94 protein-coding genes and 1 riboswitch are annotated in these 95,598 nt (G+C 73.4%); of the genes, 37 read left to right on the forward strand and 57 right to left on the reverse strand.

All coding sequences use genetic code 11. The features are described 5' to 3' along the window. Positions 1–141 precede the first annotated feature (141 nt). The 5 genes from DOO78_RS20020 (at position 142) to DOO78_RS20040 (ending at position 5,045) form a co-directional block, all read left to right on the forward strand. The gene (locus DOO78_RS20020) at positions 142–2,103 is read left to right on the forward strand and encodes a heme lyase CcmF/NrfE family subunit (protein ID WP_111471650.1); all 1,962 of its coding nucleotides are present in this window, start codon (positions 142–144) and stop codon (positions 2,101–2,103) included. Beyond that, positions 2,100–2,747 (forward strand): DsbE family thiol:disulfide interchange protein, encoded by a 648-nt coding sequence (locus DOO78_RS20025; protein ID WP_111471651.1) that lies wholly within the window; start codon positions 2,100–2,102, stop codon positions 2,745–2,747. The genes DOO78_RS20020 and DOO78_RS20025 overlap by 4 nt, the downstream gene beginning before the upstream one ends. 92 nt (positions 2,748–2,839) lie before the next feature. After that, the gene (locus DOO78_RS20030; protein ID WP_243634672.1) at positions 2,840–3,265 is read left to right on the forward strand and encodes a cytochrome c-type biogenesis protein; all 426 of its coding nucleotides are present in this window, start codon (positions 2,840–2,842) and stop codon (positions 3,263–3,265) included. Then, on the forward strand, positions 3,262–4,068 hold the full coding sequence (gene ccmI, locus DOO78_RS20035; protein WP_111471652.1) for a c-type cytochrome biogenesis protein CcmI: 807 nt from the start codon (positions 3,262–3,264) through the stop codon (positions 4,066–4,068). The genes DOO78_RS20030 and ccmI overlap by 4 nt, the downstream gene beginning before the upstream one ends. Before the next feature lie 233 nt (positions 4,069–4,301). Further along, positions 4,302–5,045, forward strand: a complete 744-nt coding sequence (locus tag DOO78_RS20040; RefSeq protein WP_111471653.1) for an SDR family NAD(P)-dependent oxidoreductase — start codon at positions 4,302–4,304, stop codon at positions 5,043–5,045. A 117-nt stretch (positions 5,046–5,162) separates the two neighbouring features. Here the strand turns inward: DOO78_RS20040 and DOO78_RS20045 are convergent, their stop codons facing one another. The 9 genes from DOO78_RS20045 to DOO78_RS28540 all read right to left on the reverse strand — a co-directional run bounded on the left by DOO78_RS20045 (position 5,163) and on the right by DOO78_RS28540 (position 11,256). Further along, positions 5,163–5,459, reverse strand: a complete 297-nt coding sequence (locus tag DOO78_RS20045) for a DUF1330 domain-containing protein (RefSeq protein ID WP_111471654.1) — start codon at positions 5,457–5,459, stop codon at positions 5,163–5,165. Between the two features lie 31 nt (positions 5,460–5,490). Then, positions 5,491–5,787, reverse strand: coding sequence for a DUF1330 domain-containing protein (locus tag DOO78_RS20050; protein ID WP_111471655.1), 297 nt, complete (start codon positions 5,785–5,787; stop codon positions 5,491–5,493). Positions 5,788–5,848: 61 nt separating this feature from the next. Next, positions 5,849–6,967, reverse strand: a complete 1,119-nt coding sequence (locus tag DOO78_RS20055; protein ID WP_111471656.1) for an NADH:flavin oxidoreductase/NADH oxidase — start codon at positions 6,965–6,967, stop codon at positions 5,849–5,851. Further along, on the reverse strand, positions 6,964–7,827 hold the full coding sequence (locus DOO78_RS20060; protein WP_243634654.1) for a DUF2272 domain-containing protein: 864 nt from the start codon (positions 7,825–7,827) through the stop codon (positions 6,964–6,966). The genes DOO78_RS20055 and DOO78_RS20060 overlap by 4 nt, the downstream gene beginning before the upstream one ends. Before the next feature lie 239 nt (positions 7,828–8,066). Next, on the reverse strand, positions 8,067–9,413 hold the full coding sequence (locus DOO78_RS20065) for an MFS transporter (protein WP_111471657.1): 1,347 nt from the start codon (positions 9,411–9,413) through the stop codon (positions 8,067–8,069). 22 nt (positions 9,414–9,435) lie between these two features. Continuing rightward, positions 9,436–9,864, reverse strand: a complete 429-nt coding sequence (locus DOO78_RS20070) for a nuclear transport factor 2 family protein (RefSeq protein ID WP_111471658.1) — start codon at positions 9,862–9,864, stop codon at positions 9,436–9,438. Between the two features lie 105 nt (positions 9,865–9,969). Then, positions 9,970–10,569 carry a nitrile hydratase subunit alpha gene (locus DOO78_RS20075; RefSeq protein WP_111471659.1) on the reverse strand — a complete coding sequence of 200 codons (600 nt, stop codon included), beginning with the start codon at positions 10,567–10,569 and terminating at the stop codon, positions 9,970–9,972. Between the two features lie 43 nt (positions 10,570–10,612). Then, positions 10,613–10,966 (reverse strand): SH3-like domain-containing protein, encoded by a 354-nt coding sequence (locus DOO78_RS28535; RefSeq protein WP_111471660.1) that lies wholly within the window; start codon positions 10,964–10,966, stop codon positions 10,613–10,615. Then, positions 10,963–11,256 carry an SH3-like domain-containing protein gene (locus tag DOO78_RS28540; RefSeq protein WP_111471661.1) on the reverse strand — a complete coding sequence of 98 codons (294 nt, stop codon included), beginning with the start codon at positions 11,254–11,256 and terminating at the stop codon, positions 10,963–10,965. Before DOO78_RS28540 ends, DOO78_RS28535 begins: the two co-directional genes overlap by 4 nt. A gap of 186 nt (positions 11,257–11,442) precedes the next feature. Here DOO78_RS28540 and DOO78_RS20090 point away from each other — a divergent pair, with 186 nt between their 5' ends. Then, positions 11,443–12,009: a carboxymuconolactone decarboxylase family protein gene (locus DOO78_RS20090; protein WP_111471662.1), complete on the forward strand. Its 567-nt coding sequence runs from the start codon at positions 11,443–11,445 to the stop codon at positions 12,007–12,009. Positions 12,010–12,099: 90 nt separating this feature from the next. Here DOO78_RS20090 and DOO78_RS20095 read toward each other — a convergent pair whose 3' ends face one another. The 3 genes from DOO78_RS20095 to DOO78_RS20105 form a co-directional block, all read right to left on the reverse strand. Beyond that, the gene (locus DOO78_RS20095; RefSeq protein WP_111471663.1) at positions 12,100–12,981 is read right to left on the reverse strand and encodes a GNAT family N-acetyltransferase; all 882 of its coding nucleotides are present in this window, start codon (positions 12,979–12,981) and stop codon (positions 12,100–12,102) included. Positions 12,982–12,991: 10 nt separating this feature from the next. Next, entirely contained in the window at positions 12,992–13,489 is a 498-nt protein-coding gene (locus tag DOO78_RS20100; RefSeq protein ID WP_111471664.1) for a Fur family transcriptional regulator, read from the reverse strand. Positions 13,490–13,660: 171 nt separating this feature from the next. Further along, on the reverse strand, positions 13,661–14,134 hold the full coding sequence (locus DOO78_RS20105; protein ID WP_111471665.1) for a MucR family transcriptional regulator: 474 nt from the start codon (positions 14,132–14,134) through the stop codon (positions 13,661–13,663). On the opposite strand from DOO78_RS20105, the gene DOO78_RS28255 reads away from it, so the two are divergent. After that, complete coding sequence (locus DOO78_RS28255) at positions 14,133–14,480, forward strand: sulfurtransferase TusA family protein (protein WP_111471666.1); 348 nt, start codon at positions 14,133–14,135, stop codon at positions 14,478–14,480. The genes DOO78_RS20105 and DOO78_RS28255 overlap by 2 nt on opposite strands. A gap of 70 nt (positions 14,481–14,550) precedes the next feature. Here the strand turns inward: DOO78_RS28255 and DOO78_RS20115 are convergent, their stop codons facing one another. The 6 genes from DOO78_RS20115 to DOO78_RS20140 form a co-directional block, all read right to left on the reverse strand. Further along, positions 14,551–14,997, reverse strand: a complete 447-nt coding sequence (locus tag DOO78_RS20115) for a GNAT family N-acetyltransferase (protein ID WP_243634655.1) — start codon at positions 14,995–14,997, stop codon at positions 14,551–14,553. Beyond that, positions 14,994–15,668 (reverse strand): tRNA (adenosine(37)-N6)-threonylcarbamoyltransferase complex dimerization subunit type 1 TsaB, encoded by a 675-nt coding sequence (gene tsaB, locus DOO78_RS20120; protein WP_165838998.1) that lies wholly within the window; start codon positions 15,666–15,668, stop codon positions 14,994–14,996. Before tsaB ends, DOO78_RS20115 begins: the two co-directional genes overlap by 4 nt. Before the next feature lie 109 nt (positions 15,669–15,777). Beyond that, positions 15,778–16,605: an exodeoxyribonuclease III gene (locus tag DOO78_RS20125; RefSeq protein ID WP_111471668.1), complete on the reverse strand. Its 828-nt coding sequence runs from the start codon at positions 16,603–16,605 to the stop codon at positions 15,778–15,780. Positions 16,606–16,672: 67 nt separating this feature from the next. Next, on the reverse strand, positions 16,673–17,359 hold the full coding sequence (locus tag DOO78_RS20130; RefSeq protein WP_111471669.1) for a fumarylacetoacetate hydrolase family protein: 687 nt from the start codon (positions 17,357–17,359) through the stop codon (positions 16,673–16,675). A 552-nt stretch (positions 17,360–17,911) separates the two neighbouring features. Beyond that, complete coding sequence (locus DOO78_RS20135) at positions 17,912–18,703, reverse strand: gamma-glutamyl-gamma-aminobutyrate hydrolase family protein (RefSeq protein ID WP_111471670.1); 792 nt, start codon at positions 18,701–18,703, stop codon at positions 17,912–17,914. A gap of 448 nt (positions 18,704–19,151) precedes the next feature. Beyond that, complete coding sequence (locus tag DOO78_RS20140; protein WP_111471671.1) at positions 19,152–19,778, reverse strand: LolA family protein; 627 nt, start codon at positions 19,776–19,778, stop codon at positions 19,152–19,154. A gap of 197 nt (positions 19,779–19,975) precedes the next feature. Here DOO78_RS20140 and DOO78_RS20145 point away from each other — a divergent pair, with 197 nt between their 5' ends. Continuing rightward, positions 19,976–21,022 (forward strand): hypothetical protein, encoded by a 1,047-nt coding sequence (locus DOO78_RS20145; protein WP_111471672.1) that lies wholly within the window; start codon positions 19,976–19,978, stop codon positions 21,020–21,022. A gap of 91 nt (positions 21,023–21,113) precedes the next feature. Here the strand turns inward: DOO78_RS20145 and DOO78_RS20150 are convergent, their stop codons facing one another. The 5 genes from DOO78_RS20150 to DOO78_RS20170 all read right to left on the reverse strand — a co-directional run bounded on the left by DOO78_RS20150 (position 21,114) and on the right by DOO78_RS20170 (position 27,016). After that, a complete protein-coding gene (locus DOO78_RS20150) occupies positions 21,114–21,719 on the reverse strand; it encodes a hypothetical protein (RefSeq protein WP_111471673.1) in 606 nt (201 codons plus the stop codon). After that, positions 21,719–24,214, reverse strand: a complete 2,496-nt coding sequence (locus DOO78_RS20155) for a DNA translocase FtsK (protein ID WP_243634657.1) — start codon at positions 24,212–24,214, stop codon at positions 21,719–21,721. Before DOO78_RS20155 ends, DOO78_RS20150 begins: the two co-directional genes overlap by 1 nt. Positions 24,215–24,392: 178 nt before the next feature. Then, a complete protein-coding gene (locus DOO78_RS20160) occupies positions 24,393–25,202 on the reverse strand; it encodes a TorF family putative porin (RefSeq protein WP_111471675.1) in 810 nt (269 codons plus the stop codon). A gap of 103 nt (positions 25,203–25,305) precedes the next feature. Next, a complete protein-coding gene (locus DOO78_RS20165; protein WP_111471676.1) occupies positions 25,306–26,640 on the reverse strand; it encodes an ammonium transporter in 1,335 nt (444 codons plus the stop codon). A gap of 37 nt (positions 26,641–26,677) precedes the next feature. Continuing rightward, positions 26,678–27,016, reverse strand: coding sequence for a P-II family nitrogen regulator (locus DOO78_RS20170; RefSeq protein ID WP_111471677.1), 339 nt, complete (start codon positions 27,014–27,016; stop codon positions 26,678–26,680). Between the two features lie 293 nt (positions 27,017–27,309). Between DOO78_RS20170 and DOO78_RS20175 the strand changes: the two genes are divergently transcribed. Further along, positions 27,310–28,584 (forward strand): UbiH/UbiF/VisC/COQ6 family ubiquinone biosynthesis hydroxylase, encoded by a 1,275-nt coding sequence (locus DOO78_RS20175; RefSeq protein WP_111471678.1) that lies wholly within the window; start codon positions 27,310–27,312, stop codon positions 28,582–28,584. Positions 28,585–28,590: 6 nt separating this feature from the next. Here DOO78_RS20175 and DOO78_RS20180 read toward each other — a convergent pair whose 3' ends face one another. Next, positions 28,591–29,232 carry a non-canonical purine NTP pyrophosphatase gene (locus DOO78_RS20180; protein WP_111471679.1) on the reverse strand — a complete coding sequence of 214 codons (642 nt, stop codon included), beginning with the start codon at positions 29,230–29,232 and terminating at the stop codon, positions 28,591–28,593. Then, the gene (rph, locus tag DOO78_RS20185) at positions 29,232–29,954 is read right to left on the reverse strand and encodes a ribonuclease PH (RefSeq protein WP_111471680.1); all 723 of its coding nucleotides are present in this window, start codon (positions 29,952–29,954) and stop codon (positions 29,232–29,234) included. The genes DOO78_RS20180 and rph overlap by 1 nt, the downstream gene beginning before the upstream one ends. Positions 29,955–30,297: 343 nt before the next feature. Between rph and DOO78_RS20190 the strand changes: the two genes are divergently transcribed. The 4 genes from DOO78_RS20190 to apaG all read left to right on the forward strand — a co-directional run bounded on the left by DOO78_RS20190 (position 30,298) and on the right by apaG (position 34,530). Continuing rightward, complete coding sequence (locus DOO78_RS20190; protein ID WP_111471681.1) at positions 30,298–31,236, forward strand: glycosyltransferase family 2 protein; 939 nt, start codon at positions 30,298–30,300, stop codon at positions 31,234–31,236. Positions 31,237–32,015: 779 nt separating this feature from the next. Further along, positions 32,016–32,094, forward strand: a riboswitch (SAM riboswitch). Positions 32,095–32,155: 61 nt separating this feature from the next. Then, positions 32,156–33,388 (forward strand): O-succinylhomoserine sulfhydrylase, encoded by a 1,233-nt coding sequence (metZ, locus tag DOO78_RS20195; protein ID WP_111471682.1) that lies wholly within the window; start codon positions 32,156–32,158, stop codon positions 33,386–33,388. Positions 33,389–33,497: 109 nt separating this feature from the next. Further along, the gene (locus DOO78_RS20200) at positions 33,498–34,109 is read left to right on the forward strand and encodes a LysE family translocator (RefSeq protein WP_111471683.1); all 612 of its coding nucleotides are present in this window, start codon (positions 33,498–33,500) and stop codon (positions 34,107–34,109) included. A 55-nt stretch (positions 34,110–34,164) separates the two neighbouring features. Next, complete coding sequence (apaG, locus tag DOO78_RS20205) at positions 34,165–34,530, forward strand: Co2+/Mg2+ efflux protein ApaG (RefSeq protein ID WP_341538246.1); 366 nt, start codon at positions 34,165–34,167, stop codon at positions 34,528–34,530. A gap of 46 nt (positions 34,531–34,576) precedes the next feature. Here the strand turns inward: apaG and DOO78_RS20210 are convergent, their stop codons facing one another. The 5 genes from DOO78_RS20210 to DOO78_RS20230 form a co-directional block, all read right to left on the reverse strand. After that, entirely contained in the window at positions 34,577–35,230 is a 654-nt protein-coding gene (locus DOO78_RS20210) for an ABC-type transport auxiliary lipoprotein family protein (protein WP_165838999.1), read from the reverse strand. A gap of 106 nt (positions 35,231–35,336) precedes the next feature. Beyond that, positions 35,337–36,359 carry an MlaD family protein gene (locus DOO78_RS20215; RefSeq protein WP_111471686.1) on the reverse strand — a complete coding sequence of 341 codons (1,023 nt, stop codon included), beginning with the start codon at positions 36,357–36,359 and terminating at the stop codon, positions 35,337–35,339. 43 nt (positions 36,360–36,402) lie between these two features. Then, positions 36,403–37,170: an ABC transporter ATP-binding protein gene (locus tag DOO78_RS20220; protein ID WP_111471687.1), complete on the reverse strand. Its 768-nt coding sequence runs from the start codon at positions 37,168–37,170 to the stop codon at positions 36,403–36,405. A 2-nt stretch (positions 37,171–37,172) separates the two neighbouring features. Continuing rightward, entirely contained in the window at positions 37,173–38,294 is a 1,122-nt protein-coding gene (locus DOO78_RS20225; RefSeq protein ID WP_111471688.1) for an ABC transporter permease, read from the reverse strand. Beyond that, positions 38,291–39,061 carry a TrmH family RNA methyltransferase gene (locus tag DOO78_RS20230; RefSeq protein ID WP_243634659.1) on the reverse strand — a complete coding sequence of 257 codons (771 nt, stop codon included), beginning with the start codon at positions 39,059–39,061 and terminating at the stop codon, positions 38,291–38,293. The genes DOO78_RS20225 and DOO78_RS20230 overlap by 4 nt, the downstream gene beginning before the upstream one ends. A 134-nt stretch (positions 39,062–39,195) precedes the next feature. On the opposite strand from DOO78_RS20230, the gene DOO78_RS20235 reads away from it, so the two are divergent. Next, positions 39,196–39,654, forward strand: a complete 459-nt coding sequence (locus DOO78_RS20235; RefSeq protein ID WP_243634661.1) for a DUF3237 domain-containing protein — start codon at positions 39,196–39,198, stop codon at positions 39,652–39,654. 53 nt (positions 39,655–39,707) lie between these two features. Here DOO78_RS20235 and DOO78_RS20240 read toward each other — a convergent pair whose 3' ends face one another. The 7 genes from DOO78_RS20240 to DOO78_RS20270 all read right to left on the reverse strand — a co-directional run bounded on the left by DOO78_RS20240 (position 39,708) and on the right by DOO78_RS20270 (position 46,799). After that, the gene (locus tag DOO78_RS20240; RefSeq protein WP_207802985.1) at positions 39,708–40,310 is read right to left on the reverse strand and encodes a hypothetical protein; all 603 of its coding nucleotides are present in this window, start codon (positions 40,308–40,310) and stop codon (positions 39,708–39,710) included. 242 nt (positions 40,311–40,552) lie between these two features. Continuing rightward, on the reverse strand, positions 40,553–41,527 hold the full coding sequence (locus DOO78_RS20245; RefSeq protein WP_207802986.1) for a Bug family tripartite tricarboxylate transporter substrate binding protein: 975 nt from the start codon (positions 41,525–41,527) through the stop codon (positions 40,553–40,555). 104 nt (positions 41,528–41,631) lie between these two features. After that, complete coding sequence (locus DOO78_RS20250; protein ID WP_111471691.1) at positions 41,632–42,564, reverse strand: hydroxyacid dehydrogenase; 933 nt, start codon at positions 42,562–42,564, stop codon at positions 41,632–41,634. A 156-nt stretch (positions 42,565–42,720) separates the two neighbouring features. Continuing rightward, positions 42,721–44,397, reverse strand: a complete 1,677-nt coding sequence (locus DOO78_RS20255) for a sensor histidine kinase (RefSeq protein WP_111471692.1) — start codon at positions 44,395–44,397, stop codon at positions 42,721–42,723. A gap of 182 nt (positions 44,398–44,579) precedes the next feature. Next, on the reverse strand, positions 44,580–45,233 hold the full coding sequence (locus tag DOO78_RS20260) for a LysE family translocator (RefSeq protein ID WP_111471693.1): 654 nt from the start codon (positions 45,231–45,233) through the stop codon (positions 44,580–44,582). A gap of 100 nt (positions 45,234–45,333) precedes the next feature. Continuing rightward, the gene (locus tag DOO78_RS20265; protein ID WP_111471694.1) at positions 45,334–45,924 is read right to left on the reverse strand and encodes a phosphatase PAP2 family protein; all 591 of its coding nucleotides are present in this window, start codon (positions 45,922–45,924) and stop codon (positions 45,334–45,336) included. A gap of 173 nt (positions 45,925–46,097) precedes the next feature. Then, positions 46,098–46,799 (reverse strand): response regulator transcription factor, encoded by a 702-nt coding sequence (locus DOO78_RS20270; protein ID WP_111471695.1) that lies wholly within the window; start codon positions 46,797–46,799, stop codon positions 46,098–46,100. Between the two features lie 97 nt (positions 46,800–46,896). On the opposite strand from DOO78_RS20270, the gene DOO78_RS20275 reads away from it, so the two are divergent. The 3 genes from DOO78_RS20275 (at position 46,897) to DOO78_RS20285 (ending at position 49,929) form a co-directional block, all read left to right on the forward strand. Then, on the forward strand, positions 46,897–47,613 hold the full coding sequence (locus tag DOO78_RS20275; RefSeq protein ID WP_243634665.1) for a HugZ family pyridoxamine 5'-phosphate oxidase: 717 nt from the start codon (positions 46,897–46,899) through the stop codon (positions 47,611–47,613). 151 nt (positions 47,614–47,764) lie between these two features. After that, positions 47,765–49,360, forward strand: a complete 1,596-nt coding sequence (locus tag DOO78_RS20280; protein ID WP_111471697.1) for a phosphoenolpyruvate carboxykinase — start codon at positions 47,765–47,767, stop codon at positions 49,358–49,360. 218 nt (positions 49,361–49,578) lie between these two features. Next, positions 49,579–49,929 (forward strand): DUF2237 family protein, encoded by a 351-nt coding sequence (locus DOO78_RS20285; RefSeq protein WP_243634668.1) that lies wholly within the window; start codon positions 49,579–49,581, stop codon positions 49,927–49,929. Positions 49,930–50,004: 75 nt separating this feature from the next. On the opposite strand, the gene DOO78_RS20290 is transcribed toward DOO78_RS20285, so the two are convergent. Beyond that, complete coding sequence (locus tag DOO78_RS20290) at positions 50,005–50,853, reverse strand: prephenate dehydratase (RefSeq protein WP_111471699.1); 849 nt, start codon at positions 50,851–50,853, stop codon at positions 50,005–50,007. A gap of 114 nt (positions 50,854–50,967) precedes the next feature. Here DOO78_RS20290 and DOO78_RS20295 point away from each other — a divergent pair, with 114 nt between their 5' ends. The 7 genes from DOO78_RS20295 to DOO78_RS20325 all read left to right on the forward strand — a co-directional run bounded on the left by DOO78_RS20295 (position 50,968) and on the right by DOO78_RS20325 (position 59,230). Further along, a complete protein-coding gene (locus tag DOO78_RS20295) occupies positions 50,968–51,771 on the forward strand; it encodes an inositol monophosphatase family protein (RefSeq protein ID WP_111471700.1) in 804 nt (267 codons plus the stop codon). 38 nt (positions 51,772–51,809) lie between these two features. Beyond that, on the forward strand, positions 51,810–53,705 hold the full coding sequence (locus tag DOO78_RS20300) for an extracellular solute-binding protein (RefSeq protein WP_111471701.1): 1,896 nt from the start codon (positions 51,810–51,812) through the stop codon (positions 53,703–53,705). A 205-nt stretch (positions 53,706–53,910) separates the two neighbouring features. Beyond that, a complete protein-coding gene (locus tag DOO78_RS20305) occupies positions 53,911–55,014 on the forward strand; it encodes a microcin C ABC transporter permease YejB (protein ID WP_111471702.1) in 1,104 nt (367 codons plus the stop codon). A gap of 169 nt (positions 55,015–55,183) precedes the next feature. After that, positions 55,184–56,221 carry an ABC transporter permease gene (locus DOO78_RS20310; protein WP_111471741.1) on the forward strand — a complete coding sequence of 346 codons (1,038 nt, stop codon included), beginning with the start codon at positions 55,184–55,186 and terminating at the stop codon, positions 56,219–56,221. Next, positions 56,218–57,846: an ABC transporter ATP-binding protein gene (locus tag DOO78_RS20315; RefSeq protein WP_111471703.1), complete on the forward strand. Its 1,629-nt coding sequence runs from the start codon at positions 56,218–56,220 to the stop codon at positions 57,844–57,846. Before DOO78_RS20310 ends, DOO78_RS20315 begins: the two co-directional genes overlap by 4 nt. After that, the gene (locus DOO78_RS20320; RefSeq protein WP_111471704.1) at positions 57,843–58,298 is read left to right on the forward strand and encodes a hypothetical protein; all 456 of its coding nucleotides are present in this window, start codon (positions 57,843–57,845) and stop codon (positions 58,296–58,298) included. The genes DOO78_RS20315 and DOO78_RS20320 overlap by 4 nt, the downstream gene beginning before the upstream one ends. Then, positions 58,298–59,230 carry a 2-hydroxyacid dehydrogenase gene (locus tag DOO78_RS20325; RefSeq protein ID WP_111471705.1) on the forward strand — a complete coding sequence of 311 codons (933 nt, stop codon included), beginning with the start codon at positions 58,298–58,300 and terminating at the stop codon, positions 59,228–59,230. The genes DOO78_RS20320 and DOO78_RS20325 overlap by 1 nt, the downstream gene beginning before the upstream one ends. 143 nt (positions 59,231–59,373) lie before the next feature. On the opposite strand, the gene DOO78_RS20330 is transcribed toward DOO78_RS20325, so the two are convergent. The 3 genes from DOO78_RS20330 to DOO78_RS20340 all read right to left on the reverse strand — a co-directional run bounded on the left by DOO78_RS20330 (position 59,374) and on the right by DOO78_RS20340 (position 62,758). After that, a complete protein-coding gene (locus DOO78_RS20330) occupies positions 59,374–59,781 on the reverse strand; it encodes a MarR family transcriptional regulator (protein WP_111471706.1) in 408 nt (135 codons plus the stop codon). Between the two features lie 161 nt (positions 59,782–59,942). After that, entirely contained in the window at positions 59,943–61,349 is a 1,407-nt protein-coding gene (locus DOO78_RS20335; RefSeq protein WP_111471707.1) for a leucyl aminopeptidase family protein, read from the reverse strand. A gap of 206 nt (positions 61,350–61,555) precedes the next feature. Next, positions 61,556–62,758: a hypothetical protein gene (locus DOO78_RS20340; protein ID WP_111471708.1), complete on the reverse strand. Its 1,203-nt coding sequence runs from the start codon at positions 62,756–62,758 to the stop codon at positions 61,556–61,558. Positions 62,759–62,914: 156 nt separating this feature from the next. Here DOO78_RS20340 and DOO78_RS20345 point away from each other — a divergent pair, with 156 nt between their 5' ends. Then, positions 62,915–64,969: a glycosyltransferase family 2 protein gene (locus tag DOO78_RS20345; RefSeq protein ID WP_111471709.1), complete on the forward strand. Its 2,055-nt coding sequence runs from the start codon at positions 62,915–62,917 to the stop codon at positions 64,967–64,969. On the opposite strand, the gene DOO78_RS20350 is transcribed toward DOO78_RS20345, so the two are convergent. From DOO78_RS20350 to DOO78_RS20390, 9 genes are all read right to left on the reverse strand, one after another. After that, entirely contained in the window at positions 64,881–65,405 is a 525-nt protein-coding gene (locus tag DOO78_RS20350) for an HAD family hydrolase (protein WP_111471710.1), read from the reverse strand. The genes DOO78_RS20345 and DOO78_RS20350 overlap by 89 nt on opposite strands. Positions 65,406–65,419: 14 nt before the next feature. Further along, positions 65,420–66,004 (reverse strand): D-sedoheptulose 7-phosphate isomerase, encoded by a 585-nt coding sequence (locus tag DOO78_RS20355; RefSeq protein ID WP_111471711.1) that lies wholly within the window; start codon positions 66,002–66,004, stop codon positions 65,420–65,422. A gap of 241 nt (positions 66,005–66,245) precedes the next feature. After that, complete coding sequence (locus DOO78_RS20360) at positions 66,246–67,673, reverse strand: acetamidase/formamidase family protein (protein ID WP_111471712.1); 1,428 nt, start codon at positions 67,671–67,673, stop codon at positions 66,246–66,248. A 105-nt stretch (positions 67,674–67,778) separates the two neighbouring features. Beyond that, on the reverse strand, positions 67,779–68,519 hold the full coding sequence (locus DOO78_RS20365; protein ID WP_111471713.1) for a Crp/Fnr family transcriptional regulator: 741 nt from the start codon (positions 68,517–68,519) through the stop codon (positions 67,779–67,781). 139 nt (positions 68,520–68,658) lie between these two features. Further along, the gene (locus DOO78_RS20370) at positions 68,659–69,033 is read right to left on the reverse strand and encodes a phage tail fiber protein (RefSeq protein ID WP_111471714.1); all 375 of its coding nucleotides are present in this window, start codon (positions 69,031–69,033) and stop codon (positions 68,659–68,661) included. An 81-nt stretch (positions 69,034–69,114) separates the two neighbouring features. Continuing rightward, positions 69,115–69,417 carry a hypothetical protein gene (locus DOO78_RS20375; protein WP_111471715.1) on the reverse strand — a complete coding sequence of 101 codons (303 nt, stop codon included), beginning with the start codon at positions 69,415–69,417 and terminating at the stop codon, positions 69,115–69,117. A 25-nt stretch (positions 69,418–69,442) separates the two neighbouring features. Then, the gene (locus tag DOO78_RS27905) at positions 69,443–72,313 is read right to left on the reverse strand and encodes a glycosyl hydrolase family 28-related protein (RefSeq protein ID WP_111471716.1); all 2,871 of its coding nucleotides are present in this window, start codon (positions 72,311–72,313) and stop codon (positions 69,443–69,445) included. Between the two features lie 146 nt (positions 72,314–72,459). Continuing rightward, the gene (locus tag DOO78_RS20385) at positions 72,460–73,113 is read right to left on the reverse strand and encodes a hypothetical protein (protein WP_111471717.1); all 654 of its coding nucleotides are present in this window, start codon (positions 73,111–73,113) and stop codon (positions 72,460–72,462) included. 250 nt (positions 73,114–73,363) lie between these two features. Further along, positions 73,364–73,729, reverse strand: a complete 366-nt coding sequence (locus DOO78_RS20390; protein ID WP_111471718.1) for a nucleotidyltransferase family protein — start codon at positions 73,727–73,729, stop codon at positions 73,364–73,366. 283 nt (positions 73,730–74,012) lie between these two features. Between DOO78_RS20390 and DOO78_RS20395 the strand changes: the two genes are divergently transcribed. From DOO78_RS20395 to DOO78_RS20425, 7 genes are read left to right on the forward strand one after another with little or no spacing between them, the layout of a single operon-like run. Next, a complete protein-coding gene (locus tag DOO78_RS20395; RefSeq protein ID WP_111471719.1) occupies positions 74,013–75,110 on the forward strand; it encodes an extracellular solute-binding protein in 1,098 nt (365 codons plus the stop codon). Between the two features lie 4 nt (positions 75,111–75,114). Beyond that, the gene (locus DOO78_RS20400) at positions 75,115–76,176 is read left to right on the forward strand and encodes an ABC transporter ATP-binding protein (RefSeq protein WP_207802987.1); all 1,062 of its coding nucleotides are present in this window, start codon (positions 75,115–75,117) and stop codon (positions 76,174–76,176) included. Next, the gene (locus DOO78_RS20405; RefSeq protein WP_111471721.1) at positions 76,173–77,045 is read left to right on the forward strand and encodes an ABC transporter permease; all 873 of its coding nucleotides are present in this window, start codon (positions 76,173–76,175) and stop codon (positions 77,043–77,045) included. The genes DOO78_RS20400 and DOO78_RS20405 overlap by 4 nt, the downstream gene beginning before the upstream one ends. Continuing rightward, complete coding sequence (locus DOO78_RS20410; RefSeq protein WP_111471722.1) at positions 77,042–77,851, forward strand: ABC transporter permease; 810 nt, start codon at positions 77,042–77,044, stop codon at positions 77,849–77,851. The genes DOO78_RS20405 and DOO78_RS20410 overlap by 4 nt, the downstream gene beginning before the upstream one ends. A gap of 55 nt (positions 77,852–77,906) precedes the next feature. Then, positions 77,907–79,109 (forward strand): pyridoxal phosphate-dependent aminotransferase, encoded by a 1,203-nt coding sequence (locus tag DOO78_RS20415; protein WP_111471723.1) that lies wholly within the window; start codon positions 77,907–77,909, stop codon positions 79,107–79,109. A 4-nt stretch (positions 79,110–79,113) separates the two neighbouring features. Further along, a complete protein-coding gene (locus DOO78_RS20420; protein ID WP_111471724.1) occupies positions 79,114–80,316 on the forward strand; it encodes a pyridoxal phosphate-dependent aminotransferase in 1,203 nt (400 codons plus the stop codon). 19 nt (positions 80,317–80,335) lie between these two features. Continuing rightward, complete coding sequence (locus tag DOO78_RS20425) at positions 80,336–81,328, forward strand: GNAT family N-acetyltransferase (RefSeq protein WP_111471742.1); 993 nt, start codon at positions 80,336–80,338, stop codon at positions 81,326–81,328. An 80-nt stretch (positions 81,329–81,408) separates the two neighbouring features. Here DOO78_RS20425 and DOO78_RS20430 read toward each other — a convergent pair whose 3' ends face one another. Together DOO78_RS20430 and DOO78_RS20435 are read right to left on the reverse strand one after the other, a co-directional pair. Next, positions 81,409–82,287 carry an alpha/beta fold hydrolase gene (locus DOO78_RS20430; RefSeq protein WP_111471725.1) on the reverse strand — a complete coding sequence of 293 codons (879 nt, stop codon included), beginning with the start codon at positions 82,285–82,287 and terminating at the stop codon, positions 81,409–81,411. A 52-nt stretch (positions 82,288–82,339) separates the two neighbouring features. Beyond that, positions 82,340–83,266: a metallophosphoesterase family protein gene (locus DOO78_RS20435; protein WP_243634671.1), complete on the reverse strand. Its 927-nt coding sequence runs from the start codon at positions 83,264–83,266 to the stop codon at positions 82,340–82,342. Between the two features lie 120 nt (positions 83,267–83,386). Between DOO78_RS20435 and DOO78_RS20440 the strand changes: the two genes are divergently transcribed. From DOO78_RS20440 to DOO78_RS20450, 3 genes are all read left to right on the forward strand, one after another. Next, positions 83,387–83,785 carry a carboxymuconolactone decarboxylase family protein gene (locus DOO78_RS20440; RefSeq protein WP_111471726.1) on the forward strand — a complete coding sequence of 133 codons (399 nt, stop codon included), beginning with the start codon at positions 83,387–83,389 and terminating at the stop codon, positions 83,783–83,785. Then, the gene (locus DOO78_RS20445) at positions 83,785–84,687 is read left to right on the forward strand and encodes an NAD(P)-dependent oxidoreductase (protein ID WP_111471727.1); all 903 of its coding nucleotides are present in this window, start codon (positions 83,785–83,787) and stop codon (positions 84,685–84,687) included. The genes DOO78_RS20440 and DOO78_RS20445 overlap by 1 nt, the downstream gene beginning before the upstream one ends. Before the next feature lie 66 nt (positions 84,688–84,753). After that, positions 84,754–85,560 (forward strand): N-acyl homoserine lactonase family protein, encoded by an 807-nt coding sequence (locus DOO78_RS20450; protein ID WP_111471728.1) that lies wholly within the window; start codon positions 84,754–84,756, stop codon positions 85,558–85,560. A gap of 18 nt (positions 85,561–85,578) precedes the next feature. Here DOO78_RS20450 and DOO78_RS20455 read toward each other — a convergent pair whose 3' ends face one another. Further along, the gene (locus tag DOO78_RS20455) at positions 85,579–85,908 is read right to left on the reverse strand and encodes a multidrug DMT transporter permease (RefSeq protein WP_111471729.1); all 330 of its coding nucleotides are present in this window, start codon (positions 85,906–85,908) and stop codon (positions 85,579–85,581) included. A gap of 43 nt (positions 85,909–85,951) precedes the next feature. After that, on the reverse strand, positions 85,952–86,923 hold the full coding sequence (locus DOO78_RS20460; protein ID WP_111471730.1) for a Bug family tripartite tricarboxylate transporter substrate binding protein: 972 nt from the start codon (positions 86,921–86,923) through the stop codon (positions 85,952–85,954). 162 nt (positions 86,924–87,085) lie between these two features. Between DOO78_RS20460 and DOO78_RS20465 the strand changes: the two genes are divergently transcribed. Both DOO78_RS20465 and DOO78_RS20470 read left to right on the forward strand, forming a co-directional pair. Then, positions 87,086–89,458 carry a xanthine dehydrogenase family protein molybdopterin-binding subunit gene (locus tag DOO78_RS20465; protein ID WP_111471731.1) on the forward strand — a complete coding sequence of 791 codons (2,373 nt, stop codon included), beginning with the start codon at positions 87,086–87,088 and terminating at the stop codon, positions 89,456–89,458. A gap of 229 nt (positions 89,459–89,687) precedes the next feature. Next, positions 89,688–90,047: a response regulator gene (locus tag DOO78_RS20470; RefSeq protein ID WP_111471732.1), complete on the forward strand. Its 360-nt coding sequence runs from the start codon at positions 89,688–89,690 to the stop codon at positions 90,045–90,047. Between the two features lie 73 nt (positions 90,048–90,120). Here the strand turns inward: DOO78_RS20470 and DOO78_RS20475 are convergent, their stop codons facing one another. The 3 genes from DOO78_RS20475 to DOO78_RS20485 form a co-directional block, all read right to left on the reverse strand. Beyond that, positions 90,121–93,510: a PAS domain S-box protein gene (locus tag DOO78_RS20475; protein WP_111471733.1), complete on the reverse strand. Its 3,390-nt coding sequence runs from the start codon at positions 93,508–93,510 to the stop codon at positions 90,121–90,123. Positions 93,511–93,616: 106 nt separating this feature from the next. Beyond that, positions 93,617–94,951, reverse strand: a complete 1,335-nt coding sequence (gene hemN / locus DOO78_RS20480) for an oxygen-independent coproporphyrinogen III oxidase (protein ID WP_111471734.1) — start codon at positions 94,949–94,951, stop codon at positions 93,617–93,619. A 44-nt stretch (positions 94,952–94,995) separates the two neighbouring features. Further along, the gene (locus DOO78_RS20485) at positions 94,996–95,334 is read right to left on the reverse strand and encodes a cupin domain-containing protein (protein ID WP_111471735.1); all 339 of its coding nucleotides are present in this window, start codon (positions 95,332–95,334) and stop codon (positions 94,996–94,998) included. Between the last annotated feature and the right edge of the window lie 264 nt (positions 95,335–95,598).

The following is a 95,598-nucleotide window of genomic DNA, read 5'->3' on the forward strand; positions in this document are numbered from 1 at the left end:
TGAAGAAAACCGGCCACTGGAACCCAACCGAAGGCCCACCACCCCCAGCCAACACCTGGAACACCCTCAACACCTCCAAGCCAACCCACATACCCAACGGACAGAATAAGTCGTGAGCGGACGGCAGCCGGAGAGCGGAACGTGATCCCGGAACTCGGGCATTTCGCCCTCGCCCTCGCCCTCGCCCTGTCGCTCGCCCAGGTGGGCCTCGGCCTCTGGGGGGCGCAGCGGGGAGAGGCGCGGCTGATGGCGGCGACCGGGCCGCTCGCCGCCGGCATCCTGATCGCCGTCGGCAGCGCCTTCGCCTGCCTCGTCTGGGCCTATGTGGTGAACGACACCACGGTGGCGAACGTGGTGCAGAACAGCCATTCGGCGAAGCCGCTGCTCTACAAGATCAGCGGCACCTGGGGGAACCACGAGGGTTCCATGGTCCTCTGGGTGCTGATCCTCGCCCTCTGCGGCGGCGCCGTCGCCGCCTTCGGCAACAACCTGCCCTCCGCCCTGCAGGCGCGGGTGCTGGCGGTGCTGGCGCTGATCGCCGCCGGCTTCCTCGGCTTCATCCTGGCGACCTCGAACCCCTTCGACCGGGTCTGGCCGCCGCCGGCCGATGGCCAGGGGCTGAACCCGATCCTGCAGGACCCCGGCCTCGCCTTCCACCCGCCGCTGCTCTATCTCGGCTATGTCGGCTTCGCCGTGACCTATGCCTTCGCCGTCGCGGCGCTGCTGGAAGGCCGCGTCGATGCCGCCTGGGGCCGCTGGGTGCGCCCCTGGGCGCTGGCGGCCTGGAGCTTCCTCACCCTCGGCATCGCGCTCGGCTCCTGGTGGGCCTATTACGAGCTCGGCTGGGGCGGCTACTGGTTCTGGGACCCGGTGGAGAACGCCTCCCTCCTTCCCTGGCTCGCCGGCTGCGCCCTGCTGCACAGCGCCATCGTCGTCGAGAAGCGGGAGGCGCTGAAGACCTGGACCGTCTTCCTCGCCCTGCTCGCCTTCGGCATGAGCCTGCTCGGCACCTTCCTGGTGCGCTCCGGCGTGCTGACCAGCGTGCATGCCTTCGCCAACGACCCGGCGCGCGGCGTCTTCATCCTCGGCCTGCTCGGCGCCTTCATCGGCGGCGGCTTCCTGCTCTTCGCCTGGCGGGCCGCGGCGCTCTCCCCGACCGGCCTCTTCGCGCCGCTGTCGCGCGAGGGCGCGCTGGTGCTGAACAACCTGCTGCTCTGCTCGATCGCCGCGGTGGTGCTGGTCGGCACGCTCTACCCGATGTTCGCCGACCTGCTGCTGAAGGAGAAGATCTCGGTCGGCCCGCCCTTCTTCAACACCGCCACCCTGCCGCTGGCGGCGCCGCTGATCGCCGCCATGGGGGTGGGGCCGGTGCTGCCCTGGAAGCGGGCGCGGCTCTGGCCGGTGCTGCAGCGGCTCTGGTGGGCGGCGCTGGCCGGGCTGGCCGGCTTCCTGCTCTGCCTGGCCCTGGCCGGCCAGCGTCTCGGCCCGGCGCTCGGCTTCGCCGCCGGGCTCTGGCTGGTCGCCGCGGCGCTGGCCGACATCGCCGACCGCCTCGCCCTGTTCAGCCGGCCGCGCGCCGCCTGGTCGCGCGCCCGCGGCCTGCCGCGCGCCGCCTGGGGCGGGGCGCTGGCGCATGCCGGGCTCGGCGTCACCATCCTCGGCCTCGCCGGCATGGGGCTGGCGACCGACCGCCTGGCCCTGCTGCGCCCGGGCGAGGCCGTCCGCCTCGCCGGGCTCGACTACCGCCTCACCGGCATCAGCTCCGTGCAGGGGCCGAACTGGACGGCGCGGCGGGCGCATGTCGAGGTGCGCGACGGCGACCGGCTGGTGGCGGTGCTGGAGCCCGACAAGCGCAGCTTCCCGGTCGGCCGGATGACGACGAGCGAGGCGGCCATCCACACCACCGGCCTCGCCGATCTCTACGCCGTGCTGGGCGAGGAGCGCGAGGGCGGCGCGGTGCTGCGGCTGCACCACAACCCGCTCGCTCCCTGGATCTGGATCGGCGGCGCCATCATGGCGCTCGGCGGCGGGTTGTCGCTGAGCGACCGGCGCATGCGGGTCTCGGCGCCGGCCAGGGCCGCGGGCGCGAGGGCGCGGGCATGAGCCCGGCCGATGGGCGGGAGGCCACCGCCCCCGCCACCCCGGCGCCCACCACCCCGGCGCCCACCACCCCGGCACCCCGGGCTGCCGCCTCCCGCCGCCGCCTGCTGCTGCTCGCCCCCTTCGCCGCCGCCGCCGCCGCCGGGGCCGGCTTCTACGCCATGCTGCGCGGCCTCGGCACCGGCGGCTACGACCCGAAGGGCGTGCCCTCGGCCCTCATCGGCCAGGCCGCGCCCGACTTCACTCTGCCGCCGCTCGAGGGCGCCGACCGCCCCGGCCTCGCCGCCGCCGACCTGCGCGGCCAGGGGCGGCCGGTGCTGGTGAATTTCTTCGCCTCCTGGTGCGTGCCCTGCCTGATCGAGCACCCGCAACTCACCCGCCTCGCGCGCGAGGGCGTGCCGCTCTTCGGCATCGCCTACAAGGACAAGCCGGCGGACAGCCTCGCCTTCCTCAGGCGGCACGGCACGCCCTATATCCGGCTCGGCGTCGACCAGCCGGGGCGCGTCGCCATCGACTGGGGGCTGTACGGCGTGCCGGAGACCTATCTGATCGACCGCCAGGGGATCATCCGCTGGCGCTGGGCCGGTCCGCTGACCGAGGACACGCTGACCCAGGAGTTGCAGCCCTTGCTGCGCCGCTACGCATGATGCCTCCGCCCGCCGCCCTGCGGGGCGCCGCCCCGCCCCTCCTGCGCGCCGGACGCTGCGGCCTGGCGGCCCTGGCACTGCTCGCCGCGCCGATGGCCCTCGCCGCCGTGACCGATCCCGCCGAGATGCTGCGCGACCCGGCGCAGGAGGAGCGGGCGCGGGAGATCGGCCGCGAGCTGCGCTGCATGGTCTGCCAGAACCAGTCCATCGAGGACAGCGATGCCGACCTCGCCCGCGACCTCCGCCGCATCGTGCGCGAGCAGGTGGCGGCCGGGCGCAGCGATGCCGAGGTCATGGACTACCTGCACGCCCGCTACGGCGATTTCGTGCTGCTGCGGCCGCCGGTGAAGCCGGAGACCTGGCTGCTCTGGGGCATGCCGGTCATCGCCCTCGGCCTCGGCACGGGGATGATCCTCGCCATCCGGCGGCGGCGTGCCACGGCGCCGGACGCCGCCCTCGAGCTCTCGGCGGCGGAGCGCGCCCGGCTGCGCGCGATCGAGGACGGCAAGGGCCGGTGAGCGGCGTCTCCATCTGGCTGGCGCTCGGCCTGCTGGCCGTGGCGGCGCTGCTGCCGCTGGCCATCACGCTGCTCGGGCCGGCCCGCGCCCGCGGCCGTGGCGAGGCCGATCTCGGCCTCTACCGCGCCCAGCTCGCCGAGCTCGCCCGGGAGAAGGAGGCCGGCCGCCTCGATGCGGCGGCGCATCGCGCCGCGGTGCTGGAGGTGCAGCGCCGGTTGCTCGCCGCCCCGGCCGAGGCCGGCCCGGCCGAGGACCGGCGCAGCCGCTGGGTGCTGGCCGCAGCCCTGGTCGCCGTGCCCGGCCTTGCGCTCGGCCTCTATCTCCGCAGCGGCATCCCGGACATGCCCTCCGCCCCCTTTGCGCTGCGGCACGAGATCGCCGCCCGGGACGACCGGCTGCTCGATGACCTGCGCGTCCGCCTCGGCCAGTTGCCGCCGGAGAGCAGCCAGGCGCGGGAGGGCTGGACCTTGCTCGGCAATGCCGAACGCGGGCGCGGCCGGCTCGCCGCCGCCGCCGAGGCCTATCGCAAGGCCCTGGCCGGCGGCTTCGATGCCGACCTGACCGGCCAGCTCGCCCAGGTGCTGCTGGAGGAGGGCCGCAACGAGGAGGCCCAGGCGCTGCTCGCCGCCGCCCTGCCGCGGGCGCAGGGCCATGTCGGGCTGCGCTTCCTGGCGGGGCTGGCCGAGGCGCAGGCCGGGCGGCCGGAGAGCGCCAAGGCGGCCTGGCGGGCGCTGATCGCCGATGCCCCGCCCGAGGCGCCCTGGCGGGCCATGGTGGAGCGGCGGCTGAACGCGCTGCCCTAGGGCCGATCCCGATCAGGTGGACGCACCTGATCGGGTGAAGATGGCGTGAAAACAATAGACTAGGGTGCTTCCCATGCACCGGCGTTCACGGGAAGCGGCCTAGATCCCGCCGCCGCGCGCCGTCGCGGCGGCCCCGCGCACGGCTTTCGATGATCGGCACCGACCTTCCGGACAGGCTTTGCAGCCGGGGCAGCATCCGCCAGCCTGCACGGGACATCCGGAAGGAACGGGGCATGCAGGCATTCCAGGGCAAGCGCGTCGTCGTCTGCGGCGGCAGCCGCGGCATCGGGCGGTCGATCGCGCTCGGCTTCGCCGGGGCGGGCGCGGCGGTCTCGGTCTGCGCCCGCAGCCCCGGGCCGCTGGAAGCGGTGCGGGGCGAGATCGCGGCGCTCGGCGCCAGGGCGCATGCGGCGCCCTGCGACCTCGCCGATGCCGCCGCGGTGCGCGCCTATGTCGCGGCGGCGGGCGAGGCGCTCGGCGGCATCGACGTGCTGGTGAACAACGCCTCCGGCTTCGGCAGCCGGGACACCGAGGAGCACTGGGCGCAGGGGCTTTCGGTGGATGTCATGGCGACGGTGCGGGCGACGCATGCCGCCCTGCCGCATCTCGAGGCGAGCCGCGGCTGCATCGTCAACGTCTCCTCGATCTCCGGCTTCCGGCCGAGCACCCGCACGCCGGCCTATGCGGCGGTGAAGGCGCTGCTGGTCAACTACACCCAGAGCCAGGCGGCGATGTATGCGCCGAAGGGCATCCGCGCCAATGCCGTGGCGCCGGGCAGCATCGAGTTCCCCGGCGGCTCCTGGGAGGCGCGCAAGGCCAGCGACCCGGCGCTCTACAACGCCATCCTGGCCGACATCCCCTTCGGCCGGCTGGGCACGCCGGAGGAGGTGGCGGAGGTGGTGATGTTCCTTGCCTCCCCCGCCGCGCGCTGGGTGACGGGGCAGACCATCATCGTCGATGGCGGGCAGATGCTATAGCATTCCCCACGACGTCGCTGCGCGCCGCCGCGGGGGCCCCCGTGAGTCGCCTCGGGCCCGAGATGCGTCACAGCCTGCCGTGGCGAAGCCACGGCAGGACAACGGGCGGCGCCAAGCTCAGCCGGGGGCGTGGCCCTCGATGATGGCGACATCGCCCTCGGCCGCCGCCTGGCGCAGGGCGATGAGCGGGGCGTAGTCGGGGCTGTCGGAGAAGCGCCGCAGCGCCGGCAGGTCGGGGAATTCCAGCAGCACCACGCGCTCGAGCCGCGGATCGCCCTCGCATGGCGTCACCGCGCCGCCGCGGATGAGGTAGCGGCCGCCGAAGCGGGCGATCATCGGCGCCACCCTGTCGCGGTACTCGGCGAATTTCGCCGGGTCCCGCACCCGGAGATTGGCCAGCAGATAGGCAGGCATCCTCGTCTCCTTCCCTGTCCCGCGCTGCGGCTCAGTGCGGCGGCATCCCTTTCGCCAAGACGACGTGCGAGACCGTGGAGGCCTGCCGCAGCGCCAGCAGCGGCGCGTAGTCGGCGCTGTCGTAGAAGGCGCGCAGCGCCGGCATGTCGGCGAATTCCAGCACCGCCAGCACGTCGGGGGCCGGTTCTCCCTCGACCGCATCGAACGCGCTGCCACCGACCAGGTAGCGGCCGCCGAAGCGTGCCACCATCGGGCGGACCTGGCGAACATACTCGCCGAACCCAGCGGGATCGGTGACCTTGATAGTGGCGATGAGATAGGCGGGCATGGCGGGCTCCTCCCTGGGCCTTCTTCCCGGGGGCATGCTGCCCGACCCGCCCGCCCCGCCGCTACAGCGCCGGCATCGCCTCGGCGAGGTCGTCGTCCCGCTCCATGGCGCCGAGCGTGTTCCAGCCGCGCTCGTATTGCGGCGGCACCGCCAACGCCGTGGTGCGGCCGAGCGCCGCCGCGGCGCGCAGCGGCCAGTAGGGGTCGCGCAGCATGGCGCGGGCCAGCAGGATGAGGTCGGCCCGTCCCTCGGCGAGGATCGCCTGGGCCTGCGCCGGCTCGGTGATCATGCCGACCGCCGCGACCGGCAGCCCCGCCCCCTGCCGCACCGCCTGCGCCCCCGGCACCTGGTAGCCCGGGCCGAGCGTGATCGTCTGGTCGGGGTGCAGCCCGCCCGAGGAGACATCGACCATGTCGACGCCGAGCGCCCGCAGCCGGCGGGAGAGCTCGACCGTCTCCTCCGTCGTCCAGCCGCCCTCCACCCAGTCGGTGTGCGAGACGCGGACGCAGAGCGGCAGGTCGTCCGGGATGGCGGCGCGCACCGCCCGCGTCATCTCCAGCACGAAGCGGGCGCGGCCGTCGAAATCGCCGCCCCAGGCATCGTTGCGGCGGTTCGAGAGCGGCGAGAGGAATTGGTGGCCGAGATAGCCATGCGCCGCATGCAGCTCGATGAAGCGATAGCCGGCGGCGACGCTGCGCTTCGCCGCGGCGGCGAAGGCCTCGATGGTGGCGAGGATCTCCGCCTCGGTCATGGCGCGCGGCACGGCATAGTCGCCGAAGGCCTCGGCCGAGGGGGCGAGCGGCGTCCAGCCCTGCGCCGCCGGCGCCGGGCCGTGCAGCCAGGGGGCGTTGCGGCTGGCCTTGCGCCCGGCATGGGCGAGCTGGATGGCCGGCACCGCGCCGAGCGCGGCGATGCCGCCCGCCAGCCGCGCATGGCCCGGCAGGTGCTGGTCGCCCCAGATGCCGAGGTCGTCGGGCGAGATCCGCCCCTCCGGCACCACCGCCGCCGCCTCGGTCATCACCAGCCCGGCGCCGCCGACGGCGCGCGAGAGCAGGTGCTGCAGGTGCCATTCGGTCGGCTTGCCGTCGCCGCCGCAGCAATACATGCACATGGGCGAGACGCCGATGCGGTTGCGCAGCGTCACGCCGCGCAGGGTCAGCGGCTCGAACAGGTCGGTCATGGTGTCTCGCTCCAGGGAGGCAGGCGGCCGAGGCGGTTCTCGAAGACGGCGAAGAAGGCCGGCGCGCCCGGCGGCGCGGGATAGAGGATGCCCGCCGCATCCGCGGGGAAGCGGGTGCGGGTGACGGCATCCAGCACATTGCCGCCGATCGCGTCCACATGGCCAGGGCCGGTCTCGACGACGATGTCGCAATGCATGGGCCGGAAGCGGCCGGCATCGGCGGCGCGCTGGCGCCAGTCCAGGATCGGGGTGCGGCTGCGATCGGCGCAGAGCAGGTCGCCCGGGCGCGGCGCCAACTCCTGGGGCGAGCGCGGCAGGAAGGGCGCCGTCGCGGGGAAGCGGGCGGCATCGGCGATCAGCGCGTCGACATAGGCGGAATGCGCGGCGCTGGGCGGGAATTCGCGGCGATCGATGCCCGCCGCCAGCATGAGGTAGCTGATGAAGGCGGCCGACCAGTAGGGGTCCTGCCAGAGATGCCCGCCCTCCGGCTCCCCGGCCAGGGCGGCGGCGTAGCGGCGGCGATTGAGCGCGATGGCGCCCTCGTCCTGCGGGACGGCGCGCCAGTAGGCGAGGATGCGCGGGAAATTGGCCGGGTCGCTCTCGGCATGCCCGGTCGGCAGGCGTTGCCCGGCCGTCAGCGCGATCCGCCCCCACTCGGCCCATTCCGCCAGCGCCAGGCGCAGCAACCGCGCCCGCGCCGCCGGCGGGTAGGAGAGCGGCGGCTCCGGCGCCGGCACGCCGGCGCAGGCGGCGAGGAGGCAGGCCATGAGCAGCGCGGCCAGCAGGCCGGCGCGCCGAGGCCGCGGCGCCGCGGGCGGGCGCGGCGGTGGCAGGGCGCAGGCCCGGGCCATGGCGGGCATCACGGTCCTCCTGCACGCCGCCGCGGCCGGGTCCGGCCCCGCGGCCAGGGCGATGGAAGCAGCTTGCTTTGATGTCATAAGATTCTTCTTCTCACTCACATGTGAGTGAGGCATAGTCAGGACGTTCAGGCGATGCCTTGGACGTCTCCTCCCAGTGATCCGGACCGCGACCTGGGGTCGGGCCATGGATCACCACTTAGGGCCGGTGGGCAACCACCGGCCCCTTTTTTGCCGGCCGCTCACCCCATCCGCCGCCGGGTCAGGCTGAGCAGGCCGGCGGCCAGCGCGAAGCCGATGGCGGCGAGCAGCGCCACCCGCGGGCCGCCCGCCCCGGCCAGCTGGAAGCAGAGCCCCACCACCGTGGTGCCGAGCGTGGTGCCGAGCAGCCGCGCCGTCGCCTGCATCCCGCCCGCCCCGCCGGCCCGCGCCTTCGGCGCCGAGCTCAGCATGGTGCGGTTGTTCGGCGTCGAGAAGCAGCCGAAGCCGGCGCCGCAGAGCGCCATCATGGCGCCGATGATCAGCCCGTTGCCGAGCAGCGGCAGGCTCGCCACCACGCCGAGCCCGACCGCCATCGCCCCCATGCCGAAGGCGCAGAGCAGCGCGGTCGGCACCCGGTCGGAGAGCCGGCCGGCGATCGGCGCGCCGAAGGCCATGCCGAGCGGCCAGGGCGTCATGATCAGCCCGGTGCCCGCCTGGCTGATCCCCGCCCCCTGCAACAGGAAGGGCAGCGAGACATAGCTCGCATACCAGGCGGAGAAGGCGCAGACCGAGGCGGCGACGGAGAAGGCGATCACCCGCGTCCGCAGCAGGTCGATCGGCAGCAGCGGCGCCGGCTGGCTGAGCTGGCGCCGCACCAGCGCGGCGCCGGAGGCGAGCCCGAGGGCCACCAGCAGGACCGCCGGCAGCGTCGCATGCAGCATCAGGTCGGCGCCGAGGAAGACCGGCCCGAAGGCGAGGATGTTGAGGCAGGCGCTCGGCCAGTCGTAGCGCCGCCCGGAGCCGGCATGGTCGGGCAGCGAGCGCCAGCCGATGGCGATGCCGAGGAGGCTGACCGGCACATGCACCGCGAACAGCGCCTGCCAGGGCGCCACGGTGAGGATGGCGGCGGCGAGCGAGGGCGCCGAGGCGCCGGCGACGGCGACCACCATGGCGTTGAAGCCGATGGCCCGGCCGAGCAGCCGCAGCGGGTAGATGTGGCGGATCATCCCCGCCGTCAGGCTCATCACCGCCGCGGCGCCCAGGCCCTGCAGGATGCGGCAGGCGAGCAGCGTCTCGAAATCCGGCGCCAGCGCCGCGCCGAGCGAGGCCAGGCCGAACAGCGCGAAGCCGCAGAGGAAGACCGGCCGGAAGCCGATCGTCTCGCCGAGCGAGGCGAGCGGCAGCAGCGTCGTCACCACGGTGAGCTGATAGGCGTTCAGCAGCCAGGTCGCGCTCGCCGGCGAGATGCCGAGGGTGCGGGCGATGCCGGGCAGCGCGATATTGACCATCGAGCTGTCGAGCACGGTGATGGCGATGGAGACGGAAACGGCCGCCACCGCCCAGACGCGGCGCGGCATGGGCAGGCCGTCGGACTCGATGGGCAGCATGAGGCGCGGGCCGGTCCCTCTCTCAGGCGCGCGGCGCCTGCAGCGCCTCCAGCACGGCGGCGGTGTCGTAGAGCTCGCGGAATTCGAGGAGCCGGCCGTCGCGCAGGCGCAGGATGTCGGTCTTGGCCAGCACGATCTCCTGCCCCGTCGCATGCACGCGGCCGCGCGCCTCGGCGAGCACCGTGACCCATTCGCCGTCGGCGATCACCCGCTCCACGGTGTAGGCGGTGACGGCGAGCGTGGCATCGAGGGCGGCGAAGAAGGCCTCGACCCCGGCGCGGCCGCGATGCGTGCCGCCCCAGGGGATGCCCGGGCAGGCGGCCGAGCTCCAGACGACATCCTCGGCCAGGGCCTCCAGCACCGCGGCGCGGTCGCCCCTGGCATAGCAGGCATAGAGCTCGTCCTGCCGCGCGCGGCTCAGCGCCGTCAGCGCCGCCAGTTCGTCACCCATGCCCCTCTCTCCTCCCGCCGCCCGCCGCGTTCCCCGCGATCGGGCCTGCCGCCCACGGGCGGCGCGTCCGCCACGCCGCCTCGTCCGGCGCCCCGCGCCCTCCCGTCAGGCCGCCGCCCGGGCCGGGAGCTGCGGCAGCGCGACGCCGACCAGCGCGTCGCGCGTCACCAGCGCCGCGAGCTGGTCCTCGGACCAGCCCTCGGTGCCCTCGGGGCGCATCGGCAGCACCATCCAGCGGTAATCCGCCGTGCTGTCGACCACCCGGATCTTGGTGCCTGCCGGCAGCGCGGTGCCCCATTCCGCCAGCACGCCGCGCGGGTCCCGCACCGCGCGGGAGCGGTATTCGAAGCTCTTGTACCAGCCCGGCGGATAGCCGAGCACGGCGCGCGGATAGCAGGAGCAGAGGGTGCAGACGACGAGGTGGTGCAACCCCGGCCGGTTCTCCAGCACGCCGAGCGGCGGCGCGCCGGCCATGGAGACGCCCATCCGCTCGGCCGCCGCCGCGCCGTCGGCCAGCAGCAGCGCCCGCCAGGCCGGGTCGAGCCAGGCGCGGGCCACCATGCGGGCGCCGATCTCCGGGCTGGCGCGGTCGGTGCGGGCCTGCATCGCCGCCAGCTCCGCCTCACTGACGAGGCCCTTGGCGGCGAGGGCGGCGACCAGCCGCTCCAGCCGGGCGAGGCTCTCGGGGCGGGCGGGGGCGCTCATGCGGCCCTCGCGCGGGGGCGGGACGGGTGCGGCTCGCTCGGCATCACGCGGCCTCCTGGCCTGGGGCATCGGCCGGCTCCAGCCAATGCTCGAAGATCTCGACAAGCAGCGTGTCACCCTCCGCGCCCTCCTGCCAGATCGGCGGCTGGGCGAAGAGCACGTGGTAGAGCACGCGCGGCGGGGCCGGCCGGGCGAAGGCCAGGTCCTCGGGATTGGCGAAAGCGCCGAGCACCGCCTGCACCTCCCCCTCCCGGCCGCGCAGGTAGTGCGGGGTGCGGATGTGGCAGGAGGGGGCGCCGGAGGGCAGGCGCCGGCGCTCCGGCCAGTCCTCGCGGACGCGGACCCGCGCCCCGGGCGCGAAGCGCGCGGCGGGCCCCGCCGCCGGACCGGCGCTCATGCCAGCTCCTCCGGCGTGACCACGCCCTTCTCCAGCAGCAGGCCGGTGATCGAGGTCAACCAGCGCTCGTAATAGGTGAGCCCGAAATACTCCGGCTCCGGGATCGCCTCGATGCCGCGGCGCAGCTCGTCCACCGTCATCAGGCCCTTCTGCGCCAGCACCTGGCGCAGCGCATCCACGCGCTTGCCGAAGGCGTCCGGCGGTGCCTCGTCGCGCTCGACCGGGCTGCAGCGGAAGCGGCTGAGGCCGCCCATGTCGTGGATGGCGGGGGTCGGTTCGGCGTCGCTCATGGGCGGGAGGCTAGCCCGCGATGGCCCGGCCTGGGAACACCTCGGACGCGCCCCGCCCGCGGCGGGGCCCGGCCGCTGGTGGGGCGGCATCGGGGCGGCATGCGGCAAACGCCAGCGGCCGGCGTTATCGCCCGCGCGCCCGCCGCGCACCTCCCCTGCCCCACCTCTTGTCCGGAGCCCCGGCCCATGCGCCTGCCGCTGATCCCCCCCGCCCAGCTCGATGCCGAGCAGACGCCGCTGCATGCCGATATGCGCGCGGGCATCGAGAAGAACTTCAAGGGCTTCGCCACGATCGCGCCGGATGGTGCGCTGATGGGCCCGTGGAATCCCTGGATCCACTGGCCGCGGATCGGCGGGCCGATCTGGGAGCTGACCAAGGCCCTCTCCTTCGAGACCGCGCTGCCGCGGCCGGTGCGCGAGGTCGCCATCCTGGTGACCGGCGCGCATTTCCACGCCGCCTACGAGATCTACGCGCATGTGATCGCGGCCGAGCAGCGCGGCCTGCCGGATGCGAAGATCGCCACCATCGTCGCCGGGCAGCGCCCCGTGGACCTGACGCGGGAGGAGGCGGTCGCCTACGACATCGCCGCCGCCCTGGTCGGGGGCGGGGTGCTGCCCGAGCTGACCTGGACGCAGGGGGTCGAGGTCTTCGGCCGGGATGCCACGGCCGAGCTGGTCTACCTCGTCGGCCTCTATTGCCTGGTCTCGATCACCCTGAACGGCTTCGACGTGCCGGTGCCCGAGGCGGGCTGAGGGCAGCGGCCCCGGGCCTGCCGGGCGCCGGCCTTGCGTTTTCAGGGCATCTTCACCCGATCAGGTGCGTCCACCTGATCGGGATCTGCTCTAGCGGAGCAGGTCGGGGCCGCGCTCGCGCGGCGGGCCGGCCATCTCCGAGCGGAAGCCGACAGGGTCCTGGCCGGTGGCGGCGTGCTTGCGCTCGTAATGCTTGGCGTATTTGTCGGTGACGAGGGCGGACTTCACCACGATGCAGACATCGGTGGTGTTGAACTGGTGGTCGAGCACGGCGCCGTCGCCGACGAAGCCGCCGAGCCGGAGATAGCCCTTCACCAGCGGCGGCAGCTCCTGCACCACCGCGCGCAGGTCGAGCGTCGCCGGATCGAGGCGGTTCATCGCCACGTAGCGCTCGGGCAAGGCCCGCGGCCGGATCGGCGCCGGCGCCAGGTGATGCGTGTGCAGGAAGGTGAGCGCCGGCGCGAGGGCGTCGAGGTTGGTGCCGTGCAGGCTGGCGCAGCCGAACATCAGCTCGATGCGGTGATGGAAGACATAGGCGGCGATGCCGCGCCAGAGCAGCTGCATGCTGCCGCGCGTGCGGTGCTGGGCGTCGACGCAGGACCGGCCCAGCTCGAGGATCTCGCCGCGGAGGTCGAGCAGCGGCCGGAGGTCGTATTCCGCGGCCGAGTAGAAGCGGCCGATGCGGGCCGCCGCGGGCCGGCGGATCAGCCGGTAGGTGCCGACCACCGCCGCGGCGCCCTCGCCGAGATCGTGGTCGAGGACCAGCAGATGGTCGGCGACCGCGTCGTATTCGTCGCGGTCGCGGCCGGTCGCCAGCGTCGCGGCGTCCGGATGCGCCCCCATCTCCTCGTAGAAGACGCGGTAGCGGAGCGCGAGGGAGGCGTCGATCTCCGCCTCCGTCTCGGCCAGCCGGACCCCCAGATTGCCGGCGCGCAGCTCGCCGAAGCCGGCCTCGCCGGCCAGGGTGCTCATGAGAGGGCGCTCATGCCGGGTCGCGCCCGCTGCGCGGCTTGCGGCGGCCGCCGGCGGGCTCGGGCGTCGGGTCGGGGAAGCGGCGGCCGAACAGCTCGAGCCGGTGATCGACGAGCTGGAAGCCGAGTCGCGCGGCGATCTCGCGCGCCAGCACCTCGTGCCGCTCATCGGCGAACTCGATCACCTTGCCGGTGTCGACGTCGATCAGGTGGTGGTGCGGCCCGTGCTCGGTGGGTTCGTAGCGGGCGCGGCCGCCCCCGAAATCGTGGCGCTCGAGGATCCCCTTCTCCTCGAGCAGCCGCACGGTCCGGTAGACCGTGGCGATGGAGATGTGGCTGTCGCGCTCATGCGCGCGACGGTACAGCTCCTCGACATCCGGGTGGTCGGCGCTCTCGGAGAGGACGCGGGCGATCAGGCGCCGCTGTCCCGTCATCTTGAGGCCGCGCTCGATGCAGAGCCTTTCGATGCGGGAGATGCCCTCGCGGTCGGCGGAAGCGGGCGTGTCCATGCGGCTTCAGATTCGGCCCTAATGCTCGGCGGCCGGCAGGTCCGGCCACCCTGGTTCCCTCAGGGCCGGGACCATAGCCTTCCCTGCCGCCCGCCACCATGGCGGAGGCGGGAGGGAGGGCGGATGGTCCGGGCACGAGACGGATGCATGGCCGGGCGACGGCCTGCCGGATCAGCCGGCCTTCATCGCCGTGCCCGCTGCCACCGTCGACTCGCGCCGCGCCGCACGGGCCGGACGGCCGCGCGGCTTGGTGCCGAGGCCGATCTTCTTGGCCAGCGAGGAGCGATGCTTGGCGTAGTTCGGCGCCACCATAGGATAGTCGGGCGCCAGGCCCCAACGCTCCCGGTACTGCTCGGGTGTCATGTTGTAGGAGGTCTGGAGATGTCGCTTCAACATCTTCAGCTTCTTCCCGTCTTCCAGACACACCAGGTATTCCGGTGTAATCGACTTCTTCACCGGCACCGCGGGTTGTGGACGCTCGGGCTGTGGCTTCGCCACGGGCTGTCCTACCGAGGACAGCGTCCGATAAACCTCCTGGATGAGGTTTGGGAGATCTCCCAACGCTACTGGATTGTTCGAGACATGCGCCGCCACGATTTCGGCTGTCAGTCCCAGCAGGTCGGCAGAAGGCGAATCTTCAGCCATGCGACGTATCTTCCCGTTGTCGGCCGGCGAGCTATACTACCCCCTCACATGGTTTCGCAATACGTTCCAGCGCTTCAGGGGGCATCTTCCGTTGGACTCTGTTAGCGAACAAGAACTCAGCAGCGATCGTCAGCTGGACATCACCACCGACACTTGTCCAATGACCTTCGTCCGCACCCGACTCGCCCTCGACCGGATGCAAAGCGGGCAGACCCTGTTGCTGCGCCTGCGAGGCGAGGAGCCGCGCCGCAACCTGCCCCGGACGGCGACCGAGCAGGGCCATGCCGTGCTGGCCCAGAGGGAACTCGCCGACGGTTCGCTGCTGCTGCTGCTGCGCAAGGGCTGAGGCCCGGCCGCCGCCGCGGCCAGACTTGCGTCGCGGACGCCGTACTATTCGCCGCGACGCAGCGCCGCCATTACTTCCCGGCAGGCGGGCCAGTCAGGACGCGGCGCAGCACCAGCGCGTCCGACCCGTCCGGGTAATAGCGCCGCCGCCGCCCCACCTCGACGAAGCCCTGCCCGGCATAGAGCGCGCGGGCCGCGGCGTTGCCGGCGGCGACCTCGAGGAACATCGCCGCCGCGCCGCGCGCCACCGCCCCGGCCAGCGCCCCGGCCAGCAGCGCGCCGCCGAGGCCGCGCCGCCGCGCCGGGGGCCGCACCGCGAGCGTCAGGATCTCCGCCTCGCCGCCCGCCGCGCGCGCCAGCACGAAGCCCGCCCCGGGCACCCAGAGGCCGAAGGCGCCGGGCATGCCCAGCATCAGCGCGATGGCGTCCGGCCCCCAGGTCTCGGCCGGCGGGAAGGCCTCGGCATGCAGGGCGGCGAGCGCCGCCGCGTCCGCCGCGCCGGCCGGGCCGGGAATCACGCCGGGCTGGCGAGCGGCTGCCGCACCGCCGGCGGCTCGACATAGAGGGGACGCGCCGCGAGGGGCGGCAGCCGCCCGGTCAGCCGCAGCGCGGCGACGCGCGCCACCGCGGCGGCCTCCGGCTGGCGGCTGGCGCTCGCCTCCGCCTCGGCGCCGCGGGCGGCGAGCGCGGCGGCGACCCGCTCGGCGGCATCGCCGACCAAGACCACCGGCCCGCCCGGCAGCGGCAGCGCATCGATCTCATGCACCTCCGGCAACCCGTCCGCCGCCGCGGCCCCGGCGGCGAAGCGCTCGAGGATCACCCGGCCGCGACGGTTGTCGACCACCGACCAGACGCTCCGCCCCGACCGGGCCGCGACCGGCAGCGCCGCGGCCAGCGCCTCGCCCGTCGTCACGCCGAGCACCGGCAGGCTGGCCGCGAGCGCCACCCCCTGGGCCAGGGCGAGCGCGGCGCGGATGCCGGTGAAGCTGCCCGGCCCGACCACGGCGGCCACGGCGTCGAGATCGGTGGCGGCGATGCCGGCCTCGCGCAGCACCGCCTGCGCCATGGGCGGCAGGGCCGCGGCCTGGCCGCGATCGGCCTCGAGGAGCCGCTGGGCCCGGATCGCGGCATCGGCCTGCACGGCGGCCGAGCAGCGGGCGAGCGAGGCATCAAGGGCGAGAATCCACACCGGGCGGGGTTCCTGTCGCGGGCCATTCATCCGCGGCGACATGCTATCGCCCGCGGGCCGCTCATGTCACGATCGACACGACGCCGTTCGTAACAATCGCGGGTGGTCGTCACAGTAGAAGTTCGATCATCACCGGCACATGGTCGCTGGCCTGCGGCCAGCCCCGCGCCGGCTTCAGCACCGCATGCCGCCCGAGCGCGCCGGCGAGGTCGGGGCTGACCCAGAGATGATCGAGCCGCCGGCCGCGATCCGAGGCCTCCCAGTCGCGGGCGCGGTAGGACCACCAAGTGTAGAGCTTCTCCTCGGGCGGCACGAAATGCCGCAGCGCATCGTGCCAGGCGCCGGCCTGCATCCAGCCGGTGAGCGCCGCCACCTCGACCGGGGTGTGCGAGACGACGCCGAGCATCTGCCGGTGGCTCCAGACATCGTTCTCGAGCGGGGCGATGTTCAGGTCGCCGACCAGCACGCTGCGCGGCCGGGCGCCGCGCGCCGCCGACCAGGCCGTCGCCTCGGCGACGAAATCGAGCTTATGGGCGAATTTCGGGTTGGCCGCGCGGTCCGGCAGGTCGCCGCCGGCGGGGACGTAGAAATCGTGCAGCTCCAGCGGACCGCCCGGCGCATCGAGCGAGACGGCGAGATGCCGGCAATCGCCGCGGCCGCACCAGTCGGGATCCTCGTCGCGTACCGCGAAGGGCAGGCGCGAGAGGATGGCGACGCCGTTGTAGCCCTTCATGCCCTTATGGGCGATGTGCGGGAAGCCGAAGCCGCGGATGTCCTCGAGCGGAAAGAGCTCGTCCGGGCATTTGGTCTCCTGCAGGCAGAGCACGTCCGGATCGAGCGCCTTCACCAGCTCCGCCAGCAGGCCGCGGCGCAGCCGAACGGAGTTGATGTTCCAGGTGGCGATGCGAAGCGGTCGCCCGGTGCGCTGGGTCGGCATCGGGAGGGCATAGTCGCCAGCGGCAGCGGCCACAATCCTCGGCGGCCCGTTTGGCGCCGGGGCGCGGTCAGACGATCCGCGTCCGCACCTCGCCCACGCCCTCGACGATGCCCTCCAGCAGGTCGCCCCGCTGCACCGCGGCGACGCCCTCGGGGGTGCCGGTCATGATCAGGTCGCCCGGCGCGAGGCGGACCAGGTGGGAGAGGTTCGAGATCACCTCCGGCACCGACCAGATCAGCTTGGAGAGGTCGGAGGACTGCACGACCTTGCCGTTCACCTTGAGCTCGATCCGGCCCTTCGAGACATCGACGCCCCGGGCCGGCACCAGCGCGCCCATCGGCGCCGAATTGTCGAAGCCCTTGCCCATGTCCCAGGGCCGGCCGGTCTTCTTCGCCTCGTTCTGCAGGTCGCGCCGCGTCATGTCGAGGCCGGCGCAATAGCCCCAGACATGGCCCATCGCCTGCGCGACCGGGATGTCGGCGCCGGCCGAGCCGATCGCCACCACCAGTTCCATCTCGTGGTGCAGCTGCTTGGTCATCGGCGGGTAGGGCATGTCGGCGCCATCCACCACCAGCGCATCGGACGGCTTGGTGAAGTAGAAGGGCGGCTCGCGGCTCGGGTCGCTGCCCATCTCGATGGCGTGCTCGGCGTAGTTCCGGCCGACGCAGAAGATCCGGCGCACCGGGAACATCTGCCCGCTGCCCTGGATGGGCAGGGCGGCGATGACCGGCGGGGCGATGACGTAATCGGACATGCCGCGTGGCACTCCTGCAAGCGGGCGGCGCCGCCCGGGATGGCGCAATGCCCGGGAAGGGGATGCCGGCTGGGGCGGCCCGGGTGCTGGCTGCTGCTTTAGCCCCAGGCCGGGCGGACTGGAACCGCTCGAGCCCCAGTGGCCTGTGCGGCGGCGGCAGATGCAAGGGGTTCGCAACGCCGCCGGCCGGAGGGGTCAACGCGGCGCCGCAAAGCTGCTCTGGAGAAGCCGGCTACACTTGGCGTCATACATCAAGTACAGCGGCTAACTTGCGGAGAAACGGCAAAAAGGCAAAAAAAGCGCCCGGACAGGGGGGTGTCCGGGCGCCGTTGTTGTTGCTTCCGATCGGAAAGGTCGGGCGAGCCGGCAGGGGAAACCGGCCTCGGCCACCAACCCATTATAGGCGGGTTGGCCTGTGGATATTAGCGATGACCGGGCGCGGAAGCAAAAGCCTTTGCGCGACGCAGGCATGCGAGACCGCCATATCGCCCACAAGTCGCGCAACTGTGACCAGAAGTCGCAGCAACCCCAACAGCCGGAGGTTGGATGTTGCTATTCCGCCGCTTGCGCCAGCGCTTGGCCGCTGGGCCCAGCCCGGCGACCGGCGCAGGCCATGGCGGCGGCCCCGAAACGCTCGAACAGCGCCCGGCTGACCGGATCGCGTTCCCAATCATACTCGGGATGCCACTGCACGCCATAGGCGAATCCGGGGGCATCCTTCACCCGCACCGCCTCGATCGTCCCATCCGGCGCCCAGGCCTCGGCCTCGAGGCGCGGCGCCAGCCGGGCGATGCCCTGGTTGTGCAGGGAGTTCACCATCAGCTCGGTGCGGCCGGCCAGCTCGGCGACCAGGCTCTCCGGCTGCAGCCGCAGCCCATGCGCCTTGGCGACGCGGATCCGCGGCAGCGGCTGGTCGGCCGGCGTCGAGTGGTCGATGCGGCCCGGCAGGTCTTGGATCCGCTGGTCGAGGCTGCCGCCGAGCGCCACGTTCAGCTCCTGGAAGCCCCGGCAGATGGCCAGCAGCGGCACCCCGGCGGCGATGGCGGCGCGGATCAGCGGCAGGGTGGTGGCATCCCGCGCCAGATCCTCCGGCGTGCCCTCGGCATGCGGCGGGCCGGCATAGAATTCCGGGCAGACATTGGAACGGCTGCCGGTGAGGATGAGGCCGTCGAGCCGCGGCAGGATCTGCGGCGCCATCGCCTCCCCCGCCGCCGGCAGCAGCACGGGGATCCCGCCCACCGGCCCGAGCACCACGCGGACATAGCTGTCGGAGGCCGCATGGTTCGGTGTGGCGAAGATGCCGAACGCCTTCACGCAACAGGAAATGCCGATGAGCGGTTTCATCACGGTTGCAGCTTCACCCCCGATTGCGGCGCGATCAAGATGGCGGCGTCGATCCTGGCGACGATTGCGATGCAGGTTTCGCGCCAATCCCTGACCGTTTCCTTGACCCGGCCGCCGCTCGTGACGGGGAGATAAGCGCCTCGCGCCGCCCCAGGGCGGGGATTGCCGCATGGCAGCGTGGGCGACGCCGCATGGGCGGCCCCGAGCGCGATCGCCTGGAACCGGCATGCGCGGCTCGTGTCCAGGGCAGGTCCCGTTCGAGTGGACGCACTTGAGCGGGGGAGGATGCCCTGAAAACAGCGCGCTGGAGCATTGGCCGCGAATGCGGCGGAGCGGACGATGCTCTAGCGCATTTCCTGCGAACTTCCGTTCACATGCAATGCTCTAGGTATTTGTTTTTATGAGCATATTCACCTGTCCGGATGAGTTCATCCGGACAGGATCTGCTCTAGGGGATGCCCAGCGCCTCGCGGAAGCGCGGATCGTTGAAGTCGAACAGGATCGCGGGGAAGCGCCCGCCGAATTCCGGCTGCGAGAGCGTCACCCGCGTCTGCTGCCCCTGCGCATCCACCACGACCCATTGCCGCAGCTCGATCGGGTCCTGGGCGAAGACCAGCGTGAGCTGGCCCTCGGCGGCGCGCCCGGTGCGGACCAGGGTGATCCGCAGCATGCCGCCGCCCCGCTCCACCCCGCTGACGCTGACATCGCCCGAGAGGCGGAGGTCGTCGCGCAGCAATATGCCGAGCGGCGTCGAGCCGATCGGCAGGGTGGTCGCCTGCTTGAGCTGGCGGTCGAAGTAGAAGAACTGGCCATAGCTGGCGACGAGGAGCAGGGGTTCGGGCGGATCGTACTCGAACCGCATCTTCCCCGGCCGCACGATCCAGCCCGTACCCTCCGCCGAGGCGCCGTTCTGCGCGATTTGCAGGAAGCGCGCCTTCAGGCTGGTGAGGCGGTTCAGCCAGGCCTCGGCCCGGGCGATGTCCGCCCGGTCGCGCTCGGAGAGCGGCCGGGACTGGGCCAGGGCCGGGCAGGCCGGCAGGAGGATGGGCAGGGCGAGCAGGGATCGGCGCAGCATCGCCCTCCATGTGGACCGGGCGCCGCCGGGGGGAAAGCCCCGCGGCGCCGCCCCATCGTTGCGAAGCGTGACGCGGCGGGAGGCGCCGCGAACGTGAAGCGCCGTGACAGGGGCGTGACTCCCCTCCCGGCGCCGAAGCATGGGACGAGTGGCGGCCTGAGACGTTCCTTCATCATCCCCTGGCAGTATCCGCCCCGATGCCCTTCCTCCTGCCGCAGCTTGCGGCGACCTCCAGCACCGCGACACGCCCCCGGGCGGTGGTCGCGCTCGCCGCCGGCCAGCAGCCGGCCCTGCTGGTGCGCTGCCTCTGCGCGCTGGCCTTGCAGCGGAGCCGGAACGGGCTGTGGCTGGCCCCGGGCGCCTTCGGCGCGGTGGTGGTGCCGGAGGGGCCGGTGGCGCCGCTGCAAGCGGCGTTGCAGCCCCTCGGCCCCTCCCTGCCCTTCCTGCTGACCCTCGCCCCGCCGGCGGCGACGCATGCGGCGCTGCGCGAGGCGCTGGCCAGGGCGGCGGCCTGGGTGGCGCCGGAGGGCCCCGTCCTCACCACCCTGGCCGCGGCGGTGCCGGAGCCGCATTGGCTGGAGCGGGCCATGGCCGGCCTGGCCGACGGCGCCGATGCGGTGTTCGGCGAGGCGGTGGCGCCGGCAGCGGGTCCGGACCCGGCGGCGCGCTATGCCGGCCTGCTCGCCGCCCTCGCCGCCCGCCTCGATCCCGATCCGGCCGATCCCCACCCGGCGCATGGCCAGGAGACGGTGGCGAGCTTCGCCCTCCGCGCCGGGCTGCTGGCGCGGCCGGAGGGCCTGCTGCCCGGGCCGGAGGGCTTCCCCGGCCTGCTGGCGGCCTTGCGGCGGCAGGATGGCCGCCTCCGCCACGTCGCGGGGATGCGGGTCGAGGCCGAGCTGTCGCCGGGGCCGGTCGAGCCGGTCCTGGCCTGGCGGCGGCGGCTGCTGGCGCGGCGCGCGCTGCGGGCCTTCTGGGAGCAGGGCATCGGCCTCGTCGCGGCCGAGACGCCGGGCTTCCGGGGCTGGGCGAGGCGGCTCGGCCTGCCGGCCGGGGCGCTCGGCAGCCTGCTCGCCGCGCCGCGGTTCGGCGCGGCCTGGGCGGCGGTCGAGGCGGCGAGCCCGGTGCTGTCCGCAGCCCGGCCGCTGCCGCCGGAGACCTTGCCCAGGCAGATGCGCCTCGCCCGGCTGCTGCTGACGCTGGCGCCGCGCGCACCGGCCGCGCCGGAGCCGGGGATCGCCGCCTAGAGCAGATCCCGATCGGTGGACGTACCGGACCGGGCCTGAGCGACCACGCCCTGGCGCAGATCGCGTTCCGCTGCCCCCGCCCTTCGAAGGGTCAGCGCGCCGGCGGCGGGCCGCCTTGCAGCGCGCCGGGCGGCAGGGCCAGGTTGCGATAGCCGGGCGGCGCCTGGAAGCGGGCCGGGTCCTGCGGGCCGTAGGAGACCGTGACCGCCTCCACCGTGCCGGCCTGCTCGCCCAGGCTGCCGCTGCTGCGGAGCATGACGCCATCCGCGGTCAGGCAGGTCTCCCCGCGCGCGCGGCCATCCTCGTAGGTCCAGACCGTGCAGGGCAGCCCGGCGATGGTGGCGCTGCCGCCGCGGCTGAACCGGGCATTGGCGGGCGGCTCGGTCGGCAGCAGCGTGCCGCCGGCGGCGGGCGGCACCTCGACGACGGCCCGCTCGCGCTCCATCACCACCAGCATGCGCTGCGCCTTCTGGTCGATCACCGACCAGCCCTGCATGCCGGGCGCCTCGATGCGCAGCTTCCGGGCGGCGGCGAGCCAGGCCATGCGCAGGCTGCGCCCGGCCGCCTGGCCGCCCACCACCCGATAGGTCACCGCGACGTCGCGGCTCGGCTGCAGCAGGGGCCGCTCCTCGGCCGCCGCGGGCAGCGCCGCCCCCAGAGCGAGGACGAGGGCGAGGACGGGAAGGAAGCGGCGCATCACTCCTCCTGGCTGCGGCGCGCCAGCACCTCGCGCTTGCCGACATGGTTGGCCGGCCCGACCACGCCCTCCTTCTCCATCTGCTCGATCAGCTTGGCGGCGCGGTTGTAGCCGATGTTGAGATGGCGCTGGATGAAGGAGGTGCTGGCCTTGCCCTCGCGGCTGACCAGCTCGACGGCCTGGTCGAACAGGCTCTTCTCCGAATCCGAGGCGCCGGCGATGCCGGAGAGGGAGAGGCCGTCGCCGCCCTCCTCCTCCTCGGTCTCGGTGACCTCCTCGACATAGGCCGGCTCGCCCTGGGCGCGGAGGAACTCCACCACCTTCTCGACCTCGCCATCCGAGACGAAGGGCCCATGGACGCGGCTGACGCGGCCGCCGCCGGCCATGTGCAGCATGTCGCCCTGGCCCAGCAGCTGCTCGGCGCCCATCTCGCCGAGGATGGTGCGGCTGTCGATCTTGCTCGTCACCTGGAAGGAGATGCGGGTCGGGAAATTGGCCTTGATGGTGCCGGTGATGACATCGACCGAGGGCCGCTGCGTCGCCATGATCACATGGATGCCGGCGGCGCGCGCCATCTGCGCCAGGCGCTGCACGGCGGCCTCGATCTCCTTGCCCGCCACCATCATCAGGTCGGCGACCTCGTCGATGATGACGACGATCATCGGCAGCGGCACCAGGACCAGGGGCTGGTCCTCGAAGACCGGCTTGCCGGTCTCCGGGTCGAAGCCGGTCTGCACCCGCCGGTTCAGCACCTCGCCGCGCCGCCGCGCCTCGCCCACCTTCTCGTTGTAGCCCGCGATGTTGCGCACCCCGAGCTGCGACATGGCGCGGTAGCGGCGCTCCATCTCGCGCACCGTCCATTTCAGCGCGCCGATGGCCTTGGGCGGCTCGGTGACGACGGGGGCGAGCAGATGCGGGATGCGGTCATAGACCGAGAGCTCCAGCATCTTCGGGTCGATCATGATGAAGCGGCACTCCTCCGGCCCGAAGCGCCAGAGGAGGGAGAGGATCATGGTGTTGATGGCGACCGACTTGCCCGAGCCGGTGGTGCCGGCGATGAGCAGGTGCGGCATGCGGGCGAGGTCGGCGATGACCGGCAGGCCGCCGATATCCTTGCCCAGCGCCAGCGGCAGCCGCCCGGGGTGCCGCTGCCAGTCCTCCGAGCCCATCATCTCGGAGAAGTAGACCGTCTCGCGCTTGGCGTTCGGCAGCTCGATGCCGATGACGTTGCGCCCCGGCACGGTCGCGATGCGCACCGCCGTCACATGCATGTTGCGGGCGATGTCGTCGGCGAGGCCGATGACGCGGGCGGATTTGGTGCCCGGCGCCGGCTCCAGCTCGTAGAGCGTGACCACCGGCCCGGGATTGATGCCGGCGATGCGGCCGCGGACGCCGTAATCCTCGAGCACCTGCTCGAGCATCCGGGCATTGGCGGCGAGCGCCTCCTCGCTCGGCCGGCCGACCCGCTTGCCCGGCGCCTGCAGCAGGTCGATCGGCGGCAGGCGCCAGGGCACCTCGCCGACCAACGGCTGCACCTCCTGCCGCACCGGCCGCGCGGTGTGCGGCGGCGGCGCCGGCGGGGCGATGCGCGGCCCGCGGCCGGCGCCGCGCGGCGACTCGGCCTCCTCCTCCGCGGATGGGGCCGGTGGCGGCGGCGCCGGCCGGGCGGGCGGCGGGACGCTCGGGCCCCGCGCCGGGCGGCGCTGCTCGGCGGCCGCATCGGCGGCGCGCAGCACCGCGGCGAGGTCCGCCGCCGGGGCCGCCGGGCGCCGGGCGCGCCAGCGCAGCATCCCCCCGAGCGGCCGGCCCAGCCGCGCCAGCAGCCCCGCCGCGCTGCGCGCCCCCGCCCCGCCGGCCCGGCCGAGGCCGCTCGCCGAGTCGCGGGCGGCGCGGCCGACCCGCAGCCACTCCGCCGGCGAGAGGCCGAAGGCGGGGATGGCCAGCAGCAGGGTCAGCCCGACCAGCGCCATGCTGGTCACCACGCTGCCGAAGGGCCCGAGCAGCGCCTCGGCGGTGTCGTGCAGCGCATGCGCGGTGACCGCCCCGCCGGCGCCGCCCGGCCCGGCGCTGGCCGGAGCCGGCAGCGGCGCAAGGGTCAACGCCGCGCCGCCGATCGGCAGCGCCGCGAGCAGCGCCGCCAGCCGGGCGGGGAAGAGGCCGAGGCCGCGATGCGTCGCCAGCCGCCAGGCCCAGGCGAGCAGCGCCAGGCCCGGCAGCACGCCGGCCCAGCCGAAGCCCTGCAGCATCAGGTCCGACAGCACCGCGCCCGCCGGGCCGGCGAGGTTGGCCGGCGCCCGGGTGGTGGCGGTGGAGAGCGAGGGATCGGCGGCGTCGTAGCTGGCGAGCGCGACCAGCAGGGCCAGGCCGGTCAGGCCGCAGACGAGGCCGAGGACTTCGAAGAGCCGCCGTCGGATCGCCGCCTTGACGGCCGGCGAGGCGAAGCGGCGGACCCCGGAGAGTTGGGCGGAGGGCATGGAGGCGCGGGTCGCAGACATGGGCGCGGCGAGGATCCGGCTGGAAGGAGACGCGAAGATTAACCCGCAACGCCCTGAGAAAGCGAGATGTGGTACAGGCCGCAGGCGTATCGACCCTGGCAGCGCGGCCGGGCAGGCCTGCGGAAGGCGCCGGCCCGGCGGGCGGCGCCTCCTGCCTTCCGCCCCCTGATGGGGAGGATCAGAAGATCTTGCTCAGCGTGAAGAGCACCCGCCCCTCGCAGATCCGCTGGCCGCCGGTCGCCCGGTCGGCCACCGGCGCGCATTCGTTCTTGCTGATGTTGGTGTCGTACCAGGCCACCGTCGCGGTCACGCCCCAGTAGATCTCGCGCGAGACGCCGATGGAGTACCAGAGATAGTCGGGCGTGCCGAAGAAGGTGTTCTTCTGGATCCACTGGTAGCCGACCCGGCCGGAGGCGGTGAGCTCGAAGGGCAGGGTCACGTCGACGCCGCCCTCGATGTAATTGCCGGCGCCCGACCGCCCGAAGAAGTTCGGCGAGTAGTTATAGGCGGCCAGGATCTTCACCGGGTCGATGGTGTAGTTCGCCTTGACCGCGATCTCCTGGTACTCGTTCAGCTGCGTGCCCGGCGCCTTGTCCTGCCCCGGATAGGTGTAGCCGATATAGCCGATGTCGAAATTGATGCCGCCGAGCGCGAAGCGGTAGCCGGCCATCAGGTCGAGCTCCTGGCGCGTGTCGTTCCAGGGGCTGGCGAGGAATTTCGCGTTCGACAGGAAGGCCCCGACATAGACGCCGCTCTCGTGCTGCACGTCGAGCGTCGCCTGGTAGGCCCAGTTGTTGCGGGTCTGGCTGATGCCGCGGAAGAGGTAGTCGTTCGAGATCGCCGGCGTCGTCGTCACCGTCAGGCCGAGCGAATCGATCTGCTGCTGCGCCGCCGCCGGCAGGGCCGGCAGGACGAGCGCGGCGATGGCGAGGACCGCCTTGCGGAGCAGGGCGGCGGGCCGCTGCGGCAGCCCGGAATGGTCGGTCATGGTTTCCTGGTCCCCGTGTCGGTTGAAGCGGCGTTCCGTTTGGTTAGAGCAACTTTCCCGGTCGCCAAAAAAAGGGAGGGGGCTCGCGCCCCCTCCCGCGCTGTCAGGCGAGGCGCTCGCCGTGCTGGGTGACGTCGAGGCCCTCGCGCTCCTCGTCCTCGGCCACGCGCAGGCCGACGATCACATCGGTGATCTTGAGCAGGATGAAGGTGCCGATCGCCGAGTAGGCGAAGACCGCCGCGGTCGCTTCCAGTTGGATGATGAACTGGTCGAAGCTGCCCGAGACGCCCTCCGGCGCCGCCGTGGTGGCCGAGAGCGCGCCATAGGCGAAGACGCCGGTCAGCAGCGAGCCGACGATGCCGCAGACGCCGTGCACGCCGAAGGCATCCAGGCTGTCGTCGTAGCCGCACATGTGCTTCAGAGCGGTGGCGCCCCAGAAGCCGGCGAGGCCGGCGACCAGGCCGATGATCAGCGCCGGCACCGGCAGCACGAAGCCGGAGGCCGGGGTGATGGCGACCAGGCCGGCGACGGCCCCGGAGATGGCGCCGAGGACGCTCGGCTTGCCCTTGGTCGCCCATTCGGCGAACAGCCAGGAGAGGGTCGCGGCGCCGGCGGCGATCTGGGTGACCAGCATCGCCATGCCGGCACGCCCGCCCGCGGCCCCGGCCGAGCCGGCATTGAAGCCGAACCAGCCCACCCAGAGCAGGCTCGCGCCGATCACCGCGAGCGCCAGGTTGAAGGGCGACATGTTGTCGTGCCCGTAGCCCAGCCGCTTGCCGAGGGTGATGGCGCAGATCAGCCCGGCCACGCCGGCATTGATGTGCACCACCGTGCCGCCGGCGAAGTCGAGCGCGCCGAGGCCGAAGATCCAGCCATTCGGGTGCCAGACCCAGTGGGCGACCGGGCTGTAGATCAGGATGGTCCAGAGGATGTTGAACACCACCAGCGCGCTGAACTTCATCCGGTCGGCGAAGGCGCCGGTGATGAGGGCCGGGGTGATGATCGCGAAGGTCATCTGGAAGGTCAGGAAGACGGTCTCGGGGATGGTGAAGGCCACCGCCGCGTCGCCGCTGCCGAGCGTGAAGGGCTTGTCCCAGTTCTCCGCGACGCCGCTGAGGAAGAGCTTGGACAGGTCGCCGACATAGGCGTTGCCCTCGCCGAAGGCGAGCGTGTAGCCGATGACGCTCCAGACCACCGTGACCAGGGCGGTGATGGCGAAGCTCTGCATCATGGTGGCCAGCACGTTCTTCTTGCGGACCATGCCCGCATAGAAGAGCGCCAGGCCCGGGATGGTCATCATCAGCACCAGAGCGGTGGAGGTGAGCATCCAGGCGGTGTCGCCGGTGTCGATCTTCGGGCCGTCGTCCTGCGCCAGGGCAGGCATGGCGGCGAGCACCGCCAGACCCATGCCGGCCAGCACGCGTGCGGGCATCCTCATCGTGTGATCCTCTGTTCGTTCTGGAAGCGCGGCGGCGTCAGAGCGCCGCCTCGTCGGTCTCGCCGGTGCGGATGCGCAGCGCCCGCTCGACATCGAGGACGAAGATCTTGCCGTCGCCGATCTTGTCGGTGCGGGCCGCCTTGGCGATCGCCTCGCACACCGCATCGGCGAGGTCGGCCGGCACCACGACCTCGATCTTGATCTTGGGCAGGAAGCTGACCTGGTACTCGGCCCCCCGGTAGATCTCCGTCTGCCCCTTCTGGCGCCCGAAGCCCTTCACCTCGGTCACCGTCAGCCCCTGCACGCCGAGCGGAGTGAGCGCGTCGCGCACCTCGTCCAGCTTGAAGGGCTTGATGAATGCCATCACCAGCTTCATCGGCCCGCGAACCTCCTGCGTATCCGGCAGCGACACCTTCCAATTCCCGTGCCACCGGCCGAACGGTGCCGGCGGCCCGGCCGGGCCGGGGCCGCGCCTGCTCGCGACGCCGTGTTGCCGATGCACCGGGGCGTGTCCGGCGCGGCGCGGCCATCCCCGCAACGGAATTCCCGCGGCCGCGCCATGCCGGCGCCAGCCGGCCACCCCTGGCGCCTTCCGCGTCAACTGCACGTTTGTTGGGCATTTGGGTGTCGGGGCATTGACCGCCCCCGGGGCCGGTGGGAGGAACCGGCATGACCTCCGCCTCCGATGTCGCGGTCTGCATCCTGGGCGCCGGCCCCGTCGGCGCCACCCTGGCCGCGACCCTCGCCGCCGCCGGCCTGCCGACCGCCGTGGTCGACGCCCAGCCCCTGCCGCCGATGGAGCTGCAGGCCTTCGACGGCCGGGCCTATGCCATCGCCCTCACCTCGCAGCGGCTGCTGCGCGCCGCCGGCATCTGGGAGCGGCTGCCCGACCCTCCCTGCCCCATCCTCGGCATCCGCGTCGCCGATGGCCGGCCGGGCGAGCCCGCCTCGCCCCTCGCCCTGCAATTCGACGCCGCCACGGTCTCCGACGAGCCCTTCGGCTACATGGTGGAAGCGCGCAGCCTGCGCGTCGGGCTGAATGCCCGCCTGCCGGAGATGCCGCATCTCAGGGTCTTCGCCCCGGCAACGGCCGCGGTGGAGCGCCGGCCGGACGGGGCGCGGATCAGCCTCTCGACCGGCGAGCGGCTGACCGCCCGCCTCGTCGTCGCGGCCGAGGGGCGCAACAGCCCGCTGCGGCGCCAGGCCGGCATCCGCACCGCGGTGCTCGACTACCACCAGATCGGTATGGTCGGCGCCTTCGCGCATGAGCGGCCGCACCGCAACATCGCGCTCGAGCAATTCCTGCCGAACGGGCCCTTCGCCCAGCTCCCCCTCGCCGGGCCGGGCGGCTTCGGCAACGCCGCCTTCCCGCATGCCTCGGCCTTCGTCTGGGCCGACCGCACGGCGATCGCCCGGCGGATGCTGGCGCTCGACGACGCGGCCTTCGGGCGGGAGCTGGCGCGCCGGCTCGGCCCGCATCTCGGCGCCATCCGGCCGATCGGCCGGCGCTGGTCCTACCCGCTCTCGGCCCTGCTGGTGGAGCGCTGGACGGATACCCGCCTGGCCCTGGTCGGCGACGCCGCGCATGGCGTGCACCCGATCGCCGGCCAGGGGCTCAACCTCGGCTTCCGCGACGTGGCGGCGCTGGCCGAGGCGGTGATCGAGGCCTGGAGCCTCGGTGCCGATCCCGGCGCGCCGGCGGTGCTCGCCCGCTACCAGGCGCGGCGGCGGCCGGACACGCTGCTGATGCTCTCGGGCATGCACGCGCTGGAGCGGCTCTTCGGCAACGACATCGCGCCGGTGCGCTGGGCCCGGCGGCTCGGCATCGCCGCGGTGGACCGGCTGCCGGCGCTGAAGCGCGGCTTCGCGCGGCAGGCGATGGGGCTGGGGCCGGGCGTGACCGGGCTGCTCGCCGGCCAGCCGCTCATGCGCGTCGAGGGGTAGCGCCGCCTACCCGGCCGGCGGCAGGCAGGCCGCGGCCAGCAGGGCGAAGGCGCGGGCGCGGTGGCTGATCCGGTGCTTCGCCGCCGGGTCCATCTCGCCGAAGGTTTCGTCGCCGCCCTCGGGCACGAACATCGGGTCGTAGCCGAAGCCGCGATCGCCGCGCGGCGGCTGCACCCAATGCCCCTCGACCCGGCCCTCGAAGCCCTCGGTATGGCCATCGGGCCAAGCGAGGACGAGGGCGCAGGTGAACCAGGCGCGGCGATCGGCCTGCGGCGCGGCGAGGGCCGCGACCTTCGCCATCGCCATGGCGTAGTCCCGCCCGCCCCCCGGTTGTTCGGCCCAGTCCGCGGTGCGCACCCCGGGATCGCCGCCGAGCGCGGCCACCGAGAAGCCGCTGTCATCGGCCAGCGCCGGCAGGCCGCTGGCGCGCGCCGCCGCCAGGGCCTTGATCGCGGCATTGCCGAGGAAGCTGTCCTCGGTCTCGGCGGGCTCGGGCAGGCCGAGCTCGCCGGCCGAGACCACCTGCAGGCCGTGCGGCGCGACCAGCGCCGCCACCTCGCGCAGCTTGCCGGCATTGTGGCTGGCCAGCACCAGCCGTCCCGGCGCCAGCCGGCGATGCGGCGCGCCGGCCGCCCCGCCGCCGGGCATCAGCCGATCCCGGCCGCGCTGCGCTGCAGCCGGAAGAGCTGCTCCGTGCCCTGCCGCGCCAACCCCAGCAGCGAGAGGAGCTGCGCCTCGGAGAAGGGCTCGCCCTCGGCCGTGCCCTGCACCTCGACCAGCCCGCCGCGGCCGGTGAGGACGAAATTGGCATCCGTCTCCGCCTTGCTGTCCTCGGCATAGTCGAGATCGAGCACCGGCTCGCCCTGCCAGATCCCGCAGGACACCGCCGCCACCTGGTCCTTCAGCGGCATGCTGGCGAGGACGTTCATCTTCATGCAGTGGCGGAAGGCGAGGTGCAGCGCCACCCAGGCGCCGGTGATGCTGGCGCAGCGGGTGCCGCCATCGGCGGTCAGCACGTCGCAATCGAGCGTGACGGCCATCTCGCCCATCGCCTTCAGGTCGGTCACCGCGCGCAGGCTGCGGCCGATGAGGCGCTGGATCTCCTGCGTCCGGCCGGACTGCTTGCCGCGCGCCGCCTCGCGGTCGCTGCGGGTATGGGTGGCGCGCGGCAGCATGCCGTATTCCGCCGTCACCCAGCCCTGGCCGGTGCCGCGCAGGAAGGGCGGCACCCGGCTCTCGACCGAGGCGGTGCAGAGCACCTCGGTGTTGCCCATGCGGATGCGGCAGGAGCCCTCGGCATGGCGGGCGACGCCGGGCTCGAGGATGGCGGGGCGGAGGGCGTCGGGCGCGCGGCCGGAGGGACGGGTCATGGCGCGGGGGTTATCACGCCCGCCGGGCGCTGTTGAGGGCCAGAGCAGATCCCGATCAGGTGGACTCACCTGATCGGGTGAAGATGCTCTGAAACAACGGTCCAGGCCGTTGCATGATCGGGTGATTCACGCTTTTCGATGCGTCCCCCTCAAGCGATCTAGGTGGGGCGCCATCCCGGCCCGACCGGGGCGCGACGCGGCCCCCGCCCATAATCTCATTTTTTTAACGTATCGCCCCCTCGCCATCACGACGGGATATGGCAAGAATGAGATACACTTCGCAACATAAGCAGCGATAACCGAGGGGCTTACCGAGCAGGGATCGCCCGAGGAGCCACTCCGCATGCGTATCCCGCCGCCGGCCGCCCCGGCCCCGCAGCGCCGTCCCCGTCTCTCGGCCTTCGTCTGCGCCCGGAACGAGGAGGCGGAGCTGGCGGACTGTCTGCGCAACCTCCGCTTCGCCGATGAGATCGTCGTGCTGCTCGACCGCAGCACGGATGGCTCGGCCGCCATCGCGGAGCGCCTGGCGGACCGGGTGATCGAGGGCGAATTCCCACTGGAAGGCCCGCGCCGCGCCGCCGCCCTGGCCGCCTGCAGCGGGGACTGGGTCCTCGAGATCGATGCCGACGAGCGGGTCACCCCCGCCCTGGCGGCGGAGATCCGCGCCATCGCCGCCGCGCCTGCCCGGGCCGACTGGTATCTCGTCCCGGTCGATAATTTCATCGGCGGCCGGCGGGTCCGGCATGGCTGGGGCGGCTCCTTCGGCACCTCGGCCGTCGCCCGGCTCTACCGCCCGGGCGCCAAGAGCTGGGGCGAGGAGCGGGTGCATCCCGGCGCCCGCCTCCAAGGCCGCTCCGGCGGCCGACTGCAGGGCCGGATCGAGCATTTCGTCGATCGCGACATCTCGGCGGTGATCCGGCGGCTCGACCGCTACACCCTGCTGCGCGCCGCCGACCTGCAACGGGGCGGCGGCGCCCGCCACGGCCTGGCCTCGCATGCCTTCCGCGGGCTGCGGCGCTTCTGGAAATGCTACGTCACCCGGCGCGGCTACCGGGAAGGCGAATGGGGCGTGCTGATCGCCCTCATGGCTGCGCTCTACCCGCTGCTCTCCGAATTGCGGGCGCGGATCGAGGCGGCCGAGCCGGCGGATCCCCGGCCCGCGCCGGGGGCGGCGGACGCCTCCGCCCTCGCCGCGCCGCTCCGCGCCGCCGCCCGGCTGCCCGTGCCCGCCGCACCCCGCCCCGCCGCCCGCCGCGCCGGACAGGGCCGCGCCGCGGCGTGATCGGCTGGTGGCGGCTGGAGCGTGAGCTGGCCCGCTGGGCGCGGGCCGGGCGGCGGCCGCGCCTGTGGTGGCGCGACGACGATGCCGAGGCGGCCGGCCCGGCGCTGCACCGCCTGCTGGCCCTGGCCGGGCGGCTGCGCCTGCCGCTGTTGCTCGCCGTCATCCCCGGCCGCGCCCCGGCCGCGGAGCTGGCCGGGCTCGCCGCCTGCCTCGCCGCGCATCCGCAGGCCTTCGTCGCCCAGCACGGCGTCTGCCACGCCAACCATCGCCGCCCGGGCGAGCCGGATGCCGAGCACCCGTCCTGGCAGCCGGCGGCCGCCATCGCCGCCGCCATCGCCGGCGCCCGGCCGCGCCTGGCCGGCATGCCGCGCCTGCTGCCCGTCTACGTGCCGCCCTGGAACGCGGCGCATCCCGCGCTGCGGCAGGCGCTCGCCGGGCTCGGCCTCGCCCTCTCCGCCGGCGGCGCGGCCGGGCCGGGCGGCGCGCCGGCCGAGCTCGACCCGCTGCGCTGGCGGCCGCAGCCGCGCTTCCGCGGCGCCGGCGCCTGCCTCGGCCGGATGCGCCGGGCGCTGCGGCAGCGGCGCCGGGCCGGGGAGTGGGACCGGCCGCTCGGCCTGCTCACCCATCACCTGGCGCATGACGCCGCCTGCTGGGCCTTCCTGGAAGCGGCGCTGCCACGACTGGCGGCCGATCCGCGACTCGACTGGATCGCCCCGCCGGCGCTGTTTCCGCCGCTTGACCACCCCGGCAGCGACGCCTATCCCTCGCCCCCGATGGCCATGGCCATCCCTCGCGATTTGTCCGGCCAGCTTGCGGCGAGGTAAAACAAGCGCGCTAAACGGCCGTCGGGGGCATCGCTTCCCTGCCCCCGCCCCGTTCATCGGGCCGGACACCGCCGCGTCGCCAAGGTGTCCCCCGCATGTCCAGATCCCTGCCGCCCCGCCCGCTCCGTCCCGCCACGCTGCTGGTCCGCGGCGGCACCATGCGCAGCGACCAGGACGAGACCTCCGAGGCGCTCTTCCTCACCTCCGGCTTCGTCTACGACAGCGCCGAGCAGGCCGAGGCGACCTTCAACGGCACCGCCACGCATTTCCAGTATTCCCGCTTCGGCAACCCGACGGTTGCGATGCTCGAGCAGCGCCTCGCCGCGCTGGAGGGGGCCGAGGCCTGTCGCCTCACCGCGACCGGCATGGCGGCGGTGCATGCGGCGATGCTCTCGCACCTCAAGGCCGGCGACCGCGTCGTCGCCTCGCGCGCGCTGTTCGGCTCCTGCCACTGGATCGTCTCCACCCTGCTGCCGCGCTACGGCATCGAGAGCGAGTTCGTCGACGGCGCCGACCTGGCGCAGTGGGACCGCGCGCTCTCGAAGCCCACCGCGCTGGTGCTGCTGGAGACGCCCTCCAACCCGATGCTGGAGATGGTGGACCTGCCGGCCGTCGCGGCGCTGGCGCACCGGGCGGGGGCGATCGTCGTCGTGGACAACGTCTTCGCCACGCCGCTGCTGCAGAAGCCGCTGGCGCTCGGCGCCGATGTCGTCGTCTATTCCTGCACCAAGCACATGGACGGCCAGGGCCGCGTGCTCGGCGGCGCCGTGCTCGGCAGCAAGACATGGGTGGAGGAGGTGCTGCAGCCCTTCACCCGCAACACCGGCCCGGCGATCTCGCCCTTCAATGCCTGGGTGGTGCTGAAGGGGCTGGAGACGCTCTCGCTCCGCGTCGAGGCGATGTGCCGCGGCGCCGCCGCCATCGCCGATGCGCTGGCCGGGCGGAAGGAGGTGGCGCGCGTCCTCTATCCCTTCCGCGCCGACCATCCGCAGCAGGCGCTGGCGCGGCGGCAGATGGCGGGCGGCGGCACGCTCGTCACCTTCGAGCTGAAGCCCGGCCCGGGCGACGCCCGGGCGGAGGGCGCCAAGGCGGCGGCCTTCCGCTTCTGCAACGCGCTGCGGCTGATCGACATCTCGAACAATCTCGGCGACAGCAAGTCGATGGTCACCCATCCGGCGACGACGACGCATATGCGCATCGGCGCCGAGGAGCGGGCGCGGCTCGGCATCACCGACGGCACCATCCGCCTCTCGGTCGGGCTCGAGGATGTCGCCGACCTGATCGAGGACCTGGACGAGGCGCTGGCCGCGGCCGGCCAGGCCCGGTAGCGCGCCAGGCCGGTGGCGGCGGCCGCCGGGCCGTGGCACTCTCCGCCCGGCGCCCGGCAAGGGGGCCGCGCCGGGCCTGCCGGCCGCCACGACAGGTGGGGATGCGTCCATGAGCCTCGAGACCTGGGCCGCCTTCGCGGCGGCCGCCATCGCGCTGCTGCTGATCCCGGGGCCGACCATCCTGCTGGTGATCGGCCAGTCGCTCGGCGCGGGGCGGCGGCGGGCCCTGCCGCTCATCCTCGGCGTGGCGCTCGGCGACCTGACGGCGATCACCCTCTCCCTCGCCGGGCTCGGCGCGCTGCTCGCCGCCTCCTCGCTGCTCTTCACCGTGTTGAAATGGGCCGGCGCGGCCTATCTGGTCTGGCTCGGCCTGCGGCTCTGGCGGGCCCCGGCCGAGGCCGGCGCCGCGCCGCCGCAGGGCGCCGGCCGGATGCTGCGCGACGCCTATCTGGTGACGGCGCTGAACCCGAAGAGCATCGCCTTCTTCATCGCCTTCATGCCGCAATTCCTCGACCCGGCGCGGCCCTTCCTGCCGCAGGCGGCGCTCCTCGCCGCCACCTTCGTCAGTCTCGCGGCGCTGAACGCGCTGGCCTATGCGCTGCTCGCCACCCGGCTCTCCGGCGCGGTGCGGCGGCCGGCGCTGCGGCGCGGCCTCAACCGGCTCGGCGGCGGCCTGCTGATCGGCGCCGGCCTCGCCACCGCCACGCTGCGCCGGGCCTGACGCCATGGCCGATGCCCGCAGCCCCGTCTGGACGGCCGTGACCGGGGATGTGCGCGTGACCGTCCGCACCTACTACCTCGCCGACCAGTCCGAGCCGGCGCGCAGCCACTATGCCTGGGCCTATCGCGTGAGCATCGCCAATGAGGGCCGCCGGACGGTGCAGCTGCTCAAGCGCACCTGGCTCATCACCGATGCGCAGGGCCGCACCCAGCGGGTGCATGGCGACGGGGTGGTGGGGGAGCGGCCGGTGCTCGATCCCGGCGAGAGCTTCGAATACACCTCGGGCACGCCGCTGGCGACGCCCTCGGGCTTCATGCGCGGCACCTACCACATGGTGGCCGTGGAGAGCGGCGAGGCCTTCGACGTGGAGATCCCGGGCTTCAGCCTCGACAGCCCCTTCCAGCCGAACGCGGTGCACTGAAGGCCGGCCTGCGGCTGCCAGGGCAGTGCCCGGGTCGAGGGGCGCGCTACCGCCGGCCGGCCACCCGGCCGCCGCCCGCCCCGGCCCCGATCGCCCCGCCGAGGGCGCGTTCCAGCCGGCCGAGCGCCATGCCGAGCGCGGCGCTCATCGCCGCGGCGGCATCCGCCGGCGCCAGCCTGTCCTCCGGCTGCGCGCCGCCCGGCAGCGGCGCCGTGCCCTCGACCGGGAACTGGCCGAGCACGCGGTTCTCGGCGCTGCCATTGTCGAGCAGCAGGCCGGAGAGGCCGGCGCGGGCCACGCCCTCGGCGGGTTCCGCCTGCAACCGGGTCAGCTCCGCTTCGAGGATGAGGTCGGCGCGCAGGCGCGAGCCGGGCGCGGTGACGGCGCGGAAGCGGCCACTCGCCAGCAGCCAGCGGCGCAGCGCCTCCTCCGTCAGGTCGACCGGCGGCGCGGTCCATTCCGACCAGAATTGCAGCGTCACCTCGCCGCGGGCGCCGAGGATGCGCAGGCCCCGCTGCTCGAGCCCCGGCGCCGCCCGCATGGTGCGCAGCAGCAGCACCTGCCCGGAGCGGGGCGGCGGCGGCCCGGGCGGGCGCTCCGGGGCGAGGACGAAGCGCTCCACCTCACGGTAGGGCCGGTTCGGCAGCACGCTGCAGCCCGGCAGCGCGGCGGCGAGGAGCAGGAGGCCGCGGCGCCTCATGCCGGGCGCCACGCCGGCGCGCGGCCCGGCGTCGCGGCATGCGCCGGGATGCCGGTTCGGGCGCTCGGCCCTGCGGGCCGCGGGTCGGTCTTGCATGCGCTCGGTATCATCGGCGGGATCCGGAAGGGGCCGGGGGCGGCGCGCCGAAGATCGCCTGCGAGGGGTTGCGGCGCAGCTGCTCGGTGGTGTCGCGCAGGTTGGCGACGGCGGAGCGCAGGTCGCGCAGGATCGGCGCCAGCTCCGCCTGGATGTCGGCGGTGACGCTGCGGGCGGTGCGCATGGTGGCGTCCAGGTTGGTCACGCTGCCGGGCAGGCGCTGCGAGGCGGTGCGCAACTCGGCGGTGGCGGCGGCGAGGTTGGCGAGCGCCTGGTTGACCTCGCGGCCCGCCAGCAGCCGGCGCGCCTCCGCCGCGGTGCTGCGCAGCTCGCCGGCGATCGCCGGCACGTCGGCCTGGTTCACCGCGGTGTTCAGGTCGCGCAGCAGGGCGGAGGCCTCGCGCATCGTCGTCGCGACGTCGCCGTCCTGGACCTGGTGCCGCAGATCGGCGGCGAGGCCGACCACGTTCTCGAGCAGCGCCGGCAGGTTCACGTCCTGCAGCTTCTGCAGCAGCTGCTCGGCGGCGTTCTGCACCTGCGCGACGGTGGAGGGGATCGCCGGGATGTAGGGGTAGCGCGGCTCCCAGGGCACGGCGCGCGGCGGGAAGCGCTGCGGATCGACGAAGTCGAGCTCGAGGTAGCTCACGCCGGTGATGCCCTGCGCCGCCATGCGGACCCGGAGGCCGAGGCGGATCGCTTCCTGCACGTTCGGCGTCTCGCCGATGCGGTTGTTGTCGATGGCGAAGCGGACATAGACGAGTTGGAACGCGGCCCCGAAGGGATCGTTCGCCGGCCGGCGGTACTCGGCCGAGACCAGGCCGATCTCCGAGACCCGGCCGATGCTGACGCCGCGGTAGCGCACCGCCGCGCCGATCTCGAGGCCCTGCACCGATTCGCGGATATAGGTCTCGAATTGCTGGTTGTTGGAGCCGATCCGGTCGGCGGTGAGGAAGAGGATGAAGCCGATGCCGAGCGCGAGCCCGGCGAGCACCAGGGCGCCGACGCGCAGGTACAGGCTGTTGGACTGCGCCATCGTCAGCTCCCTTCGCCGCGGCGCCGGCCGCCGCCTGCCCCGATCATTCCAGCACCTCGCGCCGGAAGAAGGCCCGGACCACCGGGTTGTCGCTCTCCTCGCGCAGGCGCCGGGGGTCGCCCTCGGCAATCATGCCCTTGGCCTCCTTGTCCAGCATGATGCAGCGGTCGCCGATGGCGAGGATCGACTGCAGCTCATGCGTCACGACGACGAAGGTGGTGCCGAGTTCGCGCGCGATCTGCCGGATCAGCGCGTCCAGCCCCGCCGAGGTGATCGGGTCGAGGCCGGCCGAGGGCTCGTCGAGGAAGAGGATCGGCGGGTCGAGCGCCATGGCCCGGGCGATGCCGGCGCGCTTGGCCATGCCGCCCGAGATCTCGGCCGGCAGCCGCCCGGCGGCATCCGAGAGCCCGACCAGGCCGAGCTTGACGCGGGCGACCAGGGCCCGCGCCTCGGCCGGCAGGCTGGTATGCTCCTCGAGCGGCACCTCGATGTTCTCGGCCAGGGTGGAGGAGCCGAAGAGCGCGCCCGATTGCCACATGACGCCGATCCGCCGCAGCAGCGCCGTGCGCGCCGCCCCCTGCAGCCGGTCGATCCGCTCGCCCAGCACCTCGATGCCGCCCTCGGCCGGCGGGTAGAGGCCGATCATGTGCTTGAGCAGCGTCGACTTGCCGCAGCCCGAGCCGCCGAGGATGACGAAGACCTCGCCGCGCCGCACCTCGAAGCTCACATGCTCGAAGATCGTTCGCCCATCGAAGCGGGCGGCCAGGTCGCGCACGCGGATCACCGTCTCGGCCGCGCTGTCCTCCGCCATGGCTACCAGCCCAGCCGGAAGAAGAGCACGGCGAAGATGCCGTCGAGGAGGACGATGGCGATGATGCCGCCGACCACCGCGGCGGTCGCGGCGTCGCCGACGGCGCGCGGGCCGCGGCCGGCGCCGAGCCCGGCGCGGCAGCCGACCAGGCCGATGGCGAGGCCGAAGACCGCGGCCTTGGACAGCCCGCCGATCAGGTCCTTCAGCCGCAGCCAGTTCTGCAGCTGGTTGATCACCGCGACCGGCGGGAAGCCGAGCGTGGACATCACCGCCCCCATGCCGAGCAGGCCGGAGAGGTTCATCACCAGGGCGAGGACCGGCATGACCAGCATGGCCGCGAGCAGCCGCGGCAGCACCAGCCAGACGATCGGGTCGATGCCCATGATGCGCAGCGCGTCGATCTCCTCGTTCACCGTCATCGTCCCGAGCTCGGCGGCATAGGCCGAGCCGGTGCGCCCGGCGAGGATGACGCCCGCCATCAGCGGCCCGAGCTCGCGCAGCAGCGAGATGCCGACCAGGCTCGGGATGAAGATCTCCGCCCCGAACTGGCGCATGGGGATGCTGGACTGGAAGGCGAGGATTAGGCCGATCAGGAAGCCGAGCAGGATGGTCAGGCCGAAGGCGCGCAGCCCGGCCTCGTCCAGATGCCGCAGCAGCTCGGACAGGCGCAGCCGCCAGGGACGTGGGAGGGCGCCCCCGGCGCCGACCAGGGCCTCGCCGAGGAACGTGACCTGGCGCAGCAGGCCCTGGCCCCATTGCCAGGCCGCCTCGCCGACGCGGCCGAGGAAGGGCAGCGGCGGCGCCAGGCGCGGCTGCGGCCGGTCGAGCGCGGCGCGGGTCCGCTCCACCAGCGCCTGCAGCGGCTCCTGCGTCAGGCCGCGCCATTCCGCCTGGCCGCCCGCCTCCCGCTCCAGCCGCAGCAGCAGCACCGCGCCGGCGGTGTCGAGCGCCGTGACGCCGGCGAGGTCGAGCACGAGGGGCCGCGCGCCGCGCGCCGCCCGCAGCGCCTCGGACCACAGGCGGGCGGCGCCGGCGGCATCCAGCGCGCCATGGAAGGCGAGCCGGCGGCCACCGCCCTCCGTCCCGGTTTCGATCCTGGCCGCGGCCCCGGCGCCTGCGCTCATGCTGCCCTGCGGGGAACCGCCCCGAGGGCATGGAACAGCACCGCGGCGGCCGCGGCAACGTTCAGGCTCTCGACCAGCCCGCTGCCGGGCAGGGTCAGCCGCGCCTCGCAGGCCTCGAGGGTCGCTGGCGGCAGGCCCTGCTCCTCGTTGCCCAGCACGAGCGCGATGGGCCGGTCGCGGGGGATCGCCTCGGGCGGGGCGCCGCCGGCGGCGACCGCGGCGAGGGTGAGGACGCGCCCGCCGAGGCCGCGCAGCAGGGCCGGCAGGTCGCGCGCCCGCAGCACCTCCAGGTGTTCGAGCCCCCCTTCGGCGGTGCGGAAGGCGGCGTCCGAGAGATCGGCCTGGCGCGGATCGCCCGAGAGCAGCAGGGCGCGGGCGCCGAAGAAGGCGGCGGAACGGGCGATGGCGCCGAGATTGTGCGGGTTACCGATGCCGTCCAGCACCGGCAGCAGCGGCGCCGGCGGCAGGCCGGCCGGCAGGGTGGGGCCCGGCAGCGGCGCGGCGAATCGGGCCGCGGCGACGGCGCAGATGCCGCCATGGTGCTGCGTGCCGGCGATGCGGGCGAGCTCGGCCGGCGGCACCTCCCGATAGGGCCGGCGGGTCCGCGCCAGGTGCTGGCAGAGCGGCCCGGCCAGGCGCCGCCGCTCCTCGGTGTAGAAGAGGCGCAGCACCGCCTGGGGCCGGCGCAGGAAGAGGGCGCGCACCGGGGCCGCGCCGCAGATGCGGTTGGGCTCGGGCGGGCGCGGCAGGAAGGGCGCGTCGGACATGGCCGCAGTGTCGCATGCCGCGGCGCCCCGGTGGAGGGTAGGCGGTGGAGGGTGAGGCGGTGGAGGGCGGGCGCGGTTGCCCCGGCCCGCGCCGGGGCCGCATGCTGGCGCCCGACAGGACAGGGAGGCCGGGCATGGCCGAGGCGCCGGGCATGGAGTTCGTCGGCGAGGCCGAGGTGGCGGTGGCGCCGGTGCAGCGGATCGGCGCCGGGCCGCTGGGCGAGCGGCGGATCGTGCCGATCCTCGGCGGCCGGGTCAGCGGGCCGCGGCTGGCCGGCGAGGTGCTGCCGGGCGGGGCGGATTTCCAGCTTATTCGCCCCGATGGCGTCACCGAGATCGTGGCCCGCTACAGCCTGCGCCTGGCGGATGGGGCGCTGGTCTATGTGGTCAATCGCGGCCTCCGCCATGCGGCGCCGGAGGACCAGGCGCGGCTGCTGCGCGGCGAGCGGGTGCCGCCGGAGCGGATCTATTTCCGCACTGCCCCGGTCTTCGAGACCGAGGCGCCGGCGCATGCCTGGCTGCATCGGAGCCTGTTTCTCGGGTTTGGGGAGCGGGAGCCGGAGTGTGTGAGGATCAGGTTTTTTGCGGTGTGAGGGGGGTTAGGTGCGTGGCGCTGGGATGGGCGAAGAGCCGATATCGGCCGCTGCTACCCTGTGTTTTGGACAACCGCCTGATCCCCTGCTGCCTTCCAGAATAGCCAGGCCGAGATGAGCCACGCTGCGGCGAAGATCCCGTTCAGGAGGACCGCGGAGTGTCCGGCAACCAAGGCGGTTATGGCGGCCAAACCCTGAGCGGCTCCCATGGCGACCAGGGCGCGCGCCATTCCACGGGGCTGGAAGCGCGCGATGAAGGCGCCGACGATCCCAACAGCCAGCACACCAAAGAACATCAGGTTGAAAGGATTATTCTCGTTCCCGATGATGCCGACCGCGAGATTCAACCAAGTCATCAGGAAGGCCGCGCCGAGCGCCACCGCCACCGCGGCTCGATAGGGCATGCTCACGGTGGCTCGCACTGCCAGTTCCAGGACCGCAAGCGGCACTGTCACCATGACCCCGAATACGACGAAATCTGACTTGGTCCACTGAACCTCGTCGGTGAAGCGCATCGCGACCAACGGTGCCAGGAGCAGCGTTGCCGCCCCACCCCAGACCACGGCCCGCCAGAGACCTTCCTGTCCTTCTCCGCTGCCGCTCTCCGCGTGCCCCGTCATGTCCTTGCTCTCTGTGTCTTTCAGTAGGGGCGTCACTCTGCCTGACATGCCAGGTAAGCGTCATGAGCAAGATCCAAGCGAAGGCTGAAACCATCGGCAGAGAAGCGGGTGGGCGGAATGTCGGATACGGGTTGCCAACGACTGTTCAGCGTCCACTGAAGCGGAGTCCCAGGCGCTGGGCGCGAGCCTCCAGTTTGCCTGGGTCTTCGCAGAGTCGCGGCTGTTGGGGCACCTACCGACGCGGCCCGCCTCCGGCCCTTCGGGCCGCTCCACCCCCCTCACTCGATCGCCCGGAACCCCGTCGCCCGCACCACCTCCGCCCAGCGCGCCCGCTCGGCCTGCATCATCGCCGCGAACTCCGCCCGCCCCAGCGGCATCGGCCGGAACCCCGCCTCCCGCAGCCGCGCCCCCAGGCCGGGCTCGGCCATCGCCCGCAGCACCGCCGCCTCGGTTGCCGCCAGCACCGGCCCGGGCACCGCGGCCGGCGCCACCAGCCCGAACCAGGCGCTGAAGCCGAGCGCCGGCCGGCCGAGCTCCGCCATGGTCGGCACCGCCGGCAGCAGCGGCGCCCGCTCCGGCCCGGTCACCGCCAGCGCCGTCAGCCGGCCCGCCTGCACATGCGGCGCCACCACCGCGACGGTCGCGAACATCCCCTGCACCGTGTTGTTCAGTACCGCCCCCATGGCATCGCCGGTCGCCCGGAAATGCACCGGCTCGGCCGCCAGCCCGGCCGCGGCGGCGAGCATGGCGGCGCCGAAATGCCCCGGCGTGCCGGCCCCGAAGGTGCCGAGGGAGAGCTGCCGCTGCTCGGCCGCCCAGCGGAGCCAGGCCTCGAGGTCGCGCACCGGCAGGGCGCCCAGCACGACGAAGGCGAAATCGGCCGCGGCCAGCGCCGCGACGGCGGCGAAGTCCCGCGCCGGATCGTAGGGCAGCCTGGCATAGGTGCTGGGCGCCATGGCGAGTTGCCCGACCTCGCCGAGCAGCAGCAGGCTGCCATCGGCCGGCGCCGCCTGCGCCGCCTCCTGCGCCGCGATCAGCCCCGCCGCGCCGGGCCGGTTGTCGACCACCACCCCCGCCGGGGCGGCCGGCTTCAGCCCCTCGGCGACCAGCCGGGCCAGGACATCCGGGCCGCTGCCCGCGGGAAAGCCGAGCAGCAGGCGAAGCGGGCGCTCGCCGGGCAGGGTGCCGGCCGCCCGGCCGGGCAAGGGGCCGGCGAGGAGGGCCCCGGCCGCCAGCACGGCGCGCCGTTGCATCGCCGCTGCCTGCATCCGCCGGTCCTCCCCCTGCCCTGCCGTTCCGCCCGCCGGGCTATCGGACCGCCACCGCGCGGTCAATGCGGCGCCGCGACGGCGGCGCCTCAGCACATCGCCAGCGCCACCCGCACCCGCGCCGCGATCAGCGAGGAGACGCGGGTGTTGCTCTCGACCGTGGCGCCGGCGACATGCGGCGTCAGCAGCAGGTTCGGCAGGCCGGCGAGGATCGAGCCGGCCGGCAGCGGCTCGGTCTCGAAGACATCGAGCGCGGCGCCGCCAAGCCGGCCCTCGCGCAGCGCCGCGGCGAGGGCCGCCTCCTCCACCACGCCGCCGCGCGCGGCGTTCACCAGCACCGCATCCGGCTTCATCAGGGCGAGTTGCGGCGCGCCGAGCAGGCCGCGCGTCTCCGCGGCCAGCGGCACGTGCAGCGTCACCGCATCGGCGCGGGCGAGGAGGTCCTCGAGCGACACCATCTCGGTCCGCGTCTCGGCCCAGCCGGCATGGGTCGCCGGCAGCAGCGGGTCATGGCCGAGGATGCGCATGCGGAAGGCGTCGGCGAGCTTCGCCACGCGCCGGCCGATATCGCCGAAGCCGATGATGCCGAGCGTCTTGCCGGCGATCTCCCGGCCGGCGATCAGCCGCTCGCGCGGCCAGGCGCCGGTCGCGACCTCGGCGCTGGCATGGAAGGTGCCGCGCAGCAGGTTGCCGATCGCCAGCATGACGTATTCGGCCACCGCATCGGCATTGGCGCCCGTCGCGGGGATGACGTCGATCCGCCGCGCCTGGCAGGCCGCGAGGTCGATGTTGTAGAGCCCGACCCCGAGCCGCCCGAGCACCCGCAGCCCCGGCGCCGCCTCGAGCAACGCGGCGTCGACGCGGGTGCGGTTGCGCACGATCAGCGCCTGCGCCCCGGCGAGCGCCGCCCGCAGCTCGGCCGGCCGGTCCACCAGGCGCGGGTCGTAGAGCGTCGGATGCGCCGCCCGCAGGCTCTCCACCGCCGCCTCGTCCATGAACTCGGCTATCACGATCTGCCCCATGCGCCACCCGTCCTGCCTCTCGGCGGCGCCGCTGCCGGCAGCGCCGGGTCCCGGTTCCCGTACGATCCTGTTGCATATAGGCCACGGGACGGCGCCGCGCCCAGCGCCGCGTGCCGCCGCCGGCGGCGCTTCCGCCTGCCGCCGCGCCCGGGGGCGTCAGGCCACCGGCAGCCGCACGATGAACCGCGCCCCGACCACCTTGCCGGCCGCGTCGCGGCGGTTCTCGGCGGCGATGGTGCCGCGCAGCCCCTCGACGATCTGCCGGCAGATCGAGAGGCCGAGGCCGGAATGCTGGCCGAAGCGCTCGCCGCTCGGGCGTTCCGAATAGAAGCGTTCAAAGATGTGCTCGAGCTTCGCCTCCGGGATGCCCGGCCCCTCATCCTCCACCACCACCTCCACCATCGCCCCGGCCGGGCGGGCCCGGACGCAGACGCGGCCCTGCGCCGGGCTGAAGGAGAGGGCGTTGCCGAGCAGGTTGCGGAAGACCTGCACCAGCCGCCCCTCGACGCCGCGCACGGTCAGCCCCTCGGCCGGCGCCTCCAGCAGCACCTCCGGGTCCTCCGGCTTGCGGGTGGCGAGGTGCAACTCGGCGAGGGTCGCGAGGATCGGCGCCACATCGACCGGCACGGCGACGGTGCGCGACAGCTCGGCATCGACGCGCGAGCTGTCGGAGATGTCGGCGATCAGCCGGTCCATGCGCACCGCGTCCTCGGCGATGATCGCCAGCAGCCGCCGCTGCTGCTCCGGATTCTCGATCCGCCGCAGCGTCTCGATGGCGCTGCGCACGCTGGTCAGCGGGTTGCGCAGCTCATGCGCCACATCGGCGGCGAAGCGCTCGTTGGTGTCGATGCGGGCCCAGAGGGCGCGGGCGGCGGATTGCAGGTCGCGCGCCAGGATGCCGATCTCGTCCTCCCGCCGCAGCAGCCCGGGCGGCACGCTGCCGGCGCGGCCCTCGCCCTGGCGCATGGCGGCGGCGCTGCCGGCGAGCTGCATGATCGGGCTGGCCAGCGTCTGGGCCAGGTAGAAGGAGAGCGCGACGGTGACCACCAGCGCCACGCCGAAGATGCCGAGCACGCTGGCGCGGATCTCGAACAGCCGCTGGTCCACCTCCCGCGCCTCGCGGGTCAGCAGGACGATGCCGACCGGCTGGTTGCCGCGCCGCGCCGGCTCGGCCACCGAGACCAGCAGCCGGCCATCGGCGGTGCGGCGGATATAGGGGGTGACGCCGCCCTCGAGCGCGAGGCGCAGCTCCTCCCGCCGGTCGGGGCCGAGATTGGGCTGCCAGTCGAAGGAGGGGGCGTCCGGGTTGACGTCCACCTCGACATCCGGCCGGCTGCCGCGCGGCAGCAGCGAGAGCAGCCGGTCGTACAGCCCGGCGACGGTGAGCGAGAAGGCGCCGCGCGGCTCGGGCGGCGCCAGCGGCTCGGTCACCACCGCGCCCCCCGCCCCTTCCCGCACCCGGCTGTCGGCGACGACGAGGCCGGTATTGTCGAAGAGCCGCGCCTGGGTGTTGGGCGAGGGATCGACCAGGCGGCGGAGCAGCGGCCGGGCGATCTCGGGGACCAGCACCGCGCGGTCGTCCTGCATGCGGGTCGCCGCCTCGGCGATGCCGCCGGCATAGATCCGCGCCTGGGTCCGCATCGCCTCCACCTCGGCGGCCAGCAGCCCGTTCTGGTACTGGTCGAGATAGAGCATGGCCGCCGCCAGCAGCGCCGGCGGCAGGATGTTCAGCAGCAGGATGCGCCGCAGCAGCGGCGAGACCCAGCGGCGGCGCGGCGGCGGCGCGGCGCCGGTTTGGGCGGCGGGGTCGGACGGCAGGCCGACGTCGGGCATGGGCGTTCCTGATGGGCCCGCGAGGCTATAGCGGATTGCCACCGGATTTGAACGCGCCGGATGATGCCGGCCGGGCGGTCAGGTCGGCATCGGGGCCCCGGGCCCGCTGCGGAATGGCAGCCCAGTATCGGCCAGGGCCACGATACGCAGGGCGGGTTGACGCCTCGCGAGGCGCCTGGCGGTCAACCGGCCGGGCGCTTCGCCAGGGCAAGGCCCAGGCCCAGGGCGACCATCGCGCCCCCGGACGCCTCCCGCAGGCGACGGATCAGGGCCGGGCGTGCGGCCGCGCCCTTGCGCAGGCGGTTCGCCGCGACGGCGACGGCGATATCGGCCAGGGTGTTGAGCAAGACGGAGACGGAGCCGAGCACGATGAACTGCGCCGCGACGCCCTCCATGGCCGGCTCAACGAACTGAGGAATGAAGGCGAGAAAGAAGGCGGCCGTCTTCGGGTTCAGCGCCTCGACCAGCACGCCCTCGCGGAAGGCCCGGCGCGGCCCGGCCGGCGGCGCCGCGACGCCACCATCGAGGGCCGTCACGGCAGTCCGGCGCGCGGACAACAAGGTGCGGACGCCCAGCCAAACCAGGTAGGCGGCGCCCAACAGCTTCAATGCCGTGAACACCTCGGCGCTGGCCAGCACGATTGCCGAAACGCCCAGGCTGCCGGCGAGAACATGCAGCATGCCGCCCAGGCCGGTGCCCAGGCTGGAGGCCACGCCCTCCGCCCGGCCGCCCGCAAGCGTGCGCGCCGCGACGTAGAAGATGCCCGGACCGGGCGTGACCGCGAGCAGGAGGGCCGCGGCGCAGTAGAGGGCGAGTTGGGTCGGGTCAGGCGTCACCCATGAGCCTCCAGCAAATCACGGGCATGCCGCGCCGCCGCCAGCGGCGGTCCGCTCCCCGTCCCTCCCGGTTGCTCGACCATCATGCCCAATCCGGCCCTCAGGAGCGCAGGCCGGCGCGGATCTCGGCGGCGATCGCCTGCAACTCGTTCTCCGCGCCGATCCGGTGGCCATGGAAGACCAGGGTGCCGAGCAGCGCCACGGCGGCGATGGCGGCCCGGGTCCGGGCGGGCGCCGCCGGCCGGCCGAGGCCGGTGAGCCAGGCCAGGCTGAGCACGCCGGCGAGGCCGACCAGGGCGCCGACCAGCACGTCCTCGACCGTGTGCACCTCGAGCCAGAGCCGGGTGAGGCCGAAGAAGCCGCCGAAGACGAGGCCGGCCAGCAGCGCCAGGCGCAGCCGCGGCACCTTGCCGCCGAGGATCAGCAGCAGCAGCCCGCCATAGACCACCATGCCCGCCGCCGTATGGCCGCTCGGGCTGTTGAGATTGGTCGCGGCGGCGAGGCCGCCCCAGAGCTGCATCGCCACCTTGAGGCCGCCCATGGCGGCGAAGGTGCCGCCGATCGCCAGCGACCAGGCCAGCGCCTCCCGCCAGCGGCCGAAGGCGGCGAGGGCGAGGGCGATCAGCCCGGTCAGCGGCAGCATCAGGCCGAGATCGGCGAAGTCCGTCAGGTAATGCAGGGCCACCCACATGCGTGCCAAGGATCCCCATCGCACCGCCGGCGGCCCCGATGGGGGCGGCCGCGGCAAGTCCACCACAAGACATGAGGCCGCCTCGCCGGACCTCGCGGCCCGGCCGGCGCCCTCCCCTCAAGCTGTCGTTGTCGCTGTTGTTCGCCGAGCGGAGCCGCGCCGACGCCCGGCCCTCAGCTCTCCTTGTAGCGGTAGCCGATGCCGTAGAGGGTCTCAATTTGTGCGAAGTCGTTGTCGACCTGACGGAATTTTTTACGCACCCGCTTCACATGGGAATCGATGGTGCGGTCATCGACATAGATGTTCTCGCCATAGGCGGCGTCGATGAGCTGGTCGCGGTTCTTCACCATGCCGGGCCGCAGGGCGAGGGCCTTGACCAGCAGGAACTCCGTGACCGTGAGCTGGATGTCGTGGCCCTTCCAGGTGCAGGTGTGCTTGGTCTCGTCCAGCACCAGCTCGCCCCGGGTGATGACGCCGGAGGGCGGGGCGCCGCTGCCCTCCGCCCGGCTCGCCTCGTTGCGGCGCAGCAGGGCGCGGATGCGCTCGAGCAGCAGGCGCTGGCTGAAGGGCTTGGTGATGTAGTCGTCGGCGCCGAGCCGGAGCCCCATCAGCTCGTCCACCTCCTCGTCCTTCGAGGTGAGGAAAACCACCGGCATGGCGCTGCGCTGGCGCAGCCGCTGCAACAGCTCCATCCCGTCCATGCGCGGCATCTTGATGTCGAGCACGGCGAGGTCGGCGGGGCGGGCGAGCAGGCCCTGCAGGGCGCTCTCGCCATCGGTGTAGGTCCGGACCTGGAACCCCTCCTGCTCCAGGGTCATGGAGACGGAGGTTAGGATGTTGCGGTCGTCGTCCACCAGGGCGATCGTGGCAGGCATGCATTGTCTCCGGCGGGTCCGGGCCCGATCCTTATGGGGCAGTCCATGCACCCGATATGGTGCGGGATTGTGGCACAACCCTGACGGGAGCGAGATGGTGAGCGAGACCCCGGCATTCGAGGCGCGGCGGCTGATCCGCGGCGCCCTCTCCGCCACCCTGGCGACCCAGGCCGCCGGCCAGCCCTTCGCCAGCCTCGTCACCCCGGCCGTCGCGCCGGATCTCGGCGTGCTGCTGCTGCTCTCCTCCCTCTCGGAGCATACCCGGCAGCTCCAGGCGGAGCCGCGCTGCGCCCTGCTCTTCCAGGGCCCGGCGCCGGAGGCGAACCCGCAGACCGCACCAAGGGTGACGCTGACCGGCCTGGCGGCGCCGGTGCCGGCGGCCGAGGCGCCGGCGCTGAAGGCGCGCTTCCTGGCGCGGCATCCCTATGCGGCGCTCTACGCCGATTTCGGCGACTTCGCCCTGTGGCGGGTCGCCCCCGGGGCGGCGCAGCTCGTCGGCGGCTTCGCCCGGGCGGTGCGGCTGCGGCAGGCGGAGCTGCTGCCGGAGGCCGCCGCCGTCGCCGCCCTGGCCGCGGCGGAGGCCGAGATCATCGGGCATGTGAATGCCGACCATGCCGACGCCATGGCGGAGATCGCGGCCCGGCTGCCGGGCGGCGGGCCCGGGCCATGGCGCCTGGTGGCCGTCGATCCCGACGGGGCCGATCTGGCCCGGGAGGAGCGGGTGCTGCGGCTTAACTTCAGCGCGCCGGTGGCCGACGCGGCCGGCGTCCGCGGCGAATTGATTCGCGCCATACGGGCGGCGCGCGCAGCATGACGTGCAGGCCCTCGTTGCACATCGGTATCTGCGGTTGTATTACAACCCTTAACAACCGCCGCAATTTAGCCTCCGACCAGTCGGATAACGCGGGCCTGCCCTGACGCGCCTTTGCTGCCTTGGCCGAAGGGGCTCGCCCAGAGGAGTTTGCATGAGCTTGGCTGAGACCGCCCTCGCCGGCACCGGCGTCACCACCCGGTCCGACGTCCACGCCAACCTGACGGCCCCCGGCCTGTACGACCACGCCCTTCGCCGCGGCGAGGGCCGGCTCTCGGCCGATGGCGCCTTCATGGCGGTGACCGGCGTGCATACCGGCCGCTCGGTGCAGGACAAGTTCGTGGTCGACGACCCCGAGGTGCACGACGCGGTCTGGTGGGGCAAGATCAACCAGCCGATGGCGCCGGAGAAGTTCCGCGGCCTGGCCGCCAAGGTGCGCGCCTGGCTCGGCGCCCGCCCGGTGCTCTTCACCCAGGACCTCTATGCCGGCGCCGACCCGGCGCATCGCATCAAGGTGCGCCTCGTCACCACCAATGCCTGGCACGCCCTCTTCGCCCGCAACATGTTCATCCGGCCGCCGCGGGCCGAGCTCGCCGGCTTCACGCCGGACTACACCATCCTGCACGCCCCGGAATACGAGGCCGACCCGGCCGCGGATGGCTGCCGGACCGGCACCTGCATCGCCCTCTCCTTCGCGGCGAAGACCATCCTGATCGCCGGCACCTCCTATGCCGGCGAGATCAAGAAGAGCATCTTCACCGTCATGAACTGGCTGCTGCCGGCGCAGGGCGTGCTGCCGATGCATTGCAGCGCCAACCAGGGCAAGGCGGGCGACACGGCGCTGTTCTTCGGCCTGTCGGGCACCGGCAAGACCACGCTGAGCAGCGACCCGGAGCGCAGCCTGATCGGCGACGACGAGCATGGCTGGAGCGATGCCGGCGTCTTCAACTTCGAGGGCGGCTGCTACGCCAAGGTCATCAAGCTGAGCCAGGAGGCCGAGCCGCAGATCTGGGCCGCCTCGCACCGCTTCGGCGCGGTGCTCGAGAACGTGGTGGCGGACGAGTTCGGCACCCTCGACCTCGACGACAACCGGCTGACCGAGAACACCCGCTCCTGCTACCCGCTCGACTTCATCCCGAACACGGTGCCGGGCGGCCAGGGCAAGCTGCCGAAGAACGTGGTGATGCTGACGGCGGATGCCTTCGGCGTGCTGCCGCCGATCAGCAAGCTGAGCCCGGCGCAGGCCATGTACCACTTCCTCTCGGGCTACACGGCGCGCGTCGCCGGCACCGAGAAGGGGCTGGGCAAGGAGCCGCAGGCCACCTTCTCCACCTGCTTCGGCGCCCCCTTTCTGCCGCGCCACCCCGAGGTCTACGGCAAGATGCTGGCCGAGCGGATCGCCCGCGACGGCGCCGATTGCTGGCTGGTCAACACCGGCTGGACCGGCGGCGCCTATGGCACCGGCAAGCGGATGAGCATCCAGCACACCCGCGCCCTGCTGCGGGCGGCGCTGGATGGCAGCCTGGCCAAGGTGGAGTTCGTGAAGGACCCCTTCTTCGGCCTGATGATGCCGAAATCGGTCCCGGGCATCCCGGCCGAGGTGCTGAACCCGCGCGCCTCCTGGGCCGACAAGGCCGCCTATGACGCGACGGCGAAGAAGCTGGTCGGGCTGTTCGAGGCGAATTTCGAGAGCTTCGCCGGCGCGGTGGACGACGAGGTCAAGGCCGCCGCCATCCGCACGGCGGCCTGATGCGCCGGGCCTGGCCGCTGCCACGGCCAGGCTCTCCTCGGAGGCCGGGCGCGGACCGCCGCTTCGATCGGCGTCGCGGCGCGACCTGCGGGCCCCGGTCGGGGCCTCGGGCCGGTCGGGCGACCGGTCTGCCATCATGATGGGGAAGCGTTGAGATGCCGGATGGTGGGCTTGGCCCGGGGCGGCGCGGACCGGGGGATCAGCCCCCGGCCAGCAATGTGCTGGGCGGGCCGCTGCTGCCCTGCTCGGTGGCGCCGGTCACCGGCTTCTTCCGCGACGGCTGCTGCAACACCGGGCCCGAGGATCTCGGCCTGCACGTGGTCTGCGCCGAGATGACGGCGGGCTTCCTCGCCTTCTCCCAGGCGCAGGGCAACGACCTCTCGACGCCGCGGCCGGATCTCGGCTTCGCCGGGCTCCGGCCCGGCGATCGCTGGTGCCTCTGCGCCGCGCGCTGGGAGGAGGCGCGGGCCGCCGGCCAGGCGCCGCGCGTGCTGCTGGAGGCGACGCATATCGCGGCGCTCGAGGTCTGCAGCCTGGATGACCTGAAGGCGCACGCGGTCGAGGCCTGACCGCCCCCAGCCGGGACCCACCCGGCCATCGCCAGGTCCCCCGCGGCGGCGCGCAGCGACGTCGTGGGGAAAGCCCTACCGCCCCTGATGCGCCAGCCGGTGCGGATGCGCCCGGTAGGCGCCGAGCACCTTCAGCTCGCGCGAGAAATAGGCCAGCTCCTCCAACGCCCGCTGCACCGGCGGCTGGTGCGGATGCCCGTCCACATCGGCGAGGAACTGCGTCGCGGTGAACTCGCCGTCGAGCATGTAGCTCTCCAGCTTGGTCATGTTCACCCCGTTGGTGGCGAAGCCGCCCAGCGCCTTGTAGAGCGCGGCGGGGATGTTGCGCACCCGGAAGACGAAGGTGGTGACGCAATCCGTCGCATCCGCCGGCGGCCAGGCCGGGTCGCGGGCGCAGACATAGAAGCGGGTGGTGTTGTGCGCCGCATCCTCGACATTGTGCCGCAGGATCTCGAGCCCATAGGTCTCGGCCGCCAGCGCCGAGGCGATGGCGGCGTCCTCGGTGCCGCCGCGCTCGGCGATGATCTGCGCCGCGCCGGCGGTGTCCGCCTCGATCACCGGCTCCAGCCGCAGCTCGCGCAGGATGGTGCGCACCTGGCCGAGCGCGACCGGGTGGCTGTGGGCGCGTTTCAGCGAGCCGAGCGTCGCCCCCTTCGGCGCCAGCAGGCAGTGCTCCACCCGCTCGAAATGCTCGCCCACCACGGCGAGGCCGCTCTCGGGCAGCAGGCGGTGGATGTCGGGCACCCGGCCGGCCAGCGAGTTCTCGCAGGGCAGCATGGCGAGCTTCGCCTCGCCGCCGCGCACCGCATCCATCGCCGCCTCGAAGCTGGCGCAGGGCAGCGTGTGCCAGCCGGGATAGGCGGCGCGGCAGGCCAGGTCGGAATAGGCCCCGGGCAGGCCCTGGAAGGCGATGAGGTTCGACATGCGGCCGCCGTGGACAGAAGGGTGCCCGGCTTCTAATCGACCGCCCGAGGCGGTGCAAACCAAGGGGGCGGGCATGCAGGGGTTCCAGGGCGAGGCCAGGCCGGGGCGCGGCGCATGACCGGGATCGGGGCCGCCGGGCTCGACCCCGCCCTGCTCGCCGCCGCCGAGGCCGCCGCCGATCTCGCCGGCGGGGTCATCCGCCCGCTCTTCCGCTCGCCCCTGCTGGTGGAGGCGAAGGGCGATGCCAGCCCGGTGACCGAGGCCGATCGCGGCGCCGAGCGGGCGATGCGCGCCCTGCTCGCCGAGCGCTTCCCGGCGCATGGCCTCTGGGGCGAGGAATACGGCCGGGAGCGGGCCGAGGCGGAATGGCTCTGGGTGCTGGACCCGATCGACGGCACCCGCGCCTTCGTCACCGGCCGGCCGCTCTTCGGCACGCTGATCGGCCTGCTGCATCGCGGCCGGCCGGTGCTCGGGCTGATCGACCAGCCGGTGACGGGCGAGCGCTGGATCGGCCTCGCCGGCCATCCCACCCGCTTCCGCGCGCCCCTCGGCGGCACCCCGCGCTGCCGGCCTTGCGCCCGGCTGGCCGAGGCCGAGCTGTCCTGCACCAGCCCGGACATGTTCACGCCCGGGGACCGGCCGGGCTTCGAGCGGCTGCGCGGCGCGGCGCGGCGGCTGACCTGGGGCGGCGACTGCTACGCCTATGGGCTGCTCGCCCTCGGCCTGGTGGACCTGGTCTGCGAGAGCACCATGAAGCCCTGGGACTGGGCGGCGCTGGTGCCGGTGGTGGAGGGCGCGGGCGGGCGCGTCACCGGCTGGCGCGGCGAGCCGCTGACGCTCGAGGCCGATGGCCGGGTGCTGGCGGTCGGCGATCCCGCCCTGCTGCCCGAGGCCGTCCGCCTGCTCGGCGCCGCGTGACGGTTGCCGGCGGGGAGCGGAGTCCCCATCCTGCGGGCATGAACCGCCGCGACCTGCTGGCCAACGGCCTGTCCCTTGGCCTCGCCCTTCCCGCGCTGCTCGCCGGCCGGGCCCGCGCGGCCGCGCCCGCCAGCCCAGGGGGCGCCCCGGATGGCAGCCGCCGCCTGCATGCGCTCTCGCTGCTCGGCGATCCCGCCCTGCCGGCGGATTTCGCGCATTGGCCCTGGGTGAACCCGGCGGCGCCGAAGGGCGGCGAGATCGCGCTGACCGCGCTCGGCAGCTTCGACAGCTTCAACCCCTACATCCTGCGCGGCACCGCCGCGGTCGGCCTCGCCAACCTCTACGACACGCTGCTGAAGGAGAGCAGCGACGAGGCGAGCACGGAATACGCGCATCTCGCCGGCAGCATCGAGATGCCGGCGGATGGCAAGGGCGTCACCTTCGTGCTGCGGCCGGAGGCGCGCTGGCATGACGGAAAGCCGATCACCGCCGAGGATGCGGTCTGGAGCTTCAACACGCTGCGCGAGAAGGGCCGGCCCTTCTACCGCGCCTATTGGGGCGACGTGGCGAGCGTGGCGGCGGAGGATGCCCGGCGCATCACCTTCCGCTTCGCCACCAGCGAGAACCGCGAGCTGCCGCTGATCCTCGGCCAGATGCCGGTGCTGCCGAAGCACTGGTGGGAGGGGCGCGACTTCGCCCGGCCGATGCTCGACATCCCGCTCGGCTCCGGCCCCTACCGGCTGGAGCGGTTCGAGGCCGGGCGCAGCCTGGTCTACCGCCGGGTCGAGGACTACTGGGCGCGCGACCTGCCGACCATGAAGGGGACGGCGAATTTCGACACCATGCGCTACGAGTATTTCCGCGACAGCACCGTGGCGCTGGAGGCCTTCAAGGCCGGGCAGATCGACTTCCGCACCGAGAACACCGCCAAGGAATGGGCGACCGCCTATGACTTCCCGGCGGTGCGGCGCGGGCTGGTGAAGCTGGTCGAGATCCGCCACGAGTTGCCGACCGGCATGCAGGCCTTCGCCATGAACCTGCGCCGGCCACTCTTCCAGGATGCGAGGGTGCGGCGCGCCCTGATCGAGGTCTTCGACTTCGAGTGGATGAACGCCAACCTGTTCTATGGCAGCTACGCGCGCACCACCTCCTATTTCTCCAACTCCGAGCTCGCCTCCTCCGGCGTGCCGCAGGGCCGCGAGCTGGAGATCCTGGAGAAGTACCGCGGCCAGGTGCCGGACCGGCTCTTCACCGAGGCATACACGCTGCCGGTCACCGACGGCTCGGGCAACAACCGCGAGGGGTTGCGCCGTGCGCTCGACCTGCTGCGCGAGGCCGGCTGGGTGGTGAAGGACCGCAAGCTGGTCAACGGCAAGGGCGAGAGCTTCGCCTTCGAGATCCTGCTGAACGGCCCGAGCTTCGAGCGCGTCGCCCTGCCCTACATCCAGACCCTGCAGCGGCTCGGCATGGAGCCGCGGGTGCGCACGGTGGACCCGGCGCAGTACCAGGTGCGGATCGACGCCTTCGACTTCGACATGACGGTGGGTGGCCAGGGCCAGAGCCTCTCGCCCGGGAACGAGCAGCGCGACTACTGGACCTGCGCCAAGGCGAAGGAGCAGGGCAGCCAGAACGTCGCCGGCATCTGTAACCCGGTGGTGGACGAGCTGGTGGAGCTGGTCATCGCCGCGCCCGACCGCGCCGAGCTGGTCGCCCGCACCCGGGCGCTCGACCGCGTGCTGCTCTGGAACGACTACATGATCCCGCAATGGCACAGCCGGACCTTCCGGGTGGCCTATTGGGACAAGCTCGGCCGGCCGCCGCGCAACCCGCGCTTCGCGCTGGCGCTCGACAGCTGGTGGGTGGAGCCGTCCCGGGTCGGCGCGGTGGAGCAGGGCAGGCGCGACGCGCAGCAGACGAATACCCGCGGCCGTTGATGGTACCCCATCAACGGCCCCCTCAATCGCCGGGCGGTTTGCTCCGCAAACCTTGGCTACGCGGCATAAGCCGCGGCGCCCATTCGGGCGCTCGGCATGAATGGAACATTCATGCCGTTGGTATGAGCCTGGATGCCCTGGCCCCTGCCGGATCGCGTGATGCACGCGTTCCGGTGTTTCCACCGCACGCGATCACGCTCTAACCATGGGCGCCTATCTCCTCCGCCGCCTGGCGCTGGTGGTGCCGACCCTGCTCGGCATCATCCTGATCAACTTCGCCGTCACGCAATTCGCCCCGGGCGGGCCGGTGGAGCAGATGCTGGCCGAGCTGAAGGGCGAGGCCGGCAGCACCCTTGGCCGCCTCTCCGGCGAGAGCCAGGGCGAGCTGCGGCCGCAGCAGCGGCGCGAGGCGGCGGGGGAAGGCAGCAGCCGCTACCGCGGCGCCCGCGGCCTCGACCCCGCCGTGGTCGCCGAGATCGAGCGCGCCTTCGGCTTCGACAAGCCCTGGCAGGACCGGCTGCTCGACATGCTCTGGGGCTATGCCCGCTTCGACCTCGGCCGCTCGCTCTTCCGCGACCGGCCGGTGGCCTCGCTGATCCTCGAGAAGATGCCGGTCTCGATCTCCCTCGGCCTCTGGTCGACGCTGATCATCTATCTCGTCTCCATCCCGCTCGGCATCCGCAAGGCGGTGCGGGACGGCTCGCGCTTCGATCTCTGGACCTCGGCGGTGGTGCTGGTCGGCTACGCGATCCCCGGCTTCCTCTTCGCCATCCTGCTGGTGGTGATGTTCGCCGGCGGCAGCTTCCTGCAATGGTTCCCGCTGCGCGGCCTGCTCTCCCCCGGCATGGAGGGCGCGCCCTTCTGGGAGCGGGCGGCGGACTATGCCTGGCACATGGTGCTGCCGACCCTCTCGCTGGTGATCGGCGGCTTCGCCACGCTGACCATGCTGACCAAGAACGCCTTCCTCGACGAGATCCACAAGCAGTACACGGTGACGGCGCGGGCCAAGGGGGCGGGCGAGACGCGCGTGCTCTACGGCCATGTCTTCCGCAACGCCATGCTGCTGATCATCGCCGGCTTCCCGGCGACGCTGATCGGCATCCTCTTCACCGGGGCGCTGCTGGTCGAGATCATCTTCTCCCTCGACGGGCTCGGCCTGCTCGCCTTCGAGGCGGCGATGCGCCGCGACTACACGCTGATGTTCGGCACGCTCTACATCTTCACCCTGCTCGGCCTGATCATGCAGATCGTCGGCGACTTCACCTACACGCTGGTCGATCCGCGCATCGATTTCGAGGCGCGGCGGTGACCGGGCGCGCCGGCCCGCCAGGCCTTTGCCCGTCCTGCCAGCGGACCGGTCGCCCGACCGGTCCGAAGCCCGCGGCAAGTGCGGCGAAGCCAGGCAAACCGGCGGTTTGCGCCCGGCGTCCGAGGGGCCCCGGATGCGGAAACGCAGCCGGGGCGCCGGCATCCGCACGATGACCCTCTCCCCCCTCACCCGCCGGCGCCTGGCGAATTTCCGGGCCAACCGGCGCGGGGTCTGGTCGCTCTGGGCCTTCCTCGCCCTGTTCTCGGTCACCCTCTTCGCCGAGTTCATCGCCAATGACCGGCCGCTGGTCGCCCGCGTCGATGGCCGCTGGTTCGTCCCGGTCCTCGCCGACTACGCCGAGAGCGACGTCATCCCGGACGGGCTGCCGACCGAGGCGGACTGGCACGACCCGACGCTGCTGCGCGAGATCGGGCAGCGCGGCTGGCTGGTCTGGCCGGCCATCCCCTATGCCTACAACACCGTGGTGCGCGACCTCGGCCGGCCGGCGCCCTCGCCGCCCTCCGCGCGCAACTGGCTCGGCACCGACGACCAGGCGCGGGACGTGCTGGCGCGCGTCATCTACGGCTTCCGCATCTCGGTGCTGTTCGGCTTCACGCTCACCATCGTCTCCTCCGTGCTCGGCATCGCCGCCGGGGCGGTGCAGGGCTTCTATGGCGGGCTGACCGACCTGCTGTTCCAGCGCTTCATCGAGATCTGGTCGGGCATGCCGCAGCTCTTCCTGCTCATCATCCTCGCCAGCGTCATCGAGCCGGGCTTCTGGACCCTGCTGATCTTCCTGCTGCTGTTCTCCTGGATGGGGCTGACCGGCGTGGTACGGGCGGAGTTCCTGCGCGGCCGCAACCTCGACTATGTCCGCGCCGCCCGGGCGCTCGGCGTCTCCGACACCCGGCTGATGGCGCGGCACATCCTGCCCAACGCCATGGTGGCGACGCTGACCTTCCTGCCCTTCATCCTGTCGGGCTCGGTCATCGTCCTCGCCTCGCTCGACTTCCTCGGCTTCGGCCTGCCGCCGGGTTCGCCCTCGCTCGGCGAGTTGCTCGGCCAGGGCAAGAACAACCTGCAGGCGCCCTGGCTCGCCTTCACCGGCTTCATCGTGCTCGGCGGCGTGCTGACCCTGCTGATCTTCATCGGCGAGGCGGTGCGCGACGCCTTCGACCCGCGCAAGCTGCCGGGCGGGGCGCGATGAACGCGCCGGGCCCGCGCGCCGCGCCGCTGCTCGCGGTCGAGGATCTCTCGGTGGCCTTCGGCGCCCGCCGGGTGGTCCGGGGCGTCTCCTTCACCGTGGCGCCGGGCGAGACCCTGGCGCTGGTGGGCGAGAGCGGCAGCGGCAAGTCGATGACGGCGCTCGCCACGCTGCGCCTGCTGCCGTCGGGCGGCCACACGCCGACCGGGCGCATCCTGCTCGACGGCACGGAGGTGCTGCGGGCGGACGAGCACCGGCTGCGGCAGCTCCGCGGCGGCACCGCCGGCATCGTCTTCCAGGAGCCGATGACCTCGCTCAACCCGCTGCACAGCATCGCCCGGCAGGTGGGCGAGGCGGTCACCCTGCACCGCCCGCTGGCCGGCGCGGCGCTGCGCGCGCGGGTGCTGCACCTGCTGCACGAGGCCGGGCTGGCGAATGCCGAGGCGCGGCTCGGCGCCTTCCCGCACCAGCTCTCGGGCGGCCAGCGGCAGCGGGTGATGATCGCCATGGCGCTCGCCAACGACCCGAAGCTGCTGATCGCCGACGAGCCGACCACGGCGCTCGACGTCACCATCCAGGCGCAGATCCTCGAGCTGCTGCAGGACCTCAAGCGCCGCCTCGGCATGGCGATGCTGCTGATCACCCACGACCTGCAGATCGTCCGCCGCCATGCCGACCGCGTGGTGGTGATGCAGGATGGCGAGGCGGTGGAGCAGGGCGAGGCCGCCGCCGTCTTCGCCGCGCCGCGCCACCCCTATACCCGCATGCTGCTGGCGACCGAGCCGCGCGGCCGCCCGGCGCCGGTGCCGGCGGGCGCGGCCGAGCTGCTGCGCGCCGAGGCGGTGCGGGTGCATTTCCCGATCCGCCAGGGCCTGCTGCGCCGGACCACCGGCCATGTGAAGGCGGTGGACGGCGTCAGCCTCTCGATCCGCGAGGGCGAGACGCTCGGCCTGGTGGGCGAGAGCGGCAGCGGCAAGACCACGCTCGGCCTCGCCCTGCTGCGGCTGGAGCGGAGCGAGGGCGGCATCCTCTTCGAGGGGCGCGACATCCAGCCCCTCTCCCGCGCCGCGCTCCGGCCGCTGCGGCGGCGGATGCAGATCGTCTTCCAGGACCCCTATGGCTCGCTCTCGCCGCGGCTCTCGGCCGGGGAGATCGTCGGCGAGGGGCTGGAGGTGCACGAGCCCGGCCTGTCGCGGGCCGGGCGCGAGGCGGCGGTGGCGGCGGCGCTCGCCGAGGTCGGGCTCGATCCCGCCATGGCCGGGCGCTACCCGCATGAGTTCAGCGGCGGCCAGCGCCAGCGCATCGCCATCGCCCGCGCCCTGGTGCTGAAGCCGCGCCTCGTCGTGCTCGACGAGCCGACCAGCGCGCTCGACGTCTCGGTGCAGGCGCAGGTGGTGGAGCTGCTGCGCGACCTGCAGGCGCGGCACCGCCTCGCCTATCTGTTCATCTCGCACGACCTGCGGGTGGTGCGCGCCCTCGCCCACCGCATCATCGTGCTCAAGGACGGGCAGGTGGTGGAGGAAGGCGAGGCCGAGAGGCTGACGGCCGCCCCCACCGCGCCCTATACCCGCGCCCTCATGGCGGCCGCCTTCGACCTGCGGGCCGTCGAGGGGGCAACGCGCACATGAATGAGCTGGAGCGGCTGCGGGGACTGCTCGATGCCGGGGAGGCCAAGCTCGGCGTCGATATCCGGCGCATGAACAGCCCGGGCAGCCCGGTCTACCGCACCATGGAGAACGTGGTGCCGGCGGGCGGCATCCTGGTCGCCTCCCTGGCCGGCACGGCGCTGGTGCATTTCTACCTCGGCGCCGCGATCCTCGCCGCGGGCTGCTGGTGGTGGCTGGGCCGGCACATGCCGCGGGTGAAGGAGGGCGTCTTCGAGCGCACCGCGGCGCTGGTGCTTTCCGATGCCCGGCAATTCGACGCCTGGTGGGCGCAGGGGGCGCTCAGCCTCTATGCCAGGCTGCCCGATGGCAGCGAGCGCGCGGCGACCCGGCGCGACGACTGGCGCGCCTGGGTGCGGGCGCTGCCCGCGGAGCTGGCGGCCGAGCCCGCCGACACGGCGATGCAGGAGGGGTGATGGCGGTTCTTCTCTCGACCAAGGCGAATGCGATGCAGGACTGGCGCGAGGCCCTGCTCGCGCTCGACCCCTCGCTCGAGATCCGGATGTTCCCCGAGGCGGGCGACCCGGCGGGCATCGAGGCGGCGGTGGTCTGGACCGCGCATGACATGGCGGAGCTGCGCCGCTACCCGAATCTGCGCCTGATCGTCTCCATGGGCGCCGGCGTCGACCACCTGCTGCGGCCGCCCGGGCCGCCGCCCGGCATCCCCGTCGCGCGGCTGGTGGACGAGCGGCTGACCACCGGCATGGCCGAATGGGTGCTGCTGAACGTGCTGCGCTTCCACCGGCAGGACCCGGACTACCGGGCGCAGCAGGCGCAGCGGATCTGGGAGGAGCTGCCGGCGCCGGAGACCTCCGGCCGGCGAATCGGCATCCTCGGCCTCGGCGAGCTCGGCACCGCCGCGGCGCGGCTGCTGCTGCATCTCGGCTTCCCGGTGATGGGCTGGTCGCGGCGGCCGAAGCAGGTGCCGGGCGTCGAGGGCTTCCATGGGCCGGAGGGGCTCGCCGCCATGCTGCGGCGGAGCGACATCCTGGTCTGCCTGCTGCCGCTGACGCCCGAGACGCGCGGGGTGATCGATGCCCGGAGCCTGGCCCTGCTGCCGCGCGGCGCCTTCCTCATCAACGGGGCCCGGGGCGGGCATGTGGTGCAGCCGGACCTGCTGGCCGCCCTCGACTCGGGCCAGGTCGGCGGCGCCGCGCTCGATGTCTTCGAGCCCGAGCCCCTGCCGGCCGAGCATCCCTTCTGGGGGCATCCGAAGGTGGTGCTGACGCCGCATGCGGCGAGCATCACCATCCCCCGCAGCGCCGCGCCGCAGGTGGTCGAGAACATCCATCGCGCCCGGGACGGGCGCCCGCTGATCAATTTGGTGGATTTCACCGCCGGCTACTGAGCCGGCGCCCGCCTGGCCGGGGCCCGCGGGATCATCGCCGGGTGGCCGGCACGGCCGTCCGTGATACAGGGTGCGACCCGCGACGACCCACCGGGCACGCATCTCCCCGGCACCGGCCCGCCCGGAAGGCGGGCCGCCGCGCCTCAGCCCGCGCGACGCTGCGCCGGATCGGTGTTCGCGGCCACCGCCTCGCCGGCCGGCATGTCGCGCAGATGCGTCTCCGCCTCGGACATGATCTGGCGCATGTCGCGGAGGAAGGCGGTGCCCTTCAGCGTCCGCTGCACGATCACGCTGCGCCGGTCCATCGGGTCGACCTTGCGCCGCGCCAGGTCCAGCTCGCCCAGCCGGTCCAGCGCCCGGGTGATCGCCGGCTTGGACACGTTCAACTCCGCCGCCAGGCCGCGCACCGTATGCGGACCGTCGGTGAGGTAGACCGTCAGGAACACGCCAAGTTGACGCGCCGAGAGGTCAGGACCATCGCGCCGCACCAGGGCGACGACCGTGTCCCGGAGGATGCCGACCAGCTGGTCGGGGTTGCTCTGTACCGCCATAGCTCTAATCCCCTCGCCCGCAATGGGCTCTTGCGCTGACCGGACCGGGACGCGCGCGCCCCGCCGGTACAATGAGTGTCACAGGCACTACAGACGGGTAACGCATCCTGGCCTGTTGAGAGCCGCCCGCCCCGAAAAGTTTCCACCCCATCTCGGTCTCGTTACCGGCCCGGCCCCGGTATGCCACCGAACAGAGTTTCCAAGGCGTTGAGAAGCGTCCGTAGCCCTTGTGCCTCACCCCCCTCCGGCCTTCCCGGCCTGTTGGTATCGTTCCAGGCGTAGACATCGAGATGCGCCCAACGGAGACCCGACGGGACGAATCGACGCAAGAATAAGCCGCCGATGATGGCGCCCGCCATGGGGCGACCTGATATGTTGTTCACATCGGCAACGGTGCTGTCGAGCCAGGAATCGTAACCGGCATGCAAAGGCAGCCGCCAGAGCGGGTCGTGCGCCGCGGCGCCGGCCTCGAGCAGCAGCGCGGCCAGCCCCTCATCCGGCGTGAAGAGGGCCGGCAGGTCGGGGCCGAGCGCCACCCGCGCCGCCCCGGTCAGCGTCGCGCAGTCGAGCAGCAGCGCCGGCGCGCGCTCCGCCGCGCAGGCCAGCAGATCGGCCAGCACCAGCCGCCCCTCGGCATCGGTGTTGCCCACCTCGACCGTCAGCCCGGCCCGCGTCCGCAGCACGTCGAGCGGCCGGAAGGCGTTGCCGGCGACGGCATTCTCCACCGCGCCGACCAGCAGCAGCAGCCGCACCGGCAGGCGCAGCCGCATCACCAGCTCGGCGAGGCCGAGCAGGATGGCGGCGCCGCCCATGTCCTTCTTCATCCGCAGCATGCCGGCGGCCGGCTTGAGGTCGAGCCCGCCGGTGTCGAAGCAGACCCCCTTGCCGCAGAGCGCGACCAGCGGCGCCCCGGCCGACAGCCCCGGCGCCGCCCAGTCCAGCATCGCCACCCGCGGCGCCCGCGGGCTGGCCTGGCCGACCGCGGCGAGGGCCGGGAAGCCGTCCTGCAGCCGCGCCCCCTCGATGATCTCGCAGCGCGCGCCATGCGCCGCCGCCAGGCTCTCGACCGCCCCCGCCAGCTCGGCCGGGCCGAGATGGTTGGGCGGGGCGTTGATCAGGTCCCGCGCCTTCCAGCTCGCCTCGGCGATGGCGCGCGCGCGCTCCGTCCCCGGCGGGGCGACCAGCCGCGCCGGGGGGCGCGGGGCGGGCCGGAAGCGGCTGTAGCGATAGGCGCCGAGGCACCAGCCGAGCACCGCCGCATCCGCCATCCCGGGCGCCGCGAGGGTCCAGGTGCTGCCCGCCGGCAGGGCGGTGGCAAGGCTGCCGAAGGACCAGGGCGTGACCTCGCCCTCGCCGAGGCCGAGCACGGCGCCGGTGATGCCCTCGCCCCCCGGCAGCAGGCGCAGTTCCTGCGCCGCGCCGCTGAAGCCCGAGGCATCGAGGAACCCCGCCGCCGCCGGCGCGAGCCGCGCCCGCAGCGCCTCCAGCCCCGCCGGGGTGACGGCGTGCAGCGGCAGGGCCGGGGCCTCCGGCGGCGCGAGGCAATCGAGCGACGCGCCCAGGGTCATGCGCAGTCCAGGGTCATGCACAGTCCTGCATTCGGAGGCCCCATCCCCGGCCTTGGCCGCGGGCACGACTCTCCCGTGTTCGTTGAACCCGCGATGACCGTGTCAGCCACCCCACCGACAGCGGCGGGACCGCACCGACACAGGCGGGCCAGCCCCGGGGCCGCGCCTGCCGGCACCGCCCCGGAACCGAAATACTTCCGCAGATTTCATGCGATGGTACGGGTTTCCTGTCCAGTGCCTTGCGCTGCGGGATCGTTCGCCGCGTCTCCCGCCGGCGGCGCATCCATGATCCGCAGATGCGCCTCCAGCACCCCGGCCGGGCAGGGCGCCTCCGCCGGCACCAGGGCCGGCCAGCCCTCCACCCCCGGCAGCCGGCCGGGATTGCGCCGGATCAGCTCGGTCTTGAGGAAGGGGAAGCCGAGGCGGCGCACCAGGGCGAGCCAGAAATGATGCGTCGGGTTCAGCGGCTGGGTGGCGAAGAGCGCGTCCCGCTCGGCCGCCGGCATCTGCTCGAGCTCGCGCAGCAGGGGGTGGGAGGCGGCGAGCTGCGCCCGCTCCGCCGGATCGGCCAGCGTCGCCGCGATCAGCCGGCGATAGCCGAACAGTGCCGCGACCTGGTGGCCGCGGGCCCGCATCCAGCGCGCCACGCGCAGCTCGCCGCGCTGCACGACCAGCCATTTCGAATGGCTCATGCGCATCGCCAGCAGGAAATGGAACAGGTCGGCGACCGCCGCCCGGCCGCGGGCGAGCAGGAAGTAGCTCTGCAGATGCGGCCCGCCCTGGATGCTCTCGGTGAGGCCGAACAGCCCCTCGCCGCCCTCGCGTAGCGCCCCCAGCACCGGCTCGAGCGGCAGGATGGGGCCGAGCACGCTGTCATTGGCGAGCAGCAGCTCGGTGGCCTCGGGCCAGCGGCGCCGCGCCTCGGCGGCCAGGTCCTGCCAGGCGCCGAAGTCGCGGGCGAAATTCCGCCGCTGCGCCACCAGCGCGCAATGCTGCCGCGCCGCCTGCCAGTCCGCCGCCGGCACCGCCTCCGCCATGGTGATGAAGACGATGGCGAAGCCCTCGGCCGCGAGCAGGGCAAGCTGGCGGCGCACCATCTCCGAGACCTGGCCGGAGGCGGCGAAATGCACGTAGAGCGCGACCGACCGCGCCCCGGGCCGGGGGTCCAGCCCTTCCTCCAGCCGCCGCAGCGGCGGCGCGCCGCCGCGCAGCCGCCGCAGCGCATCCTGCGGCAGGGCGCCGGCCACCTCCGCCAGCACCTGCCCGATCCGCCAGGCGAGGCGCCGCCAGGTGCCGGCGGTGCTGTAGCCATGCACCGCCCGGCGCAGGCCCGGCGGGTCGAGGATCAGCGGCGTCAGCGCATAGGGCTCGGGCGCCGCGGCCGGAAGGGGCCGCGCGGCGGTGGGCATGGGCAGGACCTTCGGACGGGAGGGATGGGACGGGCACGGCCGGGCCGCGGCCGGCCGGACAATGGTCGCCGCCGGGCGGAGCGTCAAATTCCCATCAAGCTTTCGTGACACTGCCCCTGTTTCCCGTCCAGGCTGCAGGCGGTACCCCGCCGGCGCATGTCCCTCCCCCCCCAGCCCGGCCCCGCACCCGCCGCATCGCCCGCCGGCACCGCCTCGGCCCTCACCCCCTCGCAGCGTCTGCGGCTGGCGCTGCAGCAGGCCTGGCGCGGCGCCTGGGGCCTGCTGCCGGACTGGGTGCTGCCGCTCCGCATCCGCCTCGCCGGGCTGGCGCGCTCCCTGCTCGGCGAGCCGCCGACCGGCCGCTACGACCCCGAGGACCGGCGCGGCTATGCCCGCTGGATCGCCCGCTTCGACACCCTGGCCGAGACGGACCGCGCCGCGATCCGCGCCCATATCGCCGCCATGCCGGCGCCGCCGCTGATCTCGGTGGTGATGCCGGCCTATGAGACGCCGGAGCTGCTGTTGCGCGCCGCCATCGCCTCGGTGCGCGCCCAGCTCTGGCCGCATTGGGAGCTCTGCATCGCCGACGACGCCTCGCCCTCGCCGCATGTGGCGCGGGTGCTGGCCGAGATCGCCGCCGAGGAGCCGCGGCTGCGCTGGGTGCGGCGGGAGCGCAACGGCCACATCTCGGCCGCCAGCAACAGCGCCCTCGCCCTGGCGCGGGGCGACTACGTGGCGCTGCTCGACCATGACGACCTGCTGGCCGAGACGGCGCTCTACGAGGTGGCGGCGGCGATCGAGGCGGATCCGGAGGCGGCCGTGCTCTATTCGGACGAGGACAAGCTCGATGCCGAGGGGCAGCGCTTCGGCGCCTATTTCAAGCCGGATTTCGACCCCGACCTGCTGCTCGGGCAGAATTTCGTCAGCCATCTCGGCGTCTACCGGCGCGACCTGCTGGAGCGGCTGGGCGGGCTGCGCGAGGGGCTGGAGGGCAGCCAGGACCACGACCTCGCCCTGCGCGCCGCGGCGGCGGTCGGCCCGGCCCGGGTGCGGCACATCCCGGCCATCCTCTATCACTGGCGGCAGACCGGCCAGGCGGACAGCTTCTCCCAGGCGCAGCTCGACCGCTGCACGGCGGCGAGCCGGCGGGCGGTCGCCGACCTGCTGGCGGCGCAGGGCGTCGCGGCGCGGCTGGAGCCCTCCCCCCTCGCCCCCACCCATACGCGGGTGGTCTGGCCGCTGCCGGAGCCGGCGCCGCTGGTCTCCGTCATCGTCCCGACCCGCGACCGCGCCGGGCTCCTCGCCGCCTGCGCCGAGGGCGTGCTGGAGAAGACCGACTATCCGGCGATCGAGCTCCTCATCGTCGACAACGGCAGCGAGGAGGCGGAGACGCTGGCGCTGTTCGTGCGGCTGCGCGCCGATCCGCGGGTGCGCATCCTGGCCTCGCCCGGCCCCTTCAACTACGCGGCGCTGAACAACCAGGCCGCCGCCGCGGCGCGGGGCGAGCTGCTGCTGCTGCTGAACAACGACATCGAGGTGATCGAGCCGGGCTGGCTGCGCGAGCTGGCGAGCCAGGCGATGCGGCCGGAGGTCGGCGCGGTCGGCGCCCGGCTGCTCTATGCCGATGGGCGGCTGCAGCATGGCGGCGTCGTCATCGGCGTCGGCGGCGTCGCCGACCACTACCTGCTGCGCAGCGAGCCGGGCGATTCCGGCTATTTCGGCTCGCTGGCCCTGGTGCGGGAGGTGGCGGCAGTGACCGGCGCCTGCCTCGCCCTGCGCAAATCGGTGTTCGAGGCGGTGGGCGGGCTGGATGCGCAGAACCTCGCCGTCGCCTTCAACGACATCGATCTCTGCCTGCGCATCCGCGAGGCCGGCTGGCGCATCCTCTGGACGCCCTTCGCCGCGCTCCACCACCTGGAATCGGCTTCGCGCGGGAAGGACCATGCGCCGGAGAAGGCGCGGCGCTTCGCCGGCGAGATCGCCCATATGAAGCGCCGCTGGGGCGAAGCGTTGCTGCGCGACCCCTTCTACAGCCGCTGGATGAGCCTGGACGGGGCGCATTGCGCCCTGGCGCGGGCGCCGCGGCGGGCAAAGCCCTGGGCGGCTTATATGGGCGGCGCGGTCAGCCGGCCCCGGCCAGCCATGCCGCTGCCGCCCGCACCGAGGGCAGCACCAGCGTCGCAGCCGGTGCCGCCGCGGGACGGTCGCTGACCAGCAGCCGGGTCCGCAGCCCGGCGCGCCGGCCGGCCTCCATGTCGCTCGCCTGGTCGCCGATGATGAGGGAGCCGGCGAGGTCGAGGCCGAGCGCCGCGGCGGCGTCATGCAGCATGCCAGGGCCGGGCTTGCGGCGCGGCGTGGCGCGGTCGGGATGGTCCGGGCAGTGCTCGATGCGGGCGAGCGGGGTACGGCGGGCGGCGAACTCGCCGGCGACCCAGCGCATCAGCGCCTGGAACTCCGCCTCGGTATAGAGACCACGGCCGATGCCGGACTGGTTGGTGACGACGACGAGGGCGAGGCCGCGGCGCGTCGCCGCCGCGGCGAGGTCGAAGATGCCCTCCACGAAGTGGAAATCCTCGCGCCGGTGCACGTAGCCGTGGTCGATGTTGATGATGCCGTCGCGGTCGAGGAAGAGGGCGCGGCCCGACATGGGGGCGGTGCGGCTCAGCCGGCGCGGGGGAAGAGCCGGTGCTCGATCAGCTCGCAGATGAGGTGGCCGGCGACCTCATGCGCCTCCTGGATGCGCGGCGTAGCCTCGGCCGGGACGCGCAGGCAGAGGTCGCAGAGCCCCGGCATGGCGCCGCCCCCGGCGCCGGTGAAGCCGATCGTCACCATCCCGCGCTCCCGCGCCGCCCGCAGCGCCGCCAGGATGCCGGGGGAGCGGCCGGAGGTGGACAGCGCATAGAGCAGGTCGCCCGGCTGGCCCAGCGCCTCCACCTGCCGGGCGAAGACGCGGTCATAGCCATAGTCGTTGCCGATGGCGGTGAGGATGGAGCTGTCGGTGGTCAGCGCGATCGCCGGCAGGCCGGGCCGGTCGTAATGGAAGCGCCCGACCAGCTCCGCCGCCCAATGCTGCGCATCGGCGGCGCTGCCGCCATTGCCGCAGAGCAGGATCTTGCGCCCGGCGGCGAGGGCGGCGACGGAGCGCGCGGCGATGGCCTCGATCGCCGCGATGGCCGCGGCATCCCCGGCCAGGCGGCGCAGGCTCTCGGCGGAGGCCAGGATGGCGTCACGGATCTCGGCGGACATCGGATCCCCTGCGGGTTGCAGGCTGGTGGTCTAGCGCGGATCGCAGCGCCTGACAGCCGGGACATGGCCAGTCCCCTGCCCTCGGTCGCCGCCCGTTGCCCTGCCGCGGCTTTGCCGCGGCAGGCTGTGACGGATCTTGGGCCAGCGGGGACTCACCGGGGCCCCCATGACGGCGCGCAGCGACGTCATGGGGAAGAGCGCGGCCCCCGCGACGCCGCGCAGCGGTGTCGTGGGGATTGAATCATGCCTGCCCGGCGAAGACGTTCTTCTTGATGATGGCGTGCACGCCCCAATTGCCGTCCACCACCTGGGTGATGCCGAAATCGACGGCGACCGACATCAGCGAGATCGCCTCGTCCTCCGTCAGCCCCTTCTCCCCCATCAGGAAGCCACGCATCTTGCGGAAGGCGTCGCGCATCGCGAGGTCGATGGAGGATTTGGCGAAGATCGCGTTCTGCGCGTCGGGCCCCAGCTCGGCCAGGTAATTCGGGTAGCTGAAGCCCGACATCACCCAGTCCTCGGCCGTCTCGATCATCGGGAAGTCGAGGCCATCGAGCGGCGTGCCGCCGAGATCCGCCTTCTTGTGCAGGACCACCTGGAAGGTGCCGGTGAGCGAGCATTCGATGGCGGTGCCGCAGAGCTCGGAATCGCCCTGGCTGGCATGCGGGTCGCCGACCGAGAGCAGCGCGCCCGGCACCGCGACCGGGTAGTACATGGTCGCGCCCTTGCCGATGCGCCAATTGTCGATGTTGCCGCCGGTGTAGCTGGGCGGGATGGAATTGACGACCTCCGCCTCCTTCGGCGCCAGGCCCATGGTGCCGAAATGCGGCCGGATCGGCACGCGGATGTTCTTCAGCACGCCGAAGCGCCGCTCGGTGCGGCCGTGATCGACCGGCAGGCCGGGATAGTCGATGGTCGGATGCACCTTGCCGGTGGGGTCGGTCACCGGGACCCATCTGAAATTGTAGACCGCGCTCGCCCAGTTGCGGCTGCCGGTGGCGTCCAGCTCGTAGATCGTCACCACCTCGCGCGGCTTGTCGCCGGTCAGCAGGTCCTTGTAGTGGAAGCCCCAATTGGCCGCAGCGTTGCTGCCGAAGGCGAGGCCCTTGAAGGCGGGATTGGCCGAGGGGCGCGGCGCGACATCGAGGATGCGCACCTCCAGCACGTCGCCCGGCTCGGCGCCGCGCACGGCCACCGGCCCGGTGCAGATATGCACGCCGAGGCCGCCGCCATCGCCCGGCCCGGCGCCGCGGCGCATGACGCCCTTCTTGTCCTTCGTCCAGAGGAAGACGCTCTCGGCGCCGGGATCGCCCTGGACCATGCGCTCGGCATCGTCGTTGGCGTGGTGGGTCAGCGTCTCGATGGTGACGTAGTCGCCGGAATTGACCTCGAGGCGCGGCGCCAGGCTCTTGCTGAAATAGCCCCAATGCACCGTCTCGGCATTCGCCGGCAGGCTGTGCAGCCGCGGGCCGCCGGCGGCGCGCGCCGCGGAGGCCTGGGCCAGGGCGGGGGGCACGAGGGAGATGCCGGCCGTGGCGAGCGCCGCCGCGCCGCCCGAGGCGGCGAAGCCGGATTTCAGGAAGGCCCGGCGCTCCTTGGCGAGGCCGGTGCGGAAATCGAGCCGATGCGTCTCGAAATCGCGGCAATTCGGATCGTCACCCTGGCACATCGCCCTCGCCCCCCCTGCGGCCCGACGGCGCTGCCGCCGGCGGTGAGGTGTTGCAAGGATAATGCCAGGAAGGAGGCAGGCGGGCCGCCCGGTGGGCGGCGCGGCTCAGCGCTCGGACGCGAGCCCCTCGGCGAGGTCGGAGATCGCCGCGACATCGAGCAGCTCGACCCGGTGATGCAGCGGCTCGCGGATCCAGCCGCGCTTGCGGAAGGCCGTCAGGCTGCGGCTGACCGTCTCGAGCGTCAGGCCAAGGAAATCGGCGATGTCCGCCCGGGTCATCGGCATCTCCAGCACCTGCCGCTCCGTCCCCCGCCGGCGCTCGGCCGCGACGAGGGAGAGCAGGAAGGCGGCCACCCGCGCCTCGGCCGAGCGGCGGCCGACGGTGACGAGCTGCTCCTGCGTCGCGGTCAGCTCCTGCACGCAGAGATCGAGCAGGCGGCGCTCGAGCTTCGGGTAGCGCTGCAGCAGCGCATCGAGCTGCCGCCGCTCGAGCCGGCAGATCCGGGCCTCGGTCAGCAGCTCGGCATCGAAGGGGTAGCTGCCCAGGGTGGTGTAGCCGATCACGTCGCCGGCGAAGCGGAAGCCCACCACCTGCTGCTTGCCGTCCGGCAGCAGCCGGGAGAGCTTGGCGAAGCCCTCGATCAGGGTGAAGACCTTGCCGGCCGGGTCGCCTTCGCGGAAGATCGTGCTGTGCGCCGGCAGCACGACCTGCTGCGATTCCGCCGAGATCTCGTCCAGCGCCGCCGCGTCGAGCGGCTGGCAGAGGCCGGCGATGCGGCTGCCGCAACGGTCGCAGATCGTGACCCGGGTCTCCGGGGCAAGCTGGGCGGCGTCGAACGGATTCAAGGCGGTCTCCGGTGCTATTCCGCAAACTAGCTGAGCGCCACCGTCGGATACAAGCCGTCAGCCATGCGGGCCGGTCCAGGGAGGCATGACGGGCCGGGCGCCGCGGCCCGGCGGGGCGCTCCCGCCGGGCCCCTCGCCCTCAGCTCGCGCTCAGCATCAGGGCGGCGGCGTTCAGGGTCACGCTGCCCGGGCCGGTGACGACGGCCGGCTGCGACAGGGCCGACCAGGTCAGCGCATTGCCGCCGCTCGCCGCGTCGAAGAGGCCGACATGCGTCATGGTGCCGGCGGCGGCGGTGAAGGTGAAGCGGATGGCGTCGGTGTTCTGCTGCACCCCGGTGCCGGTGAAGGTCACCCGCTGCCGGGCATAGCCGTTGCCGGCCGGCTCGCCGATGAGCCCCGTGGCGTCGCTGCCGCCGGTGCCGAGGCCGAGATAGACTTGGCTCGGCAGGGCCGGGGCGCGGGCGCAGAGGGCGCGGCCGAGGAGGTTCTTCGCGTAATCGGTGAGGTCGGGCATGCTCTACTCTCCTGTGTCGGGGTTGCGGCGGGGCGCGGCCGCCCCGCCCCGGTTGGGATCCCGGTCGGGATGCGGCGCCGCTCAGCCCTCCTCGGCATCGGCGAACCAGACCACGCCGTCGCTCGCCGGCTGGCTGCGGGCCGCGGCGTAGAGCGCGGCGCTGGTCACCGCATGCAGGTCCGGCAGGCCGAGCGCCCCGGCCTGCACGCGATAGGCGATGCCGGGCAGCGGCGCCTTGCCGGCAAGCCGCGCCTCGCGGGTCGGGTAGCCATGCAGGCGGAACTCGGCGATGCCGGCGGCATGGTCGATCTGGCAGTGCGTCAACCGCCAATAGGTGGCGACGAGGCCGGTGTTGCGGATCTCGATCGGCTTGATCAGGGCCATGGGGCACGCTCCACAGGAAGGGGGGTCAGCCGACGACCTCGACGGAGAGGATGCGGGCGACCCAGTTGATGGTCTTGTTCGCCTCGCCCTGGACGGTGATGGCGAGGGCGCCGTTGCTGGTGTCGGCGACGATGGCCATCTTCCAGGCGCTGTTGGCCGCCGAGTCGCCGCCGTTGCTCGGCGCGACCGGCGTCGCGCTGCCGGGCGCCAGCACCACGGTCGCGCTGGCGCTGGCGCCGCGCCTGACGAGGATGTCGCGGCCCCAGCTCGCGCAGTCGCCGACCGTGCCGGCGGTGCCGCCCACCTGCCGCGCCACCAGCAGCAGCTTGGCGGCGAAGGCGGCGTTGCCCGGCAGGCTCAGTAGGTTGCCGGCGCCCGGGGCAAGGCCGTCCAGGGTCAGCACCGTGGCGGCCGCATCCGTGGTCTGGCGGCGCAGCACGAACTCGCCGGCCTGCGCGTCGCCCGGGGTGCTGAAGCAGCCATTGGCCCAGGCGCCGCGGCCGGGATGGCCGCGGGTATCCGCCTGCTGGCCGCCCGGCACCCAGGCATTGGCGCTGCCGGCCGTGTTGCCGCTGCCGCCCGCGACCGTCGCGGCGGCGGCGGAGGCGGTGTTGCCGCCGCCGCCGCCGATCGTCGCCAGGGCGCCGCTCGCCACCTGTGTCGCCTGGTCGCGGCTGCCCTGCCAGTCCGTGGCGTTGCTGCCGCGGGCATTGCCGCCGCCCGCCGTGGCATCGGCGGGCTGCCGCTGCGCCGGGCGCGCCCAGACGAAGGCCGTGGTGGCGAGCGCCGTGCTGCTGTTGGTCGCGGCCTGGGTGGGCGCGGTCGGCGTGCCGGTCAGCGCCGGGGAGGCCAGCGGCGCCGCGCCGGCGATGTCGGCGACCGCCAGCGCCACGGCACCGGTCCGGCCGGCCACCGAGGCGACCGGCGCGGCGCCTGCCGCCGCGGCCGCGAAGCCGCCGATATCGGCGCTGGTCAGCGTGATCGCACCGGTCCGGCCGGCCACCGAGGCAACCGGCGCGGCGCCTGCCGCCGCGGCCGCGAAGCCGCCGATATCGACGGTGGTCAGCGTGACCGCACCGGTCCGGCCGGCCACCGAGGCAACCGGCGCGGCGCCTGCCGCCGCGGCCGCGAAGCCGCCGATATCGGCGGTGGTCAGGGTCACCGCGCCGGTCCGGCCGGCAACGCTCGTGACCGCGCCCGCGCCGCCGCCGCTCGTCGCATAGCCCTGCGCCCGCACCCAGGCGGTGGTGGCGACGGCGGTCGAGGCATCGGCCGTGGGCGGCGTCACCGTGCGCAGCAGCCCGCTGCCCTTGCCAGCGAGGCCGAGGTCGATATTGGCATCGATCCCCTGCGCCTGCAGGGCGACCTGGCCGCCGGTGGCGCCGCCGGTCACCGTCAGGTGGTTGGCGCCGGAGACCGGCATCGCCACCTCCAGCGCATGCGCGCCCGGCGCGTCGCCGAAGGTCAGCGTGCCGGCGCTGGTCACGCGCAGCACCTCCGCCCCGCCCGCGGCCACCGCCAGGGCGCCCGCCGCCGGCTGGAAGAGGCCGGTATCGGCGCTGCCGAGCGCGAGGCCCGGCCGCGCCGCCCGCCCGGCCGGCGCGCCGGCGGCGCAGAGCGCATTGGTGCCGGCATTGACCAGGCCGCCGCCATTGCCGCGCTCGAGCAGCGGCGGGGCGCCGAGATAGAGCTGGTTCGCCGCGTTGCCGCCGCTATCGGCGAGGTAGATCGCCGTCGCGCCGTTGTTGCGGTAGTTGTAGCGCACGCAGCGCAGCGAGAAGATGTCGAGCCGGTTGCCGCTGCCGTTCACCCGGACGGCGTTGTCCTCCACCGCGTCGATGCGCAGGTTGCCGACATGCAGCCGCGTGTTCGAGGCATTGACGTAGAGCCCGATGCCGCCGGCCAGGGGCGGGCCGCCGGCGTTGAAGATCTCGCCCTGGTGGGTGAGGCTGGCGATCTGCCCGTCGGTGCCGCCGGCCTCGATCCAGACGCCGTACTGGCAGAAATCCACATAGGCCTGGCCGATGTAGAATTTCGTCGTCATGCCCGCGGTCGAGGAGGCGAAGCGGAACATGCTGCGGTAGCCGAGCGCGAAGGCCTGGTCGATGAAGACGCCGTCGCAGCGGCGGAAGACCATGGCGTCACCATTCGCCTGCTGCCAGCGCACCACGTCGTCGTCGCTGGTCCAGAAGGTCCAGAAATGCAGGCTGTGGATGCGCGGGATGTCGTAGCACTGGTCGATCTCGACGCCGGTCGTGAAGACCTGGCCGCGCAGCCGGCGGATATCGACCCGGCCGGAATTCCGCGCATAGATCCCGCGGTTGACGGCGCAGAGGAAGACATTGTCGAAATCGACGCCGCCGTAGCAATCCTCGACGCGGAAGACGTAGTCGTAGCCGGTCGGCGCCCAGCTCGCATCCTGCGCGGCGTTGTGCTGCTGCACCACGGCGAGGTCGCGCACCGCCGAGCCGCGCGCCATGTCGCCGGTGAAGGTGAAGGGCGTGAAGCCGGTGCTGTCGATCCGCAGCCAGGTGCCCTGGCCGGGGCCGGGCCCCTCGGTGAAGCCGGCGCCCTGCAGGCGGATGGTGGCCCCGTAGATGCTGATGGCCGAGGCGATGCGGTAGACATGCGGGCCGAAGCTCAGCGTGCCGCCGCCCTTGGTCTTGAGGTCGTTGATCGCGGCCTGGATGGCGGGCGCGTCGTCGGTGACGCCGTCGCCGACGGCGCCGTAGTCGCGCACATGCGCGCCGCGATCGGCGAGCACGGCGCCGCGCAGCTGCGCCAGGGTGGCGCGGCGCGTCTCGAGGAAGCTGCCGCTGGACTGCACCAGCGGCGCGAGATCCGTATCCGCGGGGGCGTTGGCGGCGGGAAGCTCGCTGATCCTGACGTCGGGCATCGGTCTCCGGTCCGGATGGGCGCGCGTGGAGGGCCGGAGGACCGGCGCGACGCGGGCGGGCGGGGGGAATGCCGGTTCGCCGGCCCCGGGGGGGGCAGGGGCGGCGGCGCGGCGGCTTGGGCGGGCGTTCGGCCTCGGCGCGGCGCTCAGCGCCGCAGGCGGTTGCCCGATTCGGTCAGCAGGCCATCCGCGGCCTCGTCGAGCAGCAGCCCGGTATCGGGCGCGACGCTGAAGCTGCCGGAGAGCGCGGCGATCGCCGGATCAGCGGCGTCCTCGACGCGGATCCGGTAGCCGCTGCCGGTGGGCGGCGCGGCAAGGCTCGCCACCGCCTGGCCGTTCTGCACGGTCACGAGCTGCGCCGGCGGGATCAGCGTGCCGTCGGCCTGGCGCACGCTGAAGACCACCTGGCCGATCGGGCCGGCGACGCGGGCCGAGACCGGGATGCTGCCGCCGACCAGGATGCCGGCCGCGATCGGCGCGAGCAGGATGGTCCGCACCACCGCCGAGGCGGCCTGGCCGAAGCGGAAGCCCTGGGCGGAGGCGCGCAGCAGGCTCACCGGGCCGACCGTGCCGTCCAGCGTGACGCCCGGGCCCAGCGTGTCGTTGCTGCGCAGCGGCACGATCGCCATGGCGTCCGAGGTCTGCAGCACCATCAGGTCGCCCGGCTGCAGGCTGTCCGCGACCGGTGCGAAATAGCCATCGGCGCTGACCATCGCCCGGCTGTCCGAGGTGCGGTAGTGCCAGAGGTTGAAGGCGCTGGTCTGGATCAGCGCGTTGAAGCTGGCCGGGCTGAAGGGCACGGGGTTCTCTCCGTCTCGGCAACGGCCGGTCGCGACGGCGCCCCGTGGGGCGCGGATGCGCTCCTCGGGGGTGCCGCCGGCGGCGGGCGCGGATGGTGCGGGGACGCGTCGGGCGCAGTTCGGCCGTCGGCCCGTCCGGGATATCCGGGAACGATCCGCAGTGTCAAGGAAAAATCTCCTAATACTGCGCCTGTCTGCCTGGCCGCCATCCGCTGCGGCCACCGGGCGTCACGGCGCCGGCAGGCGCTACCTACCATTCGATCCGCGGCGGCTCCGTCCCCGTGGACGAGGCCTCCCGCAATGCGCCCCGTACCGGGCCCAGGGCCCGGTTCACGGGGGCCATCTCGGCGAGGCGCGTCTCCATCGCGGCTTCGCGCTCCTGCGCGGCCGCCTTGCCCCGCTCGAAGGCGTCGTAGGCTTCCTCCGTCCTGGGGGCTCTTGGCCCCAGGCTGCGATGCACCTTGCCGACGCGGCGATAGAGATAGTCCTTGCCCGACACCTCCTGCCAGACCATGCGGCGGGCGAGGTCGCCACGGGTGACGAGGTATGCTTCGTAGAGCTGCGGCGCATCGATGCGCTGGCGGCGCTGTTCGTTGGATAACTCTCTGAAAAGCATATTTTTACCCCATTTGGGGCCGATCGCCTGCCCGATGAGGGTAAATCATTTTCGCACAACCGCTTAGCGGCAAAGAATGGCTATCCCGGCATGATATCGCATCCGCCCCTCCCGGGGCGCGATGCCGTGCCGGCAGGCTGGGCGGCGCTCTCGGCGCAAGATCGAGCAAGGCCCGGCTCCGCCAGGCCGTGGGGAAGAAGGCCCTGTGCCGCCGATTGCCGGTCGGAAGCGCGGGCGATCCGCGCTAGCCTCCCCCTCCCTTCCGATCCGAACGGGATGGCTGATGCGCCGAACCTGCCTGCTCGCCTGCCTGCTGCTGCCCGCCCTGCTGCTCGCCCGCCTCGCGGCGGCGGAGACGGTGCTGAACGTCTATAATTGGTCCGACTACATCGACCCGGCGGTGATCGCCCGCTTCGAGCAGCAGACCGGCATCCGGGTGCGCTACGATGTCTACGACAGCCTGGAGACGCTCGAGGGCAAGCTCTCCGCCGGCCGCTCCGGCTACGACATCATCGTGCCGACCAGCGAGCCGAGCTTCGCCCGCCTGGTGCGCGCCAAGGCGCTCCTGCCGCTCGACCGGAGCCGCATCCCGCACTGGCGCAACCTCGATCCCGGGCTGATGCAGCGCGTCGCCGCGGTCGATCCCGGCAACCGCTTCGGTGCCATCTATCTCTGGGGCACGGTCGGCCTCGGGGTGCGGCTGGACCGGGTGCGGGCGCTCTGGCCGGAGGCACCGCTGCAGGCGCCCGACCTGCTGCTGCGGCCGGAGAACGCCGCCCGGCTCGCCGGCTGCGGCCTGGCGGTGATGGACAGCGCGACCGACGTGCTGCCGACGGTCCTCGCCTGGCTGGGCAAGGATCCGAACTCGGCCGAGCCGGCCGATCTCCGCGCCGCCGAGCAGGCGCTGCTCGCCATCCGGCCGCATCTGCGCGCCATCCCCGGCTCCGGCGCCCTGCTCGACATGCTGGCGAGCGGCGAGATCTGCGTCGCCCTGACCTATAGCGGCGACGTCATCCAGGCCGCCGCGCGGGCGAAGGCGGCCGGCCGCGGGGTGGAGCTCGGCTACCTGGTGCCGCCGGGCGGCGCGCATCTCTGGTTCGACATGCTCGCCGTGCCGGCCGATGCGCCGCATCCCGAGGCCGCCTTCGCCTTCATCGACTTCCTGCTGCAGCCGGAGAGCATGGCCGCCATCACCGACAAGGTGCGCTACCCGAATGCCGTCCCGGCCAGCCGGCCGCTGCTGGCCGAGGCGGTGCGCGAGGATCCGACCATCTACCCGCCGGAGGCGGCGCTGGCCCATGCCTTCGTCGCCGGCACGCCGGGCCAGGGCGCGGAGCGGCTGCGCAGCCGGCTCTGGACCCGCTTCCGCGCGGGTCGTTGAGGCCTTGGCCGAGCCGCTGCTGCGCCTGGCGGGGATCACCCGCCGCTTCGGCGCGACGCTCGCCCTGGACGGCCTCAGCCTCGAGGTCCGGCCGGGCGAGTTCCTCGCCCTGCTCGGCGGCAGCGGCTCCGGCAAGTCGACCCTACTGCGGATCGTCGCGGGCTTCGAGGCGGCGGATGCCGGGCAGGTGCTGCTGCAGGGGCGCGACATCACCGCCCTGCCGCCGCATGCGCGGCCGGTCAGCATGGTCTTCCAGAGCTATGCGCTGTTCCCGCATCTCTCGGTCTTCGACAACGTCGCCTATGGGCTGCGGCGCGAGGGGGTGGCGCGGGCCGAGATCGCCCGCCGCGTCGCCGAGGCCCTGGCGCTGGTCGGGCTGGCCGGGCTGGAGCGCCGCCGGCCGGGGCAGCTCTCGGGCGGGCAGCGGCAGCGCGTGGCCCTGGTCCGCAGCCTGGTGAAGCGCCCGCCCCTGCTGCTGCTGGACGAGCCGCTGGCGGCGCTCGATGCCGGGCTGCGCGAGCGCACCGGGCTTGAGCTGCGCGCCCTGCAGCGGGCGACCGGGGCCGGCTTCGTCATGGTGACGCATGACCAGGGGGAGGCGCTGGCGCTGGCCGACCGCGTGGCGGTGCTGGAGGCGGGGCGGCTGGCGCAGCTCGACACGCCGCAGGCGCTCTACGAGCGGCCGGCGACGCGGCACGTCGCCGCCTTCCTCGGCGCCGCCAACATCCTGGAGGGCCGGGTCGAGCCCGATGGCCGGGTGGCCTGCGCTGCCGGCTGCCACCTGCGCCCCGCCGCGCCGGCCGGGCCGCCCGGGACGCTGGCCGCCTTCGCCCTGCGCCCGGAGCGCATCCGCCTCCTCGCCACCGGCGCCCCGCCGGCGGAGAACGGCATCCTGGCCCGGGTGAAGGACCTCGCCTATCGCGGCGACGGCTGGATGGCGGTGGCGGCGCTGCCGGGCGGCGGCGAATGGCGCGTCGCCCTGCCGGCCGGGGCGGCGCCGCCCGCGCCCGGGGCCGCGGTCGCCCTGGCCTGGGCGGCCGAGAGCCTGGCGCCGCTCGCCGCATGAGACGCTGGCTGCTGCTGCCGCCCTTCCTCTGGTTGCTGCTGCTGGTGGCGGCGCCGGTGGCGATCCTGGCCGTCATCGCGGTCTCCGAGGGCTCGGCCGGCGTGCCGCCCTTCCGCCCGCCCCTCTCCCTCGCGGAGGGCTGGCAGGGAACGCTGGAGCCGCTGCGCCTGCTGCTGGCCGATGTCTTTTACCTTGACGCCTTCCTGCGCTCGCTGCTGGTCGCCTTCGCCACCGCCGCCCTCTGCCTGGCGCTGGCCTATCCGATGGCGCTCGGCATCGCCGCCAGCCCGGCGCGCTGGCAGATGCCGCTTGCCGCCCTGGTCCTGCTGCCCTTCTGGACCGGCTTCCTGCCGCGGCTCGGCGCCTGGATCGGGCTGCTGCGCGACGGCGGCTGGGTGAACCGCCTGCTGCAGGGGGCGGGCCTGACCGCGGGGCCGCTGCCGCTGCTCTACACCGATGCGGCGATGCTGGTCGGGATGGTGCATGCCTACCTGCCCTTCGCGGTGCTGCCGCTGGCCACAGTGCTGCTGCGGCGCGACCGGGCGGTGGAGGAGGCGGCCGCCGATCTCGGCGCCACGCCCTGGGTGGTGTTCCGCAGCGTCACCCTGCCGCTCTCCCTGCCCGGGGCGCTGGCCGCCTTCCTGCTGGTCTTCATCCCGGCCGCCGGGGAGTTCGTGATCCCCGAGCTGCTCGGCCCGCCGGAGGCGATGCTGGTCGGCCGGGCGCTCTGGGTGGAGTTCTTCCAGAACCGCGACTGGCCCCTGGCCGCGGCGCTGGCCCTCGCCCTGCTGCTGGTGCTCATCCTGCCGATCTGCCTCTTCCAGCGCCTGGAGGATGCCGGGGAGGCCCGCGGGAGCGGGCCCTCGTGAGGCGCCTCGGCCTTGCCCTCGGCCTCGCCTTCCTCTGGCTGCCGATCCTGCTGCTGGTCGGCTACGCCTTCAGCGCCGACCGCATCCCCTTCCAATGGGGCGGGCTCTCGCTGCGCTGGTTCCGCGCCCTGGCGGCGAACGGGCGGATGCTGGAGGCCGCCTGGCTGTCGCTGCGCATCGCCGCCGGCGCCGCGACGCTCGCCGTGCTGCTCGGCGGCCTGGCGGGCTGGGCGCTGGCGCGCTTCGGCCGGTTCCGCTTCCGGGCCCTGTTCGGGGTGCTGGCCGGGGCGCCGCTGGTGCTGCCGGAGGTGGTGACCGGCCTCTCGCTGCTGCTGCTCTTCGTGGTGCTGCAGGGCGCGGCCGAGGCGGCCTTCGGCTGGGCGCCGGGGCGCGGCGCGGCGACGGTGCTGCTGGCGCATGCGACGCTCGGCCTCGCCTATGTGGCGGTGGTTGTGCAGGCGCGGCTGGCCGGGCTGGACCCGGCGCTGGAGGAGGCGGCGGCCGATCTCGGCGCCGGCCCCTTCACGGTCTTCCGCACCGTCACCCTGCCGCTGATCGCCCCGGCGCTGGCCGCCGGCTGGCTGCTCGCCTTCACCCTCTCGCTCGACGACGTGGTGGTGGCGAGCTTCGTCTCCGGCCCGGCGGGGACGACCCTGCCGATGCTGGTCTTCTCCCAGCTCCGCATGGGGCTGACGCCGGAGATCAACGCGCTGGCGGCCATGGTGCTCGGCCTCGCCGCGCTGCTGGTCGGCGCAGCGGCACTCATTCTCGGGCGGAATGGCCGGGTCGGCGACAGCGCGGGTTGAAGCATCGGGGGCGCGCAGCTAGGGTCCGGCCTCCCCGCATGTCCGGCAGGACCCCATGAAGCTCATCGCCGACCGCCTCGACCGCATCTCCCCCTCGCTGACCATTGCCATGACCAGCAAGGCGCGGGCCCTCAAGGCGGCGGGGAAGGATGTCATCGGCCTGGCCGCCGGCGAGCCGGATTTCGACACCCCGCAGAACGTCAAGGACGCGGCCATCGCCGCCATCCAGCGCGGCGAGACCAAATACACCGACGTCGCCGGCACCCCGGCGCTGCGCCAGGCCGTCGCCGCCCGCTTCAAGGCGGATCACGGCATCGACTACAAGCCGGAGGAGATCCTGATCGCCACCGGCGGCAAGCAGGTGATCTTCGACGCCTTCCTCGCCACCGTGCAGCAGGGCGACGAAGTGATCATCCCCTCCCCCTGCTGGGTCTCCTACCCGGACATCGTCGAGCTGGCCGAGGGCAAGCCGGTGATCGTCCGCGGCGACGAGAACATGGGCTTCAAGCTGCGGCCGGAGCAGCTCGAGGCGGCGATCACGCCGAAGACCAAGTGGTTCCTGCTCAACAACCCGTCCAACCCGACCGGCGCCGCCTATTCGGCCGAGGAGCTGAAGGCGCTGACGGACGTGCTGATGAAGCACCCGCATGTCTGGGTCTTCACCGACGACATCTACAACAAGCTGGCCTATGACGGCTTCCGCCCGGCGACGGTGCTGGAGGTGGAGCCGCGGCTGCGCGACCGCACCGTGACGATGAACGGCTGCTCCAAGGCCTATGCGATGACCGGCTGGCGCATCGGCTATGCCGGCGCGCCGGCGCATCTCATCAAGCAGATGGACAAGCTGCAGAGCCAGTCCACCAGCAACACCAGCAGCATCAGCCAGGCCGCGGCGGTCGAGGCGCTGACCGGGCCGCAGGACTCCATCGAGACCATGAAGGTGGCCTACAAGCGCCGCCGCGACATGGTGGTGGAGATGCTGAACGCCGCCCCCGGCCTGCGCTGCCACAAGCCGGAAGGCGCCTTCTACGTCTTCCCCTCCATGCAGGGCTGCATCGGCAAGACCACGAAGTCGGGCAAGCGGATCGAGACGGACGAGGATTTCTGCATCGCCCTGCTCGAGGAGGAGGGGGTCGCCTGCGTGCACGGCGCCGCCTTCATGTATCCCGGCTATTTCCGCATCAGCTACGCGACCAGCGACGAGGCGCTGAAGGATGCCTGCACGCGCATCCGGCGCTTCTGCGAAGGCATGCACTAGGCCCATGCCCGAGCTCGCCCAGCGCCTCGCCAAGGTCCAGGTCTCGGCCTCCGCCGCCATGACGGCGAAGGCGCGGGAGATGCGGGCGCGCGGCGTCCCGGTCATCAGCCTCGCCAATGGCGAGCCGGATTTCGCCACCCCCCGGCACGCCATCGAGGCCGCCTATCAGGCGGCGCTGGCGGGCGACACCAAATACCCGCCGCAGGGCGGCACGCCGGCGCTGAAGGCAGCCATCGCGCGCAAGTTCAAGCGCGACAACAGCCTCGACTACGGGCCGGACGAGATCATCGTCGGCAACGGCGGCAAGCAGGTGATCTTCAACGCCTTCATGGCGACGATCGATCCGGGCGACGAGGTGGTGATCCCCTCGCCCTTCTGGGTCTCCTATGCCGACATGGCGAAGGTGCCGGGCGGCGTGCCGGTCACCGTCTCCTGCCCGCAGAACAACCGCTTCCTGCCGCGGCCGGAGGATATCGAGGCGGCGATCACCCCGCGCACCAAATGGGTGATGCTGAACTTCCCCGGCAACCCGACCGGCGCCGTGGCCCCGCGCGAATTGCTCGGCGCGATCGGCGAGGTGCTGCTGCGCCATCCGGATCTCTGGGTGCTGTCGGACGACATGTACGAGCACCTGCTCTATGACGGGCACCGCTTCTCGACCATCGCCGAGGTGACGCCGGGGCTGAAGGACCGTACGCTGACGGTCAACGGCTGCTCCAAGACCTATGCCATGACCGGCTGGCGCATCGGCTTCGGCGGCGGGCCGGCGAAGCTGATCAAGGGCATGTTCAACATGCAGGGCCAGGCGACGGCGGGCGTCTCCACCGTCGGCCAGGCGGCGGCGGCGGCGGCGCTCGACGGGCCGCAGGCGCTGGTGGAGGAGCACCGCCGCGTCTACGAGCAGCGGCGCGACCTGGCCGTCGAGATGCTGAACGCCGCCCGCGGCGTCACCTGCCACAAGCCCGAGGGCGCCTTCTACGTCTTCCCCAACATCGCGGGCTGCCTCGGCCGGGTGACCAAGGGCGGGCGGCGGATCGAGACGGATACGGATTTCGTCGCGGCGCTGCTCGAGGAGAAGCATGTGGCGGCGGTGCAGGGCGCGGCCTACGGCATGTCGCCGCATATGCGCATCTCCTACGCGACGGATACGGCGAGCCTGACCGAGGCCTGCACCCGCATCCAGGAATTCTGCGCGGAATTGTCCTGAGCCGGTGGCGGCCGCGGCGATGCTCCGCCCGGGCCGCGATGCCGACGCCGCAGGCTTCATCGCCCTGATCGGCGCCTGCTGGGCGGAGTATCCCGGCTGCGTCCTCGACATCGATGGCGAGCTGCCGGAGCTGCGGGCGCTGGCCAGCCATTATGCCGCGGCCGGCGGCGCGCTCTGGGCGGCCGAGCGGGACGGGCGGGTGGTCGGGATGATCGCCACCCGGCCGGGGCCCGCCCCGGAGGCGTGGGAGATCGGCCGCCTCTATGTCGAGGCCGCGTCGCGCGGCAGCGGCCTCGCCGCGGCGCTGCTCGGCGCGGCCGAGGCGCATGCGCGGGCCGGCGGCGCCGGGCGCCTCGTCCTCTTCTCCGATACGCGCTTCGACCGGGCGCATGCCTTCTACGAGAAGCACGGCTTCCTCCGGCAGGGCCCGATCCGGGTGCTGGACGACCTCTCGCATTCCATCGAGTTCCGCTACGCCAAGCCGCTCCGCGGCGTCGCGGTGGAGGTGTTGGACGCGGCCGGCGCCACCAGCGCCCAGCGGCGCCTGGCGGAGATCCTGGTGGCTTGCGTCGAGGCGGGCGCCAGCGTCTCCTTCCTGCCGCCGCTGGCGCCGTCGCGCGCCCGCGCCTTCTGGCACCGGGTCGCGGCCGATGTCGCGGGCGGGCGCAAGCTGCTGCTCGCCGCCTGGCAGGAGGGCCGGCTGGTCGGCACGGCGCAGCTCATCCTCGACATGCCGGAGAACCAGCCGCACCGGGCGGATGTGGCCAAGGTGCTGGTCGATCCCACCGCCCGCCGCGGCGGGATCGGGCGGGCGCTGATGCGGCGGATCGAGGCCGAGGCGCTGCGGCTCGGCCGGCGGCTGCTGGTGCTCGACACCCTGGCGGGCAGCGAGGGCGAGGCGCTCTACCGCGCCATGGGCTGGCAGGAGACCGGCATCATCCCGGGCTTCGCCCTGGATGCCGCCGGCGCCGAGCACGCGACCATGATCCTGTGGAAGCGCCTCGATCCCTGACGGCGGCGGGGTTGACGCCATCGTGCTTCAATCCTGGGGCGCAGAGGGCATTGATGTCCAAACATCAATGCACACCGGCATCAAAGAAAGCGGTCGAGCTGCGCCAGCACCTCCTCCGGCGCCTCCTCGGCGAGGTAGTGCCCGCTGTTGACCGCCCCGCCCTCCACCGGCCCGGCGGCATAGTCGCGCCAGATGGCCAGCGCATCGTACCAGCGCGGGATGGCGCCCTTGGCGCCCCAGAGGGCGAGCAGCGGGCAGCGCAGCCTCTCACCCGCCGCCCGGCTGGCGCGGTCGTGCTCGAGGTCGATCGCCGTCGCGGCGCGGTAATCCTCGCAGATCGCGGCGACCGTGCCGGGCTCGCGCAGCGCCGCCAGGTAGTCGGCGCGCGCCTCGGGATGGAAGAAGCCCTTGTCCTTCGGCTCGCGCGCCGTGTGCAGGTCGAACCAGTCCTCCGTGTCGCGCAGGATCATGCGCTCCGGCCGGTCATGCGGCTGGGCGAGGAAAAACCAGTGATAGTAGCCGAGCGCGAATTCCATCGTCGTGCGCTCGAAATGCGCGAGCGTCGGGATGATGTCCATGGTGCAGAGCTTCTCGACCGCCTCCGGGTGGTCGAGCACCAGCCGGTGCGCGACGCGGGCGCCGCGGTCATGCGCGACCAGGCGGAAGCGCGGATGGCCGAGCTCGCGCATCAGCGCCACCACGTCCTTCGCCATCTCCCGCTTGGCGTAGTGGCGGCTGTCCGGCGTGACCGGCGGCTTGCCGCTGAAGCCGTAGCCGCGGATATCGGGCGCGATGACGGTGAAGCGCCGGGCCAGCGCCGGCGCCACCCGGTGCCACATGGCATGGGTCTGCGGGTTGCCGTGCAGCAGCAGCAGCGGCGGCCCCTCGCCGCCCCGGCGCAGGCGGATGCGCTGGCCATTGGCCTCGCGCGTCTCCAGCGTGAATCCCTCGAAGAACATCGGCGCCTCCTCCGGCGGCATCCTGCCCCGCGCCGGAACGCCCGGCCAGCGGTCAAGACGCCGGCAGCACCGCGACCGAGGGCGTGGCATCCGTCGCCTGCGGCGCCACCGCTGCCCAGCCCGCGCCATCCCAGGCGCGAGCGAAGACCTCCACCCCGCCATCCGGGGCGATGCGGATCTCGTTGAAGGCGTTCGGCTCGCCGCGCAGCCGGCGGGAGGTGGTGGTGGCCGAGAGCACCACGGTGAGCGGCCCCTCCGCGGCGATGCTGGCCGTGGCGGTGCCGCGCGCCGCCCCCCCCGCCGCACGCGCCGGCTGGGCGATGTCGGCGACGTGCAGATGGCCGGACAGCACCAGCCGCACGCCTTGCCGGGCGAAGGCCGCCAGCGCCCGGGCGGCGCCGCCCACCGCCCGCGCCATGGGGTCGGCCTGCGGCGGCAGGAAGGGATGATGCGCGACGACGATGCGCAGGAGCCCGGGCGGCAGCGCCGCCAGCCGCGCCTCGCAGCGGGCGAGGCGGGCCCGGCTGACGCGGCCGCGCGACCAGTCGAGATACCAGCCGCCGCGCCGCGCCGTGTTCAGCCCGACCACGCCCACCCGGCCATCCTGGAACACCGGCTCGACCTCGGGCGCGATGCAGCGCCGCCAGCGCGCATAGGGGTCGAGATAGCGCTGCGGCCGCCAGTAGCCGACCAGGTCGTGGTTGCCCGGCACCGCCAGGACCGGGCAGCGGAGCCCGTCGATGAAGCGGCGGGCGGCGAGGAATTCGTGCCGCCGCCCGCGCATGGTGAGGTCGCCGCTGATGGCGACCAGATCGGGCGGGTCCCGCGCCAGCTCGGCCGCCAGCCCGGCGACCACCGCCGGCAGCTCGGCGCCGAAATGCAGGTCGGAGAGATGCGCGATGCGGTACGGGGCCCGGGCCGGATGGCCTGGACCCTGATGGCGGGGGGCGCCGCGCGGCGGCATGGCCTCGGCTTGCATGATCCGGCCTCAACAGGCGGGCGGCGGGCGGGTTCGACCCCGCCGCGGTCGGGATCAGCCGGTTGACCGCCGGCGCCGCCCGCGCGAGCCTTCGGCCCCCGATGGATCAGGAGGAATGCCATGTCCGAGGATAGCGCCCTGTTCGACAAGGGCCTGCCCATCCGCCGCGAGGTGCTGGGCCCGGACTATGTCGACGGCTCGATGGCCAAGGCCGACGAGTTCATGATGTCCTTCCAGCGCGCCACCACCGCCTGGGCCTGGGGCTGGGCCTGGGGCGACCCGACGCTGGAGCGCAAGACCCGCTCCATGCTGAACCTCGCCATGCTGACCGCGCTCGGCAAGACGCCGGAGATCAAGCTGCATGTGAAGGGCGCGCTGAACAACGGCGTGACGGTGGAGGAGATCAAGGCGGTGCTGCTGCACGCCACCGCCTATTGCGGCATCCCCGCCGGGCTCGATGCCTTCAAGGCGGCGCATGAGGTGCTGGTCGCCGAAGGCGCCTTGCCGGGCAAGAAGTGATGCCCACCCCCATCAAGCGCGTCGGCTTCGTCGGCATCGGCAACATGGGCTGGCCGATGGCGGCCAACCTGGTGAAGGCGGGCTTCGAACTCGTGGTCTGCGACGCGGTGCCCGGCCGCAGCGCGCAGTTCGCCGGCGAGGTGGGCGGCACGGCGGTGGCCGACCCGGCCGCGGCGGCGAAGGGGGTGGACGCCTTCGTCACCATCCTGCCCACCAGCAAGCAGGTGGCCGAGGTCGCGGCGCAGGTGGCGCCGGTGCTGGCCGAGGGGACGCTGGTCATCGACATGACCAGCGGCCAGCCGGCGCGGACGCGGGAGATCGCGGCCCGGCTGGCGGAACGCGGCATCCCGATGATCGATGCGCCGGTCTCGGGTGGCGTGCCGCGGGCCAAGTCGGGCGACCTCGCCATCATGCTGGGCGGCGAGGCGGCGGCGCTCGACCGCGCCGAGCCGGTGCTGCAGGCGATGGGCAGCAGCCTCTACCGCTGCGGCGGCATCGGCGCCGGCCAGGCGATGAAGGCGCTGAACAACCTCTCCTCGGCCGGCACCTTCCTGATGGGGATCGAGGTGCTGCTGATCGGCCAGCGCTTCGGCCTCGACCCCGCGACGATGGTCGATGTGCTCAACGCCTCCTCGGGCATGAGCAACAGCAGCCAGCGCAAGTTCAAGCAATACGTGCTGAACCGCCGCTTCGACGACGGCTTCGCGCTGGAGCTCATGGTCAAGGATCTCGGCATCGCGCTCGAGGTCGGGCGGGACACCGAGACGCCGACGCCCTTCTCCGCGCTCTGCCGGGAGATGTGGGCCGCGGCCCTCGCCTCGCTCGGCCCGGGCCACAACCACACCGCCCTCGCCCAGCTCTCGGAGAAGCTGGCGGGCGAGATCCTCGGCGGCAACAAGTGATACCGGCCCGGCGCCCCTGCGCCGGGCCTCATCCACCGCAACGACACCGGGAGGAACGGACCGCCGATGACGACAGCGCCCCAATGGGAAATCTACGCCATCCGCTACGGCCGCCATGAGCGCGAGGCGCAGAGCAACTTCCTGCTGCCGGTGGCGGACCCGCACGACGCCATGCCGCTCGACTACTTCGTCTGGCTGGTGCGCAACGCCGAGGGGCATGAGATCGTCGTCGATACCGGCTTCGACGCCGCCTGCGCCGCCAGGCGCGGCCGCAAGCTGAACCGCAGCGTCGCCGACAGCCTGCGCGCCATGGAGTGCGACCCGGCCCGGGTGCGCGACGTGGTCGTGACGCATCTGCACTACGACCATGCCGGCAGCATCGACATCTTCACCGGCGCGCGGATCCACATCCAGGACCGCGAGATGGCCTTCGCCACCGGGCGGCACATGTGCACCGCCTGCATCCGCCTGCCCTTCGAGGCGGACCACGTGGTCGCCATGGTGCGCGCCCTCTTCGCCGACAAGGTGCAGTTCCACGACGGCGAGGGCCAGGTGGCGCCCGGCGTCACCGTGCACCGCGTCGGCGGGCATTCGGACGGGCTGCAGGTGGTGCGGGTGGAGACGGCGCGCGGGCCGGTGGTGCTGGCCTCGGACGCCATGCATTTCTACGCCAACAACGACACCGGGAACCCCTTCCCGATCATCTTCGACCTCGGCGCCATGACCCAGGGCTGGCGCATCGCGAAGCGCCTCGCCGGGGGCGACGAGACGCGGGTGATCCCGGGCCATGATCCGGCGGTGCGCACGCGCTTCCCGGCGGTGCCCGGCCAGGATGGCGAGATCGTCGCCCTGCACCTGCCGCCGGTCGGCTGAGGAGGGTGCCGGCCGTCCTCAGAGCCGGTTCAGCACCACCGTGACGAGGAAGAAGCCGAGCAGCGCCAGCCCCATGGAGAGGCCCGGCCAATAGGGCCGGGCCCCGCCCCGCACCAGCAGGGCATTGGCGCCGAGCGAGAGGATCAGCCCGGCCACCGGCTGCGACCAGGGCAGCGTCCAGAAGCCCCAGCCGAGCAGGAACAGCCAGAAGCCGAAGGCGGCGCGGCCCATGAAGTGGAAGACGCGGTCGGCGACCGCCGCCGCTGGCCGCAGCCCGGGCGTCGAGCAGCGCGCCTCGATGACGCCGGCGAGGGAGAGGAGGATCAGCGCCGCGATATAGACCTGCATCCCGAGGGTCTAGCCGCTCGGCCGCCCCGGGCGAAGCCGGCCTCTATTCGAGGCGGATATGCGCTGCCTGGATCACCTCGCGCCAGCGCGCCGCCTCGCTGCGGATGGTGGCCGCCGTCGCCTCGGGCGGGCCGCCGATCGGCTCCAGCCCGAGCTCGGCCAGGCGGCGGCGGAAGCCTGTCTCGGCCAGGATGCTGTTGGTCTCCGCGTTCAGCCGCTCGACCACCGGCGCCGGCAGCCCGGCCGGCCCGGCGAGGTAGTTGAAGGCGGCGGAATCGAAGCCCGGCAGCGTCTCGGCGATGGTCGGCAGGTCGGGCATCAGGGTCGAGGGCTGCGCGCTGGCCACCGCGATGGCCCGCACCGCGCCACTCGCCCGGTGCTCGACGAAGAGCAGCAGCGTGTCGATGAGGAAGGCGATGCGGCCGGCGATCAGCTCCTGGATCGCCGGGCCGCTGCCGCGGAAGGGCACATGCGTCACCTCGATGCCGGCGCGCAGCTTCAGCATCTCGCCCGCGAGATGGGAGGAGGCGCCGATGCCCGAGCTGCCGAAGGTGAGCTCGCCCGGCCGCGCCTTCGCCAGGGCGATCAGCTCCGGCACGCTCCGCACCGGCAGGCCGGGATTCACCACCAGCAGGTTCGGCGCGCTCACCAGGCTGACGACCGGGGTGAAGTCCCGCACCGGGTCATAGGGCAGGCTGGGCATCAGGCTCGGATTGACGATCTGCGGCCCCGGCGTGCCGTAGAGCAGCGTGGTGCCGTCCGGCCTCGCCTTGGCGACGGCATCGGCGCCGATGGTGGCCCCGGCGCCCGGCCGGTTCTCCACCACCACCGGCTGGCCGAGCGCCGGCCCCAGCCGCTCCGCCAGCAGCCGCGCCAGCAGGTCGGAGGCGCCGCCCGGCGCGAAGGGCACGACGAGCCGCAGCGGCCGCGTCGGCCAGTCCTCCGCCGCCCCTGGCCTGGCCGCGGCCAGCAGCCCCGCCAGGACGCCCGCCGCGCCGCGCCGTCCGATCCGCATGGCCGTTCCATCCCGTCGTCCTGTTGCCGCTCAGGCTCCGGGAGAGGCGATGGGGTGTCAATGCGACGAGGGCAGCGGGGCGATGGGGCGGTGGGGTCGCGTCCGGCGCGAAGCTGGCCTAGGCTTGCCGCCAAACCCACCCATACCTGCCGAGAGCGACGAATGCCCGACAGCACCATGCCGGATGTCACGCGCCTGAAATTCGGCGTCGGCCAGGCCGTCCCGCGCAACGAGGACCCGATCCTGCTGCAGGGCCGCGGCCGCTACACCGACGATGTCAGCCTGCCCGGCCAGCTCTACGCCGTGATGGTCCGCAGCCCCTATGCGCATGGCGTCATCCGCGGCATCGAGACGGCGGCGGCGCTGGAGGTGCCGGGGGTCCTCGGCGTCTACACCGAGGCCGATCTGGATGGCCACGGCTATGGCGGGATGCGCTGCCCGCTGCCCCTGAAGAACGCCGACGGCACGCCGCTGCGCAACATCCTCCGCCCGGCCCTCGCGGCCGACAAGGTCCGCTTCGTCGGCGACCCGGTCGCCTTCGTCGTGGCCGAGAGCAAGGCGGCGGCGAAGGACGGCGCCGAGGCGGTCTATGTCGATATCGACGTGCTGCCGGCGGTGACCGAGGCCGCCGCCGCCGCGGCGCCGGATGCGCCGCAGCTCTACGACCACGTCCCCGGCAATTGCGTGCTCGACTTCCATTACGGCGATGCCGCGAAGGTGGCCGGGGCCTTCGCCGCGGCGGCGCATGTCACGAAGCTCGCCATCCGTAACAACCGCATCGTCGTCTGCGCCATGGAGCCGCGCAGCGCCATCGGCGAGTACGATGCCGAGAGCGGCCGCTACACGCTGCATGTCGGCAGCCAGGGCGTCTTCGGCCTGAAGAACCAGATGGCGAACGACGTGCTGAAGGTGCCGCCGGAGAAGGTGCGGATCCTGACCGGCAATGTCGGCGGCAGCTTCGGCATGAAGGCCAGCGCCTATCCGGAATATCTCTGCCTGCTGCATGCCGCGAAGCTGCTCGGCCGGCCGGTGAAGTGGACCGACGAGCGCACCGACTCCTTCCTCTCGGACCAGCATGGCCGCGACCACGAGGTGGATGCCGAGCTCGCCCTCGATGCCGAGGGGCGGGCGCTGGCGGTGCGGCTGACCAGCTACGCCAATATGGGCGGCTACCTCTCCACCTCGGCGCCGCTGATGGGCACCGGCAATTTCGTCAAGAACATCCAGTCGAACTACGCGACGCCGCTGATCGAGGTGACGACGCGCTGCATCCTCACCAACACCACGCCGATCGGCGCCTATCGCGGTGCCGGCCGGCCGGAGGGCAACTACTTCTTCGAGCGGCTGCTGGAGCAGGCGGCGAAGGAGACCGGCAGGGACGCCATCGCGCTGCGCCGGATCAACCACATCAAGCCTGGCGCCTTCCCCTTCAGCGCCCCCTCCGGCTCGGTCTATGACAGCGGCGACTTCACCGCGGTGCTGGAGCGGGCGCTGGAGGCGGCGGATTGGGAGGGCTTCCCGGCCCGCAAGGCGGAGAGCCGGGCGCGCGGCCTGCTGCGCGGCCGGGGCATCGGCAATTTCCTGGAATGCACGGCGCCGCCGATGAAGGAGCAGGGCGAGATCCGCTTCGAGGCGGACGGCACCGTCACGATCATCACCGGCACGCTGGATTACGGCCAGGGCCACTGGACGCCCTTCGCCCAGGTGCTGCACCAGGCCCTCGGCGTGCCCTTCGAGAGCATCCGGCTGGTGCAGGGCGATTCCGACCTGCTGATCGCCGGCGGCGGCACCGGCGGCTCGAAGTCGCTGATGGCCTCCGGGGCGGCGATCGTCGAGGCGGCGCAGCTCGTCGTCGAGAAGGGCCGGACGGCGGCGGCGCATATGCTCGAGGCCGCGGTCGCGGATATCGAGTTCGAGCGGGACGCCGAGGGGCTCGGCCGCTTCACCATCGCCGGCACCGACCGCGGCATCGGCATCATGGAGCTCGCCGAGCGCCTCCGCACGGCGAACAACCCGCCGCCCGACATGCCGGAGAGCCTGAACGTGCGGCACGTCTTCGGCGAGGCGCCGATGGCCTACCCCAATGGCTGCCACATCTGCGAGGTCGAGATCGAGCCGGAGACCGGCCATGTCGAGGTGGTGCGCTACACCTCGGTCAACGATTTCGGCGTCATCGTCAACCCGCTGATGGTGGCCGGCCAGGCGCATGGCGGCATCGCCCAGGGCATCGGCCAGGCGCTGATGGAGCGGGTGGCCTATTCCGAGGAGGGCCAGCTCCTCTCCGGCAGCTACCAGGATTACTGCCTGCCGCGCGCCGGCGACCTGCCGGATTTCGGCTTCCTCAGCCACCCGACGCCCTGCCGCACCAACCCGCTCGGCGCCAAGGGCTGCGGCGAGGCCGGCTGCGCGGGTTCCCTGCCGGCGGTGATGAACGCGCTGGTCGATGCCCTGTCCGAGTTCGGCGTCACCCATATCGACATGCCGGCGACGCCGGAGCGGGTCTGGCGCGCCATCGCGGAGGCGCGGACGGCATGAGCCGCCATGGCCAGGGCCCGACATCAACGCTCGCAGAAGCGTGAGTCGATCTATCCATTTGCGCGTGTAAACCATTCCACAACCAATAGAACGGTTGCAGAATCGCATCTGGGTGGCACGAAAGAGTCGCCGCGATATCGGGCGGGGAACCAGAGGCCTGGCCGGGTGCTGTCGCGTTGCGCGCTGGATCGGGTCCGTCGGATCCGGTGGCCGAAGAGGGAGTGCGGGTATGACAAGGCTCACCGGGCGCCGGGTGCTCGTCGTCGAAGACGAGGCTCTGGTTGCGATGCTGGTCGAGGATGCGCTTCTTGATGCCGGTGCGGCCGTGGTGGGCCCCGCCGCCACGGTCTCCGAGGCCCTGTCGCTGCTGAGCAAGGAGAATCCGGACGTCGCGGTGCTGGACCTCAACCTCGCCGGCGAGACCTCGACCCCGGTCGCCGATGTCCTGGCGCAGCGCGGCGTGCCCTTCGTGGTGGCCACCGGCTATGGCGCGGAAGGCCTGCCGCCGAGCCACGCCCATGTGCCCGTGCTGGCCAAGCCCTATGATCCGGACGACCTGACCGCGGCCCTCGGCCGGCTCTGCGCCTGACCCCTCCCCGCGCGGCCAGGCGGCGGCGTCGGGGAACCACGCCAGGGCGGCGAGGCGGGCCGGTCGGCGCGCCTCAGGCCCTGTCGGCCCGCGGGCCGGCTTGCGGCAGCCAGAGCGAGACCACCGTCCCCTCCCCCGGCTTGCTCTCGATCTGCAGCGCACCGCCGGACTGCGCCGCGAAGCCATGCGCCACGGCCAGGCCGAGGCCGCTGCCCTGGCCGGTTTCCTTGGTGGTGAAGAAGGGCTCCGTGGCACGGGCGCGGATCGCCGCATCCATGCCATGGCCGGAATCGATGACCCGGATCCGCAGGTAGTCTGCGGGCGGCAGGCCTTGCGGATTGCCCTCGCCCAGCGCCTCGACCGCGGCATCGAGCCGGATGCGGCCGGTCCCGGCAATGGCATCCCGGGCGTTCAGGGCCAGGTTGACCAGCACCAGCTCGAGATGCGAGCGGTCCGCCCGCACCGCCGGCAGGCCGGGCGGCACCGCGATCTCCAGCCGGATATCGGGGCCGAGCGGCCCGCGCAGCAGCGTCGCCACGCCCTGCATCACCTCGGGCAGCGGCACCGGCGCCGCCTCCAGCCGGTCCTGCCGGGCGAAGGCTAGCATCCGCCGCGTCAGCTCGGCGCCGCGCTCCGCCGCCTGCATCGCCACGCCGGCATAGCGCCGCACCCGCTCCGGCCGCGCGGCATGGTCGGCCAGCAATTGCAGCGCCCCGGTCAGGACCTGCAGCAGGTTGTTGAAATCATGCGCCACGCCGCCGGCGACGCGGCCGAGCGCCTCCAGCTTCTGCGCCTCGCGCAGCCGCGCCTCGGCCCGGTTGCGCTCCGTCATGTCGAAGAGGACGGAATAGCTCAGCAGGAAGCGGCCCGTCGCGTCATGGTCGGCCCGCGCCCGCAGCAGCACCTCGACCACCCGCCCGTCGGCGCGCCGCATGCGGTACTCCACCTCCCGCACCTCGTCGCCGGTCTCCCGTAGCTGGGCGAGCGCGGCCTCCCAGCGCGCCGCGCTCTCGGGCAGCATGAACTCGCCGGTGCGCCGGCCCAGCACCTCCTCGCGCCGGTAGCCGAGGAAGGTGAGCCACTCCTCGCTCACCCGCAGCAGCCGTCCCTCCGCATCGACCGAATGGAAGGGCGCCGGCGTGCGGTCGTAGATGCGGCGCAGCTCGCCCTCGCGCGCCGCCAGCTCGGCGGTGCGGGCCGCCACCGCCTGCTCCAGCACCACCTTGTCGGCCCGCAGCGCCGCCTCCGCCCGCTTGCGGTCGGTCAGGTCGAGCAGGAAGGCGATCGTCTCCTCGCGCGCCTCGCCGATCACGGTGAAGCCCACCAGGACCGGCACGCGGCTGCCGTCGGGCCGGCGATACTCCATCTCGTGCGGCGGGGAGAGGCCCATCTCCCGCACCGCGGCGATGCCCGCCTCCCCGGCGCGCCGCCCCGCCGGCGGCGCCAGCGCGTCCCAGCGCAGGCCGCCGGCGGCGAGCGCCGCCCGGTCATGGCCGAGGAGCCGCAGCGCCGCATCGTTGGCATCCAGGATGCGGCCATGGAGGTCGCCCCGCAGGACGCCGATCGGGCTGGCTTCCAGCATGGCGCGCAGCTCCGCCTCGCGCAGCCGGGCCTCGGTGATGTCGCGGCTCACCCCCAGCAGGCGCCAGGGCCGGCCATGGGCGTCGCGGATCAGCCGGCCGGTGATGGCGAGCCAGCGCTCGGCCCCGTCCGAGGCACGCCGGATCCGGAACTCCGCCGAGAGCGCGCCCTCCTCGCCCGCCAGCGCCGCGTCGCGGGCCGCCAGCACCGCGGCCCGGTCCTCCTCATGCACGCAGGCCATCAGCGCCGCGACATCGGGCGCGGGCAGCGCGGGGTCGAGGCCGAACAGCGCGTAGTGCCGCTCCGACCAGACCTGCCGGCCGCTCCGCAGGTCGAGGTCCCAGCTCCCGATCCCGCCCGCCTCCTGGGCCAGGCGCAGCCGCGCCTCGCTCTCCCGCAGCGCATCCTCGGCGGCGCGGCGCGCGGTGACGTCGCGCACCGCGCCGAGCGCCCGCACCGGCCGGCCGCCGGCGTCGAGCAGGACCTCGCCACGGTCGTGCAGCCAGCGCAGCCGGCCATCCGGCAGCCGGATGCGGTATTCGAGGGCGAAGGGGCCGCCCTCGTCGAGGACGCGGCGGAGGCGCTGGCGCGTCAACGGCCGGTCCTCGGGGTCCAGCCGGGCCAGCCAATGCGCGTAGTGGCCCGACCAGGTCTGGTCGCCGCCGGCCTGCGGCTCGGCCGGCAGCCTCTCGCCATGCAGCGCCGCGTATTCGCGGGTCGCCCGGCCGGTATCGGCGGCGATGTCCCACTCATAGGCGCCGATCTGGCCGGCCCGCTGCGCCAGCCGCAGCCGCTGCTCGCTCTCGGCCAGCGCCGCCTCGGACCGGCGGCAATCCCCGAGCAGCCCGTCGAAGGCATGCCCCAGCACCACCGCCTCGGCGAAGCCGGATCGCGGCGCCAGCGGGTCGCGGCTGCCCTCGGCCTGTTGCCGCGCGGCGGCATCGGCGAGGTGCCGCAGCGGCCGGGCGAGCCAGGCGGCGGCCACCCAGCCGAGCAGCGCGGCGAGCAGGCTGGCGCCGAGGCCATAGAGGAGGATGTCGCGCCGCAGCGCCCGGGCCGGCGCCAGGGCGGCCTCGATCGGCCGGCGCGCCAGGACCTGCCAGCCGGGTCCGGGGTCGTTGCCCGCGTCCCGCAGGCTCCGGCCGGCCACCAGGAAGCCATCGCCGTCCGGCAACCCGACCACGCCGCGGGCCGGCACCGGCATGGGCAGGACATGGCCGATCAGCGCCTCCGGCCCGAGCAGCACGTCCCGGCTGCGGGCGACGACCAGCAATTCCGGCTCGCCCGGCCGCGGCCGCCCGACCAGCACCGACAGCCAGCGCCAGTCGAGCTGCGCCACCACCACGCCGATCACCCGCCCCGCCGCGTCCTGCACCGGCATGGCGAGGTCGAGCAGCCGGCGCGGCTGCGCCTCGCCGGGCGGGTCGGCCGGCCGCCCGACCTCGTGCACATCCTCGGCCACCGGCCCGAGCGTCGCGGCCCGCAGCAGCGGCCAGGCCGCGACATCCCGCCCCTCGATGGCCGAGCGGCTGTCGATGAGCACCTGGCCTTCGGGCGAGACGAAGGCGAGGAGCCGGTAATCGGGGAAGCTGTCGTGCAGCTGCCGGAGGATGGAGCGGCGCAGCGCCGGGCTGCTCGCCGCGTCCCGCATCAGGGGCAGGCCGGCGAGGATCCGCAGGTCGCGCCAACGCGCCGAGAGCGCCTGGTCGAACCGCTCGGCGAGGCGTGCCGCGGCGGCATCGAGCGCCTCGTGCTGGCTGGCCTCGAGGCGGCGCGTCGCCTCGCGCCCCGCGAGCAGGCTGGTGCCCAGCGCGGCGAGGAGCGCGATGCCGCCGAAGGCGGCGGCCAGGATAACGCGCAGGGGTGGGTGCGACAGCGCCATGGGCCGAAGGAGAACCCTTTCCTCCTGCCTGCGCCGCCACGCGGCGGGATCACATGCGTGTCAAAGCGGCAGCGGCACCCGCAGCCCCGGCGCCCGCCGGCCGGGATCAGACCGCGACGCTGTGCCGCCCGGCGCCCGTCCCGAGATAGGCGTCGAAGCAGGCGGCGACGTGCCGGACATGGCGCCGCCCGGCCGCGGTGACGCGCAGCCCCGCGGCGGTGAGCTCGACCAGGCCGTCGCTGGCGAGCGGCGCCAGGGCCGGCCGCACCTCCGCCTGCAGGGCCGGCGGCAGGCCGGAGAGATCGAGGGCGAAGTCGCACATCACCCGCTCGATGCAGTGCCGCCGCAGCCGGTCCTCGGCCGTCACCGCCCGGCCGCGGCGCACCGGCAGCTGCCCGGCCTCCACCGCCGCCACCCAGCGGCGCTCGTTCGGCTCGTTCTGGGCGTAGCCGGCCGCCGCGATGCTGCCGATCGCCGAGGCGCCGAGGCCGAGCAGCACCGGCGCGGCATCCGTGGTGTAGCCCTGGAAATTGCGGTGCAGCCGGCCCTCGCGCGCGGCCGCGGCCATCGGGTCCGCCGGCCGGGCGAAATGGTCGAGGCCGATCGCCTCGTAGCCGGCGGCGACCAGCGCCTGCTCGGCGGCCTCGGCCTGCAGCAGCCGCTCCAGCGCGCCCGGCAGGGCATCGGTGGGGATCGCGTTCTGGTGCGGCTTCATCCAGGGAACATGGGCATAGCCGAAGACCGCGACCCGGTCGGCCCCGAGCGCGGCAGCGAAGCGGGCGGTGGCGGCGACCTGCGCCACCCCCTGCCCCGGCAGCCCGTACATGAGGTCGAGATTGATGCCGGCGATGCCGGCGGCCCGCAGCAGGGCGACGGCGCGCTCCACCACCGCCTCGGGCTGCATGCGGCCGATCCGCTTCTGCACCGCCGGATCGATGTCCTGCACGCCGAGCGAGGCGCGGGTGATGCCGCCCTCGGCGAGCGCGGCGACGATCGGCTCGTCCAGCACCCGCGGATCGAGCTCGATCGCCAGCTCGGCCCCGGGCCGGACGGGGAAGAGGCGGCGCAGCGCGGCGAGCAAGCCGCGCAGCCCCTCGGCGCCCAGGATGCTCGGCGTGCCGCCGCCGAGATGCAGCGCCGCCAGTCCGGCATGCGGCGGCAGCGCCGCGGCCAGCAGCCCCGCCTCTTGCCGCAGGGCCTCGGCATAGCGCTCGATGCGGCCGTTGCTGCGGGTGACGGCGGTATGGCAGCCGCAATACCAGCAGAGGGCGCGGCAGAAGGGGATGTGCAGGTAGAGGCTGAGCGAGTCCTCCGGCCGGACCTGGGCGAGCCAGCCGCGATACGCCGCCTCGTCCAGCGGACCGAATTGCGGCGCGGTGGGGTAGGAGGTGTAGCGCGGCAGCCGGGCCAGGGCGTAGCCGACGGGGATGGACCTGCTCATCGGCCGATCCTGGGCCGATGGTGCCGTCGCCGCCTTGCGGCGGATCAAGCCGGGGGCAGATGCACCGCCAGCCAGAGGGTCTGGCGCGCCGGATCGGTCCAGGCGACGCGGTGGCGGCAGCCGGCGGGGATCACCACCCAGTCGCCCGGGGCGAGGTCCCGCTCGAAGCCCTCGGCGAAGCCGAGCCGGGCGGCGCCGGCGAGCAGCAGGACGAATTCGTCGCCCGGCTGGTCGTACCAGCGGCCGGGCGGATCGGCCTGGGCAAGGGAGGCGATGCGCTCCACCCGCGCCCCACCGGCCGCGAGCAGCTCGGTGAAGGCCTCGCCGCCCAGGGCGGGCGGCGCCGGGCCCTCGGCGATGCGGCCGAAGCGCGGCGGGCTCATGCCGGGCGCCGCTTCCGGCGGCCTGGCCGCGCCGCATTGGCGGCGGCGCCCATCCGGGCGCCCGGCATGAATGAATCCTTCATGCCGTTGGCATCATACGAACGGCCGTTGATGGTGACCCATCAACGGCCCCTCAAACGCCGGGCGCAAACCTCCGGTTTGCTTGTGTCTTTGGCGCTGGGATAGAGACTTGGGCGCCGCCGGCTGGGGGCGCGCCCCCAGCCGGCGGACTGTCCGGGAGACCGATCCGGTACACGGGAGGTC

The organism is Roseicella frigidaeris, assembly GCF_003258945.1.
Lineage (GTDB): Bacteria > Pseudomonadota > Alphaproteobacteria > Acetobacterales > Acetobacteraceae > Paracraurococcus > Paracraurococcus frigidaeris.

What these genes read in the sequence shown, in the direction of transcription:
- DOO78_RS20145 (WP_111471672.1), top strand. Translation starts at nt 19,976, where the DNA reads ATGCCCTTCCTCCTGCCGCAGCTTGCGGCGACCTCCAGCACCGCGACA.
- DOO78_RS20355 (WP_111471711.1), bottom strand. Translation starts at nt 66,004, where the DNA reads ATGTCCGCCGAGATCCGTGACGCCATCCTGGCCTCCGCCGAGAGCCTG.
- DOO78_RS20060 (WP_243634654.1), bottom strand. Translation starts at nt 7,827, where the DNA reads ATGCCCGCCATGGCCCGGGCCTGCGCCCTGCCACCGCCGCGCCCGCCC.
- DOO78_RS20360 (WP_111471712.1), bottom strand. Translation starts at nt 67,673, where the DNA reads ATGTGCCAGGGTGACGATCCGAATTGCCGCGATTTCGAGACGCATCGG.
- DOO78_RS20245 (WP_207802986.1), bottom strand. Translation starts at nt 41,527, where the DNA reads ATGCAACGGCGCGCCGTGCTGGCGGCCGGGGCCCTCCTCGCCGGCCCC.
- DOO78_RS20165 (WP_111471676.1), bottom strand. Translation starts at nt 26,640, where the DNA reads ATGAGGATGCCCGCACGCGTGCTGGCCGGCATGGGTCTGGCGGTGCTC.
- DOO78_RS20255 (WP_111471692.1), bottom strand. Translation starts at nt 44,397, where the DNA reads ATGCCCGACGTCGGCCTGCCGTCCGACCCCGCCGCCCAAACCGGCGCC.
- DOO78_RS28255 (WP_111471666.1), top strand. Translation starts at nt 14,133, where the DNA reads ATGCGACGTATCTTCCCGTTGTCGGCCGGCGAGCTATACTACCCCCTC.
- DOO78_RS20105 (WP_111471665.1), bottom strand. Translation starts at nt 14,134, where the DNA reads ATGGCTGAAGATTCGCCTTCTGCCGACCTGCTGGGACTGACAGCCGAA.
- rph (WP_111471680.1), bottom strand. Translation starts at nt 29,954, where the DNA reads ATGACCCGTCCCTCCGGCCGCGCGCCCGACGCCCTCCGCCCCGCCATC.
- DOO78_RS20455 (WP_111471729.1), bottom strand. Translation starts at nt 85,908, where the DNA reads ATGCAGGTCTATATCGCGGCGCTGATCCTCCTCTCCCTCGCCGGCGTC.
- DOO78_RS20470 (WP_111471732.1), top strand. Translation starts at nt 89,688, where the DNA reads ATGACAAGGCTCACCGGGCGCCGGGTGCTCGTCGTCGAAGACGAGGCT.
- DOO78_RS20095 (WP_111471663.1), bottom strand. Translation starts at nt 12,981, where the DNA reads ATGAGCACCCTGGCCGGCGAGGCCGGCTTCGGCGAGCTGCGCGCCGGC.
- DOO78_RS20370 (WP_111471714.1), bottom strand. Translation starts at nt 69,033, where the DNA reads ATGCCCGACCTCACCGATTACGCGAAGAACCTCCTCGGCCGCGCCCTC.
- DOO78_RS20465 (WP_111471731.1), top strand. Translation starts at nt 87,086, where the DNA reads ATGCCCGACAGCACCATGCCGGATGTCACGCGCCTGAAATTCGGCGTC.
- DOO78_RS20395 (WP_111471719.1), top strand. Translation starts at nt 74,013, where the DNA reads ATGCGCCGAACCTGCCTGCTCGCCTGCCTGCTGCTGCCCGCCCTGCTG.
- metZ (WP_111471682.1), top strand. Translation starts at nt 32,156, where the DNA reads ATGTCCAGATCCCTGCCGCCCCGCCCGCTCCGTCCCGCCACGCTGCTG.
- DOO78_RS20445 (WP_111471727.1), top strand. Translation starts at nt 83,785, where the DNA reads ATGCCCACCCCCATCAAGCGCGTCGGCTTCGTCGGCATCGGCAACATG.
- hemN (WP_111471734.1), bottom strand. Translation starts at nt 94,951, where the DNA reads ATGAGCAGGTCCATCCCCGTCGGCTACGCCCTGGCCCGGCTGCCGCGC.
- DOO78_RS20315 (WP_111471703.1), top strand. Translation starts at nt 56,218, where the DNA reads ATGAACGCGCCGGGCCCGCGCGCCGCGCCGCTGCTCGCGGTCGAGGAT.
- DOO78_RS20270 (WP_111471695.1), bottom strand. Translation starts at nt 46,799, where the DNA reads ATGCCTGCCACGATCGCCCTGGTGGACGACGACCGCAACATCCTAACC.
- DOO78_RS20050 (WP_111471655.1), bottom strand. Translation starts at nt 5,787, where the DNA reads ATGCCCGCCTATCTCATCGCCACTATCAAGGTCACCGATCCCGCTGGG.
- DOO78_RS20230 (WP_243634659.1), bottom strand. Translation starts at nt 39,061, where the DNA reads ATGTCCGACGCGCCCTTCCTGCCGCGCCCGCCCGAGCCCAACCGCATC.
- DOO78_RS20160 (WP_111471675.1), bottom strand. Translation starts at nt 25,202, where the DNA reads ATGACCGACCATTCCGGGCTGCCGCAGCGGCCCGCCGCCCTGCTCCGC.
- DOO78_RS20475 (WP_111471733.1), bottom strand. Translation starts at nt 93,510, where the DNA reads ATGGCGCTGTCGCACCCACCCCTGCGCGTTATCCTGGCCGCCGCCTTC.
- DOO78_RS20415 (WP_111471723.1), top strand. Translation starts at nt 77,907, where the DNA reads ATGAAGCTCATCGCCGACCGCCTCGACCGCATCTCCCCCTCGCTGACC.
- DOO78_RS28540 (WP_111471661.1), bottom strand. Translation starts at nt 11,256, where the DNA reads ATGAGCGACGCCGAACCGACCCCCGCCATCCACGACATGGGCGGCCTC.
- DOO78_RS20310 (WP_111471741.1), top strand. Translation starts at nt 55,184, where the DNA reads ATGACCCTCTCCCCCCTCACCCGCCGGCGCCTGGCGAATTTCCGGGCC.
- DOO78_RS20150 (WP_111471673.1), bottom strand. Translation starts at nt 21,719, where the DNA reads ATGCGCCGCTTCCTTCCCGTCCTCGCCCTCGTCCTCGCTCTGGGGGCG.
- DOO78_RS20045 (WP_111471654.1), bottom strand. Translation starts at nt 5,459, where the DNA reads ATGCCTGCCTATCTGCTGGCCAATCTCCGGGTGCGGGACCCGGCGAAA.
- DOO78_RS20180 (WP_111471679.1), bottom strand. Translation starts at nt 29,232, where the DNA reads ATGCCCGGCGGCGGGGCGGCCGGCGCGCCGCATCGCCGGCTGGCGCCG.
- DOO78_RS20280 (WP_111471697.1), top strand. Translation starts at nt 47,765, where the DNA reads ATGAGCTTGGCTGAGACCGCCCTCGCCGGCACCGGCGTCACCACCCGG.
- DOO78_RS20330 (WP_111471706.1), bottom strand. Translation starts at nt 59,781, where the DNA reads ATGGCGGTACAGAGCAACCCCGACCAGCTGGTCGGCATCCTCCGGGAC.
- DOO78_RS20435 (WP_243634671.1), bottom strand. Translation starts at nt 83,266, where the DNA reads ATGCAAGCCGAGGCCATGCCGCCGCGCGGCGCCCCCCGCCATCAGGGT.
- DOO78_RS20210 (WP_165838999.1), bottom strand. Translation starts at nt 35,230, where the DNA reads ATGAGGCGCCGCGGCCTCCTGCTCCTCGCCGCCGCGCTGCCGGGCTGC.
- DOO78_RS20405 (WP_111471721.1), top strand. Translation starts at nt 76,173, where the DNA reads ATGAGACGCTGGCTGCTGCTGCCGCCCTTCCTCTGGTTGCTGCTGCTG.
- DOO78_RS20450 (WP_111471728.1), top strand. Translation starts at nt 84,754, where the DNA reads ATGACGACAGCGCCCCAATGGGAAATCTACGCCATCCGCTACGGCCGC.
- DOO78_RS20440 (WP_111471726.1), top strand. Translation starts at nt 83,387, where the DNA reads ATGTCCGAGGATAGCGCCCTGTTCGACAAGGGCCTGCCCATCCGCCGC.
- DOO78_RS20335 (WP_111471707.1), bottom strand. Translation starts at nt 61,349, where the DNA reads ATGACCCTGGGCGCGTCGCTCGATTGCCTCGCGCCGCCGGAGGCCCCG.
- DOO78_RS20375 (WP_111471715.1), bottom strand. Translation starts at nt 69,417, where the DNA reads ATGGCCCTGATCAAGCCGATCGAGATCCGCAACACCGGCCTCGTCGCC.
- DOO78_RS20220 (WP_111471687.1), bottom strand. Translation starts at nt 37,170, where the DNA reads ATGGCGGAGGACAGCGCGGCCGAGACGGTGATCCGCGTGCGCGACCTG.
- DOO78_RS20305 (WP_111471702.1), top strand. Translation starts at nt 53,911, where the DNA reads ATGGGCGCCTATCTCCTCCGCCGCCTGGCGCTGGTGGTGCCGACCCTG.
- DOO78_RS20460 (WP_111471730.1), bottom strand. Translation starts at nt 86,923, where the DNA reads ATGCGGATCGGACGGCGCGGCGCGGCGGGCGTCCTGGCGGGGCTGCTG.
- DOO78_RS20225 (WP_111471688.1), bottom strand. Translation starts at nt 38,294, where the DNA reads ATGAGCGCAGGCGCCGGGGCCGCGGCCAGGATCGAAACCGGGACGGAG.
- DOO78_RS20135 (WP_111471670.1), bottom strand. Translation starts at nt 18,703, where the DNA reads ATGAAACCGCTCATCGGCATTTCCTGTTGCGTGAAGGCGTTCGGCATC.
- DOO78_RS20155 (WP_243634657.1), bottom strand. Translation starts at nt 24,214, where the DNA reads ATGTCTGCGACCCGCGCCTCCATGCCCTCCGCCCAACTCTCCGGGGTC.
- DOO78_RS20430 (WP_111471725.1), bottom strand. Translation starts at nt 82,287, where the DNA reads ATGTTCTTCGAGGGATTCACGCTGGAGACGCGCGAGGCCAATGGCCAG.
- DOO78_RS20090 (WP_111471662.1), top strand. Translation starts at nt 11,443, where the DNA reads ATGCGCCTGCCGCTGATCCCCCCCGCCCAGCTCGATGCCGAGCAGACG.
- DOO78_RS20485 (WP_111471735.1), bottom strand. Translation starts at nt 95,334, where the DNA reads ATGAGCCCGCCGCGCTTCGGCCGCATCGCCGAGGGCCCGGCGCCGCCC.
- DOO78_RS20390 (WP_111471718.1), bottom strand. Translation starts at nt 73,729, where the DNA reads ATGCTTTTCAGAGAGTTATCCAACGAACAGCGCCGCCAGCGCATCGAT.
- DOO78_RS20025 (WP_111471651.1), top strand. Translation starts at nt 2,100, where the DNA reads ATGAGCCCGGCCGATGGGCGGGAGGCCACCGCCCCCGCCACCCCGGCG.
- DOO78_RS20425 (WP_111471742.1), top strand. Translation starts at nt 80,336, where the DNA reads ATGCTCCGCCCGGGCCGCGATGCCGACGCCGCAGGCTTCATCGCCCTG.
- DOO78_RS27905 (WP_111471716.1), bottom strand. Translation starts at nt 72,313, where the DNA reads ATGCCCGACGTCAGGATCAGCGAGCTTCCCGCCGCCAACGCCCCCGCG.
- DOO78_RS28535 (WP_111471660.1), bottom strand. Translation starts at nt 10,966, where the DNA reads ATGAGCGCCGGTCCGGCGGCGGGGCCCGCCGCGCGCTTCGCGCCCGGG.
- DOO78_RS20420 (WP_111471724.1), top strand. Translation starts at nt 79,114, where the DNA reads ATGCCCGAGCTCGCCCAGCGCCTCGCCAAGGTCCAGGTCTCGGCCTCC.
- DOO78_RS20350 (WP_111471710.1), bottom strand. Translation starts at nt 65,405, where the DNA reads ATGTCGGGCCGCGCCCTCTTCCTCGACCGCGACGGCATCATCAACATC.
- DOO78_RS20030 (WP_243634672.1), top strand. Translation starts at nt 2,840, where the DNA reads ATGGCCCTCGCCGCCGTGACCGATCCCGCCGAGATGCTGCGCGACCCG.
- DOO78_RS20065 (WP_111471657.1), bottom strand. Translation starts at nt 9,413, where the DNA reads ATGCTGCCCATCGAGTCCGACGGCCTGCCCATGCCGCGCCGCGTCTGG.
- DOO78_RS20140 (WP_111471671.1), bottom strand. Translation starts at nt 19,778, where the DNA reads ATGCTGCGCCGATCCCTGCTCGCCCTGCCCATCCTCCTGCCGGCCTGC.
- DOO78_RS20340 (WP_111471708.1), bottom strand. Translation starts at nt 62,758, where the DNA reads ATGCCCACCGCCGCGCGGCCCCTTCCGGCCGCGGCGCCCGAGCCCTAT.
- DOO78_RS20300 (WP_111471701.1), top strand. Translation starts at nt 51,810, where the DNA reads ATGAACCGCCGCGACCTGCTGGCCAACGGCCTGTCCCTTGGCCTCGCC.
- DOO78_RS20215 (WP_111471686.1), bottom strand. Translation starts at nt 36,359, where the DNA reads ATGGCGCAGTCCAACAGCCTGTACCTGCGCGTCGGCGCCCTGGTGCTC.
- DOO78_RS20055 (WP_111471656.1), bottom strand. Translation starts at nt 6,967, where the DNA reads ATGACCGACCTGTTCGAGCCGCTGACCCTGCGCGGCGTGACGCTGCGC.
- DOO78_RS20130 (WP_111471669.1), bottom strand. Translation starts at nt 17,359, where the DNA reads ATGTCCGATTACGTCATCGCCCCGCCGGTCATCGCCGCCCTGCCCATC.
- DOO78_RS20320 (WP_111471704.1), top strand. Translation starts at nt 57,843, where the DNA reads ATGAATGAGCTGGAGCGGCTGCGGGGACTGCTCGATGCCGGGGAGGCC.
- DOO78_RS20190 (WP_111471681.1), top strand. Translation starts at nt 30,298, where the DNA reads ATGCGTATCCCGCCGCCGGCCGCCCCGGCCCCGCAGCGCCGTCCCCGT.
- DOO78_RS20070 (WP_111471658.1), bottom strand. Translation starts at nt 9,864, where the DNA reads ATGGGTGACGAACTGGCGGCGCTGACGGCGCTGAGCCGCGCGCGGCAG.
- DOO78_RS20250 (WP_111471691.1), bottom strand. Translation starts at nt 42,564, where the DNA reads ATGGGGCAGATCGTGATAGCCGAGTTCATGGACGAGGCGGCGGTGGAG.
- DOO78_RS20345 (WP_111471709.1), top strand. Translation starts at nt 62,915, where the DNA reads ATGTCCCTCCCCCCCCAGCCCGGCCCCGCACCCGCCGCATCGCCCGCC.
- DOO78_RS20295 (WP_111471700.1), top strand. Translation starts at nt 50,968, where the DNA reads ATGACCGGGATCGGGGCCGCCGGGCTCGACCCCGCCCTGCTCGCCGCC.
- DOO78_RS20100 (WP_111471664.1), bottom strand. Translation starts at nt 13,489, where the DNA reads ATGGACACGCCCGCTTCCGCCGACCGCGAGGGCATCTCCCGCATCGAA.
- DOO78_RS20265 (WP_111471694.1), bottom strand. Translation starts at nt 45,924, where the DNA reads ATGTGGGTGGCCCTGCATTACCTGACGGACTTCGCCGATCTCGGCCTG.
- DOO78_RS20125 (WP_111471668.1), bottom strand. Translation starts at nt 16,605, where the DNA reads ATGCCGACCCAGCGCACCGGGCGACCGCTTCGCATCGCCACCTGGAAC.
- DOO78_RS20075 (WP_111471659.1), bottom strand. Translation starts at nt 10,569, where the DNA reads ATGAGCGCCCCCGCCCGCCCCGAGAGCCTCGCCCGGCTGGAGCGGCTG.
- DOO78_RS20325 (WP_111471705.1), top strand. Translation starts at nt 58,298, where the DNA reads ATGGCGGTTCTTCTCTCGACCAAGGCGAATGCGATGCAGGACTGGCGC.
- DOO78_RS20170 (WP_111471677.1), bottom strand. Translation starts at nt 27,016, where the DNA reads ATGAAGCTGGTGATGGCATTCATCAAGCCCTTCAAGCTGGACGAGGTG.
- DOO78_RS20040 (WP_111471653.1), top strand. Translation starts at nt 4,302, where the DNA reads ATGCAGGCATTCCAGGGCAAGCGCGTCGTCGTCTGCGGCGGCAGCCGC.
- DOO78_RS20235 (WP_243634661.1), top strand. Translation starts at nt 39,196, where the DNA reads ATGGCCGAGGCGCCGGGCATGGAGTTCGTCGGCGAGGCCGAGGTGGCG.
- DOO78_RS20200 (WP_111471683.1), top strand. Translation starts at nt 33,498, where the DNA reads ATGAGCCTCGAGACCTGGGCCGCCTTCGCGGCGGCCGCCATCGCGCTG.
- DOO78_RS20175 (WP_111471678.1), top strand. Translation starts at nt 27,310, where the DNA reads ATGACCTCCGCCTCCGATGTCGCGGTCTGCATCCTGGGCGCCGGCCCC.
- DOO78_RS20290 (WP_111471699.1), bottom strand. Translation starts at nt 50,853, where the DNA reads ATGTCGAACCTCATCGCCTTCCAGGGCCTGCCCGGGGCCTATTCCGAC.